Source organism: Kribbella sp. NPDC104740, assembly GCF_055583505.1.
In genome coordinates this window covers 168,643-279,035 of the sequence record NZ_JBVJNV010000004.1, presented here as the reverse complement: position 1 = coordinate 279,035, position 110,393 = coordinate 168,643, and the positions used below count along the sequence as shown (strand labels likewise).

Sequence of the window (110,393 nt, the reverse complement as noted above, 5' to 3'; positions counted from 1 at the left end):
GGCCGGCTCCAGGCCGCGCTCGGCCAGCTCACGGCGCAACGCCCGGCGTCGGCCGACGTGCCCGAAGTCGAACACCAGTCGCCGGCCCTCGCTCTCGACCAGCACGATCGAGCAGAACGCCGGGCTGCCCTGGTCGGTCGCGAGCGAGTAGCCGTTGAGCAGCGCGGTGACGGTGGGCATCAGCCCAGCGCCGTGACGAGCGTGCTCGCCGAGATGTTGCCACCGCAGGACACGATCGCGACCCGCGCGCCCTCCAGATCGGTACGCCGGGCCCGCGCGGCCGCGAAGGCCATCGCGGCCGAGCCTTCGACCAGCTGGTGCTCGGTGTCGATCACCATCCGCAGCGCGGCGGCGATCGCGTCCTCGCTGACCAGCACCCAGTCGTCGACCAGCTCGCGGCAGAGCGGGAACGTGATGCTGCCCGGTTCGACGCTGCCCGCCGTACCGTCGGACAGGCTCTCCTGCGGCTCGACCTGGACGATCTCCCCGGCCACCATCGACGCGGCCATCGGCGCCTCGCGGACCGGCGACGCACCGATCACCTTGATACCCGGCCGGTGCCGCTTCAGCACCGACGCGACGCCGCTGACCAGACCGCCACCGCCGACCGCGACGACGACCACGTCGAGCTGCTGACCGGCCAGCTGCTCGAGGATCTCCACCCCGACCGTGCCCTGCCCGGCGATCGTGTCGGGGTCGTTGTACGGCGGGACGTAGACCAGGTCGTGCTCGGCGGCGTACGCGCGGGCCTTCGGCTCCAGGACGCCGGAGTCGAAGCCCTCGGCGCGCAGCTCCAGCCCGAACCGGCGCAGCGCCGCGACCTTGCCCGGCGCCGCGTTCTCCGGCAGGTAGACGATCCCGCGACCGCCGAGCGTGGCCAGCGCGTTGCCGACGCCGAGCCCGTGGTTGCCGGTCGACGCCGTCACCACGCCGCGCTCGCGCTGCGCGTCGGTCAGCGTGAGGATCTTCGCCATCGACCCGCGGGCCTTGAACGAGCCGGTCCGCTGCAGGTGTTCGCTCTTGACCAGCACCTCGGCGCCGATCTCCTCGCTGAACGCGTCGTACCGGACCAGCGGCGTCATCGGCAGGTGCTCACGCAGCTTCGGCGCGACCCGCTCGGACCGGGCGGCGATCTCGGCCGGCGTCGGTTGTTCGTCGGTCATCTGGATCTCTCCGTTCAGGAAGACGTCGTGCTGAGGGCCGGCGACGGGACGTCGGGACGCTCCTCCGGGCCGGGGCCGTCGTACAGGTTCCAGGGCAGCTGCTGGTAGCTGTTGCTGCACGGCAGGCCGGGGGTGAGCTGGTAGATGCCGGTGGTCAGGTCGACCAGGCTGGACACGATCGTCTCGTTGCGGTCCAGCTCGTGCCGGCGCGGGTCGGAGTGCTCGCAGACGGCGTTCGGGTGGCCGAAGTGGTCGCTCATCGTGGACTGCACGATCCGCGCGACCGCCTCCTCGCTGGTCCCGTCGAGGCGGATCTGGGCCAGGCCCTCCTCGACCCGCGGCAGGCGGTAGAGCGAGTCGACCGAGAACGGCTTGTAGCTGCCGTTGATCTGCTCGGGGATGAACGACTGGAAGTGGTTGCCGTGCACAAGCAGGCCGTCGGTCGGGTACATCCAGCCGTTGCGGCCCGGCGTGGTCTCGATGTCGATCGCGAAGCCGTCCCGGTGCGTCAGCAGCAGGTTGCTGGACAGGCTCTGCTGGGCGTCGAAGATCACCTGCAGCGCGTCGTGGAAGTCCCAGCACTCCAGCACCGTACGGCGAACCACCGTGCCCGGGATCCCCGCGCCCGGGCCGAAGCCCGCGCCGAGGCCGTTCGCGTTCAGCGCGATCCCGGCCGAGTTGGCGCCGTGCCGGGCGACCTGGCCGGCCTCGACGTGGCCGATGATCGTCGGCTTGCCGGGCTGGGTGATCCGCAGCACCACGACGGTGTCGGCGACGCCGGAGTACAGGTCCCAGTTCTGGCCGGCGAAGACGTGGCCGAGCGGGTTGGCGGCCGGCAGCAGCGCGAACGACGTACAACCGTCGTCGTTGGCGTCGGCGACCTCGGTGCCCTCGGTGCCGAACACGTCGCCGCGGAGCAGTTCGCCGCGGACGTTCAGGGTCAGGATCTCTTCCAGCCTGCGGTTCGCGCCGAGCGCGATGCCGCGGATCTCCTCGAGCAGGTCGGGCGCGAAGCCCTCGACCAGCGGGATCCACTGCCGCGAGCGCACCGTCACCTCGTCCCACGGCAGCCCGGTCTTGCGGGACACCGAGGCGGCGTAGAAGGCCAGCGAGCGCTCGATCTGCGCACGGGCGGCCTCGCCGTACTGCTCACCCCGGCCCCGCGGTCCGGCGGCGGTGAGGTCGATGGTCGGCAACTGCGTCACGAGCTTGACTCCGTTCGTTACAAGATCAGGATTCACTGTAGCGTCTATTACGACCGTGAGGAACGGCCTGTCCGGTCGCCCTCGGACAGGTGCGCAACGGTGACGCCGGTCTCGGTCAGCGTCCGGGTGACCGCGCGGCCGCCGTACACCCAGTAGATGGTCATCTCGTCGTCGCCGGCGTTGACGAAGTGGTGCGGTACGCCGGCCGGCACCCAGGTCGCGTCGCCGGCCTTCAGCTCGACGCGGTCGCCGCCGATCACCGCGACCGCGCGGCCACGCAGGATCAGCACCGACTCCTCGACGTTGTGCGAGTGCAGCGGGATCCGCGTGCCGACCTGGAAGGTGGTCGTGCCGGTGGTGACGCCGTTGTGAGTGCTGTTCCAGCTGCCGACGTACGGCGTGGTGACGACGCCGTTGCCGCGGTCGAACACGTCGACCTCGTCGGGATCGATGACCAGGCACTCGGACTCGGGCGTGCTGACCGGGCCGACCCAGACGGTCTTGGTGTTCATGAACTCGCGCATGCCGTGCGGGCCCAGCTCGCGGCCGTAGCCGGAGCGCTTGATGCCGCCGAACGGGAGCCGGGGGTCGGAGGCGACCATCCCGTTGACGAACACCGCTCCGGCTTCGAGCTTGCGGCTGTACTCCTCGGCCTTGGCCGCGTCGGTCGTCCAGAGCGCGGCGCCGAGGCCGAACTCGGTCTGGTTGGCGAGCCGGATCGCCTCGTCGGCGTCGGCCGCGCGCACGATCGCGGCCAGCGGGCCGAAGGTCTCCTCGTCGAACGCGGCCATTCCCGGTACGACGTGGTCGAGCACGGTCGGCTGGTAGAAGTAGCCCTCACGGTCGACGTTCTCGCCACCGCGCAGCAGCTTCGCGCCGGCCTCGACCGAGCGGCGGGTCTGCTCGTGCAGGGTGTCGCGGAGATCCGCGCGGGCCAGCGGACCGATCGTCGTCGCTGCGTCCAGCGGGTCGCCGACCACCAGCCGGTCGGTCGCGGCGCAGAAGGCATCCACGAACTCGTCCGCGACCGACTCCTCGACGATGAACCGCTTCGCGTTCACGCAGCTCTGCCCGACGTTGATGAACCGCGCCCGGACGGCGGTCTCGGCCGCGGCCTGCACGTCGGCGTCGGCCAGGACGACGAACGGGTCGGAGCCGCCCAGCTCCAGCACCTGCTTCTTCAGTGCCGCGCCGGCCTGGGCCGCGATGATCGTGCCGACCTCGGTCGAGCCGGTGAACGTGACCGCGGCGATCCGGTCGTCGGCGATCAGCTCGGCGACCTTCTTCGTCTCCACCAGGACGACCTGGACGAGGCCTTCCGGCGTACCGGCTGCGTGCAGAACGGCGGCGATCGCCAGCGCGGATTGCGGAACCGAGTTGGCGTGCTTGAGCACGATGCCGTTGCCTGCGGCAAGCGCCGGGGCGGCGAAGCGGAAGAACTGCCAGAACGGGTAGTTCCACGGCATCACCGCGAGCACGACGCCGAGCGGGTCGTAGACGATCCGGCTCTGGCTCGCGTTGCTGCGCACCGGCTCGTCGGCGAGGAAGCCGATCGCGTTCGTCGCGTAGTACTCGCAGGTGATCGCGCACTTCTCGATCTCCGCGCGGGCCTCGGTCAGCGGCTTGCCCATCTCCTGGGAGATCAGCAGCGCGAGATCGGCGGACTTGTCGCGCAGCGTTGTGGCGATCCTGCGGAGCAGTTCGGCGCGCTCGCCGATCGGAGTCTGGCGCCAGGCGACCTGTGCTGCGACGGCTGCGCTCAGGCGCTCGTCGACCGACTGGTCGGACTCCGGCTCGAACTCGGCCAGCTGCTGACCTGTCGCGGGGTTGACGGAACGGATCATCTCAGAGCTCTCCTGCCTTCAGACGCTGCAGCACGTAGGGCAGCACGCCGCCGTGCCGGTAGTACTCGGACTCCCGCGGGGTGTCGAGGCGGATCCGCAGCCGGTAGCTGCGGCCGCCGGAGACGACGGTCGCGAACCCGTCGTCGCCGAGGGTGATGTCGATCGGGTGCTCGCCGGTCAGGTCGTCACCCTCGCCCTCGGCGAACTCGAGGGGGAGGATGCCGAGGCCGACGAGGTTGGAGCGGTGGATGCGCTCGAAGGACTGCGCGAGGACGGCGCGGACGCCGAGCAGGGCAGGGCCTTTCGCGGCCCAGTCCCGGGACGACCCGGTCCCGTAGTCCTTCCCCGCGATCACGACGACCGGAGTCTTCTCGAGTCGGTACGCCTGAGCGGCGTCGTACACCGCCAACAGTTCCCCGTCTTTGCTGGTGAACCCACCTTCGCGGTCCACGAGCTGGTTCCGCAGCCGGAGGTTGGCGAACGCGCCGCGCATCATCACCAGGTGGTTCCCTCTTCTGGACGCGTACGTGTTGAGCTCCTTCACCCCCAGCTCACGCAGGTACTTCCCCGCCACACTGTCCGGTGGGATCGCCCCCGCCGGAGAGAGGTGATCGGTCGTCACCGAGTCCCCGAGCCTGACCAGCGCGCGGGCTCCCTTCAGATCGCCCGGCGTGTTCGGCTGCTCCAGGTACGGCGGCCGCTGCAGGTACGTCGACTCGGCGTCCCACTGATAGGTCCTGCTGCCCTCGACCGCCAGGCCGCGCCACCGCGCGTCGCCCGCGAACACGTCGGCGTACGCGTTGGCGAACATCTCGGGCTTCAGAGCGTTCTGGATGACCTCGTCGATCTCGGCCTGGGTCGGCCAGAGATCCTTCAGGTAGATCCCGTCGGCGATCGGCTCGGTGGTCAGGTCGAGCCCCATCCGCCCCGCGAGCGCGTACGCGACCACGAGCGGCGGCGACGCCAGGTAGTTCTGCCGTACGTCGGGCTGGATGCGGCTCTCGAAGTTCCGGTTCCCCGACAGCACCGCCGCGACCGAGAGGCCCTTCGCCCGGACCTCCTCGGCCACCCCGTCGGCGAGCCCGCCCGAGGCGCCGATGCAGGTCATGCACCCGAAGCCGGCCAGGTGGAACCCGAGCTTCTCCAGGTACGGCGTGAGCCCGGCCGCCGCGTAGTAGTCCATCACCACACGCGACCCCGGCGAGAGCGTCGTCTTCACCCAGGGCCTGGTCGTCAGCCCGAGCTCCACCGCCTTCTTGGCGACGAGCCCCGCGGCAACCATCACGCTCGGGTTGGACGTGTTCGTGCAGGAGGTGATCGCGGCGATCACCACAGACCCGTCAGCCAGCTCTCCCGCTCCCCCACCCCCGCCCGCCGTCGTCGCGGCGACTTCCGTCAGCGGGATGCGCTGGTTCGGCCGGTTCGGCCCGGCGATCGACGCCACGACCTCCGACAGATCGACCGTTAGCTCCTCGTCGTACCGGATCTCCGTGCCGTCGTGCCAGAGCCCCTGCTCCTTGGCGTAGTTCTCCACCAGCTCGACGTGCTCGCGCCCGGTGAAGCGCAGGTAGTCCACGGTCTGCTCGTCGATCGGGAACCACGCGACCGTCGACCCGAACTCCGGGCTCATGTTCGCGATCGTCGCCCGGTCCGGCACCGGCAGGCCGGCCAGCGCCGGCCCGAAGAACTCGACCAGCTTCCCGACCACCCCGTGCGCCCGCAGCCGCTCGGTGATCGTCAGCACCAGATCCGTCGCCGTCGACCCCGCGGGCAGCGCCCCGACCAGCCGGACGCCGACCACCTTCGGGATCACCATCGAGACCGACTGCCCGAGCATCGCCGCCTCGGCCTCGATCCCGCCGATCCCCCAGCCGAGCACGCCGAGCCCGTTCACCATCGTGGTGTGCGAGTCGGTCCCCAGACACAGATCCGGGAACGCGACCCCGTCCCGCACCTCGACCACCCGGGCGAGCTTCTCGAGGTTGACCTGATGCATGATCCCGGCGCCCGGCGGTACGACCTTCAGCTGCTCGAAGGCTTCCTGCCCCCAGCGCAGGAACTGGTAGCGCTCGCCGTTGCGCCGGTACTCCAGCTCGACGTTCCGCTCCAGCGCATCGGGCCGCCCGAACACATCGGCGATCACCGAGTGATCCACCACCAGCTCGGCCGGCACCAACGGATCGACCCGCGCCGGGTCGCCGCCTTGCGCGACCATCGCGTCGCGCATCGCGGCGAGATCGGCCAGTACGGGGACGCCGTTGGTGTCGTGCAGGAAGACCCGCGACGGGTGCACCTCGATCTCACCCGTTGCCCCCGGCACCCAGTTCGCGAGCACGCTGCTGTCGGTCCCGTGCCGCAGGGCGTTCTCCAGCAGGATCCGCAGCGTCCGCGGCAGATGCTGCGGCGCTACCCATCGGAGCGGCTGGTAGTCAGGGGCGATCATGCTGAAGTGATCGCCTTGGCAACAGCTGAACCGAACTCTGCTGTGCCCGCCGTACCACCCAAATCTCGTGTACAGACTCCTGAGCGGATGGTCGCGAACAACGCATCATCCACCAACTGAGCCGCCTTGCTCGCCGCCGGATCGTCGCAACGCCGTCCCAGCCAGTCCAGCAGCATTCCACCCGACCCGATCATCGCCGTCGGGTTCGCCAGGTCCTGCCCGGCGATGTCCGGCGCCGAACCGTGCGCGGCCTGCGCCATCGCCCGCTCCGCCGACGCGTTCACCGACGGCGCGATCCCCAGCGACCCGGCCAGCTCACCCGCCAGGTCCGACAGGATGTCCCCGAACATGTTCTCGGTGACGATCACGTCGAAGTCCGCCGCACGGCGTACGAGGTGCACGGTCATCGCATCGATGTGGAAGTCGTCGACGACGACCTCCGGGTACTCCGCCGCGATCTCCTGGCAGATCGCCCGGAACATCCCCGTCGACGTGCGCAGCACGTTCGCCTTGTGCACCACCGTCAGGTGCTGCCGCCGGCGCTTGGCCAGCTCGAACGCCTCCCGCGCGATCCGCTCGATCGCCGGCCGGGTGAACACGCCCATCGCGATCGCGACGTCCTTGGTCGGCATGTACTCACCGGTCCCGGAGAACGTGTTGCGGTCGGCGTAGAAGCCCTCGGTGTTCTCCCGGACCACGACCAGATCGGTCCCGCGGTCGTCGAACGACCGGGCCGGGCGGATGTTGGCGTACAGGTCGAAGTGCTTGCGGATCGCGCCGCTCGGGTTGAGCAGGGCGCGGTGCGGTTCCGGGTACGCCGCGCTGTCGTGCGGGCCGAGCAGCCAGCCGTCGAGCTCCCCGAGGGTCTCCAGCGTCGCGGGCGGCAGCGCGCTGCCGTGCGTCTCGATCGCGGCGGCACCGAGCGGCAGCGGGACCCACTCGATCGGGGCCGCGCCGGCCGCGGCGACGGCGGCGTCCATCACCTCGACCGCGGCCGGAACGATCTCGGGACCGATGCCGTCGCCGAGCAGGATGCCGAGCCGGTAGCTGCGGGGGGTGGGGTTCACGCTGGTTCCTCTCCGGTGGTCGGCCTCCACTGTGCTTCGTTATAACCTTCCGCGTCAAGCTCTGGTGTTGACTCGTCTCACGTCTTGATCTTGGGTGGTTTGAGCTAGAATCCTCGTTATAACGAGCTGCAGCGATCGGGTTGCGATAAATTTGACCCCCGGCCGGAGGGAGGTGCGATGGACGAGCAGAACGGGAACCGCCCGACCAAGGCGGAGGCGGCGTACGGACTGGTCCGCGCCCGCATCCTGAGCGGCGAACTGGTCGCCGGCGCGGTGATCCAGCAAGGCCCACTGGCCCGCGACCTGGGCATCAGTACGACGCCCCTGCGCGAGGCGCTGCGCCGCCTGATGAGCGACGGCCTCGTCGAGCTGGACGCCCACCGAGACGCCCGCGTCACCGCCCTCACCGCCGAAGAGGCCCGCGATCTCCTCGAGATCCGCCGCTCCCTGGACCCCCTGGCCGCCGGCCTGGCCGCCGAACGCCGCACCCGCGCCGAGCTCGAAGCCATCCGAGCCTCAGCCACGGAACTGCTCCCCCTCCGCGCCGACCCCAACTCCCTGGAACTGGCCACCCACCGCGAGTTCCACGCCGCGATCTACCGCGCCTCCCACAACCAACTCTTGATCCAGTCGCTGGACAGCCTCTGGGACAAGGCCGACCGCTACCGCCGCCTCGCCCTCGAAACCGGCCGCTCCGAGGAAGACCTGGACCGCACCCACGCCGACCACCTGGCCCTCGTCGAAGCCATCGCCGCCCGCGACACCGAAACCGCGGCAGCGGTGATGCTCGCCCACGTCAACGCCAGCCTCGGCGCCCGAGCAGCTACTCGCCTGACCGCCCCCGAAGACACCCATGTCTGACACCCTCTGGACCGGCTACCGCTTCCGCGAAATCGACGCCGACGGCTGGTCGACCTTCTGGCGACTAGACCCCCGCGAGCAGTCCAACGGCCTGCACGACTGGCACGGCCGCCCCGACCGCTCCGGTCACCGCCTCTGGTCCCGCGCCGCCACCCCAGCCGGCGTACGCGCCTCCTGGAAAACCTCAGCCACCGAGATCCGCCTCGAACTACGAACGGCCCTCGACATCTACACCAAGCTCGCCCCCGTCGACTTCCTCATCGACGGCCACCTCCACCACCGCCAAGAGCTGGCGCTCGGCGAGCAGGAGATCACCGTCCCACTCCCCGGCGACGAAGCCGACCTCACCGTCTGGCTCCCGCAGGCCGGCGCCATCGCCGTACGAGCGGTGACCTTCACCGGCGAAGCCACCCGCACACCCCCGACCGGCCCCCGCTGGATCACCTACGGCAGCTCGATCACCCAGTGCACCGGCGCCTACGGCCCGTCCGAGACCTGGCCGGCGCTCGTCGCGCGACGCCACGGCTGGGACCTCACCGCGATGGGCTTCGCCGGCGAGTGCCACCTGGACCCGATCGCCGCCCGCACGATCCGCGACACCCCCGCTCGCCTGATCTCGCTGTGCCTCGGCATCAACATCTACGGCGGCGCGACCTTCTCCGGCCGCACCCTCCCCGGCCAGGTCGAGTCCTTCCTCCGTACGGTCCGCGACGGCCACCCGCACACGCCGCTCGTCGTCATCACCCCACTCGTCGCCCCCGAGCACGAGGGCAAACCGAACGAGGTCGGCCTCACCCTCGACGACGTCCGCGCCTGCGTCGAGCTAGGCGCCCGCTCCCTCGCCGACCCCGACCTCCAACTCATCGACGGCCGCACCGTCCTCACCGCCGAGGAAGCCAGAGCCCTGTACGCCGACGACCTCCACCCCGGCCCCGACGGCTACCGCCTGATCGCCGACCGCCTGGCCCCGCTCCTCACGCTCCCCCTCTGAGCACCCCACCCAGCACCGCGGCGAACCCGTCCACCGCACTCCCGAATCCCCCGTGATCCCCGGGAAACTCCGTCACTTCCACACCGAGCCCGTCAGCCAACGCAGCCGCAGCCCGCCCCGGCGGCTCCTCCGCCGACATCTCCCCCACACCAATCACCACCCGTACGCCGCCCAGCGCCGCCAGATCGACCCGGTACCGCCCGAACGACGGCACCTCGTACCCGATGAAGAACCCGAAGTTCCGCTGCATCCGAGCCTGCACCGCAGCATCAGGCTCGACAATGGACCCCGGCCCCAGCTCACTCTCTTCAACAGCTGGTTCCGCCGACTGCTCAGCGGCAGCAAACCCCGCGTTGAACACCTCCAGCGCCGCCCAAGCCCCCTCCGCCTGGAACTTCTTCTCGACGTCGTCCATCAACGTCGCCCAGTACGCCTGATCCGGCAGCAGATGGAACAACGGCGGCTCATGCGCCACCACCGTCCCCACCAACTCCGGCCACCGAGCCGCCAACTCAAGCCCGATGATCGCCCCCGAACTGTTCCCGAACACCGCAGCCCGCTCCCCCGGCGAAACCACCTCCAGCAACCGCCGAGCATCATCCGCATGCACCGCGATCTCCTGCGGCGACGGCTCCCCGTCCAGCGGGCTCCGCGAGTTCCCCCGCCGGTCGTACGTCACCACCGTGTACCGCTCAGCCAGCCGATCGGCCAGCGGCGCATACGCCTCAGCGTCGTACACCCCTCCACACACCAACAGCAGCACCGGCCCAGCACCACGCACCTCGTAGTACAGCTCCGCTCCAGGAACCACCAGCACGCCAACCACCTCCACACCAGGAACGCCGACCACCCGGCCGATCACCCCCTGGTCGAAACCAAAGCCACGACCTTGCGCTCACCCAGTGAACGAAACCGGCTTCCCCACCGCCTCGGCGTACGCAATCTCCCGCCGCGTCGACTCCCCGAGATACCCACCGGGATTCACCACCAGCACCCGATCCGCCAGATCGATCTTCCGCAGATGCAGCTCCCCCAACACAACCTTCTGCTCGTCGGTGAGCTCCGCACCGAAGTCGCCAGGCGCCACGACGATCACCCCGGCGAGGCTCAGCTCCCGGTTCAGCGCCACCATCTCGTCCGCGAACTTCAAGGATCCGCAGATGCACACGATCTCAGCCACAGCTCAGTGAACAGCAAAAGGGCGCCCGGCCACAGCAGCCGGGCGCCCTTCACCAACGATCAGCCGAGGCTGGTGCCCAGCGCCTGCCAGTCCAGGACCGGCGCGGCGAGGTCGCGGATGGTTGCCAGCAGGCCGAGGCGGGCGGCCTTGACCTCCGGGTCTTCGGCCATCACCAGGATCTCCTCGAAGAACGTGGTGATCGGCTCGACCAGCACCGACGCTGCCGGGACGAACTCGGCGAGCGTCGTCGGGGCCGGGGTGACCTTCTGGACCGCCTCGTGCAGCACGACCTCCGCGGGCTCGGTGAGCTTGCTCGGGTCGTACGACGGGTCGGTGCCGGCCGGGACGATGCGGCGGGCCCGCTGCAGGACGGCGACCAGTTCGGCGAAGCCCTCGGTGTCGACCTGGCGGCCGAGCTCGGCGAGGGTCTCGTCGGCCAGGGCCGGGGCCTCGGCGAGCGGGAGGACCGCCGCGACCTGGAGGTGGTCGTCGCCGCGGTCGATCAGCTGCTGCTCGTACCGGCGTACGGCGAACTCGGACACCTCGGCCAGCGACTCAGCCGGCACCTCGATGCCCTGGGCACCGATCTGCTCGGCGGCGGCCGCGAGGCCGACCGGGAGCGTGATCGCCCGCAGCGACGGGTGCTCGCGCAGGATCGCGACCACACCGGCCGCCGCGCGACGCAGCGCGAACGGGTCCGACGAACCCGTCGGCTTGGCGCCGATCGCGAACAGCCCGGCGAGCAGGTCGAAGCGGTCGGCCAGCGCGAGCAGCGCGCCCGGGGTCGTCGCCGGGACCGGGTCACCGGCCGAGCGCGGCAGCTCCATGTCGAACAGCGCCTGCGCGACCTCCTCGGTCTCGCCGGCGCGGCGCGCGTACTCGCGGGCCATCGTCCCGGCCAGGCTGGTCAGCTCGACGACCATCTGCGAACCGAGGTCGAACTTGGCCAGCTCGGCGGCCCGGTTCAGCGTGGTCAGCTCGTCGCCGTCCAGCTCGACGACCGCGGCCAGCGACTGCGCGATTCGCCCGATCCGGCCGGCCCGCTGGGCCATCGAGCCGAGCTTCTCCTCGAAGGCCAGCTTGTCCAGCTCGCCCTTCATCGTCTCCGGCGTGGTCTGCAGGTCCGCGCGCCAGAAGAAGCTCGCGTCCTCGTACCGCGCCCGCAGTACACCTTCGTTGCCTCCGCGCACGACGTCGGGCTTGACCGAACCGTTGGCCACGGCAACAAAGTGCGGGAGCAACTTCCCGTCGGCGTCCCGCACCGGCAGGTAGCGCTGGTGCTTGCGCATCACGGTGGTCAGGATCTCGCCCGGCAGATCCAGGTACGCCGGCTCGAAGCCGCCCAGGATCGCGGTCGGCTCCTCGACCAGGTTGACGATCTGGTCGATCAGCGCCGACTCGCCCTCGACGTCGACGCTGCCGCCGACGGTCGCGGCCAGCTCCTGCGCCGCCTCGACGATCTGCGTCCGGCGCCGGGCCGGGTCGGCCTCGATGCCGTGGATCCGGAGCAGGTCGAGGTACCCCTCGGCGGCCGCGATCTCGACGGTCGGCTGCGCCGCCGTCCGGTGCACGCGGGTGATCCGGCCGGCGGTCAGCGTCGACGCGGCGACCGGGACGACCTGGTCGCCGAGCAGCGCGACCAGCCAGCGCACCGGCCGGGTGAACGACAGCTTGGCGTCGTTCCAGCGCATGTTCTTGTCCGAGCGCAGCCCGGTCACGATCTCGCTCAGTACGCCGCTCAGCACCTCGGCGGCACCGCGGCCCGGGTCCGGCTTGGTCACCGCGACGTACGCGACGCCGTCGACGTCGAGGTCGTGCAGCTCGGAGGGGTCCACGCCCTGGCCGCGGGCGAACCCGGCGGCGGCCTTGGTGATGTTGCCTTCGGCATCGAATGCGGCGGCCTTCTTCGGGCCGCGGGCAACCTTCTCGGCGTCCGGCTCGCCGGCCTGCACCTCGGTGACGAAGGCAACGACCCGGCGCGGGGTCGCGTACGTCGTGACGGTGCCGTGCCCGAGCCGGGTCGCGGCGAGCTTCTCGGTGAGGGCCTTGCGCACCGACTCGGCGGTCTTCGCGACCTCCGACGGCGGCATCTCCTCGGTCCCGATCTCGAACAGCAGCTGCCGCGTCCCGGAGACCTTCGGGAACGACGTCGGCACCGGCGCCGCGGCCGGCAGCTCGGCCTGGCCCAGCGGGTACTCCAGCTCGGTGCGCCGCTCGGCCCACAGCTGCGCGACCTCACGCGCCAGCGTGCGCATCCGGCCGAACGCCTTCGCGCGCTCGGTGGTGCTGACCGCACCACGGGCGTCGAGCACGTTGAAGGTGTGCGAGCAGCGCAGCACGTTGATGTGCGCCGGGACCGGCAGCCGCGCGTCCAGCATCCGGCGCGCCTCCGCGGCGTACTCCTCGAAGAGCCGCTTCTGCGACTCCACGTCGGCGTCGTCGAGGTAGTACCGGCTCATCTCGTACTCGGCCTGGCCGAACGCCTCGCCGTACGAGATACCCGGGGCGTAGGCGATGTCCTTGAAGTGCGAGACGCCCTGCAGCGCCATCATGATCCGCTCGATGCCGTAGGTGATCTCCACCGACACCGGGTCCAGCGTCATGCCGCCGGCCTGCTGGAAGTAGGTGAACTGGGTGATCTCCAGGCCGTCCAGCCAGACCTCCCAGCCCAGACCCCAGGAACCGGTCGCCGGGTTGGCCCAGTTGTCCTCGACGAAGCGCACGTCGTGGGCGTGGATGTCGATGCCGAGCACCTCGAGGCTGGCCAGGAACAGCTCCTGCGGGTTGCCCGGGTCCGGTTTGAGCACCACCTGGAACTGGGTGTGCGTCTGCAGCCGGTTCGGGTTCTCGCCGTAGCGGCTGTCGTCGGGGCGCACACTCGGCTCGACGTACGCGACCCGCCACGGCTCGGGACCGAGCACCCGCAGGATGGTGGCCGGGTTCAGCGTGCCGGCACCCACCTCGGTGTTGAACGGCTGCACCACCATGCAGCCCCGGTCGGTCCAGTACTTCGTCAGCGCGAGCAGCGCGTCCTGCATGGTGAGCACGACAACAACCTCGGGTTCGGTGTGGGGATCTCAAGACCCCGCTGGCCGGGCAAGCCACCGGGATCGACCCGTGAAGTCTATTAGCCCCCACCGCGTCCTCGCGCCACGCGTCACCACCCGAGCACTCAGCGCCCCGGAAACCCGGTGCCCGCGGCGCCTGTCATGTCGTACCGTCGCCCCCGTGACCAGCCCCGTGCACGCACCAGTCGTTCACTGACCCAGCCGTTCCCGCTCCCCCGCCGCGCCGACGCGCCGCGGGGTGAGCCGCGCTGCCCCTGGTCACTTCTCTTCGCAGCAGGAACGGCTGATGGACACACCTCTCGTCATCGACGACACCTGGTCGGCTTCGCGCGCGCTCCGCGCCATCGAGCAGGGCTCCCGCCTGCTCTGGCAGGGCGACTGGCACACCGGAAAGCAGGTGGTCGCCGCACTCAAGCGGCGGCTCAGACCCCGCGAGACGGACTTCGCGTCGTACCGGCGTACGCGGAGCCGGCAGATGCGGGTCGTGAACTCGGTGCTGGTGCGGATTGATCGCTCGTACGCCGTGGAGGCGCGGCGGGCGCCGGATGTGCGACGGGCTTGTCGGCTTGCGTACGGCGCTGGGCAGGGTGATCGGCTGGTGCCGCTGCAGGAGTTGCTGGGGGTGATCGGGGCCGAGCAGCTGCGGCTTCGCGGGGTCGAGGTGCCGGCGTTGGATGGTCGGATTCATCCGCACTACGGGGTGTTCGCGCCGACGCGGAGCGAGTACGTCGACTTGGTCGCTCGGACACCGCTGGTCGCAGTAGGTCAAGCATTTGATGTAGGGACCGGGACCGGAGTGCTGGCTGCCGTACTGGCCCAGCGCGGTTTCGCGGTGACAGCAACAGATCTGAGCCCCCGAGCGGTCGCCTGCGCGCAGGACAACCTCACGCGACTCGGCCTGACCGCCGACGTGATGCACACCGACCTGTTCCCACCCGGCCGGGCTGACCTGATCGTCTGCAACCCGCCGTGGATCCCAGCCCGACCGATCGGCCCGCTCGACCACGCGGTGTACGACGAGAACAGCCAGATGCTGCGCCGCTTCCTCTCCGGTGCGCGCGACCACTTGAGCCCTGGCGGAGAGGTCTGGCTGATCCTCTCCGACCTGGCCGAGCACCTCGGGCTGCGCTCCCGCGATGAATTGCTGGAGCTGTTCGAGGGCGGAGGCCTCGCGGTCGCCGGGCGATCCGAGATCGCGCCCCGGCACACCAGGGCCCAGGCAGCACGAACCCGACAAGGAGGAGGCGGCCGCCGAAGCGGCGGCCCCCTGGCGGAGGCCCGCGCGCGGGAGATCACCAGCCTGTGGCGGCTGGCGCCCGACATCCAGCACTGATCAAGCAGGCGTCGGGCCGATGATCGAGGGTGCGTTGAGCGTGGGCGACAGGCCGGTGGCTCGCTTGATCAGTGGTGCATGTCGGCAGGGCGCTCGTGATTGACGCGTTGGGTGCGTGAATCGGCTGCGAACAGGTGTTGGAGTTCGGCGGCGCCCCGGCCGCATCGTCGGAGGATGAGACGGACAGCTGGGTGTTACGGCGTGACCGGGGTGCTGAACGCCGCGTGGGGCGCGACGCTGCCGGCGACCGATGCGCGGCTCGATCTCGGGCCCGGGCGGCTCGGTGTACTGCTGATGGCGCTGGCGCTCGGTGCCTTGGTGGCGATGCCGATCGCCGGGCGGCTGGCTGACCGGTACGGCGGGCGCCGGGTGCTGGTGTGGCCGCTGCGGGCGGCCGCGCCGGCGCCGGTGCTCGTCGCGGCTGCGCCGTCGTACGGGGTGCTGGTGGGGGCGGCGGTGGTGTTCGGGGTGCTGTCGGGGGCGCTGAACGTGGCGCTGAGTCTGCAGGCGGTGGACGTCGAGCGGGCGACCGGGCGTGCGGTGATGGGGACGATGCACGGGACGTGGACGCTCGGGGCGGTGCTCGGTGGGGCGCTGGCGACGGTCGGGCTGCGGGGTGGGGTGGATGTGCGGGTGGTGCTGGTGCTGCTCGCTGGGGCGTTGAGTGTGGCGGCGGTTGCGATGACGCGCGGGCTGCCGTCGCCGCAGGGAGGCGTCGCTCGCAGCCACCGAGGTCAGGCCTCGCTGGGCAGCGCGGAGCGCGGTACGAAGTTCGTGATCGCGCTCGGGGTCATCGGAGCGGCCGCGTTCCTCACCGAAGGGGCGGCGACCGACTGGGCGGGTGTTCACGCCACCCGCGTACTCGGCGCCGATCCGGCGATGGGGTCGCTCGTGTACACCGCGTTCTTCGTCGCGATGACCGTCGTCCGGTTCGCCGGGGATCCCGTCCGGGCGCGGCTCGGGCCGACGGCGACGATCCGGTACGCCGGCGCGGTCGCGACCGTCGGCTACGCGCTGGTGCTGCTCTCGGGTGTCGCCCCGGCAGCGCGAGTCGGTACGGCGATGGCCGGCTGGGTCCTGGCCGGCGCCGGGATGGCTGTCGTCTGGCCGGTCGTGGTGAGCACGCTCGGCAGCTCCGGTGCCTCCGGGCGGCGGCTGTCGAGCGTGACGACGATCAGCTACGGCGGCGGCCTGGTCGGGCCGGCGCTGATCGGCGCGGTCGCCGGGCAGGCCGGGCTCCCCGTGGCGCTGCTGATCCCGGCCGCACTGGCGGTCGTGGTCGCAGGCGCGGCGCCCGTCGTACTGGGGAGGTTCGTGGAAGGCGGGACGCGGGGTTCCCGGGGTGGTTCGAGAGGTGACAGCTCTGAGCGGGTGGGCTGTGACGAGACTGGGAGACCTCCGGCGTGGGTGCGTGGCCGGAGTATGTGAAGCTGGAGGCGACCGGCGCGGTGTGAACGGCGCCGGACCGGGCACTGGTCGGGACATCCACGCCGCCCCGCGTGGTGACTTGACCTCAACCGTGGTTGAAGTTTCAAGCTGGTGTAGCTCGGACAGGACATCGGAGATACCGGCCCCCGCGCGGGCCCTGACGAAGGAGCAGAGTTGACCACGTACACGCTTCCCGACCTTTCCTACGACTACGGCGCACTGGCGCCGCACATCGCCGGGGAGATCATGGAGCTGCACCACTCCAAGCACCACGCCACCTACGTGAAGGGTCTGAACGACACGCTCGAGAAGCTGGCCGCGGCCCGCGAGGGCGGCGACTTCGGCGCGATCGTCGGGCTGGAGAAGACCCTCGCCTTCAACCTGGGCGGGCACGTCAACCACTCGATCTTCTGGAAGAACCTGTCGCCGGAGGGTGGGGACAAGCCGGACGGTGAGCTGGCGGCCGCGATCGACGAGTCGTTCGGCTCGTTCGACGCGTTCCAGGCGCACTTCACCGCGGCGGCGACCACCATCCAGGGCTCCGGCTGGGCCATCCTCGGCTGGGACGCGCTCGGCGGCGGCCTGCTGATCCACCAGCTGTACGACCAGCAGGGTCAGCTGCCGGCCGGGCAGATCCCGATCGTGATGCTGGACATGTGGGAGCACGCCTTCTACCTGCAGTACAAGAACGTCAAGCCGGACTACGTCAAGGCCTGGTGGAACGTCGTGAACTGGGCCGACGCCCAGCAGCGCTTCGACGCCGCCCGCACCAACGCCGGTGGTCTGATCACCGTCGGCTAGTTCGATCCTGCAGCGTCCGGAAGAGGTCCCAGCCTCCTCCGGACGCACCGCAGGTCACCTCTGCCCGCGTCCCGACGCCAGGCGTTCGACCGCCTTGGTGATCCGGTTGGCGCGGGTTTCCGGTTTCTTGGCCTCCTCGATGCCGAGGACGAACCAGCGGCGCTGGCTGTACGACAGCCCCTCGTAGAACGCCTTCGCCTTCGGGTTCGCCGCGAGGGCCTCGGCGAAGTCCGCCGGTACGGCGACCTCGCGCGGGGCCGTGTCGAGCTCCAGCTCGATCTCGACCTCGTCACCCCCGGCGACGCCGGCCGCCGCGCGGTTGTCGGCGTTGACGCCGACCATGTAGACGCCGCCCATCACCGCGACCGTGCTGCGGTAGGTGAAGTCACCGATCGTCACCCGCACCGCCGGCTTCCTGCCCGCGCCGAACGACTCGACCACCTCGGGCGGGACCTCGAAACCGACCTTCGTCGTCCCCTGCAGAACCGTCCGGAACCTCATCCGAAGAACTCCTTCAGCGCGCCGGCCATCACGGCCGGGTCGACGTTGTGCTCCTGACCGTCGAGCGTACGGTGGCTGCCGTCCACCAGCCCGGCGACGACGGCGAGGTTCCCGTCGACCATCCACTGCCACGACGCGCCACCGGTCAGCACCCGCGTCGGCACCAGGACCTGGCCGAGCGCGTCGACGGGCACCGAGTAGTCGCCCATCACCGTCGCGTCGTACGCGAGCGTGTGCGCGATCGCCTCCTGCGCGGGCCACCACGGCGACGCCTTCGCCATCGCGACGAACTCCTCCGGCAGCCCGACCACCTCGGCCATGAAGTACTCCGCCGCCTTGTCCCGCCGCCCGGCGGCGACGAAGTCCCGGTAGATGTCGGCGGTGTTCGCCGGCGGCCGCGGCCGGGTGCCGTCGAGGATGTACGGCGGCTCCCACAGCACCAGCCGCCCGACCGGCAGCCCGGACGCGGTCGCCAGCAGCGCGAGCGCCGCACCCGACGACGTCCCGTACAGGTACGCCGTACCGCCCGCGGCCGCGATCACCGCGTCGAGGTCCTCGAACTCCCGCTCGACGGCGTACTCGGGAGCGTCCCCGGAGTCGCCGCGGCCGCGGCGGTCGTAGTTGTAGACGGTGAAGTGCTCGGCCAGCAGCGCGGCCAGCGGCGCGTTCGACATCCGGTCGACCGATCCTCCGCAGACCAGGACCACCGCGGGTCCGGCGCCGAGCTTGTCGTAGGCGATCGGCGTACCGTCCGCCGAGGTGACCTTGTCCATCAGCTTGCTCCTCGTCTCGGGGGCCGCGATCCGGCCTCGCACCACTGCGTCGATCACCTCGCCACCAGATCGACACGACCTCCGGAGAAAGTTTCAGCAGGCCGCGGCACGGTCGAGCAGCAGCGCCCGTTCCCGCGCGTTGCGGGTCAGCGAAGCGGCCCGTTCGAACTCGGCGCGCGCCTCGTCGAGCCGCCCGAGCTTGAACAGCAGGTCCCCGCGCACGCTCGGCAGCAGGTGGTAGTCCTTCAGCGCCGGTTCGTCGAGCAGCGCGTCGACCGCGACCAGCCCGTTCTCCGGCCCGAACGCCATCGAGATCGCGACCGCGCGGTTCAGCTCGACCACCGGCGACGGCACCACCTGCGCCAGTACGGCGTACAGGCCGGCGATCCGCGCCCAATCGGTGTCGTCGGCCTCGGCCGCTCGCGCGTGACAAGCGGCGATCGCGGCCTGCAGCACGTACGGGCCGGGCTCGCCGTCGAGCGCCCAGGCGCGGTCGATGCTCTCCAGGCCGCGCCGGATCAGCAGCCGGTCCCAGCGGCGGCGGTCCTGGTCGAGCAGCAGCACCGGCTCGCCGGCCGGGCCGACGCGGGCCTTCGCGCGGGACGACTGCAGCTCCATCAGCGCGAGCAGGCCGTGCACCTCGGGCTCCTGCGGCATCAGCTCGGCGAGCAGCCGCCCGAGCCGGATCGCCTCGTTGCACAGGCTCGGGCGCATCCAGTCGTCACCCGCGGTCGCGGAGTACCCCTCGTTGTAGATCAGGTAGACGACCTCGAGCACGGACCCGAGGCGGCTCAGCAGTTCGTCGCCGGTCGGGACCTCGAAGCCGACCTCGGCCTTCGCGAGGTTGCGCTTGGCGCGCACGATCCGCTGCGCGATGGTCGCCTCGGGGGCGAGGAACGCCCGCGCGATCTCGTCGGTCTTGAGCCCGCCGAGCAGCCGCAGCGTCAGGCTGACCCGGGCGTCGGTGGTGATCACCGGGTGGCACGCGGTGAACACCAGTCGCAGCAGGTCGTCCTCGATGGTGTCCTCGAGGATCGCCTCGACGTCGTCCTCGACCGAGTCGCCGTCGATCTCCAGCTCGTGGCCCAGCTCGGCGAGTTTGCGCTGGTAGGTCTCCTTGCGCCGGATCAGGTCGATCGCGCGCCGCTTGGCGATCGCCATCAGCCAGGCGCCCGGGTTCCGCGGTACGCCGGACTCCGGCCACTGCTCCAGCGCCGCGACCAGCGCGTCCTGGGCCAGCTCCTCGGCCAGCCCGACGTCGCGCACGATCCGCGCCACCCCGGCCACGATCCTGGCCGACTCGATCCGCCAGACCGCGTCGATCGCCCCGTGCGTGTCCGTCACCGTCACCCGACCGATAGAACAGCACCCCCGGGGTCACGGCAAGCGGCGTACCCGGAAATCTGTGCGCAGCAGCATGTCGATCTCGCGATGACCCGGTCGACGTGAGAGTAAGTGACCGACCGACGAACGAGGAGTCAGCAGATGCGCTACATGATCATCAACAAGGCCGACGAAGCCAGCGAGGCCGGGCGGATGGTGAGCGACCAGGTCGCCGCGAACGTCGGCGCGCTGGTCGACGACCTGTCCAAGGCCGGGGTCCTGCTCGTTGCCGAGGGCGTGCACCGCAGCGCGCTCGGCGCGCGGGTGAAGGTGACCGGCGGCAAGCGCACCGTGACCGACGGCCCGTTCGCCGAGACCAAGGAGCTGATCGGCGGCATCATCGTGGTCGAGGTCCGCAGCAAGGACGAGGCGATCGAGTGGGCCGCGCGGCTCGCGGAGGCGCTCGACCAGGAGGTCGAGGTACGGCGGGTCGTCGACGAGGCCGACTTCGGCCCGGACTCGGACCTGTTCACCTGAGCACGTCCTTCGTCAGCTCGTAGAGCCGGCGAGCGTCACCGGGATCGAACGTCGGCAACGACGGATCCACCGGCCGGTCGAGCGCCCGCAGGATCAGGCGCTCGGCCGGCTGCTCGTCCATCAGCGCGAGCGTCCCCCGGATGCTCTCCTCGGGCGACTTGGCGAACACCTTCCCGAGCGCCCGCGCGAAGAACCGGTGCGGCTGCGGCAGATGATTCGTGCCGCTGTTCGTGTACCAGGGCCTGAGCTGCAGGTACTTCGTCCGCCCGTCCGGGTGGTTCTGCAGGTAGTGCACCCCGAGCAGGTCGTTGGCGCGCCCGGCGCTGACCATCGCCTTCACCATCCCGTACTGACGAGCGAACTGCGGATCCGCCCAGTGCACCGCGCCCTTGGTGATCCCGGTCGCGCCGATGCTGACGATCAGCGGCGTGTCACCGCGTTCGAGCAGCGGCGTCAGCCGGTAGCCGAGGATGAACCGGCTGAGGTAGTACAGCGAGAACACGCCCTCGTACCCGTCGACCGTCTCGTACCGCTTCACGAACGGCATCAGCTGCGTCAGCACCAGCCCGTCGAGCGCGTCGTGCCTGGCCTCGATCTCGGCGACGACCCGATGGTTCTCCGCCACCGACCGCAGATCCGCGAGCACGAACCCGGCCCGCTCCCCCGCGCCGATCCCCGCCGCGTCGGCGAGGAACTGCTCGCCACGCTCCGGCGTACTGCCGATCACTGTCACCCGCGCGCCCTGCCGCAGGTGGTGCAGCGCGATCTCCCGCCCCATCCCGGTCGTTCCACCGGCCACCACGACGTTCTTCACCCGACACCTCCGCTCGTAAGTCATCGATCGATGACTTACGACGGGAGCCTAGGGTGGTGCGCGCTAACATGTCAACGATCGATGACTTGAGAGGACGGGGCGATGCCGCACAAACGGGACCGCGAGGCGACCCGGGCCCGGCTGCTGGACTGCGCGCGGGTGCGGTTCGCCAGGGACGGGTACGACGGCGCGAGCGTGCGTGACGTCGCCGGGGACGTCGGGGTCGACCCGGCGCTGGTCTTCCGGTACTTCGGCTCGAAGTCGGAGCTGTTCGCCGAGGCGATGGCGACCTCGAGCGCACCCGTCAAGCTGCCCGACGGCCCGGTCGAGGAGCTCCCGGCGAAGCTGCTCCGCAACCTGGTCTTCGAGGACTGGGCCGCGTACGCCGGCGAGCACCCGCTGATCGCGATGCTCCGCTCGGCCGGTCACGACGACATGCGCGACCGGGTCCGCGAACAGGTCTGCAACGGTTACCTCGGCGTCCTCCAGGAGCTTGCCGAGGGCAACGACGATGCCCAGCTGCGGACCGAGCTGTTCGCCGCCTGGCTGCTCGGCATCGGCATCCTGCGCACCGCCGTCGGCACCCCGAGCCTGGCCGAGGCGACCGAGCAGGACCTGCTACCGCACCTGAAGACCGTCAGCGAAGCGCTGTTCGGCCGCCCGATCCCGGTGGACTGAGCGCCCGACCCGGCGACGTCAGCCCCCGATCCGGCCGACCTCCCCCGATCCCTGTGGACTAAGGCGTGTCGCCCGACGGGTGGTAGGCGCACGCATCGCGCAGATCCTCCGTCGGACCCGCTGGCGGCGCGGCGGGAGTACCGGACTTGCCCGGCTTGCCGGGCGTCACCGGGGTGCTGGGCGGCGGCGCCGGGGTGTCGGCCGGGTCGTGCTCGAGGGCCTTCTCGATGGTTTCGCGCAGCCCGTCGTAGTCGGGGTGCAGGTACTTCATCTTCAGCTTCGACTGGTCGAGCGCGACGTTCGAGACCGTCCCGGACTTCACCTTCAGCGCCAGCTGGACCAGCGCGGGCAGCAGCTCCTGCGGGATGTCGGTGCGGAGCAGGTTCTTGCCGGCCCGGGCGATCGCCTGGTACTTCGTGACCAGGGTCTTCGGGTCGGCCGCGTCGACGATGCCCTTGATCGCGCAGCGCTGCCGGATCTGGCGCTGGTCGTCGTCCGCGCCGTACCGGCCGCGGGCGAACCAGAGCGCCTTGAACCCGTCCAGGTGCTGGTTCGGGCCCGGCTCGATCCACTGGCCGGGCGGGATGTGCGAGCTGCTGATGCCGCCCATCGCGACCCGCTCGTTGACGTTCACGGTGATCCCGCCGAGCGCGTCGACGATCTGGTCGAAGCCCTGCAGGTTGACCTGCAGGTAGTAGTCGATGTCCAACCCGGTCGCCTCGCCCACGGACTGCTTGACCACGTCGGCGCCCTCGTTGTCGGACGGGCCGAGGATCCCCGGGTGCGCCTCGGGGATGTTCTGGTACATCGCGGTCAGCATCCACTCCAGCCGCCCGGTCAGGCTCAGCCCTTCCTTGCCGAAACCGTTCGGGTAGAACTTGTGCAGCGGCGAGTCCTTCGGGAACGGCATGAACATCAGCTGCCGCGGCAGCGAGATCAGCGCCGTGTCACCCGTCCTGGTGTCGATGCTCGCGACGATCACGGTGTCGGTCCGGACACCGATCCGGCCCTTGCCGTCGTCGCCGCCGAGCAGCAGCAGGTTCAGCCGTGGTTTGTCCTCCCACGGGTCCTTCACGTTCACCGTCTCCGGCCGGGTCGCGCTCTTGCTCTCGTCCTGGGAGACGAACACGTTGGTGACCAGATCGCGCTGCGCGAGCACACTCTGTACGCCGACCGCCGCCGGCGCCGTGATCGCGAAGCAGAGCAGCCCGACGAAGACCGCCCCGGCGGCCCGCCCGGCCGGCCCACCCGTTGCCGGGCGCAACAACCGGTGCGAGGCGACGACCACGATCACCCAGCCGAGCGCGAGCGCGCCGATCGCGATCGCGGCCCCGAGCAGCCGGTTCGGGATCACCGACGACTCGACCACCTCGGCCCGGCGCCAGAACCCGACGTACAGGCCGAAGCCGACCAGCCCGAGGGTCAGGGTGAGCACGAACGCACCGATCCGGCGGCGGCCGCCGAGAATCAGCCCGGCCCCGGGCAGGATCGCGCTGACCAGTGTCAGCCCGAGCGACTGCGGCACGGTCCGGGCCCGGCTGTGCCGGCCGTCGGGACGCGCGTCGGTGTCTCCCGCGGCGCGGGTGGCGCGTGAACGACTCCCCATGGTTCCCCTGTCGATGCCCCGTGACCTGGGAAGCAGGTACCCAGGTCGCACACTGGTAGAGACGTTGGGCGGGGACGATCGGTTTACCTCGGGAAAAGTCTACTGGCTCACGTGCCACCCGCGGGGGTCTAGCGGGACAGGTTCCGGAACTTGCGGGCCGACAGCGGCAGGAACACGACCACCAGGAGTAGCGGCCAGATCACCGCACCGGCGAGCGCGTGCTCACCGATCCACGATCCGGCCGATCCGCCCGGGTTCCCGAACAGGTCGCGGGCCGCGGTCGCGGTCGACGACATCGGGTTCCACTGCGAGACCGCGCCGAGCCAGTCCGGCATCGTCGCGGTGTTCACGAACGCGCTGGACAGGAACCCGATCGGCCAGATCGCCACCTGGATCACGGTGATCGACTCCGCGTTGCGCACCGACAACCCGATGAAGATCCCGACCCAGAGCAGCGCGAACCGCAGCAGCAGGAGCAGCCCGAACGCCGCCAGCGCCTCGAGCGGCGATCCGTGCCAGCGCCAGCCGAGCGCGAGCCCGGTGCCGGCCAGGACCACCAGCGTGACCGCCGAGTCGAGCATGTCCGCGATGCACCGGCCCAGGACGACGGCCGCCGAGCTCATCGGCAGCGACCGGAACCGGTCGGTCACCCCCTTCGCCGCGTCGGTGGTGATCGCGGTCATCGTGCCTTCGAGCCCGAACAGCATCGCCAGCGTGAAGATCCCCGGCACCAGCAGCTCGTAGTACGACTCGCCGCCCGGCATCTCGATCGCACCGCCGAGCAGCGCGCCGAACATCAGCAGCATCAGCACCGGGAAGAACCAGCCGAAGATCACCAGTCCGGGCTGGTTGCGCCAGTGCGTCAGCGTGCGCAGCGCGATCGTCCAGCCGTCGGCGAGCGCCCACCTCATGCCGCCACCTCCGCTCCGGTCAGGTGCAGGAAGACCTCGTCCAGCGTCGGGCGTCTCAGCGTGATGTCCTCCGGTTCGATCCGTACGTCGCGCAGCGCGGTCGCCACGTCGACGAGTGCTCTCGTGCGGTCCTTCACCGGGACGCTGACGGTCAGGTCGTCGACCCGGATCTCCCCCTCGGCCAGCCGCTCGACCAGCCCGAGCACCACCGGCACGTCGTCGGGGTCGGCCAGGACCAGGTCCAGCCAGTCGCCACCGAGCTGCGCCTTCAGCTGGTCCGGGGTGCCCTCGGCAACGACCTTGCCCGCCTTGAGCATCGAGATCCGGTCGGCGAGCTGGTCGGCCTCCTCCAGGTACTGCGTGGTCAGCAGCACCGTCGTACCGGCCCGGACCAGGTCGCGGACCGCGGACCAGACCTCGCGCCGCCCGGCCGGGTCGAGCCCGGTGGTCGGCTCGTCGACGAACAGCAGCGCCGGGGCGACGATCAGGCTGGCGGCCAGGTCGAGGCGCCGGCGCATGCCGCCGGAGTACTTGCTCGCGGCCTGGTCCGCGGCGTCGTGCAGGGCGAAGCGGTCGAGCAGCTCGTCGGCGCGCTGCGCGGCCGCCCTGCGGGAGAGGTGGTTGAGGCGGCCGAACAGCACCAGGTTCTGGCGGCCGGTGAGGATCTCGTCGACCGCGGCGTACTGGCCGACCAGGCCGATCCGTTTCCGGACCTCCTGGCCCTGGCGGCTTACGTCGTACCCGGCGACGGTCGCGACGCCGGAGTCCAGGTCGAGCAGCGTGGACAGGATCCGGACCGCGGTGGTCTTGCCGGCTCCGTTCGGGCCGAGCAGTCCCACCACCGACCCGGCCGCCACCTCGAGGTCGAACCCGTTCAGGCCCGCCCCCTCGGTGCCGCCGGGGTAGTTCTTGCGCACGTCGTCGGCGACGATCACGCGTTCTGCAGTCACTTCCACCTCGTTCTCGAGTTGTTCCGTACGGTTTTGGTACGGCGTACCGTACACCGTACGACTCAGGTACGATCGGGTCAACGACGAGCGGTTGGAGTTTGTTCCCGGTGAGTGCAAAGAAGTCCGCGGCGCCCGATCCGGCGCGCAGTCTGGCCCTGCTCTGGGGCAGCCACAGCAAACCCGGGCGCTCCGGGCTGACCGTGCGCGCGATCGTCGACGCGGCCATCGGGCTCGCCGACGCCAACGGGCTGGAGGCGGTCTCGATGCGGATGGTCGCCGAGCAGCTCAAGGCCGGGACGATGTCGCTCTACACGCACGTCCCGGGCAAGGGCGAACTGACCGACCTGATGTTCGACAGCGTGTACGCCGACCTGTACGCCGACGTCGACGAGCCGGCACGGCAGAGCGGATGGCGGGCGGGGATGGAGTTCGTCGCGCTGCGGAACTGGGAGGTGCTGATGGCGCATCCCTGGATCCACGAGGTGCCGGCGATCCGGAGCGCGCTCGGGCCGAACATCACGCTCAAGTACGAGGCCGAGCTGCGCCCGCTGGACGGGTCGGGGCTGAGTGACGTCGAGATGGACTCGGCGCTCACGCTCGTCCTCACGCATGTGCAGGGGACGGCGCGGGGAGCCGCGGAGCATCAGCGGACGCAGCAGGAGACCGGGCTGACCGATGAGGAGTGGTGGCTGACGACTGGGCCACTGCTCGATCGGTACATGGCTGGGCTGGCCGATCGTTTTCCGGTCGCCGGGCGGGTGGGGACGGCGGCGGGTGAGCAGTTCCAGGCGGCGATGGATTCGGACCACGCGTTCCGGTTCGGGTTGGACCGGATCCTGGACGGGATCCAGTTGCTGATCGACTCGCGGAGCTGAACCCGCGCCCTTCGGGCGCGGGTGGAGAAGAAGAGCGGGGGACGGGAGCCCGGGGACCGGGAGCCCGGGGGACGGGAGCCCGGGGGACGGGAGCCCGGGGGACGGGAGCCCGGGGGCCGGGAGCCCGGGGGCCGGGAGCCCGGGGGCCGGGGGAGCTTGCTCGCTCCGCTCACATCGGGATGTGAGCTCCGGTGATCGCGTCGGAGTCGACCAGGAAGTGGATCGCCTTGGCGATCCGGCTCGGCGGGGTCCAGTGGGTGGTGTCGGCGTTCGGGCGGGACGCGCGGTTGGCGGGGGTGTCGATGGTGCCGGGCAGGATCGTGTTCACCCGGATGTGGTCGGCGGCGTACTCGACGGCGAGGGCGTCGGCGAAGGCGATCACGCCGGCCTTCGAGGTGATGTAGCCGGCCGCGCCGGGGAACGGTTTGAGCGCGGTCTGGCTCGACGTACAGACGATCGCGCCGCCGCCGTTCGCGATCAGGTGCGGGACGGCGACCTGGGTGATCAGGTAGAGCGGGCGCAGGTTGAGCGTCAGCTGCCGCTCGAAGTCCTCGACCGGCGTCTCGTGGACGCGCTTGCCGGAGTCGAACCCGCCGACGAGGTTCACCAGCGCGTGCAGCGGCGCGGACTCGTCGGAGGTCGCCAGCGCGACGACATCGGCCGCACCGGCCGGGTCGGACAGATCCGCGAGCACCGGAGCGAGTCGTTCGTTCGCCCCGAGCGCCGCGAGCGACTCCTCACTCCGACCCGGTACGACGACCCGCCACCCGCCGGCCAGCAGCTCGGCCGTCACCGCCCCACCCAGCCCACCGGTGCCCCCGGCAACAATCACAGTGCGCGTCATTCAACGCAGTTTACTCGGGGAGCGCCAGCGTGCGGCCGGCGTCTCGGGCCGCGTTGATCGACCTGGTGAACGTGTCCTTCAGCGCGGCCGCTTCGTCCGAGAATCCCTGGACCAGCGCCGTGTCCCCGGCCGGTTCCGTCCGGGCGAGCAGCTCGATGTAGCGGTCGCCGTCCTCCAGCGCCGCCTCGGCGCGCAGCGCGGCGTCCGCGGAGCGCACCCGGTCGGCGTACTGTTCCAGCAGCTCGACCTTCCGCTTGATCGCATCGACCGACCGCGACAGCGCCCGACGCTGCGGACCGAGCACCGCCTCCAGCTCCGCCGTCGCCATCCCGCGCGCGACCTCCTGCTGCCGCGCCCGCAGGACGGACTGCTCGTGCAGCACCTGCCCGATGTCCCACAGCTGCTCCGGCAGGACCAGCTCGTTCTGCATCTCGTCGAGCAGCCCGCGCTGGGTGACCGTTGCCCCCAGCACCGTTTTCACGGCCCGCTGCGCCCGCCCGAGCAGCTTGCCCGACGGCTCGTCGAAGTCCTCGGCCAGCAGGTACTTCCCGTGCTGCTGCCGGACCTGCTTGCGCCCGCCGTCCTCGACCACCGACCGCACCACGATCCCGCCGGTCGCGACCACCGCGACGACAGCGAGTGACACCGCGGCCCACGCCGCGACGTCGGTCGGCAGCGCGAGCGCCAGGACGATCACCGCGAGCGTCCACCCGCCGACGCAGACCGCGAGCCAGACCAGCATCGTGCCGAAGGTGTTGCCGGGCGCCTCCGACCACGACGTACTGCGCTTCGGCCGCGGCTGACCGGCGGGCACAAACAGCTCGGGCCTGCGCTCGAACAACCGGCGTACCGCGATCGGCACGCCCGGCGCGAACACCGGATCCATCGCCACCTCCACCCTTCGGTCGACGACACTCAGCGTAGCCGCGCCCGTACCGGTTCGAGGCGCGCGCCCAGCCCGTCGAGCACCAGTTGCAATCCGAACTCGAACAACTGGTCCAGATCGAAGTCGAAGTCGAACTCCTCCCCCAGCGCCCGGAACCCCGCCAGCCCACCAGCCAGTACGGCGAGCCGCTCCGCTTGCTCACCGGCCCACTCGTCCGCGGTCATCCCGGTGTCCTGCTCGGCCAGCGCTTCGGCCTCGAGGTTGAGCGCGACCCCGCGCACGTACCCGAAGACCGTGATCGCGGCGTACATCGCCGTACTCGGATCGACGCCGAAGCTCCCGACAGCCCGCAGGACGACGTCGGTGTGCGACAGCAGACTCGGCAGCAGCTGCGGCCGCCCGATCGTCACCGCCCCCGCGAGCCACAGGTGCTTCCGGTACGCCGACCACTGCAGCCGCGCGGCGGCCTCGATCGCCGCCCGCCAGCCCGCTGGTTCGTCGGACGGCAGCGGGAAGTCCGCGAGCGCCCGGTCGACCATCTGCAGCACCAGCGCGTCCTTGCCGCCGACGTGGCGATAGAGCCCCATCGTCGACACACCAAGCTCGCTCGCGATCCGCCGCATCGACAGCGCGGCGAGCCCCTCAGTGTCGGCGAGCGCGATCGCGACCCGGACCACCTCGTCGCGGCCGAGCGCCGGTTCGCCGGCCCGGGCCGCCGTCCGCCGGGCCTGCCCGACGACCGTACCGACGCCGGGCCGCGCGTGCACGAGCCCTTCGGACTGCAGCGTCGTGAGCGCCTTCGTCGCGGTCGCCATCGCGACGCCGTACTCGCGCATCAGCTCGCGCGTCGACGGGACGCGCGCACCGCGCCCGAGCTCGCCGGTGCTGATCCGCAGCCGCAGCGCGGCGGCGATCTGCTGGTACGGCGCCGTCATCCGCCCTCCTCAGGGGTGCCCTAGTGCACGTGGACGCCGACTCGACCGCTCCGGCATCGTGCTGCGTACACCGTACAGCGCACTACCCCCGGGAGACACCATGAAGGTACTGATCAGCGGCGCCGGGATCGCCGGGCCGGCCCTCGCGTACTGGCTGCAGCGCGCCGGGTTCACGCCGACCGTCATCGAGCTCGCGGCCGCGCCGCGGTCGGGCGGGCAGACCGTCGACGTCCGCGGCGTCGCGCGGGACGTCGTCGAGCGGATGGGCCTGATGCCCGCCGTCAAGGCGCGGCGGCTGCACGAGAAGGGAATGGCCTACGTCCGCGCCAACGGCAAGCGGGCCGCGGCGCTCCCGGCCGAGCTGCTCGACGGCGCCGGGCCGGTCGCCGAGATCGAGATCCTGCGCGGCGACCTGTCCGCGATCCTGCTCGCGGCGACGCCGGACGTCGAGTACCTGTACGGCGACTCGATCGCCGCGCTGGCGCAGTCGGCGGACGGCGTACGGGCGACGTTCCGGAGCGGGACCGTGCGGGACTTCGATCTCGTCGTCGGCGCGGACGGGGTGCACTCGCGGGTGCGGGCGCTCGCGTTCGGGCCGGAGAGCGAGTTCGTGCAGCACCTCGGCGGGTACGGGTCGTACTTCACGATGCGAGCGCCGGAGGACCTCGACGGGTGGATGAAGGTGCACACCGCGCCCGGGGGCCGGTGGGTGGGGCTGCGGCCGGATCACGATCCGCGGTTCGTGCGGGCGTTGCTCAGCTTCCGGTCGCCGGAGCTCGCCTTCGACCGGCACGACATCCCGGCGCAGAAAGCGTTGCTGCGCAAGGTCTTTCGAGGCGCCGGCTGGTACACCCGAGAGGTGCTCGACGGGATGGACGCCGCCGACGACTTCTACCTCGACAGCACCAGCCGGGTCGTCGTCCCCGAGTGGTCGCGCGGCCGGGTCGTGCTGCTCGGCGACGCCGGGTACTGCGGGTCGCCGCTGGCCGGGCACGGGACGGCGATGTCGCTGGTCGGCGCCTACGTGCTCGCCGGGGAGCTTGCCGCGAGCAACGATCATCGACGCGCGTTCCCGGCGTACCAGGACGTGATGCGCGAGTACGTCGTACAGCGCAGCGCCCTGCCGCCGGGCGGGATCGCGATGGCGATGCCGAGGACCGCGCTCGGGATCCGCGCCCGGGACCTGATGACCGCGACGATGACGTCCCGGCCGTTCCGCGGCGTGCTGGCCAAGGCCGCCGCGGACCAACCGGACGCGATCGAGCTGCGTGACTACCTCACTCCGGCCACTCCGAGCCGAGGATGACGTCGACGAAGTTCGTCCGCTCGAACCCCGGTACGAACCGGTCGAGCACGTCGGCCTTCACGTTGCCGAAGGTGGTCGCCGGGCGGTGCTCGATGCCCGCGGTGAACGCGTGCAGGATCCGGTTCTTGAAGTCCGGACGCGGGTGCGCGGCAACGATCTCGGCGCGCTCGGCGGCGGTGATCCGGTCCAGGCCGAGCCCGAGCACATCGGCCTCGACACCGCGGGTGACCAGCGCGATCTCCGGCTGCATGTGCAGCGGGACCTCGGGCGTCGTGTGCAGCGCGATCGCCGTCCAGACCGCCTGGACGTCGGCGTCGGCGATGCCGTTGCCGCGCAGGAAGTCGGCGGCCGCGTCGGCGCCGTCGATCTCGAACCGCTGCTGGGAATCGCGGTACCCGGCGGTCAGGCCGAGGTCGTGGAACATCGCCCCGACGTACAGCAGCTCCGGGTCGTAGCTCAGGTCGCGGCCGTGCAGCGCGCCGAACAGGTACACCCGGCGCGAGTGGTCGTACACCAGGTCGTCGGTCACGTCGCGAACCAGCTCGGTCGCCGCGGTGGCGAGCTTGCTGTCCGGGATCTCGATTCCTGCGATCACTGTGGTCAGCCTCCTTCTTCGATCGGTTTCCTCCAGCGTGACGCGGCGCGGGCGTCCGGCGTACGGGCGATCCGGACGGGTCGCCCACGGATCCGGACACGCATACTGCTGGGGTGGAACGCGTTGTCGTGGTGGTCGTGTACGACGGGGTCCGGCTGCTCGACGTGACCGGGCCGCTGGAGGTCTTCGCCGTCGCCAACGAGCAGGGCGGCGGGGCGTACCGGTCGGTGATCGCTTCGCCGGACGGTCGCGACGTGGTCGCCAACACCGGGACGCGGCTGGGCGTCGACGTGAGCCTGGCGGACGTGGACGCGCGGGGTGCGACGCTGGTGGTGCCGGGTGGGCCGAACTGGTTGCACACGATCAGCGATGCGGGGTTGCTGGCTTCGATCCGGGCGCTCTCGGCTCAGTCCGCGCGGACGGCGTCCGTTTGTGCTGGGGCGTTCGCTCTGGCGGCGGCGGGGTTGCTCGACGGGCGCCGGGCGACGACGCACTGGGAGCTCGCGGACCAGCTCGCGCTGCGGTTTCCCGCCGTACGGGTGGACAGCGACGCGATCTTCGTCCAGGACGGGCCGGTCATCACGTCAGCGGGAGTGACGTCGGGGATCGATCTGGCGTTGGCGCTCGTCGAGGCCGATCTCGGATCTGCTGTGGCGCGGCTGGTCGCCAAGCATCTGGTGGTGTTCTTGCAGCGGCCTGGTGGTCAGTCGCAGTTCAGCGTGCGGCTGAGCGCTGGTCAGGCGCGGCACGAGCTGGTGCGGGGTGTGCTCGACTCGATCACTGTGGATCCCGCTGGGGACCACAGCCTGACCGCGCTCGCTTCACGGGCCGGCGTCAGCGAGCGGCATCTGACGCGGCTGTTCAACGACGAGGTCGGTACGACGCCCGGCCGCTTCGTCGAGAAGGTCCGGGTCGAGGCGGCGCAGCACCTGCTCGAGGCGACGACGGATCCGCTGGACGTGATCGCCCGGCGTACGGGCCTGGGGACCGCCGAGACGCTGCGGAGGGCGTTCACCCGAGTCCTCGGCATCAGCCCCGGCGCGTACCGCAACCGCTTCCACACCAGCGGGGTGGTCACGTCAGCCTCAGTCGAGCGGTGAGACCCAGTCCGGGTTGCGCCCGAGCAACGCCAGCAACGTCTCGAAGTCGCCGGCCTCACCAGGCACCTTGACTGCCCGATCGAACGCAGCCCCCGGCCCCCGGCTCCCCTCGGTGTCCGGAATCCGCCGCGCGAGACTGAGCGCCATCTCCACCATGTCCACCGGCGGCTCGTACGGCACGTCGATCGCCCGCGCCAGATCCCACGCGTGCACCACACAGTCGAGCTGGTGAAACGTCAGCGCCACCCGCCGCGGAAACGTCCCGAACTCCCGCACCTCGATCGGCCGATCCAGCGCCCCACCATCAGCGAACGCCTCCGCCACCTTCACGTTCGACCGCCGGTAGGCACCGGCCGGGTTGTCCCCCAGCCGCCCACCGTTCCAGGTCTGCACCGGAGCCGACCCGTTCGCCGCCGCAGCCGCAAACCCCTCGTTGTCACTCACGATGTGCCGCAACAGCCCGCGCACAGTCCAGTCCGGACAAGGCGTCGGAAACCAGAGCTGCTCAGCCCGAACCTGCATCACCACTTCCCCCAGCACCGCACCAGCCCGCCGGTCCAGATCCCGAATATCCACCCAAACCCCTCCCGTAGCCGCCCAGCCGAGCATAGGCCCGCCCTCCCGCGCCCACGGGAAACCGGCCGAGATCCACGGGTTAACCCGCACGCACAGGGCGGTGGCACCCCTGGCGCTGCCCGCGCCGTACTACCCGGCGCTCCCGGCCGGGGTACTAAAGCGCACCTACCTCCAACACCGCCTTCCGGCCGCAGCGGCCTCAACCACAGCCGACCTCCCCGGCCGCATGCCCGCCGACCTGTACGCCGTACGAACGAAACTCAGCCGCCCACAACCCCCGTCGCGATGTCCTGCTCCACGTTCCGCCCACCGTCAGGATCCAGCACCGGCGTCCCCGGGTGCGTGCTGACCGTGTCCTCGAGGCGGATCGGGTCCGGCAGCCGCGTGTAGTCAGGCTCGCTCATCAGAACCTCCGAGAATCAGGCCACCTGGAGCTCCCAGTGTGCCCGCCCTCGGGCTCGGGCGGGAAGGATGCATGCGACCATGGCCTCATGGGCTTCCAGATCGCCAACGAACCCGAGGCCGACAAGGTCCTCGACCAGTACCCGTTCGCCGTCCTGGTCGGCATGATGCTCGACCAGCAGTACGGCATGGAGCACGCCTTCCGCGGCGGCTACAAGGTCCTCAGCCGCTTCGGCAACCTCGACCCGGCAGCGATCGCCGCCGCTGACCCCGAGGAGTTCAAGGCGCTCTGCAGCACTCCCCCGGCGATCCACCGCTTCCCCGGCTCGATGTCGGCCCGCCTGCAGGAGCTCGCGGCGCTGATCGAGTCCAAGTACGACGGCGACGTCACCCGCCTGTGGACCGAACCGGACACCGGCAAGGAACTCCTCAAGCGCGTCCAGGAACTCCCCGGCTTCGGCAAGCAGAAGGCGCAGATCTTCGTCGCCCTCCTCGCCAAGCAACTCGGCATCAAGCCCACCGGCTGGGAGGCCGCCGCCGGCGACTACGCCCTCGACGGCTACCGCTCGGTCGCCGACGTCGTCGACGCCGACTCCCTCCTGAAGGTCCGCGAGTACAAGCAGGCCAAGAAGGCCGCCGCCAAGGCGACCTGACCACCGGTACGCCGTACCGCCCGCGCCCTACCTCACCCAAGCTCCCCGACCGCGGCCACACCCCGCCCCGACTTCGGGCACACCCACACCGCGCTGTCCTCGACGACCCGCGCCTCCACCGGATGCGCCCCCGGGTGCTCCCCACACTCCGGCCAACTGGTCGACAACCCAGCCAGCCACAGCTCCTCCACCACAAACTCCTGCACCTGATCCGCCACATGCTGCACCAGCTCGGCCCCACTCATCTCCCGAGGCGCCAGCAAACCCGTCCGCGCAGGCCACTGCGCCGACAACAGCACCACCGACTCGTACGCCGGATCCGCGCTCACCGGCTCGTCCGACACCCGCAGCGTCAGCCCACCGGTCCGCTCGAGATCCCGCACCACCAGCCGCAGCGCCGAGGCAAGGTCCATGCACCAAGCCTAGAAGGACCTCACAGCTTAGTCGTGCGAGTTCTCCACAGCAGGTACACGAAGTACGGCGCCCCGATCATCGCGGTCAGCAGCCCCGCGGGGATCTGGGCCGGCGCCAGCAACGTGCGCCCCAACGAGTCGGCCACAGAAACCAGTACCGCGCCAAGCAGCGCCGCGACCGGCAGCAGCCGCGAGTGTCGCCCGCCGACCAGCGCTCGCGCGGCATGCGGCGCGACCAGACCCACGAAACCGACCACCCCGATCGCCGACACCGCCGCCGAGGTCAGCAGCGCCGAAGCAGCCAGCGCCAGCAACCGTGTCCGCTCCAGCCGGACCCCGAGGATCCGCGGCACATCGTCGTCCAGCGACAGCAGGTCGAGCTCGCGCCGAGCGAGCACGACCACCGGCGTCAGCACGAGCAGCGCCGCCGTCACCGGGATCACCTGCGGCAGCGTCCGCCCGTACGTGCTGCCGGACAGCCACGTCATCGCCATCGAGATGTTCCACGGGTCGGTGTAGACGATGACGAAGGTGATGACCGCGGTCGTCGCCGAGGAGACGCCGACCCCGATCAGCACCAGCCGGTCCGAACTGAGCCCACCCCTCCAGGAGACCAGGTAGACCAGCGCGAAGGTGCCCAGCGCGGCCGCGGAGGCGACGCCGGACAGGAGCCAGATGCCGGCCGCGGGGACCAGCATCAGCGTGACGACGGCGCCGACTCCGGCGCCGCCGGTGATGCCGAGGATGCCGGGTTCGGCCAGCGGGTTGCGGCAGACCGCCTGGACGGTCGCGCCGGCGATCGCCAGCGCGGCGCCGCACAGCACCGCCGACAGCACCCGCGGGAACCGCTGGTCCAGCACGAACGTGATCGCCCGGCCGGAGCGGCCGTTGACCCAGTTCACGATGTCGCCCGTGCGAAGGAACGCGTCGCCCGCGAGCATCGCCAGCACCAGCGCGGCGACGAGCAGCACGGACAGCACCACGACGACGATCACGAACGTACGCCGGCTCCGCAGCCCGGACGACGCGCTGGCCGGCGTACGGCTCGGGCCGGAGTCGCGGTACCGCCGCGCGAGCCAGACCAGCACGATCGCGCCGACGAGCATCGTCATGATGCCGGTCGGGATCTCCACGCCGGCTTGCCCACCGAGCACAGCGCGCAGTACGACGTCGGCCGCGAGCACCACCAGGATCCCGGCGAGCCCGGACAGCGGCAGCAGGACCCGGTGCCGCATCAGCCCGGGCACCAGCGGCGCGACGAGCCGCACGAGCACCGGCGCCACCAGTCCGACGAAGCCGACCGGCCCGGCGACCGTGACAGCGGCCGCCGAAAGCATGACGGTGACGAGCGTGATCAGCACCCGCGTACGGCGTACGCGAACTCCCAGCACCGAAGCGGTGTCGTCGCCGAGCGAGAGGATGTCGAGCCGCGACGCCAGCCACAGCGCGGCGACCAGCGACACCACGACGATCGGCGTCATCTGCCCGACCGCGTCGAGATCGGTCTGGACGAGCGTCCCGGCCCCCCACGCGAACGTGCCGACCGTCTCCTCGCGGCGCAGCAGCATCAGCAGCGTCGTCACCCCGGACAACGCCATCGCCACCGCCGACCCGGCGAGGATCAGCAGCGTCGGCCCCGACGTACCACCGGCCGACAGCGCAAGCACCAGTACGGCGGCCGCCAGCCCGCCCGCGAACGCGACCCCGCCCGCCGGCAGCACCGGCAGGTTGATCCCGAACGCGGCGACCACCACGACCGCCAGGTACGCGCCCGCGTTGACGCCGAGGGTGTCCGGCGAGGCGAGCGGGTTCCGGGCCAGCGACTGCAGCCCCGCACCGGCGACGCCGAGCGCGAGCCCGACCAGTACGCCGGCCAGCAGCCGCGGCAGCCGCGACGCGATCAGCACGTTCGCCGAGTTGTCGGTGCCCTGGCCGATCACCAGCCGGAGCAGGTCCCCGGCGCCGACCGACGAGGTGCCCTGGGTGATGTGCACCCCGGCCAGTACGACGACCGCGGCCAGGGCGATCACGAACACCCCGGCGACGCGGATCCGTCGTACCGGCTGGAGGGCCTCGGCGACCTGCGGCCGCTCGGTGGTCAGCTGGGTCAAGAGGTGACTGCCTGCACCGTGGCGTCGATGAACTGCTCGGTCGACTTCGGCCCGCCGAACATCCAGATCCCGTCGGACAGGCGGTGCACGCTGTTGGACTTCACGAACGGCAGGTTCTTCCAGATCGCGTTCTTCGACAGGTCGCCGCCGAACACGTCACCGCCGTCGCTGGTCGAGGCGATGTAGAGGAAGCTGCCGTCGCCGAGCTTGGTCAGCCCCTCGATGTCGGTCTGCGCCAGGCCGTAGTCGGGGTCGCCGGAGCCGGTCCAGTTGTTCTTCAGGCCGAGCTCGACCGCGACCGCGCCGAGCAGCGAGCCGGTGGTGAACATCCGGATCGAGATCGTGCTGCCTTCCTTGTAGCCGTCGGCCATCGTGAAGCCCTCGCCGGCCTTGCCCGCGTCGGCGATCTTCTTCTTGCCGTCGGCAACGGCCTGGTCGAAGGCGGCGTTCGCCTCGGTGGCCTCCTCGGACTTGCCGATCGCGGCGCCGACCAGCTCCAGGTTCTTCTTCATCTGCGGGATCGCGTTCTTGGCGTCCGCACCCCGGACGACGAGCACCGGCGCGGCCTTCTCCATCTGCGCGATGGTGCTGGCCGACTCGTCGGTGGTGGTGATGATGAGATCGGGGTTCAGGGCAACGATCGCGTCGACGCTGGACTCACCGCGGGTCCCGACGTCCTTGACCCCGGCGTCGAGCTTGGCCGCGGTCACCCAGGTCGTGTAGCCCTTCACGTCGGCGACGCCGACCGGCTGCACGCCGAGCGTGATCAGGTTCTCGATCACGCCCCACTCCAGGCCGACGACCTTGGTCGCGGGCTTGGGCAGGTCGATCTTCTTGTTCCGGGCGTCGGTGACCGAGACCGGCTGGGCGGCGGCGGAGCTGTCCGCCTGCGGCTCGGCCGCCGGCTCGCTCGTGCCGCAGGCGGTCAGCGCGAGCAGCAGGCTCGCGGCCAGGACGGTGACTCTTCTCATCGGGACCTCAGATGTGGTTTTGAAGGACGTGCCGGTGCAGGTGCCTGCCGACCGGCTGGGTGCTGATCCGCCCGGTGGCCGGGTCGGTGCTGACGTCGATCCGGATCCCGTAGGTCTCGGTCAACGCCGCCGCCTGCAGGACCTCGGCCGGCGTACCGGTCGCCCGGACCCGGCCCTGGTCGAGCAGGACGATCCGGTCGGCCACGTCGGCCGCCTGGTTCAGGTCGTGCAGTACGACGCCGACGGCCACCCCGTGCTCGTCGGCGAGATCGCGCATCAGGTCGAGGATCTCGATCTGGTAGCGCAGGTCGAGAAAGGTGGTCGGCTCGTCGAGCAGCAGGACACCGGTGTCCTGCGCCAGACAGGTGGCCAGCCAGACCCGCTGCAGCTCACCACCGGACAGCTCGTCGACGGCCCGCTCAGCCATCGCGGTGACCCCGGTGACGTCCATCGCGTGCTCGATCGCCGCATTCCCGTCCGGGTCGTCGCTGCGCCACCGCCCGCGGTACGGGTGCCGGCCATAACCGACGACGTCGCGCACACTCACCCCGTTCGGCGTCGGCCGCGACTGCGAGAGCAGCGTCACCTTCCGCGCGAACTCCTTCTGCGAGAGCGCCAGCGCGTCCTCCCCGTCCGCGAACCGCACGGTCCCCGCGTCGGGCTTGTGCAACCGCGCCATCGCCCGCAGCAGCGTCGACTTCCCACTCCCGTTCGGCCCCACCAGCGCCGTCACCGCCGCCGGCACGATCCCGAGCCCGGCGTCGTCCACCACCAACCGCCCGTGGTACCCCAGCCGCAACCCGGCGCCCGTCAGCCCCACCGACTCTCGCATGGCCGCAGGATAGCCTTACCTAACCACCGATGTCAGCTTCGCAGAACGTGATCAAGCCTTCACGCCAAGGGTGTTTCAGCCCGCCCAGGGGTGAGCTCCCTGGCGCAGCACGACCAGCTCGGCCGGTTGCTCAACCGGCCACAGATCAATCCGGTAGAAGAAATAGTCACCAGGGTCGCCGTCCTCGTCGGGGACCTTCGGCAGCGGCAGGTACGAGACCCGAGCCCGGAGCAGCCCAGCCGGCACGGCAAGGTCGGGCCGTCGTACACCGACGGGCTGGACAGCGTGAGCTCGCCGCCTGGGACATCGAGATCAGCCTCCACGGCATGCTCAGCAGCCGCCTCTGTCGTCAGGGCAGCCGGGTGGAGTGCGATGAATCCCTCGATGACGTCCGCCCGCGCAGTCCCTACCGCAACCGAGTGCGACTCGAGCCCGATCCGGTGCCAGTGCAACGCCTCATCCGTCCAGCCCGCCGGCGGCAGATCAGGATCTGTCGCAGCGCCCTGCATCCACGCATCGTGCGCAGGCAGATCCTGTAGATAGAACTGGTAGTTCCCCGCTGCAATCTCAAATCTCACCGGCGCAGGCTACCGGCGAGAGGCGTGCTCTACAGCACTCGAGCAGCCTCTGAAGGTCGGCCGCCACAACCGCCGATTCCAGAGCTGGTGAGCGACTGAGGTGATTCGTTGCCGCACCGCGGCTACCGCCGCGACTCTGTCCGGAGTGCCGAACCACCCGAGCTTCCAGTCGACCCGGTCGAGCGAGTCACCCCAACCAACAGGCGACCTCTCACCCGGAAGACGGCAGCAACCAGAGCACCCTCTCTTGTCTTTGCTCTTGTCTTTGCTCTTGTCTTTGCTCTTGTCTTTGCTCTTGTCTTTGCTCTTGTCTTTGCTCTTGTCTTTGCTCTTGTCTTTGCTCTTACAGCTTGGCGGCCAGGCGGGTGCCTTGTTCTATTGCGCGTTTTGCGTCCAGCTCGGCGGCTACGTCGGCGCCGCCGATGACGTGGATCGACGGGTGGGCGAGTGCTGCGAGGTCGTTGACCGACTCCTGGCCGGCGCACAGGACGATGGTGTCGACGGGGAGGGTGCGGGGGTTTTCGTGTTTCTCGCCGAAGGTGATGTGCAGGCCGGCGTCGTCGATGCGCTCGTAGTTGACGGCGCGCAGCTGGGTGATTTGTTTGTTCTTCAGCGTCGCTCGGTGGACCCAGCCGGTGGTTTTGCCGAGGCCGGTGCCGATGCGGCCGGGTTTGCGTTGCAGGAGGTAGATCTCGCGGTCCGACGGCTCGGGGGTCGCGGGGATCAGGCCGGCGCGGTCGACGACCGGGTCACCGACGCCCCACTCGGCGCGCCAGGCGGCGAGGTCGAGGGTGGGTGAGTGCGGGGTGGTCAGGTACTCCGTGACGTCGACGCCGATGCCGCCGGCGCCGATGACGGCTACCGACTGCCCGGCCGAACCCTTGCCGCGGATGAGGTCGGCGTACGTGATGACCTTGGGGTGGTCGATGCCGGGGATCACGGGGATGCGCGGGGTGACGCCGGTCGCCAGGACGATCTCGTCGAAGCCTGCCAGATCGTCGGCGGTGGCTCGGTGGTTGAGGTGGAGTTTGACGCCAGTGAGGTCGAGGCGGCGGCGGTAGTAGCGGATCGTCTCGGCGAACTCCTCCTTGCCGGGGATCTGGCGGGCGATGCCGAACTGGCCGCCGATCTCGGCGTCGGCCTCGAAGAGCTCGACGGTGTGGCCGCGTTCGGCGGCCGTGACCGCTGCCGAGAGACCGGCCGGGCCGGCGCCGACCACCGCGATCTTCTTCGTACGCCGGGTCGGCAGCAGCACGAGCTCGGTCTCGCGGGCCGCGCGCGGGTTGACCATGCAGCTGGCCGGTTTCTTGGCGAACACGTGGTCGAGGCAGGCCTGGTTGCAGGCGATGCAGACGTTGATCTCGTCGGCGCGCGATTCCGTTGCCTTGAGCACCCAATCGGGGTCGGCCAGGAACGGGCGGGCCAGGCTGACCAGGTCGGCGTCGCCGCGGGCGAGGACCTCCTCGGCGACCTGCGGCAGGTTGATCCGGTTCGACGTGACGACCGGGATCGTGACGTGCGGGCGGAAGGCGGCGGTGACGGAGGTGAACGCCGCGCGCGGGACCGAGGTGACGATGGTCGGGACGCGGGCCTCGTGCCAGCCGATGCCGGTGTTGATGATCGACGCTCCGGCCGCCTCGATCTCCTTGCCCAGGGCTACAACTTCGCCCCAGGTCTGGCCGCCCTCGACGAGATCGGCCATCGACAGCCGGAAGACGATCAGGAACGACGGGCCGACCCGCTCGCGGGTCCGGCGGACGATCTCGACGGCGAGCCGGCGGCGGTTCTCCGGCGTACCGCCCCACCGGTCCGTACGCCGATTGGTGCGCTCGGCAAGGAACTGGTTGATGAAGTAGCCCTCGGAGCCCATGATCTCGACGCCGTCGTACCCGGCCTCCTGCGCGAGCGCCGCGCAGCGCACGTACGCGCTGATCTGGCGCTCGACGCCCCGGTCGGTCAGCGCGCGCGGTTTGAACGGGTTGATCGGCGCCTTCAGGCCCGACGCCGAGACGCTGAACGGGTGGTACGCATAGCGACCCGCGTGCAGGATCTGGAGCGCGATCCGGCCGCCCTCGGCGTGCACGGCGTCGGTGACCACGCGGTGCTTGCGCGCCTGACGGCGAGACGTCAGCCGCGAGCCGAACGGGGTCAGCCAGCCGGTCCGGTTCGGCGCGTAGCCGCCGGTGACGATCAGGCCGACGCCGCCGCGGGCGCGCTCGGCGAAGTACGCGGCGAGCTTCGGCAGGTCGCGGGCCCGGTCCTCGAGCCCGGTGTGCATCGAGCCCATGATCACCCGGTTGGGCAGCGTGACCTGACCCACCTCGAGAGGTGCCAACAGGTTTGGGTAGCTCATCGGGGGCCTTCCTTTCGCAGGGCTTCGAGGACCTCGTCGCACCACTCCGTGAACGACTGCTCGGCGCGAACGCCTCCCCGCAGTACGAGGTACTGGTGCAGCTCCCGCCCCGCCAGCTTCGACGGCTTCGGGAAGTCGCGGCGTTCGATCGCCTGGTACGCCGCCAGTCGCGCGGCGTGCTCGTCGCGGTGCCGCGCGACCTCACGCCGTACGGCGGCCACGTCGCCGAGCGACGCGCCGCGCAGCTTCACGCCGAGCTCGTCGCGCAGCATCGTCGGCTCGACCGGCTCGGCCAGCCAGCGGGTCAGCTCGTCGCTGCCCGCGGCAGCGACCCGGTACACCTTCTTGTCCGGCCGGCCCTCCTGGGCGACGTCGGTGTGGGTGACCCAGCCGGCCTCTTCCATCCGCTTCAGCACCCGGTAGATCTGCTGGTGCGTGGCCGCCCAGAAGAACCCTATCGACTTGTCGAACCGGCGGGCCAGCTCGTACCCCGATCCCTCCCGCTCGCTGAGCGAGACCAGCAACGCGTGCTCCAGCGCCACCGCGACCACCTCCAAGGCGATCAGCGTACCTATGCAACCAGTTGCAGTGCACCTGATTGCAGCACAGGTCACAGCGACGGAACACCGGATGCGAAAGAATGGTTGTCGCAACTGATTGCTGTTTTCGAGCCGAAGGACCAGCTGATGGACCACGCCCACCCGACCCGGACCACGCTGCCCGGGATCGGCACCCGCTACGACCTCGTCACCGGGGGCGGCAAGCACGTGTCGATCGTCGTCCACGAGGACGGCCGGCGGTTCCTGGGCTTCCACGACCCCGACGACGACGACAACTGCACGAACTCGGTCCCGCTGGACCCGGCCGAGGCCGGTGCGCTGGCCCAGCTGCTGGTCCCGACCCCGATCGACCCGCTGCGCAACGACCTCGAGATCGATCTGGTCACCGAGCAGATCCCGATCACCGGGCGGTCGCCGTACTCCGGCCGGACGCTGGGTGACACCCAGGCCCGGACCCGGACCGGCGCCTCGATCGTTGCCGTACTGCGGCGGACCGGCGCGACGCCGTCGCCCACCCCGGACTTCCGGTTCACCGTCGGCGACACGCTGGTCGTGGTCGGCACCCGTGAAGGTGTGGACGCCGTCGCCGACCTGATCTCGGGAGGCTGACGTGCACGACATGACGATGCTGCTGATCGAGCTCGGCGCGGTGATCCTTGCTCTCGGCATCCTCGGCCGGATCGCCGGCCGGGTCGGCTTCTCGCCGATCCCGCTCTACCTGCTGGCCGGGCTCGCCTTCGGCCACGGCGGGCTGCTGCCGCTCGACGCCAGTGAGGAGTTCGTTGCCACCGGCGCCGAGATCGGCGTGATCCTGCTGCTGTTGCTGCTCGGCCTGGAGTACACGGCGGCCGATCTGGTCAGTACGCTGAAGACGCAGTACCTGTCGGGTGTGGTCGACTTCGTCCTGAACGCGCTGCCCGGTGCCGCGGTCGCGCTGATGCTCGGCTGGGGTCCGGTCGCGGCGGTCGCGCTGGCCGGGGTCACGTGGATCTCGTCGTCGGGGGTGATCGCGAAGGTCGTCGGGGATCTCGGTCGGTTGGGTAACCGCGAGACGCCCGTGATCCTCGGGATCCTGGTCCTCGAGGACCTGTCGATGGCGGTCTACCTACCGATCCTGACCGCGCTGCTGGCCGGCGTCGGCCTGGCCGGCGGCAGCATCACGCTGCTGATCTCGCTCGGCACGGTGAGCATCGTGCTGTTCGTCGCGCTCCGGTACGGCCGGATGATCAGCCGCGCGGTCTCCTCGGACAACCCGGAGATGCTGCTGCTCGTCGTACTGGGCCTGACGCTGCTCGTCGCCGGCATCGCGGCGAAGCTGCAGGTCTCGGCCGCGGTCGGCGCGTTCCTGGTCGGCATCGCGCTCTCCGGCGAGGTCGCGCACGGCGCGCGGAACCTGCTGAGCCCGCTGCGGGACCTGTTCGCGGCGGTGTTCTTCGTGTTCTTCGGACTGAGCACGGACCCGCGCGACATCCCGCCGGTGATCGGCGTCGCGCTGGCGCTCGCGGTGTTCACCGGGCTGACGAAGATCCTCACCGGCTGGTACGCCGCGAGGCGCGCGGGGATCAAGCCCGCGGGCCGCTGGCGGGCCGGTGGGACGCTGGTCGCGCGGGGTGAGTTCTCGATCGTGATCGCGGGGTTGGCGGTCGGTGTCGAACCGCGGCTGGGGCCGCTGGCGACGGCGTACGTGCTGATTTTGGTGATCCTCGGGCCGATCGCCGCGCGGTACACGGAGCCGGTCGCGAAGAAGCTGTCGGGCCTGCGGAAGAGCCCGCCGCCGGCGATCCCCGCGGGCGGGCCCGCGGAGGAGCGCCTGGACGACCCGGCGAACACGGGAAGGTGAACACCCACCACTGACCAAGCCGCGCGTTCTGCCGCCGCCGACGCTCAGCACCGACTGATCGCGGGGCTGGCGAGGGGGTTGGTCAGTGGTGGGTGTCGGACGCCCACCACCCACTAACCCTCCGCCGCGACCGTCGCCCACGCTCAGCACAGGCTGATCGCGGCGCTCGCGAGGGGGTTAGTGGGTGGTGGGCGTCCGGTGATTCGCCCGCCGACCGATCTCCGCCAGCTCGACGGTCTCCCGAATCCGCCGCGCCCGCGTCTCCGGCCGCTTCGCGAGCGCGATCCACTCCAGGATCACCCGCCGCGACGACGGCGGAAACGCCCGGAAGTGCTTCTCCGCCGCCTCGTTCCCGTCGAGCTCCCGCCGAAGATCCCCCGGCACGATCAACTCCTGCGCCTCCGCCAGCACATCCCAAACCCCGCTCGCCTTGGCCCGCTCCACCACCGCGATCCCGGCCGGAGCCATCAACCCCTCCGCCGTCAGCCGAGCGACCCGCTCCCGGTTCACCTTGCTCCACGTACTCCGAACATTCCGCGGCGTGAAGCACTGGTACGTCGTCACCGCGTCCCGCCGCACGGTCTTGCTGTCCACCCACCCGAAACACAACGCCTGCTCGACTGCCGCGAGGTAATCCACCACGCCGCCGCCCCCACGCCCCACCACCAACCAAACGGCCCGCTCCACCTCCCCATGAGTCTCCAGCCAAGCCCGCCACTCCCCCACACCGGCAAGCCGCACAGCAACCTCGTCCGAAACCTTCGCCGCGTTCTCCATGCCTCCACACTCACCCAGATAAGTGCTCACCCACTGAGCACTTTCCTCAGAAAAGTGCGTCGCCGCGTTCCAGGTCGAGGAGTTGTTGTTTGCGGGGGAGGCCGCCTCCGTAGCCGGTGAGGTTGCCGGAGGAGCCGATGACTCGGTGGCAGGGGACGATGATGCTGATCGGGTTCTTGCCGTTGGCGAGGCCTACGGCTCGGGAGGCGGCCAGAGGCTTGCCCAGGGTCAAGGCCAGTTCGCCGTACGTTGTGGTTTGGCCGTAGGGGATGTCCAGGAGCGCGGTCCAGACCTCTTGCTGGAAAGGGGTTCCGGCGGGCGCGAGGGGGACGTCGAAGGTGGTGCGGGTGCCGGCGAAGTATTCGGTGAGTTGAGCCGCGACGGCGGGGAGGATTGTGTCGTCGCGGGCGCCGAAGGTTTCCACCGGCGGCTGGTGGCGGTGTTGTTCCATGTAGAGGCCGACCAGTTCGCCGGCGGTGGAGCCGACGAGGGTGAGGTGGCCGATGGGGCTGTCGAGTACGGCGTACGGCATCAGGGGCGGGCGATGCGGTAGAGGACGTGGCGCTGGAGGCGGTGGCCGTCCGGGAGGCGGGGGTGGTCGAAATCGCCGGGTTCGTCGTGGGTCATGCCGATGCATTGCATGACGCGCTGGGACGGGAGGTTGGTGGTGGCGGTGAAGGAGACGATCTCGTCCAGGCCCGCGGGGCCGAAGCCGTGGGCCAGGGCGGCGCGGGCGCCCTCGGTCGCGTAGCCGTTGCCCCAGGCATCTTTCGAGAGGCGCCAGCCGATCTCGACGGCGGGCATGAAGTGGGCGTCGAAGCTCGGCCGGGACAGGCCGATGAAGCCGATGAAGCGGCCGGTCTCGCGGACCTCCGCGGCCCACAGGCCGAAACCCCACTCGTCCATCTGCCGGATCATCCGGTCGACCATCGCGTAGCTGTCCGCGGGCGCCATCGTGGCCGGGAAGTGCTCCATCACCGCCGGGTCCGCGTTCAGCGCCGCGAACGGCTCCTTGTCGGCGTCGGTCCAGCCGCGCAGCAGCAGGCGCTCGGTCGAAAGCTCGGTCATCTCACTCCGTCGGGATCGTGTTGATGGCGTGGTCGCCGGTCGCCCACAGGTACTGCACGGCGTACGCGCGCCACGGCCGCCAGGCCCGGGCGTGCGCGGTCAGGGGTTTGGGGGCCTCCGGCAACCCGAGGTCGCGGGCGGCGTACCGGATGCCGAGATCGCTGGCCACGAACGCGTCCGGGTCGCCGAGCGCGCGCATCGCGATCGACTCGACCGTCCACGGGCCGATGCCGGGCAGCTCGGCGAGCTGCGCGCGGGCGCGGTCCCAGTCGCTGCCCGCGCCGAGGTCGATCTCGCCGGCCGCGAGTGTCGCGACCAGCGTCGTCAACGTCGTACGCCGGGACTTCGGGAACGCGAGCTGCTCCGGGTCGAGCCCGGCCAGCGCGTCCATCGTCGGGAACAGATGGGTCAGCCCACCGGCCGGATCCTCGACCGGTACGCCGTACGCCTGCACGAGGCGCCCCGCGTGCGTCCGCGCGGCGGCGGTCGAAACCTGCTGCCCGAGCACCGCCCGGACCGCGAACTCGTTCCCGTCGACCGTCCGCGGCACCCGCCGCCCCGGCGCCTTCGCGATCAGCGGAGCCAGCACCGGGTCCTCGGCGAGCAGTTCATCGACCGCGACGGGGTCCGCGTCCAGGTCGAGCATCCGGCGGCAGCGGCTGATCGCGATCGCGAGGTCGCGCTGGTCGGTCAGCGACAGCTGGCAGGCGATGTGGTCGGGCATCGGTCGCAGCGCGACGACGCCGTGCCCGTGCGGGAGCCGGAGCGTACGGCGGTAGGCGCCGTCGTACCACTCCTCCACCCCCGGTACGCCGGTCGCGATCAGGTGCCCGAACAGGTTGTCCGGCGTGAGCGGCGCGCGGAACGGCAGCCGCAGCGAGATCGTGCCGGGGGCGGTCGGGTGCGCGCCGCGCTTGGCCCGGCCGCGCAGCTCGCTCGGCGACAGCGCGAAGACCTCCTGGACCGTCTCGTTGAACGTGCGCACGCTGGAGAAGCCGGAGGCGAACGCGACGTCGGCCATCTGCAGGTCGCTGGTCTCGATCAGCATCCGCGCGGTCTGCGCGCGCTGCGCCCGCGCCAGCGCGAGCGGACCGGCGCCGAGCTCGGCCTGGAGCTGACGCTGCACCTGGCGGACGCTGTACCCGAGCTGGGTCGCGAGGCCCGGTACGCCGTCGCGGTCGACGACGCCGTCGCTGATCAGGCGCATCGCGCGAGCGACCAGGTCGGCGCGATCGTTCCACTCCGGGGAGCCCGGGCTCGCGTCCGGGCGGCACCGCTTGCAGGCGCGGAACCCGGCCTGCTGGGCCGCGGCGGCGCTCGGGTAGAAGCGCATGTTCTGGACCTTCGGCGGGACCACCGGGCAGCTCGGGCGGCAGTAGATCTTGGTGGTCAGCACCGCGGTGAAGAACCAGCCGTCGAACCGCGCGTCCTTGGACTGGACCGCTCGCACGCACCGCTCGACACACTCGTACACGCAGACCAGCATCGCGGTCCGCACCGACAGTTTCTAGCGGTTTTGCGCCATCGAGGTTCGGCGGTTTTGCGACGTGAGGTCCTGGTGCCGTTTTCCCGCCAGCCCGCGCCGGGTCCCGGGCGGTGGAGTGGACGGCGTACCGAACGACGACGGAAGGACTTTCGGATGAACGACCTGACCGGCAAGCGGGCCCTGGTGACCGGCGGCAGCCGCGGGATCGGCGCCGCCACCGCGGTCGCCCTGGCCGAGGCCGGCGCCGACGTGGCGATCACCTACCGGGACGCCGGCGACGAGGCCGCGAGGGTGGTGAAGCGGATCGAGGCGAGCGGGCGGCGGGGCTTCGCGTTCCGGGCCGATGTGGCGGACGCCGCGGTGGTCGAGGAGGTGGTCGGCCGGGCGGTTGATGCGCTCGGCGGACTGGACGTGTTCGTGAACAACGCCGGGGTCGGGACCAGCGGGATGATCGGCGACGTCGCGCTGGAGGAGATCGATCGGGTGATCGGGATCAACGTGCGAGGCGCGTACGTCGCGGCGCAGGCGGCTGCCCGGCGGGTTGCCGACGGGGGTCGGTTGATCCACGTCGGGAGCTGCATCGGGGAGCGGAACGCCGGGCCGGGCATGACGCTGTACGCGTTGAGCAAGTCGGCGCTGGTCGGGATGAACAAGGGGCTGGCGCGTGATCTCGGCGGGCGTGGGGTCACGTCGAACGTCGTACAGCCTGGGCCGACGGACACGGAGATGAACCCGGCCGATGGTCCGTACGCCGACGCGCAGCGCGGGTTCCTGGCGCTGGGGCGCTACGGGGCTCCGGAGGAGATCGCGGCGGCGGTGACGTACTTGGCGAGCCCGGCCGCGGCGTTCGTCACCGGGACGGAACTGACGGTGGACGGCGGGCACTCCGCCTGACACCGGGTGGTCAGTACCTTGGCCGGATGGAGTTCTCCGTGACGTTCGGGGCGGCCGGCGCCGGGCGGGATCCGCGAGGGTTGGCGGATCTCGCCCGGCTTGCTGAGGAGTGCGGGTGGGACGGGGTGTTCCTGGAGGACTACCTCGTTTACCAGGGTGACGCGGCGGTGCCGGTGTACGATCCGTGGGTTTGTCTGGCGGCGATGGCCTGCGCGACCTCGCGGGTGAAGCTGGGGACGACGGTGACGCCGCTTCCCCGGCGACATCCCTGGAAGGTTGCGGCTGAGGCTGTTGCGCTTGATCGGCTCTCGGACGGGCGGATGATTCTCGGGGTGGGGATCGGCGATCCTCAAGATCCGTTCATGCCGTCGGTGAGTGCTCGGGTGCTGGCCGAGATGCTCGACGAAAGTTTGCAGGTGATCGACGCGCTCTGGAGCGGCGAGGTCGTGCAGCATGAGGGCGTGCATTACCGGCTGGACGGCGTGCGACTGGCCGCTCGGCCGGTACAGCGGCCGAGGATTCCGGTGTGGGTCGGGGGGAATCTGCTCGTACCCGCCGTACGGCGAAGGATTCTGCGCTGGGACGGGTCGTGCGCGTACAAGGGACCGACCACGGCGTCGCTGCCGATCCTGCCGTCGGATGTCGCGGAGCTGCGGGCCGAGGGTGGAGACGGTTTTGACATCAAGGTGAGCGGGGGCGACCCGAAGGCGTTCGCCGAGGCGGGTGCGACGTGGTGGGGGCGGTGGATCGGGCCGGGCTCGCCGGAGGAGACCGAGCAGGTCGTCCGCGCGGGCCCGCCTCGCTGGTGAGCGAAGAGCAGGCGGGCGTGCCCCACATCCGCCGGGGCCGCCGCGCTGGCTAGATCAGGTCGGCGCGGGCGTGCTGGATCTTCTGGTCGCCGCTGAAGGTGAGGTCGAAGATCCCGTTGGTCTGCCCGCCCGGGAAGCTCCCGGTGAACGCGACCTCGACGTGCAGCACGTCGTCGCGCTGCTCGGTGCCGACCAGCTCGGTCCGGGTGTCGTACCCGATGAAGTACGACCGGTAGTACTCGCCGATCCGGTCGCGGCCCTCGTAGACCTCGCCGACCGACGGGTCGTCGAGTACGGCGTCCTCGGCGAAGTAGGACAGGAACTTGCTCGCGTCATGCGTGTTGGCCGCGGCGATCCACTCGGCCACGATCTCGGTGCTGCTCGACATCTCGGTCTTCCCTCCGGCTGCTTGCTCTCGGCATCGACTCTGCCGAGTCCCGGGCGGGCGTTCCAGGGTGCGGTACTCCCTGGTTGGCGGAGAGTGACGAGCCGGCCAGCCGTTGACAAGGCCGCTGGGGCGGGTGAGACTGCGGGGAGATTTTAACGTTCAAACCCGTGGCTGGTGAGGGGGTGGCGATGGCTACGCTCAAGCAGGTGGCGGCGCACGCCGATGTGTCGGTGCAGACCGTGTCGAACGCGCTGAACGCTCCGCACCGGCTGCGGCCGGACACGCTCGAGCGGGTGACGCGATCGATCGAGCTGCTCAACTACCGGCCCAATCGTAACGCGCGCAGCCTCCGGACCAGCGCGGTCGAGCTGATCGGGTACTGCGTCCCGAGCTGGCACGGCGGGCAGGCGCACCTGGTGATGGACCAGTTCCTGCACGCGTTGTGCGCGGCCGCGGAGACCACCGGGCGGCACATCTTGTTGTTCACGGCACCGGCCGGGGCGGACGGGATGTCGGTCTACGAGGACCTGCACGCGCGGCGCCTGGTCGACGGGTTCGTGCTGTCGCAGACCGAGACGCACGACCCACGGCACGGGTGGCTCAAGGAGCAGCGGATCCCGTTCGTGTCGTTCGGGCGGGTCTGGAAGGAGTCGACGCAACCCGGCCCGTACGTCGACGTCGACGGCGCCGGTGGGTGCGCGATGGCGACCCGGCACCTGTACGACGGCGGGCGGCGGCGGATCGGCTTCCTCGGCTGGCCGCGGACGTCGGGGCTCGCGGAGGACCGGCTCGGTGGGTGGCGGGAGACCTGCGTCGAGCTCGGGCTGCCGGTCGATGGGCTGGCCGTGCACTGCGTCGAGGACACGTTCGACGAGGGTGCACGGGGGGCCGCTTCGTTGCTCGACGCACCGGAGCCGGTGGACGCGATCGTTGCTTTGAGCGACGTACTGGCGTTGGGGGCACTGCGGGAACTGAACCGGCGTGGGCTCGCCGCCGGGACCGATGTCGCGCTGACCGGTTTCGACGACTCGCCGCTGGCGTCGGTGGTGTCGCCCGCGCTGACCACGGTGCGGCAGCCGATCGACCTGATCGCCAGCGAACTGATCACCATCCTGACCGGTTCGGCCGACTCCGAACTCCCGGCCGAACGCCTGCTGCAACCCGAACTGATCGTCAGGGGCAGCTCAGCCCCCGGCTGATGACGCGGCACCCGCCGCGCGAGAAGGAGGAACCCGTCATGACACCCCGCCCGACCACCTCCCGACTTCCAGGCCGCCGCCGACCGCGCACGGCAGCCGCCGGGCTGATCGCCGCAGCCCTGCTCACAGGTGTGGCGACGCAAGCATCTGGTGCCCCGCCCGCCGCGAACCCCGCGCTCTCCGCGCTGCGCGCGGAGAGCGCGGGGGGAGGAACAAGTGGAGTTGCCGCAGCAGGTGCGCAGAGCGAGGCGGGCGCGCAAGGCTCCGTGAGCGCGGCAAGCGCGCAGAGCGGCGCCCGCGAGGACGCGGGTGCAAGCGCCGCGCGAGCAGGGGGTGGCGGGGCGACCGAGCTGTCCGAGTCCACTCGGCTTTCTGACCGTCGGTCGCTGGTCGTCGGGGACCGGGCCTACGCCATGGGGGACGAGAGCGGGCTCTACCCCGCGACCGGGTGGCACGCGCGGGGCGAGATGGGCGGCTTCTGGTCGCAGCCGATCAAGCTCCTGGACGGCGTCTGGTTCGGGGTGGACGGGGGCTGGCTCGGCAAGCAGGTGCCGGCGACCAAGTACACCAGCGGCTACGGCTACCAGCGGATTGACTACGGGAACGGGATCCAGCGGACGGACTTCGTGCCGGACGGGGTGCGGGCGACGCTGGTCGGGCTGAGTTTCAGCAGCACGACGAACAAGACGGTCAAGCTGGATCTGGATGCTCATTCCGAGTTGATGCCGGCGTATCCGTGGGGTGGGACGACACCCAACGCCGGCCAGGCCAACCTCCAGGACACCGGCTCGTACGCCGACGGCGCGCTCCGCTTCCGTGATCAGGGCACCGCACCGATCCCCAACGCAACGAAGCACGACTACAACGCGATCGTGGGATCGGAGCTGCGCCCGGCGAACCACGCGCTCGGCGCCAACCACCGCGGCCCTCAGGACCCTGCCGTGGTCTGCCCGATGGACGGCACTCCCCCAGCGCGCTGTGACGACTCCGCGATCGGCAAGGGCACCGGCGGGCGACTCTCGTACGACGTGAAGCTCGAGGCGGGCCGGAAGACCACCGTCTGGTTCGCCGTCGCGGGATCCGACGCGGGCAAGGCAAGCGCCGAGCGCGAGTACCGCAAGGCGATCAGCAACCCGGAGAAGTTGCTCAAGGCAAAGATCGGCGACCGGGCCGAGCTCGCCGGCCGGTCGAAGGTCAGTCTCCCCGGCGACCAGCTCCTGCAGCAGAGCGTCGAGTGGAGCAAGCAGAATCTCGCCGACTCCGTCCAGGAAGCGCACAACCTGCAGATCCGCGACGTCAACGAAGGCAAGGACTACCCGGTCCCGGCCGGGACGGTCGACAGCGCGCGCTGGTTCGGCGCCGGCTTCCCGGACTACCCGTGGATCTTCGCCACCGACGGCGAGTACACGTCGTACGCCGCGGTCGCCGCGGGCCAGTTCGACACCGTGAAGGCGCACCTGAAGGCCCTGCAGGAAATCAGCGACCTGCTGAACGACGGCAGCGGCAAGGTGGCGCACGAGATCGTGCCGACCGGTGACGTGTACTTCGGCTCGAACCAGAGCGCGGGCAACACCGACGAGACGGTCAAGTTCCCGAGCATCGTCGCGCTGCTGTGGCGCTGGACCGGCGACGACCGGTTCCGTGACCAGCTGTACGACTTCAGCGTGCGCAACCTGAAGTACGCGTACCGAGAGCTCGACCAGGACAACGACGGCTGGCTCGAGGGACTGGCCAACGTCGAGCGCAGCGGTATGGGCGCCGAGAAGCTGGACAGCACGGTCTACCTGGCGCGCGGTCTGCGCGACCTCGCCGACCTGGCCGCCTCCAAGCGCGACAAGCCGACGCAGCAGTGGGCGACGGCGAAGGCCGACGACCTGGAGAAGCGCTTCGAGTCCCAGTGGTGGGTCCAGCAGGCGTTCGGGTACGCCGACTCGGTCGACGACCCGGCGGACCCGGCGAACGACAACAGGCCGATCTTCCAGCGGCACTGGACCGGCGTCACGCCGATGGAAGCGATGCTCACCCGCCCGGGTCAGCTGGACGCGCCACTCGCCTCCAAGGAGCATGCGAAGATCGCGCTCGACCAGCGCGAGAAGGCTTGTTACACGGGCGAGTTCGGCCTGTTCCACACCGGCACCGGCCCGACCGCCGACCCCGGCGGCAACCCCGGCGCCACCTGCGACAACGTCGTGTCGGCGGTGAAGAGCGAGCGCGCCATCTTCTCGCTGAACACCTCGATCATGGCCGTTGCGGAGGGCAACTTCGGGCGGCTCGGCCAGAACCAGCAGCAGGTCTACACCACCGGCAACGCCCGCATCCAGCTCGACCCGAAGGTCTGGGAGACGCCGGGGGCGATGCCGGAGATCGCGCCGTCACCGGACGCCCCGGCGAACATCGACCGGCCGTTCACCGACCGCTCGATGGCGCTCCAGGCGTGGGGTGCGTACGGCGTCCTGTGGCCGGTCGTGCACCAGCAGCTCGGGGTCGACCCGGATCTCGGTCGCGGCAAGCTCGCCGTCGTACCGCAAATCCCCGGCGGGCAGCAGAAGGTGGCCGGCAGCAACATCAAGGTCGGTCGCGGTGCGGTCGACGTGTCGGCAACCCTTGAAAACAAGGAGCTCCGGACCACGGTCCGGACCAGCGGCGTGCGCGCGGACGTCACGGTCGGTGCGGTCCTGCCCGCCGGCGCGAAGGTCGCCCGGGTGTCCGTCGACGGGAAGAGCACGAAGTACCAGCTGGTGACGACGAGCCACGGGACCGAGGTGCGGGTCGCCGCGCACGGCTCGTCGACCAGCCTGAAGATCACGCTGAAGTAAAAAAGCTGGGCCCCTCGGAGTATGAGTCAGAGGGGCCCAGCACAGCTGAAGGGACAGTGACGTCTCCAGCTTCCCGAAGCAGGCCGTTGCGCCCGGCAGACCCCGTCACCGGTCTACCTCGGTGGGGATCCCCACCGCGAGGGGGCTCGGTTTCCGTTCGACCCGCCGTCCCGGATGGAACAGCGTGTCGTCTGTTCTACCGCCGGGGACCGGTGCCACACAACCCTTTCCGGAAAGGTCATGCGTGTCGTCCACAGTGTGTGCCCGGCCGTCCACAGAAACCGTTGCGGTTATGCACACCCCCTGTGTATAAGTCACTCCCAGCGGAAGAAGCGGGCGGCCGCCGCGACGCTCACGACCACGGCGACGATCAGTGCGACCAGGCTGACCGTTCCCGGCCACTGGCCGGACCACGCGTCCTGCATGCTGGTCATTCCGGCGCCCATCGGCGTCACGTCGCGCAGCCAGCGGATCGACTCCGGCATCAGGTCGCCGGGCGTCCAGACGCCGGCGAAGAACATGCTCGGGAAGAGCAGCAGGTTGCCGACGATGCTGGCCGCCTTCGCGGTCGGAACCAGTCCGGCGATCAACAGTCCGATGCTCAACTGAGCGGCCGAGTAGAGCAGCGCGGCGACCGCGAAGGGCAGCGGCGCGCTGGGCAGCGCGGCGTCGAAGAAGATCGCGCCGGCGCCGAGGATCAGCACGATCACCAGCAGCGCGGCGACCAGGTGCAGCAGCAGCTGCGCGACCAGCATCTTGGCCGGCTTGACCGGGGTGGTCGACATCCGCCGCAGTACGCCCTTCTCGCGGTAGCCGGCCAGAACCATCGGCAGCGTTGCGAAACCGAGCAGTCCGATTCCGATCCCGATCGCCATCGTGGGCAGGAAGCTGACCGGGATGCCGTCGCTCGGCGCCGAGTCGTCGCCGACCAGCGAGAAGATCGTCAGCAGGGCCAGCGGCAGCAGGAAGACGAAGAACAGCGTGGCCGGTTCGCGGACGAACAGCTTGGTCTCGATCTTGGTCAGGGTCAGGGTCTGGCTCATCAGTTCGCTCCTTCGAAGTTCCGGCCGGCCAGCAGCAGGAAGGCGTCGTCCAGGGTGGTCTGCTCGGTGTGCAGGTCGAGCGGGGCGAGGCCGCGGGCGGCCAGCTCGGTGACGACCGCGACCAGCACCTCGTCGTTGCCGGTGACAACGATCCGGTCGTGCTCGGTGGTCACCGTCCGGACCGCGGGCAGCTCGGTCAGTACGGCGTGGTCGGTGAGCGGCGCGGCCAGCCGGAAGCTGATCCGCTGCTCGAACCGGGCCGCGTCGACCAGTCCGGCCGGGGTGTCCAGCGCGACCACGCGGCCGCCGTCGATGATGGCGATCCGGTCGCAGAGGTGCTCGGCCTCCTCCATGAAGTGGGTGACCAGGATGATCGTCACGCCGGTGTCGCGGATCTTGCGGACCAGCTCCCAGGTGTCGCGCCGGGCCTGCGGGTCCAGGCCGGTGGTGAGCTCGTCGAGGATCGCGACCTGCGGGTTGCCGATCAGCGCCAGCGCGATCGACAGCCGCTGCTTCTGACCGCCGGACAGCTTGCCGAACGCGGTGTTCTGCACCTTGGTCAGCCCGAGCTCCTCCAGCAGCTCGGCGGGCTTGCGCGGCGCCGGGTAGAACGACGCGTACAGCTCGAGCGCCTCCCGGGCCTTGATCTTGTCGGGCAGCTCGCTGGACTGCAGCTGTACGCCGACCAGCGACGTGATCTCGCCGCGGTGCGTGCGCGGGTCCAGGCCGGCCACCGTCACGGTGCCGCCGTCGGGGGTGCGCAGCCCGGCGATCGACTCGACCGTGGTGGTCTTGCCGGCGCCGTTCGGGCCGAGGATGCCGAAGATCTCCCCGGTACGGACGGTCAGCGAGACGTCATCGACGGCGACGGTCGCGCCGTAGGTCTTGCGCAGGTTGCGGACGACCACCAGGTCGTCGCCGGAGTTTTCGGGCATGGCGAAGCCTTCTCTCGTACAGGAGTGTGGAAAGAGCGAAAGGGGGTGGAGGGATCAGCCCTTGGTCGGCCGGACGCCGAGCGGGCGGATCATCAGGTAGCCGAAGTACAGCCCGAGGGCGCTGACCACCAGCACGCCCGGGACCGCGAGGGCCAGCGACGGACGGTGGTACCCGGTGGTCTCGATCGCGTCGGCGATCCACTGCGCGACCAGCAGGAACTCCGCCGCGGCGGCCGGCAGCAACGTCACCGGCAGCATCAGCAGGCCCTTCCAGGCACCGAAGCGCAGGAAGCTGATGCCGACCAGCCAGCCGGCCACTTCGTGCGAGAGGACGAGCAGGAAGAACTCGGTGAAGATCAGTCCGGCCTGCGACGTCTTGGTGAACAGGTGCGGGTTGGCCAGGGTCTGCGTCCAGCCCTGGGAGGCGTAGATGACGTGCTCGGCCTGGTAGACCAGCACCCACAGCAGCGCGGTGCTCGCCGCCGCTCCGACCAGGAAGGTGCTCGCCGCCAGCGAGAACATCCGCCGGGTGACACCGAGCGAGATCATCAGCGTGAAGAACGCCGGCGCGACGGTGATGCCGATCGCGAGCGAGAAGTACTTCGGCGACTGGGTGCCGTAGTCCCAGATCGAGTGGTCGTTGCCGTTGCTGAACGCCTGGATCACGATGCCGACGAGCAGGAACCCGACGATCATCACGACCCAGTAGCCGCCGAGCATCTGGCTCATCCCGACGACGATCGCGCGCAGTACGCGCTGGAACCGCCGGCCGGAGGTGACGTTGTTCGGAAGGGTGGCGGTGCTCATCGGGCGGCCTCCTTCGACAGCGACGACGACGGTGCGGTCAGGTGGACGAACAGGTCCTGCAGCCCGACCGGCCCGACCTCGAGCCCGGCCGACCGTGCCTTGGCCAGCAGGGCGTCGTCGAGATCACCGAGCACGGTGACCGACTTCGTCCCGCCGAGCCGCTGCTCGGCCAGGACGGCGAGACCCGCGGTCAGCTCGTCGACCGCGGCCGCCGGTCCGACCAGCGAGGCGCCCCGGCCGCGGAGCGTGTCGACCGGCGCCTGGGTGACGAGCCGGCCGTTGTCCAGGATGACGACCTCCTCGAGCAGCGCGCTCACCTCGCTGACCAGGTGCGTGGACAGCAGGATCGTGCGCGGCACCTCGGTGTAGTCGGCGAGCAGGACGTCGTAGAACAGCTCCCGGGACGGAACGTCCATCCCCAGGTAGGTCTCGTCGAAGATCGTCAGCGGCGCGCGGCTGGCCAGCCCGAGCACGACGCCGAGCGCCGAGCGCTTGCCGCGGGACAGCTTCTGCGCCTTCTTGTTGGTCGGCACCTCGAACTTGTCGAGCAGCTCGCCGGCCAGCTCGGCGTCCCAGTACGGGCGCAGCGTCGCGGCGAAGTCCAGGACCCGCTTGACCGGCACCTGGTCCGACACGTCGCCGGACTCGCGGATCAGGCAGACCCGGCTCGTCACGACAGCGTCCTCGTACGGCGTACGCGCGTCGCCGAGGTCGCCGCCGCTGAGCAGCACCCGGCCCTCGTCGGGCCGGCGGAAGCCGGCCAGCAGCGCCGCGAGCGTGCTCTTGCCGGACCCGTTGCGGCCGAGCAGGCCGTGGATCTTGCCCGGCGCGAGCCGCAGGTCGAGGCCGTCGACGGCGGGGACGCCGCCGAACCGGACGGTGAGGTTCTCGGTGCGCACTTCCAGGGCGTTCACTGCTCCTCCTTCTGGATGTGCTGGACGATCTCGGTCAGCGGGACGCCGATCGCCTTCGCCTCGGCGATCATCGGGTCGACGACGTCGGAGAAGAACGCCTCCCGGCGGCCGCCGCGGAGCAGGTCGCGGGCGTTCGGGCTGACGAACATCCCGATCCCGCGCCGCTTGTAGAGCACGCCCTCGTCGACCAGCTGGGCGAAGCCCTTGGCCGCGGTGGCGGGGTTGATCCGGTAGAAGGCGGCGTACTGGTTGGTCGACATCACCTGCTCGTCCTCGGCGAGGGCACCCGTGACGATGTCGTTCTTGATCTGGTCCGCGATCTGGAGGTAGATCGGGCTGCGGTCGTCGAACATGCTCGGTTCCCCTCCGTTTCGTGGGTCGTCAGGGTATCGCGGTTCGTAGGTTCATTACTTGACTAATGAACCGTAGCACCGACGAACCCCGTCCCGTCAACCCCCGACCCGCCAACTACCCCGCGGAACTGGCCGCCGCGTTCTGCTGCTGGACCGCCTTGCGCAGCGCCGGCCCGACCGGACCGACCCGGATCGTCAGCTGCGCGAGCCGGTCCTTGTACTGCTTGCGCTGCTCCTTCGACAGCACCGGCTTCAACTCGCCCGCCGAGGCCAGTACGACGAGCGCCGCGTCCCGCAGGTCGACGCGGGTGACCAGCCGCGCTGGCCGGAGCGTGTCGGTCGCGGCCTGCAGCAGCTGGCGGCGTACGAGCGGTTGGCGCAGAGTGATCCGCTCGGCCGGGAAGACCAGGAGGCGGCGGTAGTGCTCGACCCTGATCAGGCGGGTGCGCTCGAGCTCGTCCCGGACCGCCGGTACGGCGGTGCGGGCGTGCCGCTCGACCCAGTACTTCCAGCGCTTGCGACCGCCGGCCTCGACCTCGGCGAAGACCTGCTCGCCGAGCGGGGACCGGGCCGGAATCTGGGTGCTCACGGCAACGACCCGGTCGTCCTGGTCGGACAGTCTCCCGTCCAGCTGGAGCTCGGTCAGCGCCGCCGCGCGGAGCATCAGGCCGAGCCGGGACCGGTTGGAGAGCTTGCCGGTCATGGGATCGAGGGCGAGCAGGTAGAGCCGCTCGGGCAGGCCGTCCGGCACCTTGTAGCCAGAGGCAACTTTCCTGGGCTGGCGTTCGAGACGGGCGTTCATGACTCCTCCTTGCGGGGGCGGCCCGGGCCGCGCATCTTGCCGACCTCCCCGGGCAGCCGGCCGGCGTCGGCGAGGGCACGCCGGAGCAGGAACTCGATCTGGGCGTTGGTGCTGCGCAGCTCGTCGGAGGCCCAGCGAGCCAGCGCGTCGTGCACCACAGGATCCAGCCGGAGCAGGATCTTCTTGCGTTCGGTCGGCATCGGGCTACTGGTACAGGGTGCCGGTGTTCACCACGGGCTGGGCGTCCCGGTCACCGCAGAGCACCACCAGCAGGTTGCTGACCATGGTCGCCTTGCGCTCCTCGTCCAGCTCCACCACGTTGTGCTCGGACAGCCGGTCCAGCGCCAGCTCGACCATGCCGACCGCGCCCTCGACGATCCGCTGCCGGGCCGCCACCACCGCACCGGCCTGCTGGCGGCGCAGCATCGCCTGGGCGATCTCCGGCGCGTAGGCCAGATGGGTGATCCGGGACTCGATCACGTGGACGCCGGCCGCCTGCACCCGGGCCGCGATCTCGGCCGACAGGGTCTCGGTGATCTCGTCGGTGCTGTCCCGCAGCGACATCCCGCCCTCGTCGGTGTGCACGTCGTACGGGTAGGAGTTGGCGATGTGCCGGACCGCGGTCTCGGTCTGGATCGCGACGAACTCGACGAAGTCGTCCACCTCGAACATCGCCTGCGCGGTGTCCTCGACCTGCCAGACCACCACCGCGGCGATCTCGATCGGGTTCCCGTCGGCGTCGTTGACCTTGGCAACGGCCGTCTCGTGGTTCCGGATCCGGGTCGAGACCGGCTGCCGGACCGAGATCGGGTTCACCCAGCGCAGGCCGTCGGTGCGGATCGTCCCGGCGTACCGGCCGAGGATCTGCAGCACCCGGGCCCGGCCCGGTGCCACCGGCGTCAGCCCCGCCGCCAGGATCGCCCCGGCCACGAACAGCACCGCCGCGAGCACCGCCAGCGCGACCTGCTCCTGCGAGATCCCCACGATCAGCAGCACCACCGCGGCGATCACCAGCACCAGCGAGCCACCCAGGAACGGCCACCCGTTCAGGTCCCCCGCCGACCGCTCGGTCACCTTCGGCTTCGGCATCTCCACCATCACGTCGACATCAGCCATCGTCGTACTCCCTCCGAGATCAGATGTCCCGAAGGTAGCATAGTGATATCACTTTTTGGAAGCGGTCAGATCGGGCGGGCCAGGGCGGTGAGGGCTCGTTGCCAGTCGTCGGCGGCCGAGGCGGGGAGTGGGTCGATCGGGCCGTCGTGCCAGGCGTGGACCGGGCGGATGCCGTGCAGCGCGTTCAGGAGCCAGAGCTCGTCGACCTCGGCGAGCTCCTCCGGGCGGCGGGCGGTCTCGGCGATCTCGACGCCTCGGGTCGTGGCGAGGTCGCGGAGGAGGGCGGCGGTGACGGACGGGAGGAAGGCGCGGTCCGAGGGCGGGAAGTGCAGGACGTCGCCCTCCCACCAGGCCAGCGCCGAGTACGCCGCTTCGACGGCGATGCCTTCGTGGTCCATCAGCAGGACCTCGTCGGCACCGCAGTCGGCGGCCGCCTCGGCTTTCAGGGCGCCCAGAGCCTCCAGGTCGGGGCCCTTGACGCGGGGCTGCGTGCGCGGGTCGGGCCCGCTGTGGACGGCGACCCGGATCCGGCCGCCCTGCGGAGGAGCCGGGCGCAACTGGACGGACAGGCCAGACTGGTTCAGCTCGAAGCGCGGGAACCACCGGCCGAAGCCGGGGAAGCGGCCGGCCTGGTCGGAGAAGTAGGTCGCGGCCCCCGGCTCCCCCGCGACGGCGCACGACCCGGCGAACCGCTCGCGGTGCAGGTCCAGCCCGCGGACCTTCCCGGCGTCCACGAGAAACGAATCGGCGACCAGTACGACGTTCATCCCGACCTTCCCAGCGTTGCGGCGGCTTTCAGCACCATCTCGTCGTACTCGGCGACCGGGTCCGAGTCGAGCACGATCGCTCCCCCGGCCCCGATCACCGTCTCGTGCGGGGTCAGGACGGCGGTCCGGATCACCACGCTCAGGTCGGCCCGGCCGTCCACGGTCAGGTAGCCGAGCGCACCGGAGTACACCCCACGCGCGCTCGACTCGAGCCCGTCGAGGATCTCCATCGTGCGGATCTTCGGTGCCCCGGTCATCGATCCCGGCGGGAAGCAGGCCTTGGCCGCGGCGACCGCGTCGACCCCGGCGCGCAGCTTGCCGCGGACCGTGGTGACCAGCTGGTGCACGGTTTGGTAGCTCTCGACAACCATCAGCTGCGGGACCTGGACGCTGCCGGGTTCGCTGACCCGGCCGAGGTCGTTGCGGATCAGGTCGACGATCATCAGGTTCTCGGCGCGGGTCTTCTCGTCCTCGGCCAGTTCCTTCGCGACCAGCTTGTCCTGCGCCGGGTCGGCCGACCGCGGCGCGGTGCCCTTGATCGGCCGGCACTCGGCCCAGCCGTCGCGGTCGACGGCCAGGAAGCGTTCCGGTGACGAGCTGGCGATCGCGAGGTCGCCGTACCGGAGGAAGGCCGAGTACGGCGCCGGGTTGCTCGCGCGCTGCCACAGGTAGAAGTCGAGCGGCTCCGGGACCGGTGGGAGGCGGACGCGGTTGGTCAGGCAGACCTCGTAGGTGTCACCGGCTTCCAGCGCGCGCATGCAGGCGTCGATCCCGGCCAGGTACGTCGTACGGTCCTGCTCGAGGTGCTGCTCGACGTCGAGCAGCGAAACGGCGGGCGGGTCGACCCAGCCCATCCACCAGGAGGCGGTCGTCTCGGCAGCCGTGTCGAGCCAGCGGGCAGCGTCGGGGTCGCCGGGGGCGTGCACGGCGACCAGGTACGAGCGGTCGCGGTCGTGGTCGATGACGACGAAGCGGTTGGCCCAGATCCAGAGCGCGTCCGGAGTCGCGGCTTCGTGGACGGCGGCGCCGCCGGTCAGGGACTTGAGCTCGTAGCCGAAGTAGCCGACGTACCCGCCGTTGAAGAGGTCGGCGAGCTCAGCCGGTCCGTCCGTACGCCGGGCCGCGAGGCGCTCCTGGAGCTCGGCGAAGGCGTCGCCGTCGGCCGCGTCGCCGACGATCACCTCGGCGTCCGGGCCGAGGCTCGTCCCGAGCACGGAGATCCGCCGCTGCGACCGGTCGGTGAGGCTGCCGTCGAGCCAGAACGCCACCGGCTCGGCAGCGAACAGCTCCCGGTAGACCGACTCGCCACCGAGCGCGCGGTCGACCGAGCGAACGGACCAGATCAGAGCAGGCACAGCAGAACGGTACCTACTGCGCCGGTCGCCGCGACCCCGGTCTCGCCGCCGAGGCGCCGAGAGCGCCGGCCGTCGTCAGTTCAGCGCGAGCTTGGTGCGCATCGCGGTGATCCGGCGGATCGGGATCGCGACCTCGAGACCGTCGCGGTCGTGGGCGCGCTGGGCGAGCCAGGCGGCGGCGTGCTCGCGCCGTTTGGCCGACGTACCGGGCAGGTAGAGCGCGCCGACCATCCGCCGCGCGTCGTCGATGCTGCGGACCGTGTACGCGTACCGCTCGCGCTGGCTCTCCATCACGATGAAGCCGGCCTCGCGCAGCTGCTCCTTCAAGCCGGTGATCTCCCCACCGGCCGGGAACTGCGGCCGCGAGCGCAGCCGTGTGGTGAGCCCGGTCAGCGTCCGCAGGTCACCGCGACGCAGCGGCCGCACCGCCGGGATCGTTGCCGCGAGCACTCCTCCGCGCCGCAGCACCCGCGCCGCTTCGGCCAGTACGTCGGGCAGCGGCTGCAGCACCATCAGGCCCATCGAGCACGTGACCACGTCGAACGCCTCGTTCGCGAACGGCAGGTGCAGCGCGTCGGCCTGCACCTTCGGCCCGGGAGCGCCGTCGAGCTGGACCGCGTTGCTGTCGACACCGACCACCCAGCGCCCGTACAGCTCCCGCGCGACCGGGCCGTTGCCGCAGGCGAGGTCGAGCACCCGCCGGGCCTCGCCGGAGACGGCACGGACGAGCCAGCGGTACGGCGTGTGGTCGCCCGCTACCGCCCGGGACAGCAGGGCTTCGGTACTGCCCGGGGTCGCGGAGTGGAACTCCCGCAGGTACCCGGGCCAGTCGATCTGGTTCTCTGACATCGCGGACAGACGTTACCCCGTGGCCACTGCCCGTACATCATCGAGCGCAGGCAGTGGCCGGATTCTTGACGCGGAACTGATTCAGACCAGCGACACGAAGATGTGCCCGGCCGTCTCGTCGCTGATCACGCCGCCGGCGTCGCGGCTGCCGACCAGGACGCCCTCGGCGTCGAGCATCGAGTCGACCTCGCGGCCGGGCAGCGCGCCGGCCTTGCGGAGCACCGACATCGCGAAGTCGTCGGTCTGCACCGGCTCGGCGATCCGCCGGACCAGCACCCGGACCGGGCTGCCGGTGGCCTGGTCGAGCACCTTGTCGAGCGGCTCGACGCCGTCGCGGAACTCGCCGATCGGCGTCGCCTGGCTCTCCTTCTGCAGCTCCTCCAGGCCCGGGATCGGGTTGCCGTACGGCGACTCGGTCGGGTTGTCGAGGATCTGCATCAGCCGGAGCTCGACGGCGTCGCTCATCACGTGCTCCCAGCGGCAGGCCTCGGCGTGCACGTCCTCCCACTCCAGGCCGATCACGTCGACCAGCAGCCGCTCGGCCAGCCGGTGCTTGCGCATCACCCGGGTGGCCTGCATCCGGCCGACGTCGGTGAGCTCCAGGTGCCGGTCGCCCTCGACCGTGACCAGTCCGTCGCGTTCCATCCGGGCCACCGTCTGGCTGACCGTCGGGCCGGACTGGTGCAGCCGCTCGGCGATCCGCGCGCGCAGGGGCAGGATGCCCTCTTCTTCCAGTTCGTAGATGGTCCGCAGGTACATCTCGGTGGTATCGATCAGCTCGCTCACGACAACCATTCTCGCCTATCCAGGCAAGCCGCACCGAATCGGCGGACCGATCCGGTCGTTGATCGTTCAAGCTCACTTGAAAAGTTGTTCATCGGCAAGACTGACAGCGATGAGCGCTCTGATGTGGTTCCGACGTGATCTCCGGCTGGCGGACAACCCGGCTCTGCTCGACGCGGTGGCCGCGGGGGACGGCCGGGTCTGCGGCCTGTTCGTGCTCGACCCCGCGCTCTGGGACGCGGCCGGCGATCCACGCCGCGACCACCTGATCAGCTCGCTGAAGCGGCTGCGCGACGCGATGGACGGCAAGCTCGTCGTCCGCCGCGGCGATCCGGCGACGGTCGTCCCGGAGCTGGCCACCGAGCTCGGCGCGGCCAGCGTGCACGTCGCCGCCGACTACGGCCCGTACGGCGGCCGCCGCGACGAAGCGGTCGAGAAGGCGCTCGACTGCCCGCTGGTCGCCACCGGTTCGCCGTACGCCGTGGCGCCGGGTCGCGTGCTGAACGGGTCGGGCCGGTCGTACCAGGTGTTCACGCCGTACTTCCGGGCCTGGCTCGACCACGGCTGGCGGCAGCCGGCCGACGCACCCGGCAAGGTGGAGTGGATCGGTAAGCGCGGCGACCCGCTGCCCGAGGCCGCGGACGTCGAGGACGCCGGCGAGGCCGCGGCCCGCGAGCACTGGCAGGACTGGCTGGAGACCGTCGCGGCGTACGACGACGAACGCGACCGGCCCGACCTGGACAGCACGTCGCGGATGTCGGTGCCGCTGAAGTACGGCGAGATCCACCCGCGGACGATGCTCGCCGACCTGGCCCGCCTGCGCAGCAAGGGCGCGGAGGCCTACCGGCGCGAGCTGGCCTGGCGCGAGTTCTGCGCCGACCTGCTCGCGCGCAACCCGGAAGCGGCGTGGAAGCCGCTGCGTTCGGAGTTCGAGAAGATGGCGTACGACGAACCCGGCGACGACTTCACCGCCTGGCGCGAAGGCCGGACCGGCTACCCGATCGTCGACGCCGGGATGCGCCAGCTGGCCGAGAGCGGCTTCATGCACAACCGGGTCCGGATGGTCGTCGCGTCCTTCCTGGTCAAGGACCTGCACATCCACTGGAAGTACGGCGCGCGCTGGTTCATGAGCCGACTGCGCGACGGCGACCTGGCGTCGAACAGCCTGAACTGGCAGTGGGTCGCGGGCTGCGGCGCGGACGCGTCGCCGTACTTCCGGATCTTCAACCCGACCACCCAGGGCAAGAAGTTCGACCCCGACGGCAGCTACGTGCGGCGCTGGATCCCCGAGCTGGCCGAGGTCCGGGGCAAGGCCGTGCACGAGCCGTGGCTGCTCGACGACGACCTCGGCTACCCGGAGCCGATCGTCGACCACGCCGAGGCCCGGCAGGAGTCGCTGCGCCGCTACGACGCGATCAAGTAACCCGCCGGGGGCTTGACCGCGGGCTCCCGTCTGACCCTATAGTGCTAGGTAACTAGATAAATGGGGTGACAGATGATCGAGTTCCATCTGGACGGGCGGTCGGGGGTCTCGCCGTACCAGCAGGTCGTGCAGCAGGTCCGGAACGCGTTGCGGCTCGGGCTGCTCCGCGAGGGTGACCAGCTGCCGACCGTGAAGGACGTCGTCGCGACGCTCGCGATCAACCCGAACACGGTGCTGAAGGCCTACCGCGAGCTGGAGCACGAAGGACTGGTGGCGGGCCGGCCGGGCCGCGGCACCTTCGTGACCCGGACGCTCACCGACCACAGCCTGGCCGCGCACGGACCGCTGCGCCACGAGCTGCAGCGATGGTTGTCGAAGGCCCGTAAGGCGGGGCTGGACGACGAGAGCATCGAGGCGTTGTTCAAGGCCACGTTTCGGTCCGCCGCTCAGGAGGACATAGCGTGAACGCCGTCCTGAGCGCCCAGGGACTGGGCAAACGCTACGGGCGCCGCTGGGCGCTCACCGACTGCGACCTGGAGGTCCCGGCCGGCCACGTCGTCGGCCTGGTCGGACCGAACGGCGCGGGCAAGAGCACGCTGCTGAACATGACGGTCGGGATGCTCACCCCGACCACCGGCACGGTCGAGGTCCTCGGCGCGCCCGCCGGGACCCAGCAGGCCAAGGTCGGGTACGTCGCGCAGGACACCCCGACGTACGCCCGGCTGTCGGTCGCCGACCACCTCAAGCTCGGCGCGCACCTCAACCCGCGCTGGGACGACTCGATCGCCCAGGCGCGGATCCAGGCCCTCGGGCTCGACCCGCAGCAGCGGGCCGGCCGGCTCTCGGGCGGTCAGCGCGCGCAGCTCGCGCTCACCCTCGGCATCGCGAAACGGCCCGAGCTGCTGATCCTCGACGAGCCCGTCGCCGCGCTCGACCCGCTGGCCCGGCGCGAGTTCCTGCAGGACCTGATGGAGGCCGTCGCCGAGCAGGAACTCAGCGTCGTCCTGTCCTCGCACCTGGTCTCCGACGTCGAACGCTCCTGCGACTACCTGGTCGTCCTGGTCGACTCCCGGGTACAGATCAGCGGCGAGATCGACACTCTGCTGGCCACGCACTACCGGCTCACCGGGCCGCGCCGCGACGAGAAGTCGATGCCGCAGCATCAGCACGTGCTGTCGGTCAGCCACACCGACCGGCAGTCGACGTACCTGGTCCGGACCGACGAGCCGATCCTCGACCCGGCCTGGACGGTCTCGCAGCTCACGCTCGAGGACATCGTGCTGGCCTACATGGGCCGGTCCACCAGCCGGCCGTCCGCGCGACCCGTTCTGGAGGTGCAGCGATGATCTGGCTGACCTGGCGGCAGTTCCGCCTGCAGGCGCTGGTGGTCGCCGGCGCCGTCGTTGCCCTCGGCATCTTCCTGGCCGTGACCGGCCCGGGGCTGCTCGACAAGTACCAGCTGCAGCCCGACGACTTCCTGAAGCAGATCCAGTTCGAGCGGATCAACCAGTACCTGTACGTCGCCGGGCAGGCGCTCGTGTACGCCACTCCCCCGGTGATCGGCGCGTTCTGGGGCGCGCCGCTGATCGCCCGCGAGCTCGAGGCCGGAACCCACCGGCTGGTGTGGAACCAGAGCATCACCCGGACCCGCTGGCTGGTCACCAAACTGGCCGTCACCGGGCTCGGCGCGATGGTCGTCACCGGGCTGCTCAGCCTCGCGGTGACCTGGTGGTCCGACCCGATCGACGACGCGATCGGCTCCGGCCAGGCGGCCGGCGTCTACAACGTTCCCCGGCTGCTACCGGCGGTCTTCGGCGCGCGTGGGGTCGTGCCGATCGGGTACGCCGCGTTCGCCTTCGCACTCGGCGTCGCCGTCGGGCTCGTCGTACGGCGCAGTGTGGTCGCGATCGCGATCACGCTGGCCGCGGTGATCGCGCTCCAGATCGTGTCGCCGCTGCTGATCCGGCCGCACCTGATGGCGCCGGTCGACACCACTCTGGTCGTCACCACGGAGAACATGCGCGGGCTGCAGCTGTCCGGACCGGAGGTGAACCCGGTGGTGATGCGGGTCGAGGCGAAGATCCCGGGCGAGGGCAACTGGAAGCTGTCCGAGCACACCGTGAACTCCGCGGGGCAGCAGCAGAAGACGCTGCCGCCGTACCTCGCCGAATGTGGTCCGCCCGGTCCGAACGCGACGCAGGAGGAACTGAAGAACCGGCAGCCGATGAGCGCGTGCTTCGCGCGCCTCGCCGACGACGGGTACCGGCAGCAGATCAGCTACCACCCGGCGAGTCACTTCTGGGGGCTGCAGTGGCGGGAGACCGGGCTGTTCCTGGTGCTGGCGCTCGGCCTGGTGGGCTTCAGCTTCTGGCGGATCCGGTGCGACCTGACCTGAACACCGTCCTCAGTAGCAGCGCTGCTGCCAGTACGGCGGCCGCGGCGATCGCCGAGGTGAGCGGGAGCGTGAAGGCGAGGGTGATGCACCCCAGCAGGCCGAGCACACTGACGGCCCGGGGCCAGCGGCGCTGGTCCCGGGGCTGGGTGAAGGCGGCGGCGTTCGCCACGGCGTAGTACAGGAGGACGCCGAAGGACGAGAAGCCGATCACTGCGCGGAGGTCGGTGGTCAGGACGAGGCCGCCGACGACCACCGCGAGGGCGATCTCGGCACGGTGCGGGACGTGGAAGCGGGGGTGGACGGCCGCGAGGGTCCTCGGCAGGTCGCCCTCGCGGGCCATCGCGAGGGTGGTGCGGCCGATGCCGGCGATCAGTGCGAGCAGGGCGCCGAGGCTGGCGAGGGCTGCGCCGAGGCGGACGACGGGGACGGCCCAGGTGGCGTCCACCGCGGTGACCGCCGTCGCCAGCGGGGCGGCCGACGCGGCGAGGCCGGCCGCGCCGACGGCGCGGAGCAGGGCCAGACCGATCACCAAGTAGATGCCCATGGCAATCACCAGGGCGATCGAGACCGCCCGCGGGATGGTCCGGGCCGGATCGCGGACTTCTTCACCCATCGTCGCGATCCGCGCGTACCCGGCGAAGGCGAAGAAGAGCAGCCCGGCGGCCTGGAGGACGCCGTAGACGCTGGTGCCTGCGGGGAACAACGACGGGAGGTCGTGGCCACTGGGGGATCGCAGGAGCAGGATGAGGACGAGCGCCAGGACGATGAGCGAGCAGGTCACCAGGATGCGGGTGAGGCGGGCGGTGCGGGTGATGCCGCGGTAGTTGACCGCTGCCAGGGCGATCACCGCGAGGAGTGCGACGCCGCGGCGGAGCCAGCCAGGGTCGGGGATGACGTAGGTGGCGAAGGTGAGCGCCATGGCGGCACAGGAGGCGGTCTTGCCGATCACGAAGGCCGAGCCGGCGAGGAAGCCTGCGGTCGGCGAGAGGCGCTCGCGGCCGTAGACGTAAGCGCCGCCGGAGACCGGGTAGACGGCTGCGAGCTGAGCTGAGGACGCGGCATTGCAGTAGGCAACAATCGCGGCGATCACGAGGCCCGCGAGGAGCGCGTCCCCAGCAGCTCGGGCGGCCGGAGCCCAGACAGCGAACACCCCGGCACCGACCATGGACCCGAGCCCGATCACGACAGCATCGGTGACCCCCAGCCCACGGACCAGCCCCGGCTGTGTCATCGCTACCTGCTCACACCGCTTTCAGGATCGTCAGCAGGCGGGCGACCTCGGCGCCGACCGCCGTACGTGCGGGCCCGAGGTACTTGCGGGTGTCCACCAGCTTCGGCTGGTCGGCGAGGATCTCCCGCACCACCCCGGTGAACACGTTGTTCAGGTGCGTCGCGATGTTCACCTTCGTCATCCCGGCCTCGACCGCGCGGGTCAGGTCCTCGTCGGCGACCCCCGACGAACCGTGCAGCACCAGCGGTACCGGTACGGCGTCGCGCAGTTCACCGATCAGAGCGAAATCCAGCTCGGCGGTCCGCTCGGTCATCGCGTGCGACGAGCCGACGGCGACCGCCAGCGCGTCGACGCCGGTCGCCTGCGCGAACGCGAGCGCCTCGTCCGGCCGGGTCCGCGCGCCCGGCGCGTGCACGCCGTCCTTGCCGCCGACCTCACCGATCTCCGCCTCGACGAACACCCCGTGCTCGTGGCAGAACGCGGTCACCTCGCTGGTCGCCGCGACGTTGTCGGCGTACTCGAGCTTGGAGGCGTCGAACATCACCGACGTGAACCCGAGCGACACCGCCTCGGTGACCAGGTCGCGGTCCATCGCGTGGTCGAGGTGCACGACCACCGGCACGCTCGACGCCGACGCGGCCGCCAGCGTGGCGACGCCGATCGGCTTGAGCGCGCCGTGGTACTTCACGGCGTTCTCGCTGATCTGCAGGATCACCGGCGCGCCGACCTGCTCGGCGCCGGCGATCAACGCGGTCGCGTGCTCCAGCTGGATCACGTTGAACGCGCCGACTCCCCGGCCCGCCTGGGCTGCGGCCAGGACGACCTCGGCTCCGGACACCAACGGCATGAGCTTCTCCTATCGGACGACGACCTGCGGCTGCCACCGCCGGTACGCCGCGAGATCGATGTCACCGGCAACCGGTGTGAGGACGGCCGCGGCCGACGCGGCCACGGCGGACTTGAGCACCAGCGGCCAGTCGGGCTGGGCCGACTCGGCGATCGCGGCGGCGACGACGGCGGTGCACGCATCCCCGGCACCGGTGGGGTTTCCGGCCACCCGCTCGACCGGGTCCGCGCGCCAGACCCCGCCGCGGCTCGCGGCGACCATACCGCGCGGGCCGTCGGTGATCACGGCCGCGGTCGCGCCGAAGTCGACCAGGCGCCGGGCGCCGTCCTCGACGGTCATCTCGTCGCCGAGCGCTTCGCGCAGCTCAGCCGCGTTCGACCGTACGACGGCGCCCGCCTCGGCCGCAGCGAGCAGCGCCGGCCCGCCGGTGTCGATGACCGTCCGTACGTCGCGCTGCCAGGCCAGCGTCGCCAGCTCGGAGTACGCGTTGGGCGGCAGACCGGGCGGCAGGCTTCCCGAGCACGCGAGCACGCCGAGCCGCTGCCACGGCATCCGCTCGGTCAGCGCCCGCCACTCGTCGGCGGCGACCGTCGGCCCGGTCTCGTTGAAGATCGTCGCGTCGCCGTCCACACCGTTGACAATGGCAACGGTCCGCCTGGTCTCACCCTTGATCGGCGTCAGCAACGAGGTCAGTCCGGCGTCGAACAGCTCCTCGGCGACCTGCTCACCGGTGACCCCGCCGACGAACCCGAGCACGAGCACCTGGTGCCCGAGCGTCGCGGCGACCCGGGCCACGTTGACTCCCTTGCCCCCGGCCCGCATCCGGACCTCGCCGACGCGGTGGCTGCCGCCGACCACGAGCTCGTCGACGGCGTACGTGACGTCGAGGGCCAGGTTGAGCGTGACGGTCCCGATCATCCGCGGTCGAGCCACTCGCCGGCCCGCATCACCTTCTGCACGGTGTAGTCGTCGTCGAGCACGACCAGGTCGGCGCGCTTGCCGGTCTCGATACCGCCGACGTTGTACCAGCCGAACGCCTCAGCGGGCGTCGTCGAGGCCATCCGGGACGCGTCGACCAGCGAGACGCCGGCGTTGACAGCGTTGCGGTAGGCAACATCCATCGTCAGTGTGCTGCCCGCGATCGAGTGCGCGCCGTGGGCCAGCGTCGCCAACCCGTCCTTCACGTCGACCTCGAGGCTGCCCAGCTTGTAGCGCCCGTTGGGCATTCCGGTGGCGACCATCGCGTCGGTGATCAGCGCGATCCGGTTCACGCCGGCGGCCGCCAGCGCGACGCGGACCACCTGCGGGTCCAGGTGCATGCCGTCGTTGATCACCTCGAGCAGCAGCCGCGGGTCGTTCAGCGCGGCACCGACCGGACCGGGGTCGCGGTGGTGGAACGGCCGCATCCCGTTGAACAGGTGGGTGGCGACCGTCGCCCCGGCGTCCGCCCCGGCGATCATCTGCTCGTACGTCGCGTCGGTGTGCCCGAGCGCGGCCACCACCCCGGCGTCGACGACCTGCCGGATCGCGTCCAGCCCGTGCTCCAGCTCCGGCGCGATCGTCACCATCTTGACCGCGTCGCTGAGCACCTTGGCGACGTCACCCTCGACCGGGTCGCGCAGCAGCGTCGGCTCGTGCGCGCCGCAGCGCGCCGCGGACAGGAACGGGCCCTCCAGGTGGACACCCGCGATCACGCCGTCGGTGACCAGGTCGGCCAGGCACGCGGTCTGCGACACCAGCTCGTCGAGCGGCCCGGTGACCAGGCTGGCCATCGTCGTCGTGGTCCCGTGCCTGGCATGGAAGGCCGCGACCTTGCGCGCCTCGTCGGCGTCCGTGGTCGAGTACGTCGCCCCGCCACCGCCGTGGGTGTGGATGTCGACGAAGCCCGGGATCACCGTCGTGTCGCCGAGGTCCTGCGGCCGCTGCCCGTCGGCCGGCATCCCCTCGGAGCGCCGGCCGAAGGCGAGGATGTCGCCGTCCTCGACCTGGAGCCACGCGCTCTCCAGCACGTCGTCCGGCGTCACCAGCCGACCCACCCGGTACGTCGTCATTCGCTCTGCTCTCCGCTCTCGTCCTGAGTGACCCGGTCCCATGCCAGCAGCGCGGCGCCGAGGCAGCCGGCCTCCTCGCCGAGCTCGGCGGCGACGATCTCCGGCTCGCGCTGGAACGTCAGCCGCTCGTGCAGCCCGGCCCGCAGCGGCGCCAGCAGGGTCTCCCCCGCGCCGACCAGTCCGCCGCCGATCGCGATCCGCGTCGGCGCGATCAGGGTCGTGTAGAGCACCAGCGCGTCGACCAGAGCCGCCAGCGCCTCCTGCCACACGATCGCGGCGTCGGCGTCGCCTTCAGCCAGCAGCTCCAGCACCTCACGAGCCCCGTCGACCTCACGGCCCGTCCGTACGCCGTACCGGCGCGCGAGGGCAGCCGCCGAGGCGACCGTCTCCAGGCAGCCGTACTGGCCGCAGGCGCAGAGCTCGGCGGCCTCGCCGTGCACGAACCGGGTGTGGCCGAGCTCACCGGCGTACCCGTCGCCGCTGACCAGGGAGCCGTCGACGATCATCGCCGCGGCGATGCCGGTGCCGAGCGGGAGGAAGAGCGAGTTGGTGGTGCCGCGCAGCGCGCCCTGGCGCAGCTCGGCGTAGCCGCCGGCGCGGACGTCGTGGGCGAGGTGGACCTCGTAGTCGGGTCCGAGCGCGGCCTGGATCGCCGCGCGGACCGGTGTGTTCACCCAGAGCAGGTTCTCGGCGCTGACCGTGCCCTGCTCGGCGTTGATGATGCCCGGCACCACCACCCCGACCGCACGCACCCGGTGGCCGTCGGCCGCGGCCTTCTGGCTCAGCTCGACGACGGTCTCCAGCAGCGCGTCCAGCACCGCCCGGGCACCGCCTTCGGCGTCTCCCAGCGCACGAGGCGTCGGCCTGGTCTCGCGGTGCAGCACGGCACCGTCGGCCGCGACCAGGCCGCACTTCATCCGGGTTCCACCGAGATCGACGGCAACCACGACTTCACAGGGCTCCACGGAGCGCCATTATGCAGCGTTACCCAGGGGTTCGAACATCCGTGAGCAGTTGATGGACAGTTCTCGCCGGACCAGTGGACCAGCCGGCCCGCCGCTGCACCGGACGACGACGGGCCCCTCGGTTGCGCTGCGTGGCCTCAGGCGCGCAGCCCGCGATCGAAAGCGGCCACCAGGAAGGCGATCAGGTTCTCGGCCAGCCTGCTGGCGTCGTCCACGTCCTCGGTGCCCGGGGCCCGCGACAGCGCCTGCGACTGGTGCAGCGCGAGCAGACCGAGCATGTTGACGTAGCCGAACGCAACGGACTCCGGCGCCGCCCTGGGCAGCGCCTGCTGCAGCGCGGCCAGGTAACGGGCCTCGACCGGGTCCGCCTCGGCGGCGTACAGCTCCCGGATCCGGCGGCTCGGGTCGAACGCGACCCGGCCGATGAACCGGGCAACGATCGCACCCCGCTCCCCCCGGCGCAGCACGAGATCCAGCCCCGGTTCGATGAACGCCCTGATCAGCTCCTCGGCGGTCGGCTGCCCGGACGCCTCCAACTGGTCGAGCCGGCGCCGCCGCTCGGTGTTGACCGGTGCCATCGCGCGCGCGACCGCGGCCCGCAGCAATGCTTCCTTCGAGCCGAAGTGGTAGTTGACCGCCGCAATGTTCGCTGCTGCCGCGACCGTGATCGCGCGCAGCGAGGTCCCTTCGTAGCCGCCCTCACCGAACCGCTGCTCGGCGATGTTGAGCAGCCGTTCCCGGGTCGATTCCACGGGTGGTGTCTCCACAGAGTTCTCCTTCCCCCCGGCCACCGCTCGCGCAGGCACCCCACCTGCTCACGCGCCGTAGCCTGCAGTCAGCATAGTTCAAACGGACGTTTGAATGAGAGTGGTCGGAGCAGTAAATCTGTGGGAACGCGGGAAAACCCTTCACTTTGCAGATCCTGAGCCTGGTTTCGGGCCGTTCCGGGACCGCGCGTCCCACCCGGTGGACGGTTGGCTAGGGTCGGTGGGCATGACGACGCGCGAGGTGCTGCGGATCAGGCGACGCTTCCGGGGACCGGAGCGATCGGCCAACGGCGGCTACACCGCGGGCCTGGTCGGGACCCGGCTCGGCGCGACCGGCGACACCGTCCCGCAGGTCACGCTGCGGATGCCGCCGCCGCTGCGGACCGACCTCGAGCTGACCACCGGCGACGGCAACGCCGTACTGCGGGCGCCCGGCGAGACCGTGGTCGCTCTGGCCGAGCCGGTGTCCACTGACGTGCTCGGCGACGCGGTGATCGACCCGGTCCAGTACGACGAAGCGCGCGCTGCCGAGTCGGCGTACCGGGGTCTGGAGAACCACCCCTTCCCCGGCTGCTACGCCTGCGGCCCCGAGAACGACCACGGCCTGCACCTGCGTCCCGGGCTGCTCGGCGACGGCCGCACCGCCTGCACGTGGACCCCCGCCTCCGCGCTGGCCGAGTCGGGCGACCTGGTCGACCCGGTGCACCTCTGGGCCGCGCTGGACTGCCCCGGCGGCTGGAGCATCGACCTGGAGGGCCGGCCGTCGGTGCTCGGCCGGATGACCGCCTGCATCGACGCCCGGCCGCAGCTCGGCGAGCCCTGCGTGATCATCGGCCGCAAGCTCGGCGAGGACGGCCGCAAGACCTTCACCGCCACCACCCTGTACGACTCCGACGGCCGCATCGTCGCCCGCGCGAAGCACACCTGGATCCTGGTCGACCCGGCGCTGTTCAACTAGTCGTCAGCACGAAGGTCGGCGAGACCTGCCAGCTCAGCGGGCGGCCGCCGTACGTGAAGGACGGGACCAGGAAGCGGTACGCGGACGAGCCGCGCTGCGTCGCGGTGAACGTGTAGTCGGCCCAGCCGCTCTTCAGGTCGACCCACTTCAGGTCCCGCCAGGCCGTGCCGTCCCAGCGCTGCAGCGTGGTCCGCAGGTTCACCGCCGGGCTGACGGAGATCCGCGCCCGCGCGGGCTGCCCGTAGCCGACCGCCGGGTCGGCGAACGACGCGAGCACCTTCGGCCGGGTCAGCGTCGTGGACGCCGGACCGATCGCTCCCAGGGAGAAGTTGTTGCCGGCGAACCGGTCGGGCACCGCGACGCGGTACTGCCTGGTCCCCCACGCCACCGGCGCGAACCGGAACGACCCGCTGTCGTAGGTCAGGGCCGAGCCCACGGCGTACCAGGGTGAGGCCGCGTTCGCCCGCGCCTGCAGGACCACCGTCCGCGGGATGTCGCCGATCGGCGTCGTCCCGCAGCCCTCCGGGACGCAGGAGCGGCCCATCCGGTCGAAGCGGCCGGTGATCACGGTCGGTTGCCCGTACGTCGTGGCCGCCGGCACCGCGGCCGGACCGAGTCGCCCGCTGTAGAACTCGGTCCACAGCGTTTCCGGCTGGCGCGGCCACTCGTTGGTGTCCCGGGTGGCGACGGTGAACGGTGGCGGCCCCTGCGGCCGGAACGTGGCCGCGGCCGCGGCTCCGGTCGAGGCCACCAGGGCCCAGGCGGTGATCGGCGTCGGGCGCACCAGCACCTGGTAGTTGTGCGGAGCGTTCGGCAGGTCGAGCGGATCACTGGGGTTCTCGTCCGCCGGTGCCGGCGCGGAATGCCAGCGCATCGTGTAGGCGCCGTTGACGGCGACGACGTCGTCGATCACCGGGACCGGCTTCGGCATCGCGTCGAAGGGATCCGACGACACCAGCGCGGCGGTGTTCACGCCCGCGTCGGTGATGCCGAAGACCTTCATCCGGACCACCGGGGAGGCGTAGAACTCCGACACCGGGATGTCCACCTGGTTCGGATCGGCCGTCTTGAGCTCCCGGCCGTCACCGGTGGTCCACGGGTACTCCGGGAAGATCCGGTTGCCGGTCGGTTCGCTCTCCGCCCAGGTCACCCGGACGTGGGTGTGCGCGGCGCCGGCCCACGCGACCTTCACGTCGCTGATCACGATGCCGGCCGCGTGGGCCGGGCTCACCAGTCCCAGTGACGCGACCAGTCCGGCCACCACTGTCAGCGCGACTCTTCGCACAGGACCCACCTCCCACGGATTACCGGTTACGAACTAGATGCAGGTGGGCAGGCAGAAGTTACCGATCGGCGGTGCGGGCGGGTGATATGCAGGGACGCATGGAGACGACGGAATACGACCTGATCGTGCTGGGCGCCGGAGCGGTCGGTGAGAACGCGGCGGACCGGGCGGTGCAGGGTGGGCTGACGGTCGCGCTGGTCGAGAGCGAGCTGGTCGGCGGCGAGTGCTCGTACTGGGCCTGCATGCCGTCGAAGGCGCTGCTACGGCCGGGCCAGGTGCTGCGGGCCGCGCAGAACGTCGGCGGCGCGGCCGCGGCGGTGACCGGGAAACTCGACGTGCAGGCGGTGCTCGACCGGCGGAACTCGTTCGCGAGCAACTGGGACGACGCCGGCCAGGTCAAGTGGGTCGACGGCGCCGGCATCACGCTGGTCCGCGGCCACGCCCGGCTCAGCGGCGTCAAGGAGGTCACGGTGACCGGGCCGGACGGCGAGACAACGGTCCTCACCGCGCGGCACGCGGTGCTGATCTCGACCGGGTCCGACCCGGTGGTGCCGGACATCGACGGGCTGCACGAGTCCGACCCGTGGGCGAGCCGTGAGGTGACCAGCGCGAAGTCCGTGCCGGACCGGATGGTGATCATCGGCGGCGGCACGGTCGCGGTCGAGATGGCGACGGCGTACGCCGGGTTCGGGACCGAGGTCACGGTGATCGCGCGCGGTCAGCTGCTGTCGGCGCTGGAGCCGTTCGCCGGGGAGATGGTCGGCGACGCGCTGCGCGAGCTGGGGGCGACGGTGCTGACGCAGACCGGGACGACTCGGGTACGGCGTACGGACGGAACCGTGTACGTCGAGACCGCGGACGGCACAACGATCGAGGCCGACGAGATCGTCGTCGCGACCGGGCGGCAGCCGCGGACCGACGACATCGGGCTGGAGGCGGTCGGGCTGACGCCGGGCGAGTGGCTGCCGACCGACGACACGATGCTGGTCGACGGGTTCGACTGGCTGTACGCCGCGGGCGACGTGACGAACCGGGCGCTGTTCACGCACCAGGGCAAGTACCAGGCCCGCGCGGCCGGTGACGTGATCGCGGCGCGCGCGAACGGCAAGGCCGTGTCGGACAAGCCGTGGGGCACGCACGTCGCGACCGCGGACCACGAGGCCGTCCCGCAGGTGACGTTCACCGACCCCGAGGTCGCGTCGGTCGGGCACACCGAGAAGTCGGCGCGCGAGGCCGGCTACACGACCCGGACCGTCGACTACGAGATCGGCAACGTGGCCGGCGCGAGCGTCCGGCAGGACGGATACCAGGGCAAGGCGCGGATGATCGTCGACGAGGACCGCAAGGTGATCCTCGGCGTCACCTTCGTCGGCCCGGAGGTCAGCGACCTGCTGCAGGCGGCGACGTTCGCGGTGGTCGGCGAGATCCCGCTCGACCGGCTGTGGCACGGCGTACCGGCGTACCCGACGGTGAACGAGATCTGGCTGCGGCTGCTGGAGACCTACGGGCGGCCGTAGCTAGCGGGTCCGGGCCGCGTGGGCGCGGACCTTGGCGCGGTTGCCGCAGGTCGCCATCGAGCACCAGCGGCGGCGGCCGCGCGCGTCGAGGAACAGCCAGCCGCACGCGTCGCCCGGGCAACGGCGGACGTGGGCCCGGTGCTGGCCGGTGAGCAGGTCGGCGCTCAGCAGGGCCAGGTGGTCCAGCGGGAGGTTGAGATCCTCCGGGAGGTCCCAGTTCGCGCTGAGGCCGTGCAGCGTCGGCATCGGGAGCAGCCGGCGGTGCGCGCTGGCTCGCGCGATCGCCCGCTCCACCGCGGCGAACGAGGACGTCGCGGTGGAGTCGGTCAGTACGTCGTACAGGTCGGCCCGGAACTCCAGCGCCGCCTCGAACCGCCGGGCCGCGTCGGTCGGGCGGCCGGCGGCCTGCTCGATCAGCCGGAAGACTCCGGCGTCGGAGAGCAGGCCGACGTACCCCGTCCAGATCACCAGCGTCTCGAAGCTGGTCAGCCAGTCCGTCCGGGCCGGACCGCGGTCGGTCCAGTCCGAACGGGTGTTGAGGAAGTCCAGGACGGGGTCCGCGCCGACCGGTTTCGGCAGCACGACGCCCTGGACGAGCTCGAGGTGGGACGGCAGCGCGGACATCGGGTCAGCGCGGCGTCTGCGTCGGGGTCGGCACCGGGATGCTGACGTTGCCGTTCTGCGGGATCACCATGAACTGGATCTTGCCCGACTCGATCGCCGACTTCAGCAGGTAGCCGTTCGAGCCGAGCAGCGCGACCTGCTGCTTGACCGACATCAGCTCGACGTTGACCTGCTGGTTCTTCTGCTCCTGGGCCTGCTTGGCCAGCTCGGCGCGCTGCTTGGCCTCCAGGCCGTCGATGATGCCCTTGTCCAGCGGCGTCGGCTTCTGGATCGTGAACGACAGCTCGCCGCAGGCGTTGTTGCCCGTGTACGACGGCCCACAAAAGTAGTCGCCACCGACAGCGGCCGGCAGCAGCCGGGTGAACTCCTTGGCCGCCGCGGTCTGGAACGCGGACTTCTTCGCCTCGTTGTTGTACAGCTCGGCCCAGTTGTAGTTGGTGCCGACGGCGGCGAGCGCGCGGTCGATCTGCGGCCGGAAGTACGACTGCAGCATGTCGTTCCAGCCGCGGTCCTCGTAGGCCTCGGTCTTCAGCCCGATCCGCTCGTGGAACGACTGCAGCACCGCCTCCTGGCGGTTCAGCGTGAAGTAGACCTGGACCCGGACGCCGAGCCGGACGTTGTCCTTGCTGACGACGGTGACCTCGTCGGCGTTGTCGGTGTCCGCTCCGGCGCCGCCGATGATGTACGAGCGCTGGTCGATCGGGTAGCTGTAGACCGTGTCACCGGGACCGATCAGCTGGTTGGTCGCACCCGGCGGGATGATCGACTTGAACTTCTTGTCCTCGACCACACCGCCGCCGTAGTGCAGGCCGATCTTGTTCGCGTCGGTGTCGGCGAAGTTGAACAGGTTGGCCAGCACGATGATCAGCAGCACCAGGACGATCCCACCGCCGATCAGCTTGCCGGCGACACCGCCCTTCTTCGTGACCGTGGTGGTCCCCAGCTTGGCCATCAACTGTCGAGCTCCTTGCGTTCGGTCAGCCGCCGGATGTCGGCGAGCGTCAGGTCTGCGGTCACCGCGACGTCGCGCGGGACCGACGGGTGGGAGCTGAGCGTACGCAGGCCCTGCTCCGCGGCCGCGACCGCCTTCTCCAGCGCCCGGACCTCCTGCACCAGCGCCTTGGTCTCGCCGGTCAGCTCGATCACGGAACGCTCCGCGAGGGCGGCCCGGCGGTACGACGCCCAGGCGAACCAGGCGGTTCCGACGAGCAGGATCAGTACGGGGAGTCCGAGCCGGAAGACCATGGGCTCATGGGATCACGAAAACTGGTTGAACGGCGGTCTTTCGCGACGTAGGTTCTGAGTACACGCGAAGGGAGGTGGTCCTTGCATGATGTGCAACCGGACTCGTGAGGTGGCGGCGGTCTGACCGTCAACCACTAGCAGCACGTGGGCTATGTGGTCAGGCAATTCAACGCCTGCCACCGGACCCGCAGACAGCCAGGAAAGTCCGCCTGGCCCAGTGTTCGGCCACCCGGTCGTGTCTCTGGAAGCGTCTGCGGGTCTTTTTCTTTGCGCCGTAGGGCTTATTGCGCGACCGGCGGGCAGTCGAGGCCGAGCGCCTCGCCGATCTCGCGCAGCTGCGCGTCGAAGTACGCCGCCGCGTCCTCCAAGGCCCAGTGCAGCTGGCCGAAGACCTCCATGCAGATCAGGCCGTACAGCCGCGTCCAGTAGGTCAGCGACAGGTAGACCGCGCCCGGCGGCATCCCCTCGAAGAACTCCGACTTCTGGGTCAGCTGCGCGACCAGCTCCGGGCCGAGGAACTCCTCCGGCGGGCTCGGGAACGGCTGCTGCCGGTACACCTTCGCGACCAGGTCCTTGAACACCGCCCCGAAGCGCATCGCCGCCTGATGGCTCGGGGTCAGCTCGTGATCGACCGCCTCGGGGTTCGGCACCGGCGCCCCGAACAGCAGGCCGAACTCGGCCGGGTGCTTCAGCGCCCAGGTCCGCAGGCCCCCGGCGACCAGGAAGAGCTGCTCGCCGAGATCCGTGCTGGTGTCGCGCTCGGCGAGCAGGTACGCCGTCAGCTCGTCGTACAGGTCGGCGACGACGGCGGCGATCAGGTCCTCGTGGCTCGCGAAGTACCGGTAGAGGGCCGGCGCGCTGAGGCCCAGCTCGCGGGCGACCGCGCGCAGCCCGACCGCGCTCGCGCCACCCGCGACCAGCAGCTTGCGCGCGGCCGCCTTGATCTCGGCGACCGTCTCCGCGCGCTGGCGGTCCCGTCTCGTTTCCACGCTCAGCTCCCTTGACAACTGAGTGAACACCGTTAACAGTTAACGGTGTTCACGTCGGTGATCACTGTTCAATGTACGCCCTCGGGAGGGGTCCTGTGTTCGAGACGCTCGGTAGGTTCACGTATCGGCGCCGCCGCCTGGTCCTCGCGCTGACCGGGGTGTTCGTGGTCGCCGCGCTGGTCTGGGGCACCGGGGTCTTCGGGTCGCTGGCCAACGGCGGGTTCGAGGCGCCGAACACCGAGGCGGCGCGGGCGGTCCGGACGATCGAGCAGACGGTCGGACGGACGGGGACCGATGTGATCGTGCTGTACCGCGGGTCGACCTCTGTTGCCGATCCGGCCTACCGAGCAGCCGTCGAGGGTCACCTCAACGGGCTGCCTCGTTCCGAGGTGGTCAGCAGTGCGACGTACTGGTCCACTCGATCACCGGCTTTCGTTGCTGAGGACAAGCGCACGTCGTACGCCGTACTGACGCTGGCCGGGGCGGATCCCGAGGAACGGCTCGCGTCGTTCCACAAGATCGCTGACGCCGTGCGGGCGGCGCCCCCTGGGCTGGACGTCCAGGTCGGTGGCGAGGTCGCGGTCTTCGACGAGGTGAACACGCAGACCGAGCACGACATCGTCCAGGCCGAGACCATCTCGCTGCCGATCGTGCTGGTCCTGCTGGTGGTCGTCTTCGGCGGACTGGTCGCGGCGAGCCTGCCGCTGTTCGTCGGCGGGCTGTCGATCCTCGGCGCGTTCGTGGTGCTGCGGGCGCTCAGCCTGATCACCGACGTGTCGGTGTTCTCGATCAACATCGTGACGATGATCGGTTTCGGGTTGGCGATCGACTACGCGCTGTTCGTGGTGACCCGGTTCCGCGAGCAGCTCGCGGCCGGCGACGACGTCGAGGCCGCGCTGGTCCGGACGATGGCCACGGCCGGGCGGACGGTCGCGTTCTCCGGCGTGACCGTGGGCGTGGCGATCTCGAGCCTGGTGCTGTTCCCGGTGATGTTCCTGCGCTCGATGGCGTACGGCGGCGCGGCCGCTGTCGCGGTGGCGATGGTTGCCGCGCTCACCGCGTTGCCGGCGCTGCTCGGCGTGCTCGGGCACCGGGTGAACAAGCTGCGGCTGCCGGTCTTCCGGCGTGGTGTCGGCGTTTCGGATCACGGCGCCTGGTACCGGTTGGCGCAGAGTGTGATGCGGCGGCCGGTGCGGTACGTCGTGGTGCTGGTGCCGTTGATGCTGGTGCTCGGGATTCCTTTCCTGCAAGCGCAACTGGGCGGGGTGGATCATCGGGCGCTGCCGGATGGGGCGTCGAGTCGTGAGGTGACGGAGACGCTGCAGCGGGACTTCGCGGGGGCGGGCGGGTCCGACGTGTTGGTGGCGGTGCGGTTTGCTTCGCCGCCTGCTGATGCTGCTGCTTCGCTGGCTGGGTATGTGTCCTCGTTGCGGCAAGTTCCGGATGTGGAGAGCGTTCGGGTGGGTGGCGTGGCGGACGGGGTCGCGTCGGTGGTCGTGCACACGCACTACACCGCGCAGGAGCTGCCCGCCCGCGACGTCGTACACGCGGTGCGTGCTGTCGCCGCGCCGCCGGGAACGACAGTCGAGGTCGGCGGCGAGACGGCGTCGCTGATCGACCTGCTCGACGTCCTGGCCGAACGGGCGCCGTGGATGGCCGGGTTCATCGTGCTGATCACGTTCATGCTGCTGTTCGTTGCCTTCGGCTCCTTGGTGCTGCCGGCCAAGGCGCTGCTGATGAACGTGCTGTCACTGTCCGCGTCGTTCGGGGCGATGGTCTGGATCTTCCAGGACGGCAACCTGTCCGGGCTGCTCGACTTCACCCCCGCGGGCTTCCTCGACGCGACCAACCCGGTGCTGCTGTTCGCCGTCCTGTTCGGGCTGTCGATGGACTACGAGGTGTTCCTGCTCAGCCGGATCCGCGAGGAGTACGACCGCACCGGCGACAACACGCAGGCCGTCGCGCTCGGGCTGCAGCGGACGGGCGGGATCATCACGAGCGCCGCGCTGCTGCTGATCATCGTCGTCGCGGCGTTCGCGACGTCGGGGATCGTGTTCGTGAAGATGATCGGCGTGGGGCTGGTGATCGCGATCCTGCTCGACGCGACCGTCGTACGGGCGTTGCTGGTACCGGCGACGATGCGGCTGCTGGGGCGTGCGAACTGGTGGGCGCCCGCGCCGCTCGCGCGGTGGTGGAGACGGCACGGCTTCCGTGAAGAAGCCTCTGAACCGAAAGTCATGGCTGGAGCCGGAGCAGCTCCCAAGTAGTTCCCTTCCGCTGGTAGGCCAGCCGGTCGTGCAGGCGACCGGTTCGGCCCTGCCAGAACTCGAACCGCGTCGGCTCGATCCGGTACCCACCCCAGAAGTACGGCGTTGCGATCTCCGTCCCCTCCGGCCACTGCCGTTCGTACGACGCGTACTGCAGATCCAGCTCCTCCCGCGACTCCACCGGCTGCGACTGCTGCGACGCCCACGCCCCCAACTGCGAGCCCCGCGGCCGGCTGGCGAAGTACGCGTCGACCTCCTCCTCGGGCAGCTTGCTTGCAGTCCCCTCCACGCGCACCTGCCGCTCCATCGCGTGCCACGGGAACACCAGCGCGCAGGCCGGGTTCGCTGCGAGGTCGTCGCCCTTGCGGGACTGCTGGTTGGTGTAGAACACGAAACCGCGCTCGTCCAGCCCCTTCAGCAGCACGGTCCGCGCCGACGGCCGGTGGTCGGCGTCGACCGTCGCGAGCACCATCGCGTTCGGCTCGGCCAGCCCGGCCTCGGTGGCCTGGGCGAGCCAGATGCCGAACTGCTTGACCGGGTCGGCATCGACCTGTGCCTCGAGCAACTCGCCGAGCCCGTACGTCTCCCGCATGTCAGCTAGATCCACACCCCTAGTGTGGCCGGTCCTGCGGGAAGCTCTGGCCCGGGTGGTAGCCGCCGGGCTGCTGCGGACCGGCGTACGGGCCGGGCTGCGGCCCCGGGTGGAGGCCCGGCTGCGCCTGGCTGTCCAGGTAGTACGGCGGCATCGTGCGCTTGGCGTCGACGACCATCCGCCGTACGCCGGCGATGAGCAACGCGATCCCGACCACCAGCAGTACGCCGTCCGTCAGCAGGAACCCTCCGCCGCGTGGCGTCGTACCGGGCAGCTCGAACAGCTTGATCAGGTCGGCGGCCCGCATGATCGGCAGCACCTGCACCGCGAGCCCGAGCCCGGTCAGCAGCAGGCCCACCCCGGTCATCACGCCCGAGCCCAGCGCTCTGGGCGACATCGCCGCGCCCAGCACCAGCCCGACGGCGACCAGCGCCAGCAGCCAGGGCACGCTCTCCGTCTGCAGGTCCTCGAACCGCTGCATCCGCCGCAGGTACAGCTCGGTCCCGGCGTACGAGGCGACCGCCACCGCCACCCAGCCGATCACGACTCCGACCACCACACCGATGACTGGCTTCATCTGTCGAGCCTAGGCGCCGAACCGGTCACAGATCTGTCCGCCGGGCGAGGCGGCGAACTATGCTGCCGGAGCGCCTACCAAGACAAGGGAGTCACAGGCTGATGTCAGATCCTAAGACCGAAGTCCAGCACGGCCTCGAGGGCGTCGTCGCGTTCGACACTCAGATCGCCGAGCCGGACAAGGAAGGTTCGGCGCTGCGCTACCGCGGTGTCGACATCGAGGATCTGGTCGGCCGGGTGCCGTTCGAGAACGTCTGGGGCCTGCTGGTCGACGGCGCGTTCACGCCCGGCCTGCCGCCGGCCGAGCCGTTCCCGCTGCCGGTGCACACCGGTGACGTGCGGGTCGACGTACAGTCCGCGCTGGCGATGCTCGCTCCCGCCTGGGGCCTGCGGCCGCTGTACGACATCGACGACGTCCAGGCCCGCGACGACCTGTCCCGCGCCGCGGTGATGGCACTCTCGTACGTCGCCCAGGCGGCCCGCGGCATCGGCCAGCCGATGGTCCCGCAGCGCGAGGTCGACAAGGCCACCACGATCACCGAACGCTTCATGATCCGCTGGCGCGGCGAACCCGACCCCAAGCACGTCAAGGCCGTCGACGCCTACTGGACGTCCGCCGCCGAGCACGGCATGAACGCCTCCACGTTCACCGCCCGCGTCATCGCCTCCACCGGCGCCGACGTGGCCGCCGCCCTGTCAGGCGCCGTCGGCGCGATGTCCGGGCCCCTCCACGGCGGCGCCCCCGCGCGCGTCCTCACGATGATCGAAGGCGTCGAGAAGAGCGGCGACGCCCGCGCCTACGTCAAGGGCCTGCTGGACGACGGCGAACGCCTGATGGGCTTCGGCCACCGCGTCTACCGCGCCGAAGACCCGCGCGCCCGCGTCCTCCGCCGTACTGCGCGGGAGCTCGACGCCCCGCGCTACGAGGTCGCCGAGGCGTTGGAGCAGGCCGCACTGACCGAGCTCCGCGAACGCCGCCCGGATCGTGTGCTGGAAACCAACGTCGAGTTCTGGGCCGCGATCGTCCTGGACTTCGCCGAGGTGCCTCCGCACATGTTCACCTCGATGTTCACGTGCGCCCGCACGGCAGGTTGGAGCGCCCACGTGCTGGAGCAGAAGCGCACGGGGCGGTTGATCCGGCCGTCGGCCATCTACTCGGGCCCGGCAACTCGCCCCGCTACCTCCATTGAAGGCTGGAACGACAACTGGTCTTGAGTTTCTAACGCACCGGTCGGTCGTCGCTCGGCGATCGGCCGGTGCGTTGTTTGTACTGGCGGCTGAAGTACGGCACGTCCGTGTAGCCCAGGGCCGCGGCCGTCTGCGTCACCGTCATCCCGCTCTCGGTCAGCAGCTGGTGTGCCCGGTCGATCCGCGCCTGGATCAGGAACTGCGCCGGCGTACTCCCCTGGTGCGCCAGGAACCTGCGCGTGAACTGCGCCCGCGACAGCGCCGCGTGCTGTGCCATCTCCCCCACCGACCAGTCCCGCCCGGGATCCTGCCGGATCGCCTGGGCGACGTCGTCGACGACCTGGTCCCCCGCCGTCCGGCCTTTGTCGTGCGCAGCTTCCCACACCATCGCGAGTAGTTGCTCCAGGCAAAGTTCTGCTTGCCTGAGGCCGAGCGCGTCCTGCCGTCGGTACGCCGAGTCCGCGGCCTTCGCCAGCGCGCCGAGCAGCACGCGATCCTGTACTTCGCCCCAACGCTGGTCGGAGACGACGTCCGCCGTACGCCACGCGTCGTTCACCGGCTCGAAGTGCATCCCGAAGACCAGCAGTCGCCGCTTGGGATCGTGCGCGGCCGTCGGCGCGTCGCCCGGCGCGAACACCGCGCACGTCCCCGGCGTCAGCTCCTTGACCCGCCCATCCAGCTCCAGCCGGCCGATGCCCTCCAGCACACACCACAGCAGGTGATCGCCGAGCGCCGGCGACACCCACGTCCAGCTCGGTTCGCAGCGCCAGAAGGTCGGCGGCGACAGCAGTCGCACGCGGTTCACCAGTCCGATCGGATGCGTCAAAGGTTCAACCTCTTGCGTCGTTCGTGCATCGCCGTTCGCGTTGCCGGCTTTCAGACTAGACGTACCAGAGGAGGCAGGGATGAGCGTTTCGTTCAAGGACGAGTTCGACCGCGACGGGTACACGCTGGCGCGCGGGCTCTTCGGCACCGCCGAGGTCGAGCAGCTGCGCGAGCACTACATGGTGCTCCGCAAGCGCGACCGGTACGCCAACGACCTCGTCGGTGTCGAGGCCGGCAGCCGCGACCCGCTGAAGCGGTACCCGCGGATGGCCCAGATGCACCGCTGGGACGAGCTGTCGCTGCAGTGGATGATCGACGACCGGCTCGACCAGGTGATGACCGCGATCCTCGGGCGGTCGCCGTACGCCGTGCAGACGATGCTCTACTTCAAACCCCCGGGCTCCCGCGGCCAGGCGCTGCACCAGGACAACTTCTACCTGAAGGCCGAGCCGGGCACCTGCGTCGCCGCCTGGATGGCGCTCGATCACGTCGACGTCGCGAACGGGTGTCTGCAGGTCGTCCCCGGCAGCCACCGCTGGCCGATCCTGTGCACGGAGAAGGCCGACACGAAGGTCAGCTTCACCGACATCACCGTCCCGCTGCCCGCGCCGGACGCCGCCGTACCGGTGGTGATGGAGCCGGGCGACGTGCTGTTCTTCCACGGCGCGCTGGTCCACGGCAGCGCGCCGAACGTCACCGATGACCGCTTCCGGCGCGCGCTGATCGGCCACTACATCCAGGGCGAGGCCGAGCAGGTCGCCGAGTACTACCACCCGGTGCTCCGGATGGACGGTACGACGCTGGAGCTGGGCGTCTCGGTAGGAGGCGGCGAGTGTGGTGAGTGGGTGGAGACGGAGGACGGGCCGGTCGCCGTACTGACGGGGACGGAGTCGATCTCCCGCAAGCACGAGTAGCCGCCGCGCGCGACCGGCTCAGGGCCGCAGGCGCTTCTCCTGGTCGCGCTCGTGCCGCAGGTACAGCCCGGCGGCGGTCGACACGCTGGTGAACAGCCATGCGGCGACACCAGCGTCGTCGGCCACCCCGATGATCGGCAGCAGCTCAGGCAGTACGTCGATCGGCGACACCAGGTACAGCACGGCGAAGCCCCACAGGGCCATCCGGCTCGTCGGCAACCCCGGGTACTGCCCGCTGCGCGCCGCCCGGATCAGCCGCGGCAGCGCCTTCGCCCGCTCGAACACGTCCCCCACCGGCTCCGGCTCGCCACGCTCGCGCCTGCGGCGGCGTACGACCTGCTTCCGCCACAGCCCCAGCCCGACGGCTGCCGCACCCAGCACCAGCAGCACGACCCCGAGCCCCACCGCCGGCACCCCGGCGACGTCCCCGTCCCTGAAGACGAGCGTCACCAGCCCGATCAACGCCAGCAGCCCACCGAAGAACACCATCCACCAACTCTAGGGCGCAGCGCGACCACGCACCGGCGCAGCGCGGCCGGGTCGTCAGGGCAGCGAGCTCTCCGAAGCGTGCTGCGACAGGCGCTGCCGGACCGCCGTGATGTGCGTGTCCCGCGACACCGGACCGTCGAACCGCAGCCGGTCGTACCCCGTGAACTCAGGTTCCAGCGCGTCCAGCTCGTCCACGTACGTCGTGAGCTCCACCGGGTCCGTCGTCCGGTCGATCGCCTCGAGCAGCGCGGTCTTGCGCTGCATCGTCACCGGCGTGACCGAGCGCAGGCAGACGTTCTGCCCACTCAGGTACGACTCCCACTCCTCGTCAGCCGTCGCAGGATCCGCCCACTGGCCCACGAACCACTCGCGCACGTTGTCGAGCCCGACCTCAGCGGCCGGCGCGAACAGATCCGCCGGCACCATCTCCGCGCCGTCCGAGCGCAGGTAGCTCGGGATCGGCAGCCGCCCGTCGAGCATCCAGCCGCGCACCTCGTCCACGTCGTACCCGGTCTCCTCGCACAGTTCGCCCAGCTCCCGGTACTGACGGGTGACGTAGGCGTCGTCCGCCGGCGTCATCGGGTGCGTGCCGTTGATCTCCAGGTACCGCCGCCGTACCGCCTCTTGTCCCATACCGGCACGCTAGTGCCGGGTCGTTTCGGCGTACGCCGAACTGTCGGTGTCCGCGATCTGGGGCCGGTGGAGGGGTGTGCCGGGGGTGTGGAAGACTGGAGAGTGCTGACAGCGTCGTCGGCGAGGAACCAGCCAGACGACGAAGGGACACCGCTGGTGACCAGCGACATTGTCATTCCCGCAGAGCTCAAGCCCGCCGACGGCCGGTTCGGCGCCGGACCGTCGAAGGTCCGCCCCGAGGCTGTCGCCGCGCTGGCGACCGAGGGCGCGAAGCTGCTCGGCACCTCGCACCGGCAGGCGCCGGTGAAGAACCTGGTCAAGCGCGTGCAGGACGGCGTCGCGGACCTGTTCAACCTGCCCGACGGGTACCAGGTGGTGCTCGGCAACGGCGGGTCGACCGCGTTCTGGGACATCGCGACGTTCGCGCTGATCCGGGAGAAGAGCCAGCACCTGAGCTTCGGCGAGTTCTCCTCGAAGTTCGCGAAGGCCGCGCAGCAGGCGCCGCACCTGGGTGAGCCGACGGTGGTCAAGGCCGACCCGGGCACCCGTCCGGTCGCGGTCGCCGAGGCCGGCGTCGACCTGTACGCCTGGCCGCACAACGAGACCTCCACCGGCGTGATGGCGCCGGTCAAGCGCGTCGCCGGCGCCGACGAGGGCGCCCTGGTCGCGATCGACGCGACCTCCGGCGCGGGCGGTCTGCCGGTCGACCTGAACGAGGTCGACGCCTACTACTTCGCGCCGCAGAAGTGCTTCGCCTCCGACGGCGGCCTGTGGATCGCGATCCTGTCCCCGGCCGCGCTGGCCCGGGTCGAGGAGATCACCGCGAGCGGCCGCTGGATCCCGGCGTTCCTGGATCTCGCGACCGCGATCGACAACTCCAGCAAGAACCAGACCTACAACACGCCGTCGCTGTCCACGCTGTTCCTGATGGCCGAACAGACCGACTGGATCAACAGCCAGGGCGGCCTGGAGTGGAGCGTCGCGCGCACCACCGACTCCAGCAACCGGCTGTACACCTGGGCCGAGAAGTCCGACTACGCGACGCCGTACGTCGAGGACGCCGAGGCCCGCTCGCTGGTGATCGGCACCATCGACCTGGACGACTCGATCGACGCCGCCGCGGTCGCCAAGACGCTGCGCGCCAACGGCATCGTCGACACCGAGCCGTACCGCAAGCTCGGCCGCAACCAGCTGCGGGTCGCGATGTTCCCGGCCGTCGACCCCGACGACGTCGAGAAGCTGACCCAGGCGATCGACTTCACCGTCGACGCGCTGCGCTGAGCCTGGTACGGAGAGAGCCCCGGCCGGTCCGGCCGGGGCCTCTCAGGCGCCCGCGAGGTACGAGGTGACGATCGTGATCGCCACGGCCAGGATCAAGGTGTTGAAGAAGAACGCCAGCACGCCGTGGAACAGCACCTGCCGCCGCATCCGGCGACTTGTCACGGTGACGTCGGTGGTCCCGAACGTCGTCCCCACCGCGACCGCGAAGTAGGCGAAGTCGACCACTGCCGGGTCGCCCTGCGCGCCCGGGAACTCCAGGCCGCCCTCCTCGGCGTACAGGCTCGAGCAGGCGATCGCGAACCCGATCTGCAGGGTCAGCCAGCAGCTCAGGACCGCGAACACGCAGATCGCGACGACCAGGTTCGGCGGCGCCCCGAGGTCGCGGGCGTTCGGCATCGCGATCACGGTCGCCACCAGCGCCACCACCGCGGCACCCTGCGAGACCTGCTCCGGCGGCGACACCAGCAGCCGGTCGGTCAACCGCCGCCGCCGCCGCGACCCCAGCGCCATCGCGCGCACCTCGGCCGGGCCGAGCTTGCGGTAGGCCAGCCAGGTCAGCGTCAGGTACCCGACGGCGTAGAAGTCCCAGGCCGCCAGCATCTTCACCACCAGCTCGCCCGGCACGAGCGCGCACAGCACGCCCAACGGCATCGCCAGCAACTGTCGCGCCGCCTCCCGGCTCCACCACCTCATGAGGCGCCATCGTAGAGACCCGGCGGTCCGGCCCGTCCCCGGATCGCGACGAAACCGCAGGGTTCGAGGGCCCTGCGGCGCGGGAGCGCGTGCTTAGACTGATCGGGTTGGGACCGTCCGGAGCTGACCTGGAAGGACCACGCCGTGACGAACCCGGGCTTTCGCGACGAGCTGGACACCGAGCACCACGAGCGGGTCGGCGACCGGTGGGCCGGCGGACTGCCCGCGCAGTACGGCGTCGCCCCGCGGGTGCGGATCGGGCGGAGCAAGTGGTTCAACCTGCTCTGGCTGCTGCCGATCGGCGGCGTGCTGCTGATCGCCGGGGTCGCGGTCGCCCAGGGGCTGCGCGGCACTTCCGGCGTACAGGCGTTCATCGAGCGGCATCCCGGTGCGGCGCCTCAGGCCGCCGGTACGCCGGTGGGCATCCCGGCGTGGCTCGGCTGGCAGCACTTCCTGAACCTGTTCCTGATGATCTTCATCATCCGCTCGGGCCTGTCGATCCTCGCCGACCACCCGCGGCTGTACTGGTCGAAGCACTCCACGCCCGGCTCGGAGTGGTACCGGATGAACCGGGCGGTGCCCGACGACCCGGCGTACACGGCGAAGGCGGACTCGCTCACCCTGCCCGACCACGTCGGGCTACCCGGGCGGCGGCACTCGATCGGCCTCGCGCGGTGGTGGCACCTCGGGATCGACGTGCTGTGGCTGCTGAACGGGATCGTGTTCTTCGTGCTGCTGTTCGCGACCGGGCAGTGGCGGCGCCTGGTGCCGACCGGGTGGGAGATCTTCCCCGGCGCGGTGTCGGTGGGGATCCAGTACCTGTCGCTCGACTGGCCGCTGGAGAACGGGTGGAACGGCTACAACAGCCTCCAGCTGCTCGCGTACTTCCTGACCGTCTTCGTCGCGGCGCCGCTCGCGCTGCTGACCGGGCTCGGGATGTCGCCGGCGCTGTCGACGCGCTTCCACCGGCTCAGCTCGGTGCTCAGCATCCAGCTGGCGCGGTCGCTGCACTTCCTGGTGATGGTCTGGTTCGTGTTCTTCGTGGTCGTGCACGTGACGCTGGTCTTCACGACCGGTGCCCTGCGCAACCTCAACCACATGTACGCCGCCAACGACGGCGACTCCTGGCTCGGCTTCGGGATCTTCGCGGCGTCGATGGCCGTGGTGGTCGTCGCGTGGGTCGCCGCGACGCCGGCCACCTACCGCCACCCGCGACTCGTCCGCCGGATCGGCTTCGCGCTGATCGGGCCGGCGCAACGGCTGTTCGAGCACATCGACTCCGAACCCGGCCGGTACACCGACGCCGACATCTCGCCGTACTTCTGGGCCAACGGGCGGCTGCCGGACACTCCGGAGTACCTGGAACTGCAGGCCGGGGACTTCCGCGACTACCGGCTGCAGGTGTACGGGATGGTCGAGAACCCGGTCGCGCTCAGCCTCGACGACCTGCGCGCGATGGCCGGGCACGAGCAGATCACCCAGCACTTCTGCATCCAGGGCTGGTCGGGCGTCGCGAAGTGGGGCGGCGTCTCGATGCAGACGGTTTTGAACGTGGTGAAGCCGGTCCCGGAGGCGCGGTGGGTCGTCTTCTACTCGTTCGCGCAGGGGTCGGAGGAGGGCATCTACTACGACGTCCAGCCGATCGAGCAGATGAGCTACCACCTGACGATGCTCGCCCTCGACATGAACGGCGGCCCGCTGCCCTTCCACCACGGCGCGCCCGTGCGGCTGCGCAACGAGACGCAGCACGGCTTCAAGATGGTCAAGTGGATCAAGGGCATCGAGTTCGTCGCGGATCTGGAGGAGATCGGCGGCGGGCTCGGCGGCTACAACAACGACCATGAGTTCTTCGGCTACCGGCAGAGCATCTGAGCGCGGGGTGGTGAGGTGGCTGTTGGGAGCGTTGGGCGGGCGCTGAGTGAGTCCGTGCGGGGCGGCGTCAGGGCGGTGGGTGGGTCCGTGCTGGCCGGCGTACGGGCGCTGGGAGGGTCCGTGCTGGCCGGCGTACGGGAGTGGCCGCCCGCCGCGTTCTCGGTGGTGATGGGGTCGGGGATCACGTCCACCGCGCTCGAGCGCGCTGGGGCCGGTGGGTGGTCGATCCCTCCGCTGGTGGCAGCACTGATTGGCTTCGTGCTCCTGCTGGGAGTCGCGGTCGCACGGCTGATCGTGATGCCAGGTGCGGTGGTGAGCAGCTTCAAGAAGCCGCCACAGGCTTTCGGGTACTTCACGGTCGTGGCCGCCGCGAGCGTTCTCGCCGTACGGCTCAAGTCGGCTGGACTCGACACAGTCGCCGTCGGCTTCGCCGTCTTCGCGGTGGTGGTCGGCGTCGTCACGCTGTACGTCGTACCGGCTGCGCTCGTCGTACGGTCTGGCACACGGGCGGACGAGCCCGGCCCGGACGGGAGCTGGCTGCTCTGGGTGGTCGCCCTGGAGTCACTCTGCCTGGTCGTCTGCACAGTCGACCTCAACCTCCCAGCCGTCGCCGCCATCGCCTTCGGCCTGTGGAGCAGCGGCGTCCTCCTCTACCTCATCCTCGCAGCGCTGGTCCTGAGCCGACTCCTCACGAGACCGATGACAAGCGACTCGCTGCTCCCGAGCTACTGGATCCTCAGCGGGGCAACGGCAATCTCCTCCCTGGCCGCCATCCGCCTCCTCGACGTACGCCCCGAACCCACCTTCGTCGAAGACCTCCGCCCCGCAATCACCGGCGCCGCCTTCGCCCTCTGGTCCTTCGGCACCTGGTGGATCCCCCTGCTGCTGGCGCTTGGCGCGTGGCGGTATGCCGCGGGCCACTACCGGGCGCGGTATGAGCTCGGGCTGTGGAGCATCGTGTTCCCGCTGGGGATGTTCAGCACGGCGTCGATCGCCTTGGGGAATCTTGTCGCTCTTCCATCTGTCACCTATCTGGGCAAGCTCGTCGCGGGCCTGGCGGGAGTGTGCTGGGCGATCACGCTCGGCGCGCTGCTGGTGAGGTCGGTCCGTGGGAGCCGGGACTGACCGCGGCGGCAGCTACAGCTACGCGGCGCCGCGCCGCGCGAGCGCGACCGGATCCGAACCTCCACCGACAGCAACGGCGCTCGACGTGATGCCATGCGCGCAGCTGCGCATGGTGGGAACCCTGCGCACACCGCAACGCTGATCGCGTGCACCTCTCCCCCGCCCGGCCGTGTTGACCGCGACAACGGGAGGGCGGATGCGTCAGTCGAGCTGGCGGACAACGCGGGCGGGCGTACCGGCGACAAGGGTGCGGGGTGGGACGTCGCGGGTGACGACGGCACCGGCGGCTACTACCGCGTCGGCGCCGATGGTGACTCCTTGGAGGATGATCGCGGAGGCCCCGATCCAGACGTTCGCGCCGACCCGGATCGGAGCCGCGGTGATGCCGGAGCGGCGTTGTGCGGGGGCGACCGGGTGGCCGGAGGTGATCAGGCTGACGTTCGGGCCGAGCATCACGTGGTCGCCGAGCTCGATCCCGCCGACGTCGTTGAAACGGCAGCCCTGGTTGACAAAAACGTGCCGGCCGACCCGCACGTTGACGCCGTGATCGGAGTAGACCGGCGGGATCAACCGGAACGTGTCGTCAACGGCACGCCCCGTGAGCTCGCCCCATCTAGCACGGATCGCTGGCTGGTCGTCGTACGGGACGGTGTTGAGCTGCTCGGTGAGCCGGATCGCGCGCGCGACACGCTCCCCGAAGTCGGGTGGGATCGGGAGGATTTCCATACCGCGCAGCCAACCAACCGGTCGAGCGGCACCGCAAACAACCAGACACGCAGGCCGGTACAACACGCGGTTGTCCACGCTCGACCCCGGCGGCCGCTTGCGCCTGTATTTGCGCGCGGCTCGGGGTCGACCTCGGTGCCTCGCGCCTGCACCCGCCCAGCGCTCGGGTCGACCTCGGCACCGCCCCACGCCTGCACTCACCCGGCGCTCGGGGCCAACCTCAGCGCCGCCTCACCCCTGCACTCGCCCGGCGCTCGAGGTCGGCCTCTGAGTCCGCCTTGCAGGGTCGATCTCGAAGGCCGCCTCGCACCCTGCACGGGTGCTGAGTGGACACCGGAGCGCCGCCTGCTGCTCGAATCCCCGCCGGGTGTCCGGCGGATCGCCGGTGGGTTCGCGGCGGCTGATCGGGCGGCTTGCTGCTTGCCCGGCGGGACTCGGGGGCGGTTTCTTCGGTGGTTGGCGTCGTACAGTGCCGGGGTGGATCTCGGGGCGGTGCGGACGTTCGTGGTGGCTACCGAGGCGGGGCAGTTTCAGGCGGCGGCCGATGAGCTTGGGGTGACTCAGCAGGCTGTGTCCAAGCGGATCGCCGTGTTGGAACGGCAGCTTGGGGTGTTGTTGTTCGCTCGGTCTCCGCGAGGTGCGCAGCTCAGTGCCGACGGTCGGGCGTTTCTGCCGTACGCGCGGGAGTTGCTCCGGGCCGCGGAGCGGGCGGAGGCGGCTGTTCTCGGGGGTCGTCGGCCGTTGCGGATCGATGTTCTGAATCGGAGGACCGCGCCGGCTACGGCGCTGCTCGCCTTCCATCAGGAGCATCCGGCGATCGAGCTGGACGTCGTGACGCTGCCCGACGCCTCGGCGGAGGCCGCTGTCGCTGCGGTGGCTGACGCGAGTGTCGACGCGACCTTCCGGTCCTTGCGGGAACCGGCTGCGTCGGTCGGTTCGCCGTTGCGGGCGGAGCGGGTGATCGACGACCTCCACCAGTTGCTGGTCGGCCCTCGGCATCCGCTGGCGTCGGTTGGGCGGCTCACGCTCGCCGAGCTCGCGTCGTACTCGATTTGGATGCCAGGGCTGCAGGGCGGCACCGAGTGGGGTGCGTACTACCCGCAGCTCGCGGCGGAGTTCGGGCTGCGGATCGACACCGCGGGGCCCAGCTTCGGCGTCGAGGTGATGCTCGAACGGCTCGCGGGGTCCGCTGAGCTCGCGACGTTCGTCGGTACCGGGTCGCGGTACCTGTGGCCGGAGACGTATGACCTGCGGCGGATCGACATCGTCGATCCGACGCCGGTGTACCCGCACTCGATCGTGTGGCGCGAGGACAACCGGCACCCCGGGCTGATCGCGTTCGTCGAGCACCTGCGAGGGATCCGCACGATCCCTGCGGGACGCGAGACCTGGTTGCCGCAGCCGGCCTGACGGCTGCTCCACGTACCGCGTCGGCGTCGGTACCAACCGGTCGGACGGTGCGGGTCGGAGCAGGTGCGGCCCGGTTTCGCTGGATGTGGGCAGGCGCGTGTCGGCGTGGGGTGCTAGCCGGGTACCGGCGCGAGGTGCTGGCGCGGCGGGGGCGCTGGGTGTTGGTGCGCGCGGGCGACGATCCGGGCCCGAGGTGCGCGCCGCCGCAGGTGGGCGCGAGGTGGGCCGGATGTTGGCGAGAGGTGCTCGCGCGGGTGTGAGGGCTCGGAGTACGGGCCGGGTGCCGGCGAGGCGTGCACGCGGGTACGTAGGGTGCGGATGCACACGGGTACGCGGGGTACGGATGCACGGGGGCGCGGGGTGCGGATGCACGGAGTGGGCGCTGGCACTAGGTGCGCTCCGGCGTGGGTGCGCCGAGTGCAAGTGGGCGCAGGCACGAGCGGGTGGATTGCGGGCGCGCGCGAGGTGCGCGTTGGTGCGGGGCGCGAGCGCGGTGCAGGGCGCGGGCGACGTACGGGGTGCTGGCGCGGGAGCGCGGTGCTTCAGGTGCAGGCGCGGGAGCGCGGTGCTTCAGGTGCAGGCGCGGGAACGCGGTGCGGGCAGGCTCGGCGAGGACGCGGGCGGCTGCGGGTGCCGGTGCAGGCGGGCGAGTCACGGGTGGGTGCGATGTGGTCCGGGCGCGGCGCGGCCGTGGACTCGGGAGGGTGCGATGCGGCTCGGGCGGGGACGGGGCGGCGGGGGATGTGGTCGCGGCGCGAGTGCGTGAGCAGCGCGAGCGTACGCGGGGCAGGTTGCGAGTACGGGCGCGGTGCTGCGCGGGTGCAGGCGGCGTCGGCGTGGGCGCGAGGCGGCGGTAAGCGCGGGGAGGCGGGCGCAGTGCGGTGAGACCGGCTGCGTGCGTGGGTGTGGCGTAGGCACGTGGCGGCGGCGTAGGTGCAGCACGGTGAGGCCGCGGGGTGCGTGGGTGCGGTGCGCGAACGTGGGGCGGTGCGGGTGCGCAGGGGGCGGCACGTGGGTGCGGCATGGTGCGGGTACGCAGTGCTGCGCGGGTGCGGGGTGCGCGGACGCAGGGTGCGCGGTGCGGCGCGGGTCTGCGGTGCGAGTGCGCAGTGCGGTGTGGGGGTACGGGCTCGAGAACGCCGGTCAGATGGCGCGGCGGCGGCCGTGGGGGTCGGGTGGGGGTTGGCCGGTTAGGCGGGCGTTTTCGGCCATTCGGTCTAGGCGTTCTCGGCGGCCTGGGGGGAACGTCAAGAAAGTGATGAGGATGGCGAAGAGGGCGGCGCCGATGAGGATCCAGCGGAGGTTGTGGGACTTTTTGGGGGTGCTGGAGTCGGTGGGGTCGGCGGCTTGGGTGGGGGTGGGTTTGGGGGTGGTGGGGGTTGCGGCTGGTTTGCGGGTGGGGACGGCGATCTCGTAGATCGCGGAGGACTTGCTGCCGATCAGGAGGGCGTTGCCGGAGTCGCTGAGGGCGATGGAGTCGCCTTGGGCGGTGGGGGTGGCGGTGCGGGCGATGACGTTGGGTTCGTCGGACCACTCGACGGTGGCGATGTCGGTTTGGCTGCGGAGGACTGCTTGGCTGCCGTCGGGGAGGAAGATGCCGTCGGTGACGCCGGCGGGGGCGTCGGCGATCTTGGTGAGCTCGTTGGTGCCTTCGATCGACGGTTCCTCGGGGGCGGCGTAGATGCCGGCCTTGCCGGAGGTGACCTTGGTGACGATGAACAGGCGGCGCGACTCGGGGTCGATCAGCAGGGTCTCGGCGTCGTGCGGGCCGTCGGGGTACTCGAAGTCGTAGCGGTGGAACTTCACCGCCTCGACGTCCTCGAGGTTGCTCGGCTCGGGGAACGTGAAGATCTCGACCAGGTCGCGGTTCTTCTTGTTGTCGCCGATGTCGGCGACGTAGATCGTGCCGCCCTTGTCGACCGCGATCGCCTCGACGTCCTTCACCGGGGGCTTCAGGCCGAGCACCGCCTGGACCTTGCCGGCGTTGTCGACACCGACCACCTCGGCGGAGCCGCCGGAGTCGTTGACCGTCCACCAGACGCCTTCGTAGTTCTGGCTGCGGGCCAGGCCTGAGGACTGGTCGACGCGGTCGTCGCGGATCGTGAAGCGCTTCTTCGGGGCCGGCGGCGGGTCAGCCTGCCGGGCGGCGGGGACGAAGCCGGCCGAACCCGAGGCACCGGCGGGAAGCGCCGAGGCAGCCCCGGCGGGGAGAGCCGCGCCGGTCAGGGTGAGGAAGCCGGCTGCTGTCGCGGCCAGGAGAGTGCGGAGCGCGCTCACGACACCGCCTTGCGGTCGGGATGCTGGATCAGGGTGGCGAGTCGCGGCGTGACCTGCCAGGCCGTGACCAGCTCCTCGTACTCGGCCCGGACCTCGGGGCCCGCGGTCGCTCCGGTTCGGGCGGCGCGCAGGAGGAGGTTGCGGGGCGTGTGCTCACTGTCCACGAACTGCACCACCTCCACCCGGTAGCCGACCTGTCGGAGCAGCGCCACACGCAACGAGTCCGTCAGCATGTCGGCGAGCCGCTCCCGAACGATGCCATACCGCGTCAAGGCCGCGTACGGCGCCGGTGGTACGACGCTCTTCAGCTGCTTTTGGATGTCGTGGTGGCAGCAAGGTGCCGCGAGGACCAGCGGCGCCTCCCAGCCGACCGCCCGGGCGAGCGCGTCGTCGGTCGCCGTGTCGCAGGCGTGCAGCGCCAGGACGACGTCCGGCCGGACCTCCAGCTGCGCCTCCGCGATGGTCGCGTCGACGAACCGCAGGTGGTCCTGCCAGCCGAGCGCCGCGACCCGCTGGGTGTTGCGGGCGCGGGCCGCCGGGTTGTGGTCGATCCCGATCATCCGTACGTCGTGCCCGGCGGCCGTGAGCAGGTGGTACGCCGCGAGCGTCAGGTACGCGTTGCCGCAGCCGAGGTCGACCACCTGCAACGGCCGGCCGGTCGCGATCCGGCCCGCCGCGACCGCCTCGTCGAGGGCCGGCGCGAGCAGCTTGCAGAACTCCTCGATCTGCTTGTACTTCGACTGCCGCGACGGCTTCACCCGGCCGTGGTGGTCGCTGATCCCGAGCTCGACCAGGAACGGCGCGGCCGGGTCGAGCAGCCGCTGCTTGGTCCGGTCGTGGTCGGTCCACTGCTCGCGCGACTCCTGCTCGCGGTGCAGCAGCAGCTTCCCCTTCTTGGTGTAGCGCATCCGCAGCGTCTCGGCGGTCGTCTCGACGTGCCAGTTCCCGTACGGCGCGCGCAGCAGCTCGTCGATCACCGCCTCGGCCTCCGCACTCCCGGCCGGGGCGTTGCGGGTGTGGGACTGCCGCTCGTCGAACTCCATGACCTGCAGGTGCCGGCCCGCCTTGAGGTCGACGTACCGCAGCTCGACGCGGTGGTACGCCGGGGCGTCGGCGCCGCGGCGGCGCCCCGATCCGATCGCCCGGACCAGGGTCTCCCGGCCGAGCAGGGCACCCCGGATCGCGCCCAGCGGACCGGACGCGCCGTCCGTGCCGCCCGGGTCCATGTCCGGGGTCGAGACCGGCTCCAGCTCGGTACGCATCGGGCCATTGTCTCCGACCTCCTCCTCGAGTCACAAAAGGGTCTCGTTCAGCCGCTGTCCGGGGTGTCGCCGGTCAGCTGATCTTCTCGTCCTCGCCGATCAGCCCGAGCCCTCGCAGCCGGGTGATGATCCCGCCCTGCTGGCGGCCGAGGGCGCTGCACAGCTCGTCCAGGGACGCCTTCTCGTTCCACATCGTCCGGAGCAGCTCCTCCTGCTCCTCGGTCCAGACCGTGAAGGCGTTCGGGTGCGCCTTGCGGGCCGCCTCGATCCGGCGCGTCATCGACCGGGTCGCGATCGGCTCCAGCGAGCGGATCCGGGCCTGCCGGTGCCGCCCGACCTCCTCGCCGTCGCGCCAGAACACGACGACCCCGTCGTCGAAGGTCATCAGGTCGGCCGGGACGTCGCAGTAGTCAGAGTCCTCGAGCATCACTCGCAGCATGGGTTCTACCTCCAGGTGTTGGGTGCTGTCGTGAACAAGGTGCCGCGATCCCGACCGCGACCCGGAGACGACTTCAGAACCTGTGGACAACCAAACCGCAAAGAAGTTTTGCAAAACCTCTTTGCAAACTGTCTTTGCAGTCCTACGCTCAGACCATGAGTGAGGACAACATTCAGCTCGAAGGCAAGATCCTGCGCGCACTGTCGCACCCGATGCGCAACCGGATCGTCGGCCTGCTGCGGATCCACGGACCGCAGACCGCGACCACGCTGGCCGGGCGTCTCGGCGTCAACACCGGAGCCACCAGCTACCACCTGCGTCAGCTCGCCGAGGCCGGGCTGGTCGAGGACGACGAGAGCCGCGGCAACGCGCGCGACCGGTGGTGGAAGGCCTCCCACATGGGGACCGACTTCGACGCCGCGGCGCTGCTGCAGACCGAGCCGGAGCTGACGATGGGCTTCCTGCACGGCATCGGCCAGACGTACGCCGAGAACATGTTCCGCGCGATCAACGGCTGGCAGACCCTCGACCCGGAGTGGCGCGAGGCGACGATGCTGTCCGACTGGGCGTTCCACCTCACGCCGGAGCAGGCCAAGGCGCTGAACGAGGAGCTGATGGCCGTGTTCGACAAGTACCGGACCGACCTGACCCAGCCCGCCCCCGAAGGCACGGAGAAGGTCAGCGTCCAGATCCAGACCTTCCCGTGGGAGCAGGAATGAGCACCCGGCAGCAGAAAGCGCCGCTGATCGCGTTCCTCGCGGCGAACGTGATCTCGATCTGCGGCACCCGGCTGAGCGCGATCGCGATCCCCTGGTTCGTGCTGATGACGACCGGCTCGCCGTTCAAGACCGGTCTGGTCGCGCTCGCCGAGATGCTGCCGCTCGTACTCTGCAAGGCCGTCGGCGGACCGCTGATCGACCGCCTCGGCGCGAAGCGGATCAGCGTGACGGCCGACGCGGCCAGCATGTTCGTGGTCGCGCTGATCCCTCTACTTCATTCCCTCGACCTACTGAGCTTCGCCGGCCTGCTCGTCGTCGTGGCCATAGCCGGAGCACTCCGCGGTCCAGGCGACGCGGCCAAGGGCACGCTCGTCCCCGACATCGCCACCGCGGCGAAGGTCCCGCTGGAGCGGGTCACCGGCTTGGAGAGCACCACCGAACGACTGGCCGGCCTGATCGCGTTCGGGCTCGCGGGCGCGCTGATCGCTCTGGTCGGCGAGGTGAACGCCCTGTGGATCGACGCCGCCTCGTTCGGACTCTGCGCGCTGCTGATCAAGCGCTGGATCCCCACGCTGCACAGCGACAAACAAGACGACGCCGAGGAAGGCACCTACCGCCAGCAACTCCACGAGGGCTGGACGTTCCTGCGCAGCGACCGCCTCCTGCTCTCCCTCGTGATCATGATCGCCGTCACCAACCTGTTCGACATGGCCTGGAGCGCGGTCATGCTCCCGGTCTGGATCCGCGACCACGGCTTCGGCCCGCCGGAGATCAGCCTCGTCCTGGTCTCGTTCAGCGTGATGGCCTCGCTGTTCGCAGGCCTGGCCTCCGCGATCGGCGACAAGCTCCCGCGAATGCTCGTCTTCACCGTCGCGTTCCTGATCTGCGGCGCACCGCGCTTCGTCGTGATGGCGTTCGACTCACCGCTCTGGACGCTCGTCGTCATCGCAGCGACCGCCGGAGTCGGCGCGGGTTTCATCAACCCGGTGCTCGGCGCACTGTTCATCGAGCGGATCCCCCGCCCACTGCTCGGCCGGGTCAACTCGCTCGGCGACGCGATGGCCTGGGTCGGCGTACCGCTGGGCGGTGTCGTCGCCGGCGCGATGATCGCCACGATCGGAATGACACCCGCACTCCTGGCCTCCGGAGCGATCTACTTCCTGGCCACGATGTCCCCGCTCGCCTTCGGGCGCAACGAGAACTGGGGCGGCCGGCAGCCTAGGCGGAGTCGTTCGGATCCTCAGGAAACAACGGACCATCAGGTGGCAGCTGCTTCGAGGCAATGACCGCAGCGGTCGGCTCGGCCTCGCGCCGCAGCCGATCGCGCTCCGCCCCGAGCAACCCCAGCAGCACCAGGTCGAGCAGCATCCCGCCCACCGCGGCGAACTGCGTTCCGGCGAACTGAAAGACCTGCGTCACCAGCAACGACACCAGTACGGCGAGCTCGAACAACCGCACCGCCCGCGCCCGATCACCGACCCGCAACCGCAGCGCCCCTCGGACCGTGAAAGTCGCCGACAGCACGCTCCCCGCCGCAACGCCCAACACCGGGAAGTCGGTCAGCAACTGCCCACGATCGAAGCGAATCCCAGCAGCGATCGCCGGCGCTCCCAGCGCCTGCACCACCAGTACGCCGACAGCAACAGTCGGCGCGAGCGGATGCGTGGCCAGCCGGTCGAAGCCCCGCCGCAACGCCTGCCAGGCCGCGTCGACCGGCGCGGCCAGCTCGACCTCGTCCGGCTCCACAGCACCAAGCAGCGCACGCGTCTCGCGCCGCCCACGCACGTCCGGCCCGACCTGTCGCAGCTGCTCCGACGCCTGCGCCAGCCGACGCCGTGAGAGCCCACCGGCCACGCCCTCGACCGCGAAGTCGACCACGTTCGCCAGCTGTTCGCGCGGATCGATCGGCCGCCGCGTCGTCACGAACCGGCTGCCGAGCACGATCAGCACGAACACGACGTACACGATCGCGGCCGTCGGTTGGTAGAAGTAGTTGTTGTCCGAGGTGACGAACTTGCCGACCTCGTCGATGAACAGACCGAAGCCGACACCGCCGATCAGGGCCGCGGCCGGCCGCACCACCGGGCCGACGTACGCGAGCAGGAGCACGATGCCGACCAGCATCAGCAGGCCGCCGGGCAGCACGTGCGCGATGTGCAGCCCTTTGCCGCCGATCTGCGGGTAGCCGCTCAGCTGCAGGATCAGCCGGGTGATCAGCACGGTCGCCACCCCGGACACCACGAAGGTGGTCAGGTGCTCGCCGCTGCGGACGTTGCGGACGAGTCCCGCCCTCATCAGGTACGGCGACCGCGGTGTGCTCGTCATCTGCCGGAGGTTACCGCGCACCGCCCGCCGGGCCTGATCCACGCTTGTGAATACGAATGCACCGACCTCTTGCGCATCCCACCGAGCCGTCCTAGCCTCTCGCCTAGTGGAAGTCTGATTTCACTTGGTGAGAACCCCCGGAGATCTGTCCTGCCTTGTTCCGGCCGGTTTCTACACCGATGAAGAAGGAGGCCCGATGAGCACGAGTACCGAGATCTCCGCTCCGGCCGGCCGCGACCCGACGGTCGAGATCCCCGCGCCACCCGCTCCCGCGAAGCCGCGCCGACGGACCGACCGGGTCGCGTACCTGTTCCTGCTGCCGTGGTTCGTCGGGCTGGTGCTGCTCACTGCCGGGCCACTGCTCGGCTCGCTGTACCTGTCGTTCACCAAGTTCAACCTGCTCCAGCCGCCCGAGTGGAACGGCTTCGGCAACTACCTGAAGATGTTCACCGACGACCCGCGCTACCTGCAGTCGTTGAAGGTCACCTTCATCTACGTCGCGTTGACCGTCCCGCTGCAGCTCGGGTTCGCGCTGGCGGTCGCCGTTCTGCTCAACCGCCCGCTGCGCGGCATGGCTTGGTACCGGTCGATCTACTACATCCCGTCCCTGCTCGGCGGCAGCGTCGCGATCGCGGTGATCTGGGGCCAGCTCTTCGACGACGACGGTGTCCTGAACGCCTTCCTGGCATTCTTCGGCGTCGCCGGACGGAGCTGGATCTCCAACCCCGACACCGCGCTCTACACCCTGGTCCTGCTGAACATCTGGCAGTTCGGCTCGCCGATGGTGATCTTCCTGGCCGGCCTGAAACAGATCCCCCAGGAGCTGTACGACGCGGCGTCCGTCGACGGCGCGAGCGCGTGGCGCCGGTTCCGGTCGGTCACCGTACCGCTGCTGACACCGATCATCTTCTTCAACGTCGTGCTGCAGATCATCCAGGCGTTCCAGGCCTTCACCCCCGCGTACGTCGTCAGCGGCGGCAGCGGCGGCCCGTCGGACTCCACCCTCTTCTACACGCTTTACCTGTACCAGCAGGGTTTCACGAACCTGAACATGGGCTACGCCTGCGCGATGGCCTGGGTGCTGCTGCTGATCATCGCCACCTTCACGCTGATCAACTTCGGCCTGGCCCGCCGCTGGGTCTACTACGAGGACCGCTGATGAGCACACTCCAGCAAGCTCCCGTACGCCGCCGCTGGCTGGTCCACCTCGGACTGGTCGCCGGTGCGCTGGTGATGATCTACCCGCTGCTGTGGATGGTCGGCGGCTCGTTCAAGGACGAGACCGACATCTTCTCCCAGCTGAACCCTTTCCCGTCCTCGCTCGACCCGCGCAACTACGTCAGCGGCTGGACCGCCACCGATCCCACCTTCACCCGCTTCTACCTGAACTCGATGCTGATAGCGGCGCTGGCCGTGGCCGGCAACGTGATCGCCTGCACGCTGACGGCGTACGCGTTCGCCCGGCTGGAGTTCCGCGGCAAGAAGGTGTTCTTCGCGGTGATGCTCGGCTCGATCATGCTGCCGGCCCACGCGCTGCTGATCCCGCAGTACGTGCTGTTCTTCAACCTGGGCTGGGTGAACACCTACCTGCCGCTGGTGGTGCCGAAGTTCCTGGCCACCGACGCGTTCTTCATCTTCCTGATGGTCCAGTTCATCCGGACCATCCCGCGCACCCTGGACGAGGCCGCGATGATCGACGGCTGCGGCAAGGTCCGGATCTTCAGCCGCATCATCCTGCCGCTGACCGGCCCGGTGCTGATCACCACGATGATCTTCACCTTCATCTGGACCTACAACGACTTCTTCGCCCAGCTGATCTACCTGTCCTACCCCAGCAGCGAGACCGTGCCCGTCGCCCTGCGCCGGTTCGTCGACGCGACCGGCGACTCGTCGTACGGGCAGCTGCTGGCCATGTCGGTGCTGTCGCTGGTGCCGACCTTCGTCGTCTTCCTCCTCGCCCAGCGCCGCATCGTCGAGGGCATCGCCACGACCGGCCTGAAGGGCTAGCCCGAAAGGAATCCCGCCATGACCACAGACTTCAGCCGAAGGCGTTTCCTGCAGGCCGGACTCGCGGCCGGCCTGCTCGCACCGGTGCTGTCGGCCTGCAACCTCGACCCCGCGGCCAAGGAGGCCAAGGAGTCGGTCCGGTTCAGCAGCTACGGCGACCCGACCAAGCTCGGCCTGCGCGGCAAGCTCGCCGACCAGTACACCTCCAGCCACCCGAACGTGAAGATGGTCTTCGAGGGCACCGCCACCGCGGAGTACTGGGACAAACTGGCCACCCAGATGGCCGGCGGCAACGCGCCCGACGTGATCAACATCGACATCGCCCGGATCGGCCAGTACGGCGCGGCCGGCGCCCTGCAGTCGCTGCAGAAGTACATCCCCGACACCATCGACGCGACGCCGTTCGACAAGAACCTGCTCAGCCAGGGCCAGCTCAAGGGCGAGCAGTTCGGCATCCCGGTCGCGATGGGCGCCTACAGCATGGGGTACGACGTGACCGTGCTCGACCAGCTCGGGCTGGCGCACCCGCAGGAGACCTGGACCTGGGACGACTACGCCAAGCTGGCCAACGAGGTCCGGCAGAAGTCGGGCAAGAAGATCTACGGCTCCGAGGACCCGAGCGGCGACGCGACGTCGTTGCAGATCTTCCTGCGGGGCAAGGGCGAGGAGCTGTACCAGGACGGCACGCTCGCGTTCACCGAGGACACGCTGACCGAGTGGTTCGAGTACTGGGCCGCGCTGCGTTCCAGCGGCGGAACGATCCCGGCCGACATCGCCGCCCAGGCCGTGTACGGCGACTGGCCGACGCTGCCGCTGGTCAAGAAGCAGGCGGCGCTCGGCCACATCCACACGCCGAACCTCAAGGGCGGCTTCCAGGACCTGACCGACCACACCATCGACATCACGCTGCCGCCGCGCTACACCAAGGGCGGCAAGTGCGGGACATTCCCGGCGCCCAGCAGCTACCTGTCACTGAACGCCAAGAGCCAGCGCGCGGACGACGCCGCCGCGTTCATCAACTGGTTCACCAACGGCGAGGAGGCCGCGAAGACGCTGCGGCTGATCAGCGGGCCGCCGGCCTCGGCCACCGGTCGCGACGTGCTGCTGAAGGGCAGCGACCTGTCGGCCAGCGAGAAGCAGGTGCTGGCCTACACCGACCTGGCGCTGAAGAACGCCTTCGCTCCCCCGCAGGCCAGTCCGGCCGCGTCCACCGCGGTCGGCGACCTGCTGCTGAAGACCAGTCAGGACATCGCGTTCAACAAGATCTCGATCAAGCAGGGCGTGCCGAAGTTCGTGGCCGACGCCCGCAAGACCCTCGACGGCAAGTAGGAGCCGCATGCCTGTCACCAGGAACGAAACCAACCCTGTCACCTCCGGCCCGGTCGTCACCTGGGCCACCGAGCAGCTCGACCAGACGCGGACCGCCGCCACGATCCGGCTGGCGACGCCCGACGAGTTCCCCGGCGCGGACCTCGCGGCCGTGCCGGAGGCGTACGCCGTACTGCGCGACGGTGCCGAGATCGTTGTCGTGAGCAACGACGAGATCGGGTTCCGGTGCGCGCTGCTGGAGCTGGCCGACCGCGCCGCCGCGGGCGACGACCTGGCCGGTACGACGCCGTTCGCGGAGCAGCCCGCGGTCCCGGTCCGCGGTGTGGTCCGGTCGTTCTCCAGCGTGGACGAGGACCTGTCCTGGTTCCACGACCGGCAGTTCTGGACCGAGTACCTGACCTGGATGGCCGCGTGCCGGTTCAACCGGTTCCACCTCGCGCTCGGCATGCAGTACAACTACGGCGCCGACCGGCACGGCGCCACCGACAACTACCTGTGCTTCGTCTACCCGTTCCTCTTCGACGTCGACGGGTACGACGTCAGCGTCGGCGGAATCACCGAGCCCGAGCGGCGACGCAACCTGGAGACGCTGCGATTCGTCGCGGCCGAGAGCAAGCGCCGCGGGCTGAAGTTCCAGCTCGGTCTGTGGAACCACGCCTACGACTACGGCCGCGACTCCGTGCACCGGTTCCCGGTCCACGGCGTCGGCCCGAACAACCACGCGGCGTACAGCAAGGCCGGGATCGCGAAGCTGCTGGCCGAGGTGCCGGACATCGACGGGCTGACCTTCCGGGTCCACTACGAGGGCGGGATCCCGGACGCGCAGCACGAGATCTTCTGGCGGGCCGTCTTCGAGGGCGCGAACTCGGCCGGGCGGCCGCTGGAGATCGACATGCACGCCAAGGGCGTCGACCAGGCGTTGCTGGACGCGGTCGACCTGCCGAACCTGTCCCCCGTGCTGTCCGCGAAGTACTGGGCCGAGCACGTCGGGCTGCCGTACCACCAGGCGTCGATCCGGGCCCGGGAGACGGCCAAGCCGATCCCGGCCGGGCACGAGATGAAGGGGATCACCGAGTTCTCCCGCCGGTTCACCCGGTACGGGTACGGCGACTTCCTGCGCGAGGACCGGACGGTCGACCTGATGTTCCGGATCTGGCCGGGGACGCAGAAGCTGTTGCTGTGGGGCGATCCGGCGATCGCTGCCGGGTACGGGCGGCTGGCCACGTTCGGTGGCTCTCGCGGGGTCGACCTGTGCGAGCCGCTGTTCTTCAAGGGCCGCCACGGGAGCGGCCATCAGGGCAGGCGGGATCCGTACGTCCGCGACGATCTGCGGCTGCCCGGCAACCGGGAGTGGACCAAGTACCGCTACAGCTACCTGCTGTGGGGCCGGCTGCAGTACAACCCCGACGCGGCGTCCGAGACCTGGCAGCGCCACCTACGGGCGACGTACGGCGAAGCGGCGGCGGATGTGGAGAGCGCACTGAGCTCACTGAGCCGAATCCTGCCGCTGGTGACTGTCGTGCACGGCGTCGGCGGGTCGAACAACGGCTACTGGCCGGAGGTCTACCTGAACCTGCCGATCTCCTCGCGGCTGCACTCGCAGCACTACGCCGGGGACACCGACGCCCCGGCCAACTGGGGTGGCGTCAGCCCGTTCGACCCGACGACGTTCTACGGCATCGACGAGTACGTCGCGGCTCGGGCCGCCGGCAACGTCTCCGCGAAGTACACGCCGCTGGAGGTCGCCGCCTGGATCGAGCAGCTCACTGCTGACGGCGAGAAGGCGCTGGAGAGGGCTGAGCAGGTAGCGGACCGGACGGACGCGCAGGTACGGCGTACGGTCATCGACGCGCAGGTGCTGGTCCGGCTGGGCCGGTTCTTCGCCGGGAAGTTCCAGGCGGCGGTCGACTACTCCAGCTACCGGGCGACTGGTGAGGTGGAGTCGCTGAAGGCAGCGCTGGACCGCTACCGGGTGGCACGGGACGCGTACGCCGAGATCCCGGCGCTGGTCGCGGGGGTCTACCAGCGGGACCTGCGGTTCGGCATCGAGGCCTCCGAGCACGGGCACTGGGCGGACCGGGTGCCGGACATCGACGCGGACCTGGCTGCGCTCACCGCCGAACTGGACGAAGCAGCAGGCACTCAGGCGCACTCCTCGCTGCAGCCTGTCGTGGCTCGGCCGGACACGACAGGCGTCAAGCACGTGGTACCGGAGGCGTTCGAGCGTGGGCAGGCACTGGTGCTGGCGCTGGAGGCTCCCGGGGCCGCCGGTGCGACGCTGCACTACCGCCACGTGGACCAGTCGGAGGCGTGGCAGGAGACACCGATGGAGGCGGCCGGGGAGACGTTCACCGGTACGGTCCCGGCTGAATACACCGCGTCGACGTACCCGCTGATGTACTTCTTCAGCCTCCGGCACGAGGACGGTGGACAGGCGCTGCACCCGGGCCTGGCCGAGGACCTGTCGAGCCAGCCGTACCACGTGCTGCGCTCCGGCAAGGTCAGCGAATGAGCGCGGCCACCACCACGATGGCGACAAGGGCCAGCAGTACGACAGAGGTGACGAGCCGTCGGGTCCGGGGGTCCACCGGCTCAGGCTAGTAGATGACCCCCGGGCGGCGTGACCAGCGGGTCCGGCCGGTGCACCCCACGCGGCTGGTAGCCGAGGGGCTCCGCGGTACCGAGGTAGTCGGCGAGCAGCCAGATGATGGCCAGCCACATCTCGGTGCCCTGGAGCCCCGGCACCGACCGGTCGTCGCTGCCGTCCGGGGCGAAGGCGAAGCCCTCGCCGTCGACCCAGCGGGTCAGGATGCCGTCCAACATCCCTGCCGCCCAGCGCTCGCCTTCCGCACGCCCGTACGCCGTCTGCTGGCCGGCCAGCCAAAGGGGGTGGATGACGTCGAGCACGTTGCAGGCGTTGTAGCCGTCGCCGGAGAAGACCGCCCGGTCCTGGGCGTGGGTGAGCACGGTCCGGATCGCCTGCTCGGGATACGGCAGCGGGAGGCCGAACTGGGCGTAGGTGCCGCGGGTGAGGCGGTAGAAGCCGTTGACGACCTGGAGCCAGCCGTCGTCGGGGTGGTGGTTGCCCCAGGCGCCGGTCGCCGGGTCGGCGCGGGTGGTGAGCCAGCCGAAGGTGGTGAAGAACGCGTCGCCGGGGTCTTCGCCGTGGTCGTGGAGGTTGCGGGCCATCGCGGTGCCGAGGGCGTCCAGGCCGTTGCCTGCGCTCCAGGCGTTCCTTGCCCAGGGCAACGCGTCGAGGCGCTGGGTGAGATCGGAAGGGAGGGCGATCGGGTGCTCGAAGCTGCTGCCGAGGAGCTGGAGGGCGTAGCCGACGCAGAGGATGTGGTAGCTGGCCGGGCCTTCGAGGACGTCGAGGCCGGTGAAGTCGGGCTTGTCGTCGGCGGCGAGGTCGCCGGGGGCGACCAGGCCGGTCGCCGGGTCCTGGCGGGAGCGGAGGCGGCGGATCAGGTCGTCGGCGGTGTGGCCCTCCGGCGTACGGCGGAGGAGGAGGTCGGAGATCTCGATCGCGTCGCACCAGGGGCGGATCGCGGGCTCGGCGGGGACGCCGGGGCGGTCGATGAAGCGGGTGCCGTCGTAGCAGCGCGAGAGAAGGTCGCCGACCTGGTCGCGAGCGCGAGAGGCAAAAGCAGAAAGTCTTTCAGAGGAGATGGCAGGAGTTCTTGCAGGGTGACGGCGGTCTCGGATGACTTTTGCTGGGTTGCCTGCGGCTACCGACCACGCCGGCACGTCCTTGGTGACGACCGCTCCGGCTCCGATGATCGAGTGCGGGCCGATCGTCACGCCGTCCAGGACGATCGCGTTCGAGCCGATCCAGACGTCGTCGCCGACGGTGATGCCGCGGGCGGTGTGCGGCTGGCGGAAGATCGGCTGGTCGGTGCGCTCGCTGCCGTGGTTGAACGCCAGCAGCGACGCGTGCGCGCCGATCCGGACGCCGTCGCCGATCGTGATCTTGCCGCGGACCACGGCGTACGGGTTGACGGTGGAGTCGGCGCCGATGCTGATCTCGCCGGTGACGTAGCTGCTCGCGGCCAGGTACGACCGCTCCCCCATGCGGAGTTCGTCACAGTAGACGGCGGCCGTCGGCGCGACGTACACGTCGGCCGCCAGCTCGACCCGGCCGGTCAGCTGCTGCTGGTGTTCGGCCTGCTCGGCCCGCTGTTGCGCGGACGCGCGACCGGCGTACTCCCAGGGCAGGAAGTCCATGCGCTCAACCATGGGATAACGCTATCCACAACGCGCGGCCGCCGCCGGACGACGGCCTGTCGGTGAGACGCGCTGCTACTCTCCCCGACATGCGGGGCGGGAGACTCAGATGACCTTGGACAGCGATCAGGCCGCCGGCGACAGCCCGGCGGGCGGTGCCGTTCGCCCGGGCCGCCGGGTCACGATCAGCGATCTGGCCCGGCGCCTGGACATCTCGAAGGCGTCGGTCTCGTACGCGCTGAACGGCCGGTCCGGCGTCAGCGAGGAGACCCGGCGCCGGGTGCTCGAGCTGGCCGAGGAGCTCGGCTTCCACCCGAACTCGGCCGCCGTCGCGCTGTCGGCGAGCCGGACCCGGACGATCGGCATCGTGATCGCCCGCGACCCCGAGCTGATCTCCACCGAAGCGTTCTACATGCGCACGCTGGTCGGCATCGAGCAGTACCTGAACGAGGTCGACTCCTCGCTGCTGCTGCGGCTCACCGGTGAGCACGGCGAGGACCTGGACGTGCTGCGGCGCTGGAGCCGGCAGGGCCGGGTCGACGGGTTCATCCTGTTCGACGAGCACCACGACGACCCGCGGATCACGCTGCTCAAGGAGCTGGGCGTGCCGGGTGTCGTGGTCAGCTCCAACGCGCCCGACGACGGTGTCGGCCGGCTGATCAGCTCGCCGGAGGAGACCGTGGTGCTGCTGCTCGACCACCTGGTCGAGCTGGGCCACCGCGACATCGCCCACGTCAGCGGGCCGTTCCACTTCGTGCACGAGCAGCTCCGCGTGCAGCTGCTCCAGGAGCACGCCGTACGCCGTGGCATCCGCGTGCGGCACCACGAGGGCAGCTACCGGTACGAGGACGGCGCCGACATCACCCGGCAGGTGCTGACCGACAGCGACCGGCCGACCGCGCTGGTGCTCGGCAACGACCTGATGGCCGTGGCGGCGCTGCGGGTGGCCACCGAGCTCGGCACCGTCGTACCGGACGAGCTGTCGATCGTGGCCTGGGACGACTCGCCGCTGTGCGAGCTGGCCCGGCCGGGGATCACCGCGGTCGACCAGCAGACGATGGAGCGCGGCCGCGCGGCCGCCGACCTGCTGTTCCGGATCGCCGCCGGCGACTCCGAGCTGCATGTGGAGGCTCCCGGCGGGGTACTGCGGACCCGCGAGTCGAGCGCGCGAGCGCCGTACTAGACCAAAACCGCAACATCGCTGCAACCATAAGCTGCGCACTCGTGCGCGAAGCTGCGGATAACCCGCAGCCGGTTCCGTTCTGGTCACGGAGCAGTAACGAACGCGACCCGACTGAACCGGTTAGGGTTTACCAACTTAACCGGTTAGGCCACTATGGCCGGACCAGCCTCCGCTCTCCTGCCGGAGGCTCGATGGGACGAGGGAGTCCGACGTGAGACTGCGTTCGCTTGTAGCCGCAGTAGCGGTGTCCGCCCTGGGAATCAGCCTGGCCGCCTGTGGTGGCAGCGACTCCGGTGATTCCTCCGGCGGTGGTGGCGGCGACGCCACGCTGACCTACTGGGCCAGCAACCAGGGAACCAGCCTGGACAACGACAAGCAGGTCCTGACCCCGGTGCTGGAGAAGTTCACCCAGGAGACCGGTGTGAAGGTCAACCTGGAGGTGATCGGCTGGAACGACCTGCAGACCCGGATCCAGACCGCGATCACCTCCGGCCAGGCGCCCGACGTGGTCAACATCGGCAACACCTGGGCCGCCTCGCTGCAGGCGACCGACGCGTTCCTGCCGTTCGACGGCGACGCGATGACCGCGATCGGTGGCAAGGACAAGTTCGTGCCGACGGCTCTGGCGACCGGCGGCAAGGAAGGCACCGACCCGACGTCGGTCCCGCTCTACGGTCTGGCCTACGGCCTGTACTACAACAAGGCGATGTTCGCCGCGGCCGGCCTGCAGCCGCCGAAGACCTGGGAGGAGATGGTCAGCGCCGCGCAGAAGCTGACTGTCCCGGCCAAGAAGCAGTGGGGCATGGCGCTGGCGGCCGGCAGCTACACCGAGAACGTGCACTTCGCGTTCATCAACGCCGCGCAGAACAAGGCCGACTGGTTCGACGCCGACGGCAAGCCGACCTTCACCGGTGACGGCAACGTCCAGGGCGTGCTGCGCTACCTCGACCTGATGCAGAAGGACAAGGTCGCCAACCCGGCCAACGCGCAGTACGACAACGGCACCAAGTCGGTGAACGACTTCGCGACCAAGAAGGTCGCGATGGTGATCAACCAGAACAACGCCGATTCCTCGATCGTCGCCAACGGCATGAAGGCCGGCGAGTACGGCGTCGTGCCGTTCCCGTCGCCGAGCGGTGGCGAGCAGGTCGCCAGCCACGTGGCCGGGATCAACCTGTCGATCTTCAAGAACACCAAGAACAAGGACGCGGCGCTGAAGTTCGTCAAGTACATGACGGACGCGCAGACCCAGACGACGCTGGGCAAGCCGTT

The 110,393-nt window shown here is 70.4% G+C and carries 107 protein-coding genes and 1 pseudogene (2 of these 108 only partly in view); 39 read left to right on the top strand and 69 right to left on the bottom strand.

The window, feature by feature from the left end:
• The 6 genes in view from ACZ6Z4_RS22330 to ACZ6Z4_RS22305 are tightly spaced (at most 47 nt apart) and all read right to left on the bottom strand, a layout consistent with a single transcriptional unit that may run on beyond the window.
• Window positions 1–180, bottom strand: the beginning of a protein-coding gene (locus ACZ6Z4_RS22330) for an MBL fold metallo-hydrolase (RefSeq protein WP_465567615.1). The gene continues 513 nt to the left of window position 1, outside the view; the window shows 180 of its 693 coding nt (coding positions 1–180); it begins with the start codon at window positions 178–180; its stop codon lies beyond the left edge, outside the window.
• On the bottom strand, window positions 180–1,163 hold the full coding sequence (locus ACZ6Z4_RS22325) for a pyridoxal-phosphate dependent enzyme (protein ID WP_465567612.1): 984 nt from the start codon (window positions 1,161–1,163) through the stop codon (window positions 180–182). Before ACZ6Z4_RS22325 ends, ACZ6Z4_RS22330 begins: the two co-directional genes overlap by 1 nt.
• A 14-nt stretch (window positions 1,164–1,177) precedes the next feature.
• Entirely contained in the window at window positions 1,178–2,368 is a 1,191-nt protein-coding gene (locus ACZ6Z4_RS22320) for a C45 family autoproteolytic acyltransferase/hydolase (RefSeq protein WP_465567609.1), read from the bottom strand.
• 47 nt (window positions 2,369–2,415) lie between these two features.
• Entirely contained in the window at window positions 2,416–4,212 is a 1,797-nt protein-coding gene (locus ACZ6Z4_RS22315; RefSeq protein ID WP_465567605.1) for an aldehyde dehydrogenase family protein, read from the bottom strand.
• A 1-nt stretch (window position 4,213) separates the two neighbouring features.
• Window positions 4,214–6,655, bottom strand: a complete 2,442-nt coding sequence (gene acnA / locus ACZ6Z4_RS22310; RefSeq protein WP_465567600.1) for an aconitate hydratase AcnA — start codon at window positions 6,653–6,655, stop codon at window positions 4,214–4,216.
• Entirely contained in the window at window positions 6,652–7,722 is a 1,071-nt protein-coding gene (locus tag ACZ6Z4_RS22305; RefSeq protein ID WP_465567595.1) for an isocitrate/isopropylmalate dehydrogenase family protein, read from the bottom strand. The genes acnA and ACZ6Z4_RS22305 overlap by 4 nt, the downstream gene beginning before the upstream one ends.
• Window positions 7,723–7,899: 177 nt before the next feature.
• On the opposite strand from ACZ6Z4_RS22305, the gene ACZ6Z4_RS22300 reads away from it, so the two are divergent.
• Both ACZ6Z4_RS22300 and ACZ6Z4_RS22295 read left to right on the top strand, forming a co-directional pair.
• Window positions 7,900–8,583, top strand: a complete 684-nt coding sequence (locus ACZ6Z4_RS22300) for a GntR family transcriptional regulator (protein ID WP_465567592.1) — start codon at window positions 7,900–7,902, stop codon at window positions 8,581–8,583.
• Entirely contained in the window at window positions 8,576–9,574 is a 999-nt protein-coding gene (locus ACZ6Z4_RS22295; RefSeq protein WP_465567589.1) for a GDSL-type esterase/lipase family protein, read from the top strand. The genes ACZ6Z4_RS22300 and ACZ6Z4_RS22295 overlap by 8 nt, the downstream gene beginning before the upstream one ends.
• Here ACZ6Z4_RS22295 and ACZ6Z4_RS22290 read toward each other — a convergent pair.
• The 3 genes from ACZ6Z4_RS22290 to ACZ6Z4_RS22280 form a co-directional block, all read right to left on the bottom strand.
• Entirely contained in the window at window positions 9,558–10,391 is an 834-nt protein-coding gene (locus ACZ6Z4_RS22290) for an alpha/beta fold hydrolase (RefSeq protein WP_465567585.1), read from the bottom strand. The genes ACZ6Z4_RS22295 and ACZ6Z4_RS22290 overlap by 17 nt on opposite strands.
• A 78-nt stretch (window positions 10,392–10,469) precedes the next feature.
• On the bottom strand, window positions 10,470–10,754 hold the full coding sequence (locus tag ACZ6Z4_RS22285; protein WP_465567582.1) for a hypothetical protein: 285 nt from the start codon (window positions 10,752–10,754) through the stop codon (window positions 10,470–10,472).
• A 59-nt stretch (window positions 10,755–10,813) separates the two neighbouring features.
• Window positions 10,814–13,792, bottom strand: coding sequence for a glycine--tRNA ligase (locus ACZ6Z4_RS22280; protein ID WP_465569254.1), 2,979 nt, complete (start codon window positions 13,790–13,792; stop codon window positions 10,814–10,816).
• A gap of 316 nt (window positions 13,793–14,108) precedes the next feature.
• Here ACZ6Z4_RS22280 and ACZ6Z4_RS22275 point away from each other — a divergent pair, with 316 nt between their 5' ends.
• From ACZ6Z4_RS22275 to ACZ6Z4_RS22265, 3 genes are all read left to right on the top strand, one after another.
• Entirely contained in the window at window positions 14,109–15,155 is a 1,047-nt protein-coding gene (locus tag ACZ6Z4_RS22275; protein WP_465567579.1) for a methyltransferase, read from the top strand.
• A gap of 174 nt (window positions 15,156–15,329) precedes the next feature.
• A complete protein-coding gene (locus ACZ6Z4_RS22270) occupies window positions 15,330–16,583 on the top strand; it encodes an MFS transporter (RefSeq protein ID WP_465567576.1) in 1,254 nt (417 codons plus the stop codon).
• A 174-nt stretch (window positions 16,584–16,757) separates the two neighbouring features.
• Window positions 16,758–17,384, top strand: coding sequence for a superoxide dismutase (locus ACZ6Z4_RS22265; RefSeq protein ID WP_363665682.1), 627 nt, complete (start codon window positions 16,758–16,760; stop codon window positions 17,382–17,384).
• Between the two features lie 54 nt (window positions 17,385–17,438).
• Here ACZ6Z4_RS22265 and ACZ6Z4_RS22260 read toward each other — a convergent pair whose 3' ends face one another.
• From ACZ6Z4_RS22260 to ACZ6Z4_RS22250, 3 genes are read right to left on the bottom strand one after another with little or no spacing between them, the layout of a single operon-like run.
• The gene (locus ACZ6Z4_RS22260) at window positions 17,439–17,885 is read right to left on the bottom strand and encodes a YdeI/OmpD-associated family protein (RefSeq protein WP_465567573.1); all 447 of its coding nucleotides are present in this window, start codon (window positions 17,883–17,885) and stop codon (window positions 17,439–17,441) included.
• Entirely contained in the window at window positions 17,882–18,715 is an 834-nt protein-coding gene (locus ACZ6Z4_RS22255; RefSeq protein WP_465567566.1) for an alpha/beta fold hydrolase, read from the bottom strand. The genes ACZ6Z4_RS22260 and ACZ6Z4_RS22255 overlap by 4 nt, the downstream gene beginning before the upstream one ends.
• A gap of 36 nt (window positions 18,716–18,751) precedes the next feature.
• Complete coding sequence (locus tag ACZ6Z4_RS22250; protein WP_465567562.1) at window positions 18,752–20,008, bottom strand: RNA polymerase sigma factor; 1,257 nt, start codon at window positions 20,006–20,008, stop codon at window positions 18,752–18,754.
• 135 nt (window positions 20,009–20,143) lie between these two features.
• Here ACZ6Z4_RS22250 and ACZ6Z4_RS22245 point away from each other — a divergent pair, with 135 nt between their 5' ends.
• Window positions 20,144–20,518 (top strand): YciI family protein, encoded by a 375-nt coding sequence (locus ACZ6Z4_RS22245; RefSeq protein ID WP_465567559.1) that lies wholly within the window; start codon window positions 20,144–20,146, stop codon window positions 20,516–20,518.
• On the opposite strand, the gene ACZ6Z4_RS22240 is transcribed toward ACZ6Z4_RS22245, so the two are convergent.
• The gene (locus ACZ6Z4_RS22240; RefSeq protein ID WP_465567556.1) at window positions 20,511–21,332 is read right to left on the bottom strand and encodes an SDR family NAD(P)-dependent oxidoreductase; all 822 of its coding nucleotides are present in this window, start codon (window positions 21,330–21,332) and stop codon (window positions 20,511–20,513) included. The genes ACZ6Z4_RS22245 and ACZ6Z4_RS22240 overlap by 8 nt on opposite strands.
• Window positions 21,333–21,434: 102 nt before the next feature.
• On the opposite strand from ACZ6Z4_RS22240, the gene ACZ6Z4_RS22235 reads away from it, so the two are divergent.
• The gene (locus ACZ6Z4_RS22235; RefSeq protein WP_465567553.1) at window positions 21,435–22,010 is read left to right on the top strand and encodes a TetR/AcrR family transcriptional regulator; all 576 of its coding nucleotides are present in this window, start codon (window positions 21,435–21,437) and stop codon (window positions 22,008–22,010) included.
• Window positions 22,011–22,068: 58 nt separating this feature from the next.
• Here the strand turns inward: ACZ6Z4_RS22235 and ACZ6Z4_RS22230 are convergent, their stop codons facing one another.
• The 3 genes from ACZ6Z4_RS22230 to ACZ6Z4_RS22220 all read right to left on the bottom strand — a co-directional run bounded on the left by ACZ6Z4_RS22230 (window position 22,069) and on the right by ACZ6Z4_RS22220 (window position 25,477).
• Window positions 22,069–23,616: an LCP family protein gene (locus ACZ6Z4_RS22230; protein ID WP_465567550.1), complete on the bottom strand. Its 1,548-nt coding sequence runs from the start codon at window positions 23,614–23,616 to the stop codon at window positions 22,069–22,071.
• 128 nt (window positions 23,617–23,744) lie between these two features.
• Window positions 23,745–24,527, bottom strand: coding sequence for an ABC transporter permease (locus ACZ6Z4_RS22225; protein ID WP_465567547.1), 783 nt, complete (start codon window positions 24,525–24,527; stop codon window positions 23,745–23,747).
• A complete protein-coding gene (locus tag ACZ6Z4_RS22220) occupies window positions 24,524–25,477 on the bottom strand; it encodes an ATP-binding cassette domain-containing protein (protein WP_465567544.1) in 954 nt (317 codons plus the stop codon). The genes ACZ6Z4_RS22225 and ACZ6Z4_RS22220 overlap by 4 nt, the downstream gene beginning before the upstream one ends.
• A gap of 107 nt (window positions 25,478–25,584) precedes the next feature.
• Between ACZ6Z4_RS22220 and ACZ6Z4_RS22215 the strand changes: the two genes are divergently transcribed.
• Window positions 25,585–26,352, top strand: coding sequence for a TetR/AcrR family transcriptional regulator (locus ACZ6Z4_RS22215; RefSeq protein ID WP_465567541.1), 768 nt, complete (start codon window positions 25,585–25,587; stop codon window positions 26,350–26,352).
• A 169-nt stretch (window positions 26,353–26,521) separates the two neighbouring features.
• Here ACZ6Z4_RS22215 and ACZ6Z4_RS22210 read toward each other — a convergent pair whose 3' ends face one another.
• From ACZ6Z4_RS22210 to ACZ6Z4_RS22200, 3 genes are read right to left on the bottom strand one after another with little or no spacing between them, the layout of a single operon-like run.
• Complete coding sequence (locus ACZ6Z4_RS22210; RefSeq protein WP_465567538.1) at window positions 26,522–27,196, bottom strand: SDR family NAD(P)-dependent oxidoreductase; 675 nt, start codon at window positions 27,194–27,196, stop codon at window positions 26,522–26,524.
• A gap of 10 nt (window positions 27,197–27,206) precedes the next feature.
• Window positions 27,207–28,082, bottom strand: a complete 876-nt coding sequence (locus ACZ6Z4_RS22205; RefSeq protein ID WP_465567535.1) for a hypothetical protein — start codon at window positions 28,080–28,082, stop codon at window positions 27,207–27,209.
• A gap of 29 nt (window positions 28,083–28,111) precedes the next feature.
• Window positions 28,112–29,017: a GntR family transcriptional regulator gene (locus tag ACZ6Z4_RS22200; RefSeq protein ID WP_465567532.1), complete on the bottom strand. Its 906-nt coding sequence runs from the start codon at window positions 29,015–29,017 to the stop codon at window positions 28,112–28,114.
• 100 nt (window positions 29,018–29,117) lie between these two features.
• On the opposite strand from ACZ6Z4_RS22200, the gene ACZ6Z4_RS22195 reads away from it, so the two are divergent.
• Window positions 29,118–30,323 carry an FAD-dependent monooxygenase gene (locus ACZ6Z4_RS22195; RefSeq protein WP_465567529.1) on the top strand — a complete coding sequence of 402 codons (1,206 nt, stop codon included), beginning with the start codon at window positions 29,118–29,120 and terminating at the stop codon, window positions 30,321–30,323.
• On the opposite strand, the gene ACZ6Z4_RS22190 is transcribed toward ACZ6Z4_RS22195, so the two are convergent.
• Window positions 30,295–30,918, bottom strand: coding sequence for an HD domain-containing protein (locus ACZ6Z4_RS22190; RefSeq protein WP_465567526.1), 624 nt, complete (start codon window positions 30,916–30,918; stop codon window positions 30,295–30,297). The two genes, ACZ6Z4_RS22195 and ACZ6Z4_RS22190, sit on opposite strands and share 29 nt — an antisense overlap.
• Window positions 30,919–31,031: 113 nt before the next feature.
• Here ACZ6Z4_RS22190 and ACZ6Z4_RS22185 point away from each other — a divergent pair, with 113 nt between their 5' ends.
• A complete protein-coding gene (locus ACZ6Z4_RS22185) occupies window positions 31,032–32,018 on the top strand; it encodes a GlxA family transcriptional regulator (protein ID WP_465567523.1) in 987 nt (328 codons plus the stop codon).
• Here the strand turns inward: ACZ6Z4_RS22185 and ACZ6Z4_RS22180 are convergent.
• Together ACZ6Z4_RS22180 and ACZ6Z4_RS22175 are read right to left on the bottom strand one after the other, a co-directional pair.
• A complete protein-coding gene (locus ACZ6Z4_RS22180; protein WP_363665715.1) occupies window positions 32,004–32,594 on the bottom strand; it encodes a TIGR03086 family metal-binding protein in 591 nt (196 codons plus the stop codon). The genes ACZ6Z4_RS22185 and ACZ6Z4_RS22180 overlap by 15 nt on opposite strands.
• Before the next feature lie 260 nt (window positions 32,595–32,854).
• Window positions 32,855–32,998 (bottom strand): hypothetical protein, encoded by a 144-nt coding sequence (locus ACZ6Z4_RS22175; protein WP_465567519.1) that lies wholly within the window; start codon window positions 32,996–32,998, stop codon window positions 32,855–32,857.
• Between the two features lie 87 nt (window positions 32,999–33,085).
• Here ACZ6Z4_RS22175 and ACZ6Z4_RS22170 point away from each other — a divergent pair, with 87 nt between their 5' ends.
• Window positions 33,086–33,649, top strand: a complete 564-nt coding sequence (locus ACZ6Z4_RS22170; RefSeq protein ID WP_465567514.1) for an HhH-GPD-type base excision DNA repair protein — start codon at window positions 33,086–33,088, stop codon at window positions 33,647–33,649.
• Between the two features lie 32 nt (window positions 33,650–33,681).
• Here the strand turns inward: ACZ6Z4_RS22170 and ACZ6Z4_RS22165 are convergent, their stop codons facing one another.
• The 7 genes from ACZ6Z4_RS22165 to ACZ6Z4_RS22135 form a co-directional block, all read right to left on the bottom strand.
• Window positions 33,682–34,062 carry a hypothetical protein gene (locus tag ACZ6Z4_RS22165; protein WP_465567511.1) on the bottom strand — a complete coding sequence of 127 codons (381 nt, stop codon included), beginning with the start codon at window positions 34,060–34,062 and terminating at the stop codon, window positions 33,682–33,684.
• Between the two features lie 20 nt (window positions 34,063–34,082).
• Window positions 34,083–36,173 carry an iron ABC transporter permease gene (locus ACZ6Z4_RS22160; RefSeq protein ID WP_465567508.1) on the bottom strand — a complete coding sequence of 697 codons (2,091 nt, stop codon included), beginning with the start codon at window positions 36,171–36,173 and terminating at the stop codon, window positions 34,083–34,085.
• Window positions 36,170–37,144: an ABC transporter substrate-binding protein gene (locus tag ACZ6Z4_RS22155; RefSeq protein ID WP_465567505.1), complete on the bottom strand. Its 975-nt coding sequence runs from the start codon at window positions 37,142–37,144 to the stop codon at window positions 36,170–36,172. The genes ACZ6Z4_RS22160 and ACZ6Z4_RS22155 overlap by 4 nt, the downstream gene beginning before the upstream one ends.
• Before the next feature lie 7 nt (window positions 37,145–37,151).
• Entirely contained in the window at window positions 37,152–37,976 is an 825-nt protein-coding gene (locus ACZ6Z4_RS22150) for an ABC transporter ATP-binding protein (protein WP_465567502.1), read from the bottom strand.
• Between the two features lie 75 nt (window positions 37,977–38,051).
• On the bottom strand, window positions 38,052–38,222 hold the full coding sequence (locus ACZ6Z4_RS22145) for a hypothetical protein (RefSeq protein ID WP_465567499.1): 171 nt from the start codon (window positions 38,220–38,222) through the stop codon (window positions 38,052–38,054).
• A gap of 675 nt (window positions 38,223–38,897) precedes the next feature.
• Window positions 38,898–40,907, bottom strand: a complete 2,010-nt coding sequence (locus ACZ6Z4_RS22140; protein WP_465567496.1) for an oxidoreductase — start codon at window positions 40,905–40,907, stop codon at window positions 38,898–38,900.
• Window positions 40,904–41,458 carry a PadR family transcriptional regulator gene (locus tag ACZ6Z4_RS22135; RefSeq protein ID WP_465569253.1) on the bottom strand — a complete coding sequence of 185 codons (555 nt, stop codon included), beginning with the start codon at window positions 41,456–41,458 and terminating at the stop codon, window positions 40,904–40,906. Before ACZ6Z4_RS22135 ends, ACZ6Z4_RS22140 begins: the two co-directional genes overlap by 4 nt.
• Before the next feature lie 135 nt (window positions 41,459–41,593).
• Here ACZ6Z4_RS22135 and ACZ6Z4_RS22130 point away from each other — a divergent pair, with 135 nt between their 5' ends.
• Both ACZ6Z4_RS22130 and ACZ6Z4_RS22125 read left to right on the top strand, forming a co-directional pair.
• The gene (locus tag ACZ6Z4_RS22130) at window positions 41,594–42,076 is read left to right on the top strand and encodes a cation:proton antiporter regulatory subunit (RefSeq protein ID WP_363665733.1); all 483 of its coding nucleotides are present in this window, start codon (window positions 41,594–41,596) and stop codon (window positions 42,074–42,076) included.
• 10 nt (window positions 42,077–42,086) lie between these two features.
• On the top strand, window positions 42,087–43,307 hold the full coding sequence (locus ACZ6Z4_RS22125) for a cation:proton antiporter (RefSeq protein WP_465567492.1): 1,221 nt from the start codon (window positions 42,087–42,089) through the stop codon (window positions 43,305–43,307).
• A 177-nt stretch (window positions 43,308–43,484) separates the two neighbouring features.
• On the opposite strand, the gene ACZ6Z4_RS22120 is transcribed toward ACZ6Z4_RS22125, so the two are convergent.
• Genes ACZ6Z4_RS22120 through ACZ6Z4_RS22105 form a run of 4 tightly spaced genes read right to left on the bottom strand, consistent with a single transcriptional unit; the run spans window position 43,485 to window position 46,650 of the window.
• Window positions 43,485–44,084, bottom strand: coding sequence for a YdeI/OmpD-associated family protein (locus ACZ6Z4_RS22120; RefSeq protein WP_465567487.1), 600 nt, complete (start codon window positions 44,082–44,084; stop codon window positions 43,485–43,487).
• A gap of 46 nt (window positions 44,085–44,130) precedes the next feature.
• Window positions 44,131–44,616 (bottom strand): methylated-DNA--[protein]-cysteine S-methyltransferase, encoded by a 486-nt coding sequence (locus tag ACZ6Z4_RS22115; RefSeq protein ID WP_465567485.1) that lies wholly within the window; start codon window positions 44,614–44,616, stop codon window positions 44,131–44,133.
• Window positions 44,616–45,152 (bottom strand): GNAT family N-acetyltransferase, encoded by a 537-nt coding sequence (locus ACZ6Z4_RS22110; RefSeq protein WP_465567482.1) that lies wholly within the window; start codon window positions 45,150–45,152, stop codon window positions 44,616–44,618. Before ACZ6Z4_RS22110 ends, ACZ6Z4_RS22115 begins: the two co-directional genes overlap by 1 nt.
• A 1-nt stretch (window position 45,153) precedes the next feature.
• The gene (locus tag ACZ6Z4_RS22105; protein ID WP_465567478.1) at window positions 45,154–46,650 is read right to left on the bottom strand and encodes an AlkA N-terminal domain-containing protein; all 1,497 of its coding nucleotides are present in this window, start codon (window positions 46,648–46,650) and stop codon (window positions 45,154–45,156) included.
• Between the two features lie 141 nt (window positions 46,651–46,791).
• On the opposite strand from ACZ6Z4_RS22105, the gene ACZ6Z4_RS22100 reads away from it, so the two are divergent.
• Complete coding sequence (locus ACZ6Z4_RS22100) at window positions 46,792–47,532, top strand: SDR family NAD(P)-dependent oxidoreductase (RefSeq protein ID WP_465567475.1); 741 nt, start codon at window positions 46,792–46,794, stop codon at window positions 47,530–47,532.
• A gap of 26 nt (window positions 47,533–47,558) precedes the next feature.
• On the top strand, window positions 47,559–48,341 hold the full coding sequence (locus ACZ6Z4_RS22095; protein ID WP_465567472.1) for an LLM class flavin-dependent oxidoreductase: 783 nt from the start codon (window positions 47,559–47,561) through the stop codon (window positions 48,339–48,341).
• Between the two features lie 49 nt (window positions 48,342–48,390).
• On the opposite strand, the gene ACZ6Z4_RS22090 is transcribed toward ACZ6Z4_RS22095, so the two are convergent.
• Complete coding sequence (locus tag ACZ6Z4_RS22090) at window positions 48,391–48,729, bottom strand: YybH family protein (RefSeq protein WP_465567469.1); 339 nt, start codon at window positions 48,727–48,729, stop codon at window positions 48,391–48,393.
• A 188-nt stretch (window positions 48,730–48,917) separates the two neighbouring features.
• Between ACZ6Z4_RS22090 and ACZ6Z4_RS22085 the strand changes: the two genes are divergently transcribed.
• Both ACZ6Z4_RS22085 and ACZ6Z4_RS22080 read left to right on the top strand, forming a co-directional pair.
• Window positions 48,918–49,928, top strand: coding sequence for a LacI family DNA-binding transcriptional regulator (locus tag ACZ6Z4_RS22085; RefSeq protein ID WP_465567467.1), 1,011 nt, complete (start codon window positions 48,918–48,920; stop codon window positions 49,926–49,928).
• Between the two features lie 413 nt (window positions 49,929–50,341).
• On the top strand, window positions 50,342–52,744 hold the full coding sequence (locus tag ACZ6Z4_RS22080) for a glucosidase family protein (RefSeq protein WP_465567464.1): 2,403 nt from the start codon (window positions 50,342–50,344) through the stop codon (window positions 52,742–52,744).
• Between the two features lie 314 nt (window positions 52,745–53,058).
• On the opposite strand, the gene ACZ6Z4_RS22075 is transcribed toward ACZ6Z4_RS22080, so the two are convergent.
• The 12 genes from ACZ6Z4_RS22075 to ACZ6Z4_RS22020 all read right to left on the bottom strand — a co-directional run bounded on the left by ACZ6Z4_RS22075 (window position 53,059) and on the right by ACZ6Z4_RS22020 (window position 62,480).
• Window positions 53,059–53,787 (bottom strand): ABC transporter permease, encoded by a 729-nt coding sequence (locus ACZ6Z4_RS22075; protein ID WP_465567461.1) that lies wholly within the window; start codon window positions 53,785–53,787, stop codon window positions 53,059–53,061.
• Window positions 53,787–54,722 (bottom strand): ABC transporter ATP-binding protein, encoded by a 936-nt coding sequence (locus ACZ6Z4_RS22070; RefSeq protein ID WP_465567458.1) that lies wholly within the window; start codon window positions 54,720–54,722, stop codon window positions 53,787–53,789. The genes ACZ6Z4_RS22075 and ACZ6Z4_RS22070 overlap by 1 nt, the downstream gene beginning before the upstream one ends.
• Window positions 54,723–54,776: 54 nt before the next feature.
• Window positions 54,777–55,529 (bottom strand): hypothetical protein, encoded by a 753-nt coding sequence (locus tag ACZ6Z4_RS22065; protein ID WP_465567455.1) that lies wholly within the window; start codon window positions 55,527–55,529, stop codon window positions 54,777–54,779.
• On the bottom strand, window positions 55,526–56,443 hold the full coding sequence (locus ACZ6Z4_RS22060; RefSeq protein ID WP_465567452.1) for an ATP-binding cassette domain-containing protein: 918 nt from the start codon (window positions 56,441–56,443) through the stop codon (window positions 55,526–55,528). Before ACZ6Z4_RS22060 ends, ACZ6Z4_RS22065 begins: the two co-directional genes overlap by 4 nt.
• Window positions 56,440–56,796 carry a GntR family transcriptional regulator gene (locus ACZ6Z4_RS22055; protein WP_363665755.1) on the bottom strand — a complete coding sequence of 119 codons (357 nt, stop codon included), beginning with the start codon at window positions 56,794–56,796 and terminating at the stop codon, window positions 56,440–56,442. Before ACZ6Z4_RS22055 ends, ACZ6Z4_RS22060 begins: the two co-directional genes overlap by 4 nt.
• Window positions 56,797–56,911: 115 nt before the next feature.
• Window positions 56,912–57,598, bottom strand: coding sequence for a GOLPH3/VPS74 family protein (locus ACZ6Z4_RS22050; protein ID WP_465567447.1), 687 nt, complete (start codon window positions 57,596–57,598; stop codon window positions 56,912–56,914).
• Window positions 57,595–57,798, bottom strand: coding sequence for a type II toxin-antitoxin system antitoxin (locus ACZ6Z4_RS22045; protein WP_363665759.1), 204 nt, complete (start codon window positions 57,796–57,798; stop codon window positions 57,595–57,597). Before ACZ6Z4_RS22045 ends, ACZ6Z4_RS22050 begins: the two co-directional genes overlap by 4 nt.
• Before the next feature lie 4 nt (window positions 57,799–57,802).
• Window positions 57,803–58,714 (bottom strand): SPFH domain-containing protein, encoded by a 912-nt coding sequence (locus tag ACZ6Z4_RS22040; protein WP_465567444.1) that lies wholly within the window; start codon window positions 58,712–58,714, stop codon window positions 57,803–57,805.
• A 65-nt stretch (window positions 58,715–58,779) separates the two neighbouring features.
• Window positions 58,780–59,481, bottom strand: coding sequence for an aminotransferase class IV (locus ACZ6Z4_RS22035; RefSeq protein WP_465567441.1), 702 nt, complete (start codon window positions 59,479–59,481; stop codon window positions 58,780–58,782).
• Window positions 59,478–60,836, bottom strand: coding sequence for an aminodeoxychorismate synthase component I (gene pabB / locus ACZ6Z4_RS22030; RefSeq protein ID WP_465567438.1), 1,359 nt, complete (start codon window positions 60,834–60,836; stop codon window positions 59,478–59,480). The genes ACZ6Z4_RS22035 and pabB overlap by 4 nt, the downstream gene beginning before the upstream one ends.
• A gap of 75 nt (window positions 60,837–60,911) precedes the next feature.
• Complete coding sequence (locus tag ACZ6Z4_RS22025) at window positions 60,912–61,685, bottom strand: class I SAM-dependent methyltransferase (RefSeq protein ID WP_465567435.1); 774 nt, start codon at window positions 61,683–61,685, stop codon at window positions 60,912–60,914.
• An 81-nt stretch (window positions 61,686–61,766) separates the two neighbouring features.
• Window positions 61,767–62,480, bottom strand: a complete 714-nt coding sequence (locus tag ACZ6Z4_RS22020) for a metal-dependent transcriptional regulator (protein ID WP_465567431.1) — start codon at window positions 62,478–62,480, stop codon at window positions 61,767–61,769.
• A 100-nt stretch (window positions 62,481–62,580) separates the two neighbouring features.
• On the opposite strand from ACZ6Z4_RS22020, the gene ACZ6Z4_RS22015 reads away from it, so the two are divergent.
• The 4 genes from ACZ6Z4_RS22015 (at window position 62,581) to ACZ6Z4_RS22000 (ending at window position 66,286) form a co-directional block, all read left to right on the top strand.
• On the top strand, window positions 62,581–63,891 hold the full coding sequence (locus ACZ6Z4_RS22015; RefSeq protein ID WP_465567428.1) for a cryptochrome/photolyase family protein: 1,311 nt from the start codon (window positions 62,581–62,583) through the stop codon (window positions 63,889–63,891).
• Window positions 63,892–63,963: 72 nt separating this feature from the next.
• Entirely contained in the window at window positions 63,964–64,356 is a 393-nt protein-coding gene (locus ACZ6Z4_RS22010) for a GntR family transcriptional regulator (RefSeq protein ID WP_465567423.1), read from the top strand.
• Window positions 64,353–65,237, top strand: a complete 885-nt coding sequence (locus tag ACZ6Z4_RS22005) for an ABC transporter ATP-binding protein (protein ID WP_465567419.1) — start codon at window positions 64,353–64,355, stop codon at window positions 65,235–65,237. The genes ACZ6Z4_RS22010 and ACZ6Z4_RS22005 overlap by 4 nt, the downstream gene beginning before the upstream one ends.
• A complete protein-coding gene (locus tag ACZ6Z4_RS22000) occupies window positions 65,234–66,286 on the top strand; it encodes an ABC transporter permease (protein WP_465567416.1) in 1,053 nt (350 codons plus the stop codon). Before ACZ6Z4_RS22005 ends, ACZ6Z4_RS22000 begins: the two co-directional genes overlap by 4 nt.
• Here ACZ6Z4_RS22000 and ACZ6Z4_RS21995 read toward each other — a convergent pair.
• From ACZ6Z4_RS21995 to ACZ6Z4_RS21970, 6 genes are all read right to left on the bottom strand, one after another.
• Window positions 66,252–67,517, bottom strand: coding sequence for an APC family permease (locus ACZ6Z4_RS21995; protein WP_465567413.1), 1,266 nt, complete (start codon window positions 67,515–67,517; stop codon window positions 66,252–66,254). The two genes, ACZ6Z4_RS22000 and ACZ6Z4_RS21995, sit on opposite strands and share 35 nt — an antisense overlap.
• A gap of 10 nt (window positions 67,518–67,527) precedes the next feature.
• Window positions 67,528–68,364 carry a class II fructose-bisphosphate aldolase gene (locus ACZ6Z4_RS21990; protein WP_465567410.1) on the bottom strand — a complete coding sequence of 279 codons (837 nt, stop codon included), beginning with the start codon at window positions 68,362–68,364 and terminating at the stop codon, window positions 67,528–67,530.
• A gap of 9 nt (window positions 68,365–68,373) precedes the next feature.
• Window positions 68,374–69,282 carry a 1-phosphofructokinase family hexose kinase gene (locus ACZ6Z4_RS21985; RefSeq protein ID WP_465567407.1) on the bottom strand — a complete coding sequence of 303 codons (909 nt, stop codon included), beginning with the start codon at window positions 69,280–69,282 and terminating at the stop codon, window positions 68,374–68,376.
• Complete coding sequence (gene nagA, locus ACZ6Z4_RS21980; RefSeq protein ID WP_465567404.1) at window positions 69,279–70,415, bottom strand: N-acetylglucosamine-6-phosphate deacetylase; 1,137 nt, start codon at window positions 70,413–70,415, stop codon at window positions 69,279–69,281. Before nagA ends, ACZ6Z4_RS21985 begins: the two co-directional genes overlap by 4 nt.
• Window positions 70,412–71,380 (bottom strand): ROK family protein, encoded by a 969-nt coding sequence (locus ACZ6Z4_RS21975; RefSeq protein WP_465567401.1) that lies wholly within the window; start codon window positions 71,378–71,380, stop codon window positions 70,412–70,414. The genes nagA and ACZ6Z4_RS21975 overlap by 4 nt, the downstream gene beginning before the upstream one ends.
• A 137-nt stretch (window positions 71,381–71,517) precedes the next feature.
• On the bottom strand, window positions 71,518–72,147 hold the full coding sequence (locus ACZ6Z4_RS21970) for a TetR family transcriptional regulator (RefSeq protein WP_363665789.1): 630 nt from the start codon (window positions 72,145–72,147) through the stop codon (window positions 71,518–71,520).
• A gap of 226 nt (window positions 72,148–72,373) precedes the next feature.
• Here ACZ6Z4_RS21970 and ACZ6Z4_RS21965 point away from each other — a divergent pair, with 226 nt between their 5' ends.
• Entirely contained in the window at window positions 72,374–73,105 is a 732-nt protein-coding gene (locus ACZ6Z4_RS21965; RefSeq protein WP_465567393.1) for a hotdog family protein, read from the top strand.
• On the opposite strand, the gene ACZ6Z4_RS21960 is transcribed toward ACZ6Z4_RS21965, so the two are convergent.
• Window positions 73,098–74,390, bottom strand: coding sequence for a hypothetical protein (locus ACZ6Z4_RS21960; RefSeq protein ID WP_465567388.1), 1,293 nt, complete (start codon window positions 74,388–74,390; stop codon window positions 73,098–73,100). The two genes, ACZ6Z4_RS21965 and ACZ6Z4_RS21960, sit on opposite strands and share 8 nt — an antisense overlap.
• A 98-nt stretch (window positions 74,391–74,488) precedes the next feature.
• Here ACZ6Z4_RS21960 and ACZ6Z4_RS21955 point away from each other — a divergent pair, with 98 nt between their 5' ends.
• A complete protein-coding gene (locus ACZ6Z4_RS21955; protein WP_465567384.1) occupies window positions 74,489–75,907 on the top strand; it encodes a dihydrolipoyl dehydrogenase family protein in 1,419 nt (472 codons plus the stop codon).
• Here ACZ6Z4_RS21955 and ACZ6Z4_RS21950 read toward each other — a convergent pair whose 3' ends face one another.
• The 4 genes from ACZ6Z4_RS21950 to ACZ6Z4_RS21935 all read right to left on the bottom strand — a co-directional run bounded on the left by ACZ6Z4_RS21950 (window position 75,908) and on the right by ACZ6Z4_RS21935 (window position 78,765).
• On the bottom strand, window positions 75,908–76,531 hold the full coding sequence (locus ACZ6Z4_RS21950) for a CGNR zinc finger domain-containing protein (RefSeq protein ID WP_465567381.1): 624 nt from the start codon (window positions 76,529–76,531) through the stop codon (window positions 75,908–75,910).
• A gap of 4 nt (window positions 76,532–76,535) precedes the next feature.
• Complete coding sequence (locus ACZ6Z4_RS21945) at window positions 76,536–77,483, bottom strand: SPFH domain-containing protein (protein ID WP_465567378.1); 948 nt, start codon at window positions 77,481–77,483, stop codon at window positions 76,536–76,538.
• Window positions 77,483–77,776, bottom strand: a complete 294-nt coding sequence (locus ACZ6Z4_RS21940; protein ID WP_465567375.1) for a hypothetical protein — start codon at window positions 77,774–77,776, stop codon at window positions 77,483–77,485. Before ACZ6Z4_RS21940 ends, ACZ6Z4_RS21945 begins: the two co-directional genes overlap by 1 nt.
• Before the next feature lie 281 nt (window positions 77,777–78,057).
• Window positions 78,058–78,765, bottom strand: coding sequence for a TetR/AcrR family transcriptional regulator (locus ACZ6Z4_RS21935; protein WP_465567372.1), 708 nt, complete (start codon window positions 78,763–78,765; stop codon window positions 78,058–78,060).
• Between the two features lie 95 nt (window positions 78,766–78,860).
• Here ACZ6Z4_RS21935 and ACZ6Z4_RS21930 point away from each other — a divergent pair, with 95 nt between their 5' ends.
• On the top strand, window positions 78,861–81,032 hold the full coding sequence (locus tag ACZ6Z4_RS21930) for an MMPL family transporter (protein WP_465567369.1): 2,172 nt from the start codon (window positions 78,861–78,863) through the stop codon (window positions 81,030–81,032).
• Here ACZ6Z4_RS21930 and pdxH read toward each other — a convergent pair.
• Both pdxH and ACZ6Z4_RS21920 read right to left on the bottom strand, forming a co-directional pair.
• The gene (gene pdxH / locus ACZ6Z4_RS21925; RefSeq protein ID WP_465569251.1) at window positions 81,001–81,624 is read right to left on the bottom strand and encodes a pyridoxamine 5'-phosphate oxidase; all 624 of its coding nucleotides are present in this window, start codon (window positions 81,622–81,624) and stop codon (window positions 81,001–81,003) included. The two genes, ACZ6Z4_RS21930 and pdxH, sit on opposite strands and share 32 nt — an antisense overlap.
• Window positions 81,625–81,643: 19 nt before the next feature.
• Window positions 81,644–82,201: a hypothetical protein gene (locus ACZ6Z4_RS21920; RefSeq protein ID WP_465567366.1), complete on the bottom strand. Its 558-nt coding sequence runs from the start codon at window positions 82,199–82,201 to the stop codon at window positions 81,644–81,646.
• A gap of 101 nt (window positions 82,202–82,302) precedes the next feature.
• On the opposite strand from ACZ6Z4_RS21920, the gene ACZ6Z4_RS21915 reads away from it, so the two are divergent.
• On the top strand, window positions 82,303–83,415 hold the full coding sequence (locus tag ACZ6Z4_RS21915) for a citrate synthase 2 (protein ID WP_465567363.1): 1,113 nt from the start codon (window positions 82,303–82,305) through the stop codon (window positions 83,413–83,415).
• 4 nt (window positions 83,416–83,419) lie between these two features.
• Here the strand turns inward: ACZ6Z4_RS21915 and ACZ6Z4_RS21910 are convergent, their stop codons facing one another.
• Window positions 83,420–84,193 carry a helix-turn-helix domain-containing protein gene (locus ACZ6Z4_RS21910; RefSeq protein ID WP_465567359.1) on the bottom strand — a complete coding sequence of 258 codons (774 nt, stop codon included), beginning with the start codon at window positions 84,191–84,193 and terminating at the stop codon, window positions 83,420–83,422.
• 100 nt (window positions 84,194–84,293) lie between these two features.
• Here ACZ6Z4_RS21910 and ACZ6Z4_RS21905 point away from each other — a divergent pair, with 100 nt between their 5' ends.
• A complete protein-coding gene (locus ACZ6Z4_RS21905; protein WP_465567356.1) occupies window positions 84,294–85,127 on the top strand; it encodes a phytanoyl-CoA dioxygenase family protein in 834 nt (277 codons plus the stop codon).
• An 18-nt stretch (window positions 85,128–85,145) separates the two neighbouring features.
• Here the strand turns inward: ACZ6Z4_RS21905 and ACZ6Z4_RS21900 are convergent, their stop codons facing one another.
• Both ACZ6Z4_RS21900 and ACZ6Z4_RS21895 read right to left on the bottom strand, forming a co-directional pair.
• Complete coding sequence (locus ACZ6Z4_RS21900; protein ID WP_465567353.1) at window positions 85,146–85,616, bottom strand: YkvA family protein; 471 nt, start codon at window positions 85,614–85,616, stop codon at window positions 85,146–85,148.
• Window positions 85,617–85,670: 54 nt separating this feature from the next.
• On the bottom strand, window positions 85,671–86,249 hold the full coding sequence (locus ACZ6Z4_RS21895) for a DUF6058 family natural product biosynthesis protein (protein WP_465567350.1): 579 nt from the start codon (window positions 86,247–86,249) through the stop codon (window positions 85,671–85,673).
• 156 nt (window positions 86,250–86,405) lie between these two features.
• Here ACZ6Z4_RS21895 and serC point away from each other — a divergent pair, with 156 nt between their 5' ends.
• A complete protein-coding gene (serC, locus tag ACZ6Z4_RS21890; RefSeq protein ID WP_363665821.1) occupies window positions 86,406–87,530 on the top strand; it encodes a phosphoserine transaminase in 1,125 nt (374 codons plus the stop codon).
• Window positions 87,531–87,572: 42 nt separating this feature from the next.
• On the opposite strand, the gene ACZ6Z4_RS21885 is transcribed toward serC, so the two are convergent.
• Window positions 87,573–88,223 (bottom strand): DUF1345 domain-containing protein, encoded by a 651-nt coding sequence (locus ACZ6Z4_RS21885; protein ID WP_465567347.1) that lies wholly within the window; start codon window positions 88,221–88,223, stop codon window positions 87,573–87,575.
• 144 nt (window positions 88,224–88,367) lie between these two features.
• On the opposite strand from ACZ6Z4_RS21885, the gene ACZ6Z4_RS21880 reads away from it, so the two are divergent.
• The gene (locus tag ACZ6Z4_RS21880) at window positions 88,368–90,095 is read left to right on the top strand and encodes a molybdopterin-dependent oxidoreductase (protein ID WP_465567344.1); all 1,728 of its coding nucleotides are present in this window, start codon (window positions 88,368–88,370) and stop codon (window positions 90,093–90,095) included.
• 75 nt (window positions 90,096–90,170) lie between these two features.
• A complete protein-coding gene (locus ACZ6Z4_RS21875; RefSeq protein ID WP_465567341.1) occupies window positions 90,171–91,220 on the top strand; it encodes a tellurite resistance/C4-dicarboxylate transporter family protein in 1,050 nt (349 codons plus the stop codon).
• A 201-nt stretch (window positions 91,221–91,421) separates the two neighbouring features.
• On the opposite strand, the gene ACZ6Z4_RS21870 is transcribed toward ACZ6Z4_RS21875, so the two are convergent.
• Window positions 91,422–91,946, bottom strand: a complete 525-nt coding sequence (locus ACZ6Z4_RS21870; protein ID WP_465567338.1) for a DapH/DapD/GlmU-related protein — start codon at window positions 91,944–91,946, stop codon at window positions 91,422–91,424.
• 135 nt (window positions 91,947–92,081) lie between these two features.
• Here ACZ6Z4_RS21870 and ACZ6Z4_RS21865 point away from each other — a divergent pair.
• Window positions 92,082–92,597, top strand: a pseudogene (locus ACZ6Z4_RS21865) (helix-turn-helix domain-containing protein); the annotation flags it as partial.
• Window positions 92,598–92,687: 90 nt separating this feature from the next.
• The gene (locus ACZ6Z4_RS21860) at window positions 92,688–93,356 is read left to right on the top strand and encodes a LysR substrate-binding domain-containing protein (RefSeq protein WP_465569249.1); all 669 of its coding nucleotides are present in this window, start codon (window positions 92,688–92,690) and stop codon (window positions 93,354–93,356) included.
• A 1,143-nt stretch (window positions 93,357–94,499) separates the two neighbouring features.
• Here ACZ6Z4_RS21860 and ACZ6Z4_RS21855 read toward each other — a convergent pair.
• The 3 genes from ACZ6Z4_RS21855 to ACZ6Z4_RS21845 form a co-directional block, all read right to left on the bottom strand.
• Window positions 94,500–95,633, bottom strand: coding sequence for a hypothetical protein (locus tag ACZ6Z4_RS21855; protein ID WP_465567335.1), 1,134 nt, complete (start codon window positions 95,631–95,633; stop codon window positions 94,500–94,502).
• The gene (locus ACZ6Z4_RS21850) at window positions 95,630–96,895 is read right to left on the bottom strand and encodes a class I SAM-dependent methyltransferase (RefSeq protein WP_465567332.1); all 1,266 of its coding nucleotides are present in this window, start codon (window positions 96,893–96,895) and stop codon (window positions 95,630–95,632) included. The genes ACZ6Z4_RS21855 and ACZ6Z4_RS21850 overlap by 4 nt, the downstream gene beginning before the upstream one ends.
• A gap of 73 nt (window positions 96,896–96,968) precedes the next feature.
• A complete protein-coding gene (locus ACZ6Z4_RS21845; RefSeq protein ID WP_465567330.1) occupies window positions 96,969–97,322 on the bottom strand; it encodes a hypothetical protein in 354 nt (117 codons plus the stop codon).
• A gap of 167 nt (window positions 97,323–97,489) precedes the next feature.
• Between ACZ6Z4_RS21845 and ACZ6Z4_RS21840 the strand changes: the two genes are divergently transcribed.
• Together ACZ6Z4_RS21840 and ACZ6Z4_RS21835 are read left to right on the top strand one after the other, a co-directional pair.
• Window positions 97,490–98,053 carry an ArsR/SmtB family transcription factor gene (locus ACZ6Z4_RS21840; protein WP_465567327.1) on the top strand — a complete coding sequence of 188 codons (564 nt, stop codon included), beginning with the start codon at window positions 97,490–97,492 and terminating at the stop codon, window positions 98,051–98,053.
• A complete protein-coding gene (locus ACZ6Z4_RS21835) occupies window positions 98,050–99,339 on the top strand; it encodes an MFS transporter (RefSeq protein WP_465567324.1) in 1,290 nt (429 codons plus the stop codon). The genes ACZ6Z4_RS21840 and ACZ6Z4_RS21835 overlap by 4 nt, the downstream gene beginning before the upstream one ends.
• Here the strand turns inward: ACZ6Z4_RS21835 and ACZ6Z4_RS21830 are convergent.
• Window positions 99,272–100,378, bottom strand: a complete 1,107-nt coding sequence (locus tag ACZ6Z4_RS21830) for a hypothetical protein (RefSeq protein ID WP_465567320.1) — start codon at window positions 100,376–100,378, stop codon at window positions 99,272–99,274. The genes ACZ6Z4_RS21835 and ACZ6Z4_RS21830 overlap by 68 nt on opposite strands.
• 196 nt (window positions 100,379–100,574) lie before the next feature.
• Between ACZ6Z4_RS21830 and ACZ6Z4_RS21825 the strand changes: the two genes are divergently transcribed.
• The 4 genes from ACZ6Z4_RS21825 to ACZ6Z4_RS21810 are packed head-to-tail and all read left to right on the top strand — an operon-like array spanning window position 100,575 to window position 106,226.
• On the top strand, window positions 100,575–101,537 hold the full coding sequence (locus ACZ6Z4_RS21825; RefSeq protein ID WP_465567317.1) for a carbohydrate ABC transporter permease: 963 nt from the start codon (window positions 100,575–100,577) through the stop codon (window positions 101,535–101,537).
• Entirely contained in the window at window positions 101,537–102,385 is an 849-nt protein-coding gene (locus ACZ6Z4_RS21820) for a carbohydrate ABC transporter permease (protein WP_363665847.1), read from the top strand. Before ACZ6Z4_RS21825 ends, ACZ6Z4_RS21820 begins: the two co-directional genes overlap by 1 nt.
• An 18-nt stretch (window positions 102,386–102,403) precedes the next feature.
• Window positions 102,404–103,714, top strand: coding sequence for an ABC transporter substrate-binding protein (locus tag ACZ6Z4_RS21815; protein ID WP_465567313.1), 1,311 nt, complete (start codon window positions 102,404–102,406; stop codon window positions 103,712–103,714).
• Between the two features lie 7 nt (window positions 103,715–103,721).
• Entirely contained in the window at window positions 103,722–106,226 is a 2,505-nt protein-coding gene (locus tag ACZ6Z4_RS21810; RefSeq protein ID WP_465567309.1) for a hypothetical protein, read from the top strand.
• An 80-nt stretch (window positions 106,227–106,306) separates the two neighbouring features.
• On the opposite strand, the gene ACZ6Z4_RS21805 is transcribed toward ACZ6Z4_RS21810, so the two are convergent.
• Window positions 106,307–107,950 carry an acyltransferase gene (locus ACZ6Z4_RS21805; protein WP_465567305.1) on the bottom strand — a complete coding sequence of 548 codons (1,644 nt, stop codon included), beginning with the start codon at window positions 107,948–107,950 and terminating at the stop codon, window positions 106,307–106,309.
• Between the two features lie 97 nt (window positions 107,951–108,047).
• On the opposite strand from ACZ6Z4_RS21805, the gene ACZ6Z4_RS21800 reads away from it, so the two are divergent.
• Both ACZ6Z4_RS21800 and ACZ6Z4_RS21795 read left to right on the top strand, forming a co-directional pair.
• Window positions 108,048–109,121, top strand: a complete 1,074-nt coding sequence (locus ACZ6Z4_RS21800; protein ID WP_465567302.1) for a LacI family DNA-binding transcriptional regulator — start codon at window positions 108,048–108,050, stop codon at window positions 109,119–109,121.
• A gap of 211 nt (window positions 109,122–109,332) precedes the next feature.
• On the top strand, window positions 109,333–110,393 hold the 5' portion of the coding sequence (locus ACZ6Z4_RS21795) for an ABC transporter substrate-binding protein (protein WP_363665857.1). It continues 256 nt past the right edge of the window; the window shows 1,061 of its 1,317 coding nt (coding positions 1–1,061); the start codon lies at window positions 109,333–109,335; the stop codon falls past the right edge of the window.

Bases quoted from the DNA above. Each gene is read 5' to 3' on its own strand.
- ACZ6Z4_RS22325 (WP_465567612.1), bottom strand. From the start codon at position 1,163: ATGACCGACGAACAACCGACGCCGGCCGAGATCGCCGCCCGGTCCGAG.
- ACZ6Z4_RS22315 (WP_465567605.1), bottom strand. From the start codon at position 4,212: ATGATCCGTTCCGTCAACCCCGCGACAGGTCAGCAGCTGGCCGAGTTC.
- acnA (WP_465567600.1), bottom strand. From the start codon at position 6,655: ATGATCGCCCCTGACTACCAGCCGCTCCGATGGGTAGCGCCGCAGCAT.
- ACZ6Z4_RS22300 (WP_465567592.1), top strand. From the start codon at position 7,900: ATGGACGAGCAGAACGGGAACCGCCCGACCAAGGCGGAGGCGGCGTAC.
- ACZ6Z4_RS22295 (WP_465567589.1), top strand. From the start codon at position 8,576: ATGTCTGACACCCTCTGGACCGGCTACCGCTTCCGCGAAATCGACGCC.
- ACZ6Z4_RS22280 (WP_465569254.1), bottom strand. From the start codon at position 13,792: ATGCAGGACGCGCTGCTCGCGCTGACGAAGTACTGGACCGACCGGGGC.
- ACZ6Z4_RS22275 (WP_465567579.1), top strand. From the start codon at position 14,109: ATGGACACACCTCTCGTCATCGACGACACCTGGTCGGCTTCGCGCGCG.
- ACZ6Z4_RS22270 (WP_465567576.1), top strand. From the start codon at position 15,330: ATGAGACGGACAGCTGGGTGTTACGGCGTGACCGGGGTGCTGAACGCC.
- ACZ6Z4_RS22260 (WP_465567573.1), bottom strand. From the start codon at position 17,885: ATGAGGTTCCGGACGGTTCTGCAGGGGACGACGAAGGTCGGTTTCGAG.
- ACZ6Z4_RS22245 (WP_465567559.1), top strand. From the start codon at position 20,144: ATGCGCTACATGATCATCAACAAGGCCGACGAAGCCAGCGAGGCCGGG.
- ACZ6Z4_RS22235 (WP_465567553.1), top strand. From the start codon at position 21,435: ATGCCGCACAAACGGGACCGCGAGGCGACCCGGGCCCGGCTGCTGGAC.
- ACZ6Z4_RS22230 (WP_465567550.1), bottom strand. From the start codon at position 23,616: ATGGGGAGTCGTTCACGCGCCACCCGCGCCGCGGGAGACACCGACGCG.
- ACZ6Z4_RS22225 (WP_465567547.1), bottom strand. From the start codon at position 24,527: ATGAGGTGGGCGCTCGCCGACGGCTGGACGATCGCGCTGCGCACGCTG.
- ACZ6Z4_RS22210 (WP_465567538.1), bottom strand. From the start codon at position 27,196: ATGACGCGCACTGTGATTGTTGCCGGGGGCACCGGTGGGCTGGGTGGG.
- ACZ6Z4_RS22205 (WP_465567535.1), bottom strand. From the start codon at position 28,082: ATGGATCCGGTGTTCGCGCCGGGCGTGCCGATCGCGGTACGCCGGTTG.
- ACZ6Z4_RS22200 (WP_465567532.1), bottom strand. From the start codon at position 29,017: ATGACGGCGCCGTACCAGCAGATCGCCGCCGCGCTGCGGCTGCGGATC.
- ACZ6Z4_RS22195 (WP_465567529.1), top strand. From the start codon at position 29,118: ATGAAGGTACTGATCAGCGGCGCCGGGATCGCCGGGCCGGCCCTCGCG.
- ACZ6Z4_RS22175 (WP_465567519.1), bottom strand. From the start codon at position 32,998: ATGAGCGAGCCTGACTACACGCGGCTGCCGGACCCGATCCGCCTCGAG.
- ACZ6Z4_RS22170 (WP_465567514.1), top strand. From the start codon at position 33,086: ATGGGCTTCCAGATCGCCAACGAACCCGAGGCCGACAAGGTCCTCGAC.
- ACZ6Z4_RS22165 (WP_465567511.1), bottom strand. From the start codon at position 34,062: ATGGACCTTGCCTCGGCGCTGCGGCTGGTGGTGCGGGATCTCGAGCGG.
- ACZ6Z4_RS22155 (WP_465567505.1), bottom strand. From the start codon at position 37,144: ATGAGAAGAGTCACCGTCCTGGCCGCGAGCCTGCTGCTCGCGCTGACC.
- ACZ6Z4_RS22150 (WP_465567502.1), bottom strand. From the start codon at position 37,976: ATGCGAGAGTCGGTGGGGCTGACGGGCGCCGGGTTGCGGCTGGGGTAC.
- ACZ6Z4_RS22140 (WP_465567496.1), bottom strand. From the start codon at position 40,907: ATGAGCTACCCAAACCTGTTGGCACCTCTCGAGGTGGGTCAGGTCACG.
- ACZ6Z4_RS22130 (WP_363665733.1), top strand. From the start codon at position 41,594: ATGGACCACGCCCACCCGACCCGGACCACGCTGCCCGGGATCGGCACC.
- ACZ6Z4_RS22125 (WP_465567492.1), top strand. From the start codon at position 42,087: ATGACGATGCTGCTGATCGAGCTCGGCGCGGTGATCCTTGCTCTCGGC.
- ACZ6Z4_RS22120 (WP_465567487.1), bottom strand. From the start codon at position 44,084: ATGGAGAACGCGGCGAAGGTTTCGGACGAGGTTGCTGTGCGGCTTGCC.
- ACZ6Z4_RS22115 (WP_465567485.1), bottom strand. From the start codon at position 44,616: ATGCCGTACGCCGTACTCGACAGCCCCATCGGCCACCTCACCCTCGTC.
- ACZ6Z4_RS22110 (WP_465567482.1), bottom strand. From the start codon at position 45,152: ATGACCGAGCTTTCGACCGAGCGCCTGCTGCTGCGCGGCTGGACCGAC.
- ACZ6Z4_RS22100 (WP_465567475.1), top strand. From the start codon at position 46,792: ATGAACGACCTGACCGGCAAGCGGGCCCTGGTGACCGGCGGCAGCCGC.
- ACZ6Z4_RS22095 (WP_465567472.1), top strand. From the start codon at position 47,559: ATGGAGTTCTCCGTGACGTTCGGGGCGGCCGGCGCCGGGCGGGATCCG.
- ACZ6Z4_RS22090 (WP_465567469.1), bottom strand. From the start codon at position 48,729: ATGTCGAGCAGCACCGAGATCGTGGCCGAGTGGATCGCCGCGGCCAAC.
- ACZ6Z4_RS22085 (WP_465567467.1), top strand. From the start codon at position 48,918: ATGGCTACGCTCAAGCAGGTGGCGGCGCACGCCGATGTGTCGGTGCAG.
- ACZ6Z4_RS22080 (WP_465567464.1), top strand. From the start codon at position 50,342: ATGGGGGACGAGAGCGGGCTCTACCCCGCGACCGGGTGGCACGCGCGG.
- ACZ6Z4_RS22075 (WP_465567461.1), bottom strand. From the start codon at position 53,787: ATGAGCCAGACCCTGACCCTGACCAAGATCGAGACCAAGCTGTTCGTC.
- ACZ6Z4_RS22070 (WP_465567458.1), bottom strand. From the start codon at position 54,722: ATGCCCGAAAACTCCGGCGACGACCTGGTGGTCGTCCGCAACCTGCGC.
- ACZ6Z4_RS22065 (WP_465567455.1), bottom strand. From the start codon at position 55,529: ATGAGCACCGCCACCCTTCCGAACAACGTCACCTCCGGCCGGCGGTTC.
- ACZ6Z4_RS22055 (WP_363665755.1), bottom strand. From the start codon at position 56,796: ATGTTCGACGACCGCAGCCCGATCTACCTCCAGATCGCGGACCAGATC.
- ACZ6Z4_RS22050 (WP_465567447.1), bottom strand. From the start codon at position 57,598: ATGAACGCCCGTCTCGAACGCCAGCCCAGGAAAGTTGCCTCTGGCTAC.
- ACZ6Z4_RS22045 (WP_363665759.1), bottom strand. From the start codon at position 57,798: ATGCCGACCGAACGCAAGAAGATCCTGCTCCGGCTGGATCCTGTGGTG.
- ACZ6Z4_RS22040 (WP_465567444.1), bottom strand. From the start codon at position 58,714: ATGGCTGATGTCGACGTGATGGTGGAGATGCCGAAGCCGAAGGTGACC.
- ACZ6Z4_RS22035 (WP_465567441.1), bottom strand. From the start codon at position 59,481: ATGAACGTCGTACTGGTCGCCGATTCGTTTCTCGTGGACGCCGGGAAG.
- ACZ6Z4_RS22025 (WP_465567435.1), bottom strand. From the start codon at position 61,685: ATGTCAGAGAACCAGATCGACTGGCCCGGGTACCTGCGGGAGTTCCAC.
- ACZ6Z4_RS22020 (WP_465567431.1), bottom strand. From the start codon at position 62,480: ATGGTTGTCGTGAGCGAGCTGATCGATACCACCGAGATGTACCTGCGG.
- ACZ6Z4_RS22015 (WP_465567428.1), top strand. From the start codon at position 62,581: ATGAGCGCTCTGATGTGGTTCCGACGTGATCTCCGGCTGGCGGACAAC.
- ACZ6Z4_RS22010 (WP_465567423.1), top strand. From the start codon at position 63,964: ATGATCGAGTTCCATCTGGACGGGCGGTCGGGGGTCTCGCCGTACCAG.
- ACZ6Z4_RS22000 (WP_465567416.1), top strand. From the start codon at position 65,234: ATGATCTGGCTGACCTGGCGGCAGTTCCGCCTGCAGGCGCTGGTGGTC.
- ACZ6Z4_RS21995 (WP_465567413.1), bottom strand. From the start codon at position 67,517: ATGACACAGCCGGGGCTGGTCCGTGGGCTGGGGGTCACCGATGCTGTC.
- ACZ6Z4_RS21990 (WP_465567410.1), bottom strand. From the start codon at position 68,364: ATGCCGTTGGTGTCCGGAGCCGAGGTCGTCCTGGCCGCAGCCCAGGCG.
- ACZ6Z4_RS21985 (WP_465567407.1), bottom strand. From the start codon at position 69,282: ATGATCGGGACCGTCACGCTCAACCTGGCCCTCGACGTCACGTACGCC.
- nagA (WP_465567404.1), bottom strand. From the start codon at position 70,415: ATGACGACGTACCGGGTGGGTCGGCTGGTGACGCCGGACGACGTGCTG.
- ACZ6Z4_RS21965 (WP_465567393.1), top strand. From the start codon at position 72,374: ATGACGACGCGCGAGGTGCTGCGGATCAGGCGACGCTTCCGGGGACCG.
- ACZ6Z4_RS21955 (WP_465567384.1), top strand. From the start codon at position 74,489: ATGGAGACGACGGAATACGACCTGATCGTGCTGGGCGCCGGAGCGGTC.
- ACZ6Z4_RS21950 (WP_465567381.1), bottom strand. From the start codon at position 76,531: ATGTCCGCGCTGCCGTCCCACCTCGAGCTCGTCCAGGGCGTCGTGCTG.
- ACZ6Z4_RS21945 (WP_465567378.1), bottom strand. From the start codon at position 77,483: ATGGCCAAGCTGGGGACCACCACGGTCACGAAGAAGGGCGGTGTCGCC.
- ACZ6Z4_RS21940 (WP_465567375.1), bottom strand. From the start codon at position 77,776: ATGGTCTTCCGGCTCGGACTCCCCGTACTGATCCTGCTCGTCGGAACC.
- pdxH (WP_465569251.1), bottom strand. From the start codon at position 81,624: ATGCGGGAGACGTACGGGCTCGGCGAGTTGCTCGAGGCACAGGTCGAT.
- ACZ6Z4_RS21920 (WP_465567366.1), bottom strand. From the start codon at position 82,201: ATGAAGCCAGTCATCGGTGTGGTGGTCGGAGTCGTGATCGGCTGGGTG.
- ACZ6Z4_RS21915 (WP_465567363.1), top strand. From the start codon at position 82,303: ATGTCAGATCCTAAGACCGAAGTCCAGCACGGCCTCGAGGGCGTCGTC.
- ACZ6Z4_RS21905 (WP_465567356.1), top strand. From the start codon at position 84,294: ATGAGCGTTTCGTTCAAGGACGAGTTCGACCGCGACGGGTACACGCTG.
- ACZ6Z4_RS21900 (WP_465567353.1), bottom strand. From the start codon at position 85,616: ATGGTGTTCTTCGGTGGGCTGCTGGCGTTGATCGGGCTGGTGACGCTC.
- ACZ6Z4_RS21895 (WP_465567350.1), bottom strand. From the start codon at position 86,249: ATGGGACAAGAGGCGGTACGGCGGCGGTACCTGGAGATCAACGGCACG.
- ACZ6Z4_RS21885 (WP_465567347.1), bottom strand. From the start codon at position 88,223: ATGAGGTGGTGGAGCCGGGAGGCGGCGCGACAGTTGCTGGCGATGCCG.
- ACZ6Z4_RS21870 (WP_465567338.1), bottom strand. From the start codon at position 91,946: ATGGAAATCCTCCCGATCCCACCCGACTTCGGGGAGCGTGTCGCGCGC.
- ACZ6Z4_RS21850 (WP_465567332.1), bottom strand. From the start codon at position 96,895: ATGCGTACCGAGCTGGAGCCGGTCTCGACCCCGGACATGGACCCGGGC.
- ACZ6Z4_RS21845 (WP_465567330.1), bottom strand. From the start codon at position 97,322: ATGCTCGAGGACTCTGACTACTGCGACGTCCCGGCCGACCTGATGACC.
- ACZ6Z4_RS21840 (WP_465567327.1), top strand. From the start codon at position 97,490: ATGAGTGAGGACAACATTCAGCTCGAAGGCAAGATCCTGCGCGCACTG.
- ACZ6Z4_RS21835 (WP_465567324.1), top strand. From the start codon at position 98,050: ATGAGCACCCGGCAGCAGAAAGCGCCGCTGATCGCGTTCCTCGCGGCG.
- ACZ6Z4_RS21830 (WP_465567320.1), bottom strand. From the start codon at position 100,378: ATGACGAGCACACCGCGGTCGCCGTACCTGATGAGGGCGGGACTCGTC.
- ACZ6Z4_RS21825 (WP_465567317.1), top strand. From the start codon at position 100,575: ATGAGCACGAGTACCGAGATCTCCGCTCCGGCCGGCCGCGACCCGACG.
- ACZ6Z4_RS21820 (WP_363665847.1), top strand. From the start codon at position 101,537: ATGAGCACACTCCAGCAAGCTCCCGTACGCCGCCGCTGGCTGGTCCAC.
- ACZ6Z4_RS21815 (WP_465567313.1), top strand. From the start codon at position 102,404: ATGACCACAGACTTCAGCCGAAGGCGTTTCCTGCAGGCCGGACTCGCG.
- ACZ6Z4_RS21810 (WP_465567309.1), top strand. From the start codon at position 103,722: ATGCCTGTCACCAGGAACGAAACCAACCCTGTCACCTCCGGCCCGGTC.
- ACZ6Z4_RS21805 (WP_465567305.1), bottom strand. From the start codon at position 107,950: ATGGTTGAGCGCATGGACTTCCTGCCCTGGGAGTACGCCGGTCGCGCG.
- ACZ6Z4_RS21800 (WP_465567302.1), top strand. From the start codon at position 108,048: ATGACCTTGGACAGCGATCAGGCCGCCGGCGACAGCCCGGCGGGCGGT.